At 71.1% G+C, this 115343-nt stretch carries 97 protein-coding genes and 3 pseudogenes (2 of these 100 cut by a window edge); 47 read left to right on the top strand and 53 right to left on the bottom strand.

Annotated features, from left to right (window positions below):
• Positions 1-1246, top strand: partial view of a phosphoketolase family protein gene (locus J8403_RS05650; protein ID WP_211122168.1) — the 3' portion only. It extends 1187 nt beyond the left edge of the window; only the last 1246 of its 2433 coding nucleotides appear in the window; the start codon falls outside the window, past its left edge; the stop codon is at positions 1244-1246.
• Between the two features lie 35 nt (positions 1247-1281).
• On the opposite strand, the gene J8403_RS05645 is transcribed toward J8403_RS05650, so the two are convergent.
• Complete coding sequence (locus J8403_RS05645) at positions 1282-2553, bottom strand: FAD-binding protein (RefSeq protein ID WP_211122167.1); 1272 nt, start codon at positions 2551-2553, stop codon at positions 1282-1284.
• A gap of 247 nt (positions 2554-2800) precedes the next feature.
• Here J8403_RS05645 and J8403_RS05640 point away from each other — a divergent pair, with 247 nt between their 5' ends.
• From J8403_RS05640 to J8403_RS05575, 14 genes are all read left to right on the top strand, one after another.
• Positions 2801-3655 carry an MIP/aquaporin family protein gene (locus J8403_RS05640; protein ID WP_211122166.1) on the top strand — a complete coding sequence of 285 codons (855 nt, stop codon included), beginning with the start codon at positions 2801-2803 and terminating at the stop codon, positions 3653-3655.
• 38 nt (positions 3656-3693) lie between these two features.
• Positions 3694-5211, top strand: coding sequence for a glycerol kinase GlpK (glpK, locus tag J8403_RS05635; RefSeq protein WP_211122165.1), 1518 nt, complete (start codon positions 3694-3696; stop codon positions 5209-5211).
• A gap of 206 nt (positions 5212-5417) precedes the next feature.
• Positions 5418-6563, top strand: coding sequence for a glutathione-independent formaldehyde dehydrogenase (locus tag J8403_RS05630; RefSeq protein ID WP_211122164.1), 1146 nt, complete (start codon positions 5418-5420; stop codon positions 6561-6563).
• A 144-nt stretch (positions 6564-6707) separates the two neighbouring features.
• The gene (locus J8403_RS05625) at positions 6708-7223 is read left to right on the top strand and encodes a hypothetical protein (protein ID WP_211122163.1); all 516 of its coding nucleotides are present in this window, start codon (positions 6708-6710) and stop codon (positions 7221-7223) included.
• Positions 7224-7228: 5 nt separating this feature from the next.
• Entirely contained in the window at positions 7229-8278 is a 1050-nt protein-coding gene (locus tag J8403_RS05620) for an SRPBCC family protein (RefSeq protein WP_211122162.1), read from the top strand.
• A gap of 30 nt (positions 8279-8308) precedes the next feature.
• The gene (gene gvpJ, locus J8403_RS05615; RefSeq protein WP_211122161.1) at positions 8309-8761 is read left to right on the top strand and encodes a gas vesicle protein GvpJ; all 453 of its coding nucleotides are present in this window, start codon (positions 8309-8311) and stop codon (positions 8759-8761) included.
• Complete coding sequence (locus tag J8403_RS05610; RefSeq protein ID WP_211122160.1) at positions 8761-9546, top strand: GvpL/GvpF family gas vesicle protein; 786 nt, start codon at positions 8761-8763, stop codon at positions 9544-9546. The genes gvpJ and J8403_RS05610 overlap by 1 nt, the downstream gene beginning before the upstream one ends.
• A 2-nt stretch (positions 9547-9548) precedes the next feature.
• Positions 9549-9800, top strand: coding sequence for a gas vesicle protein GvpG (locus J8403_RS05605; protein ID WP_059146109.1), 252 nt, complete (start codon positions 9549-9551; stop codon positions 9798-9800).
• Positions 9801-9803: 3 nt separating this feature from the next.
• Positions 9804-10232, top strand: a complete 429-nt coding sequence (locus J8403_RS05600) for a gas vesicle protein GvpO (RefSeq protein ID WP_211122159.1) — start codon at positions 9804-9806, stop codon at positions 10230-10232.
• Entirely contained in the window at positions 10229-10609 is a 381-nt protein-coding gene (locus J8403_RS05595) for a gas vesicle protein (RefSeq protein WP_246585705.1), read from the top strand. The genes J8403_RS05600 and J8403_RS05595 overlap by 4 nt, the downstream gene beginning before the upstream one ends.
• The gene (locus J8403_RS05590) at positions 10606-11415 is read left to right on the top strand and encodes a GvpL/GvpF family gas vesicle protein (RefSeq protein ID WP_211122158.1); all 810 of its coding nucleotides are present in this window, start codon (positions 10606-10608) and stop codon (positions 11413-11415) included. The genes J8403_RS05595 and J8403_RS05590 overlap by 4 nt, the downstream gene beginning before the upstream one ends.
• A complete protein-coding gene (locus tag J8403_RS05585) occupies positions 11412-11624 on the top strand; it encodes a gas vesicle protein (RefSeq protein ID WP_211122157.1) in 213 nt (70 codons plus the stop codon). Before J8403_RS05590 ends, J8403_RS05585 begins: the two co-directional genes overlap by 4 nt.
• Positions 11614-11913 (top strand): gas vesicle protein K, encoded by a 300-nt coding sequence (locus J8403_RS05580; protein ID WP_014056821.1) that lies wholly within the window; start codon positions 11614-11616, stop codon positions 11911-11913. Before J8403_RS05585 ends, J8403_RS05580 begins: the two co-directional genes overlap by 11 nt.
• Positions 11914-12022: 109 nt before the next feature.
• Positions 12023-13114, top strand: a complete 1092-nt coding sequence (locus J8403_RS05575; RefSeq protein WP_211122156.1) for a helix-turn-helix domain-containing protein — start codon at positions 12023-12025, stop codon at positions 13112-13114.
• 21 nt (positions 13115-13135) lie between these two features.
• Here J8403_RS05575 and J8403_RS05570 read toward each other — a convergent pair whose 3' ends face one another.
• The 8 genes from J8403_RS05570 to J8403_RS05535 all read right to left on the bottom strand — a co-directional run bounded on the left by J8403_RS05570 (position 13136) and on the right by J8403_RS05535 (position 23372).
• The gene (locus J8403_RS05570; protein ID WP_211122155.1) at positions 13136-15037 is read right to left on the bottom strand and encodes a CocE/NonD family hydrolase; all 1902 of its coding nucleotides are present in this window, start codon (positions 15035-15037) and stop codon (positions 13136-13138) included.
• 8 nt (positions 15038-15045) lie between these two features.
• On the bottom strand, positions 15046-15990 hold the full coding sequence (locus tag J8403_RS05565) for a transporter substrate-binding domain-containing protein (protein WP_211122154.1): 945 nt from the start codon (positions 15988-15990) through the stop codon (positions 15046-15048).
• A gap of 55 nt (positions 15991-16045) precedes the next feature.
• The gene (locus J8403_RS05560; RefSeq protein ID WP_211122153.1) at positions 16046-17299 is read right to left on the bottom strand and encodes a dipeptidase; all 1254 of its coding nucleotides are present in this window, start codon (positions 17297-17299) and stop codon (positions 16046-16048) included.
• Complete coding sequence (locus tag J8403_RS05555) at positions 17296-18084, bottom strand: amino acid ABC transporter ATP-binding protein (protein WP_211122152.1); 789 nt, start codon at positions 18082-18084, stop codon at positions 17296-17298. Before J8403_RS05555 ends, J8403_RS05560 begins: the two co-directional genes overlap by 4 nt.
• Complete coding sequence (locus tag J8403_RS05550; RefSeq protein ID WP_211122151.1) at positions 18081-18989, bottom strand: amino acid ABC transporter permease; 909 nt, start codon at positions 18987-18989, stop codon at positions 18081-18083. The genes J8403_RS05555 and J8403_RS05550 overlap by 4 nt, the downstream gene beginning before the upstream one ends.
• A 188-nt stretch (positions 18990-19177) precedes the next feature.
• Positions 19178-19732, bottom strand: a complete 555-nt coding sequence (locus J8403_RS05545; protein WP_246585704.1) for a GNAT family N-acetyltransferase — start codon at positions 19730-19732, stop codon at positions 19178-19180.
• Between the two features lie 470 nt (positions 19733-20202).
• Positions 20203-21687, bottom strand: a complete 1485-nt coding sequence (locus J8403_RS05540) for an MFS transporter (protein ID WP_211122150.1) — start codon at positions 21685-21687, stop codon at positions 20203-20205.
• A 77-nt stretch (positions 21688-21764) separates the two neighbouring features.
• Positions 21765-23372: an acyl-CoA synthetase gene (locus J8403_RS05535; protein ID WP_211122149.1), complete on the bottom strand. Its 1608-nt coding sequence runs from the start codon at positions 23370-23372 to the stop codon at positions 21765-21767.
• A 156-nt stretch (positions 23373-23528) separates the two neighbouring features.
• Here J8403_RS05535 and J8403_RS05530 point away from each other — a divergent pair, with 156 nt between their 5' ends.
• Positions 23529-24194 carry a TetR/AcrR family transcriptional regulator gene (locus J8403_RS05530; RefSeq protein ID WP_211122148.1) on the top strand — a complete coding sequence of 222 codons (666 nt, stop codon included), beginning with the start codon at positions 23529-23531 and terminating at the stop codon, positions 24192-24194.
• A 57-nt stretch (positions 24195-24251) separates the two neighbouring features.
• On the opposite strand, the gene J8403_RS05525 is transcribed toward J8403_RS05530, so the two are convergent.
• Positions 24252-26813, bottom strand: a complete 2562-nt coding sequence (locus tag J8403_RS05525) for a PA14 domain-containing protein (RefSeq protein WP_246585703.1) — start codon at positions 26811-26813, stop codon at positions 24252-24254.
• 252 nt (positions 26814-27065) lie between these two features.
• Here J8403_RS05525 and J8403_RS05520 point away from each other — a divergent pair, with 252 nt between their 5' ends.
• From J8403_RS05520 to J8403_RS05510, 3 genes are all read left to right on the top strand, one after another.
• Positions 27066-27809, top strand: coding sequence for an SDR family NAD(P)-dependent oxidoreductase (locus J8403_RS05520; protein ID WP_211122146.1), 744 nt, complete (start codon positions 27066-27068; stop codon positions 27807-27809).
• A 267-nt stretch (positions 27810-28076) separates the two neighbouring features.
• Complete coding sequence (locus tag J8403_RS05515) at positions 28077-28532, top strand: lamin tail domain-containing protein (protein ID WP_211122145.1); 456 nt, start codon at positions 28077-28079, stop codon at positions 28530-28532.
• An 88-nt stretch (positions 28533-28620) separates the two neighbouring features.
• Positions 28621-31035, top strand: a complete 2415-nt coding sequence (locus J8403_RS05510) for a glycoside hydrolase family 65 protein (RefSeq protein ID WP_211122144.1) — start codon at positions 28621-28623, stop codon at positions 31033-31035.
• Between the two features lie 68 nt (positions 31036-31103).
• Here the strand turns inward: J8403_RS05510 and J8403_RS05505 are convergent, their stop codons facing one another.
• Complete coding sequence (locus J8403_RS05505) at positions 31104-32375, bottom strand: SLC13 family permease (RefSeq protein ID WP_211122143.1); 1272 nt, start codon at positions 32373-32375, stop codon at positions 31104-31106.
• Positions 32376-32607: 232 nt separating this feature from the next.
• Here J8403_RS05505 and J8403_RS05500 point away from each other — a divergent pair, with 232 nt between their 5' ends.
• Both J8403_RS05500 and J8403_RS05495 read left to right on the top strand, forming a co-directional pair.
• Complete coding sequence (locus J8403_RS05500) at positions 32608-33318, top strand: FadR/GntR family transcriptional regulator (RefSeq protein WP_211122142.1); 711 nt, start codon at positions 32608-32610, stop codon at positions 33316-33318.
• A 131-nt stretch (positions 33319-33449) separates the two neighbouring features.
• A complete protein-coding gene (locus J8403_RS05495; RefSeq protein WP_211122141.1) occupies positions 33450-34643 on the top strand; it encodes a S1 family peptidase in 1194 nt (397 codons plus the stop codon).
• Between the two features lie 81 nt (positions 34644-34724).
• On the opposite strand, the gene J8403_RS05490 is transcribed toward J8403_RS05495, so the two are convergent.
• Positions 34725-35729: a multicopper oxidase domain-containing protein gene (locus J8403_RS05490; protein ID WP_211122140.1), complete on the bottom strand. Its 1005-nt coding sequence runs from the start codon at positions 35727-35729 to the stop codon at positions 34725-34727.
• A 225-nt stretch (positions 35730-35954) separates the two neighbouring features.
• On the opposite strand from J8403_RS05490, the gene J8403_RS05485 reads away from it, so the two are divergent.
• On the top strand, positions 35955-38432 hold the full coding sequence (locus tag J8403_RS05485; protein ID WP_246585702.1) for a ThuA domain-containing protein: 2478 nt from the start codon (positions 35955-35957) through the stop codon (positions 38430-38432).
• A 62-nt stretch (positions 38433-38494) separates the two neighbouring features.
• Complete coding sequence (locus J8403_RS05480) at positions 38495-40648, top strand: OmpL47-type beta-barrel domain-containing protein (protein WP_246586304.1); 2154 nt, start codon at positions 38495-38497, stop codon at positions 40646-40648.
• A gap of 166 nt (positions 40649-40814) precedes the next feature.
• Here J8403_RS05480 and recQ read toward each other — a convergent pair whose 3' ends face one another.
• Positions 40815-42686: a DNA helicase RecQ gene (gene recQ / locus J8403_RS05475; protein ID WP_211122139.1), complete on the bottom strand. Its 1872-nt coding sequence runs from the start codon at positions 42684-42686 to the stop codon at positions 40815-40817.
• Positions 42687-42845: 159 nt separating this feature from the next.
• On the opposite strand from recQ, the gene J8403_RS05470 reads away from it, so the two are divergent.
• On the top strand, positions 42846-43406 hold the full coding sequence (locus J8403_RS05470) for a snapalysin family zinc-dependent metalloprotease (protein ID WP_211122138.1): 561 nt from the start codon (positions 42846-42848) through the stop codon (positions 43404-43406).
• A gap of 61 nt (positions 43407-43467) precedes the next feature.
• On the opposite strand, the gene J8403_RS05465 is transcribed toward J8403_RS05470, so the two are convergent.
• On the bottom strand, positions 43468-44265 hold the full coding sequence (locus J8403_RS05465; RefSeq protein WP_211122137.1) for a DeoR/GlpR family DNA-binding transcription regulator: 798 nt from the start codon (positions 44263-44265) through the stop codon (positions 43468-43470).
• A gap of 169 nt (positions 44266-44434) precedes the next feature.
• Here J8403_RS05465 and J8403_RS05460 point away from each other — a divergent pair, with 169 nt between their 5' ends.
• The 3 genes from J8403_RS05460 (at position 44435) to J8403_RS05450 (ending at position 47701) form a co-directional block, all read left to right on the top strand.
• Positions 44435-45868, top strand: a complete 1434-nt coding sequence (locus tag J8403_RS05460) for an Nramp family divalent metal transporter (RefSeq protein ID WP_211122136.1) — start codon at positions 44435-44437, stop codon at positions 45866-45868.
• 5 nt (positions 45869-45873) lie between these two features.
• Positions 45874-46854 carry a phosphoglycerate dehydrogenase gene (locus tag J8403_RS05455; protein WP_211122135.1) on the top strand — a complete coding sequence of 327 codons (981 nt, stop codon included), beginning with the start codon at positions 45874-45876 and terminating at the stop codon, positions 46852-46854.
• Positions 46855-46933: 79 nt separating this feature from the next.
• Positions 46934-47701 (top strand): HpcH/HpaI aldolase family protein, encoded by a 768-nt coding sequence (locus J8403_RS05450; protein WP_211122134.1) that lies wholly within the window; start codon positions 46934-46936, stop codon positions 47699-47701.
• Between the two features lie 85 nt (positions 47702-47786).
• Here the strand turns inward: J8403_RS05450 and J8403_RS05445 are convergent, their stop codons facing one another.
• From J8403_RS05445 to J8403_RS05410, 8 genes are all read right to left on the bottom strand, one after another.
• Entirely contained in the window at positions 47787-49157 is a 1371-nt protein-coding gene (locus J8403_RS05445; protein ID WP_211122133.1) for an NAD(P)/FAD-dependent oxidoreductase, read from the bottom strand.
• A 78-nt stretch (positions 49158-49235) separates the two neighbouring features.
• Positions 49236-50225, bottom strand: a complete 990-nt coding sequence (locus tag J8403_RS05440) for a zinc-dependent alcohol dehydrogenase family protein (protein ID WP_211122132.1) — start codon at positions 50223-50225, stop codon at positions 49236-49238.
• The gene (locus tag J8403_RS05435) at positions 50222-51100 is read right to left on the bottom strand and encodes a carbohydrate ABC transporter permease (RefSeq protein ID WP_078639161.1); all 879 of its coding nucleotides are present in this window, start codon (positions 51098-51100) and stop codon (positions 50222-50224) included. The genes J8403_RS05440 and J8403_RS05435 overlap by 4 nt, the downstream gene beginning before the upstream one ends.
• Entirely contained in the window at positions 51097-52062 is a 966-nt protein-coding gene (locus J8403_RS05430; protein ID WP_211122131.1) for a carbohydrate ABC transporter permease, read from the bottom strand. Before J8403_RS05430 ends, J8403_RS05435 begins: the two co-directional genes overlap by 4 nt.
• Positions 52059-53408 (bottom strand): ABC transporter substrate-binding protein, encoded by a 1350-nt coding sequence (locus J8403_RS05425; protein ID WP_211122130.1) that lies wholly within the window; start codon positions 53406-53408, stop codon positions 52059-52061. Before J8403_RS05425 ends, J8403_RS05430 begins: the two co-directional genes overlap by 4 nt.
• A 53-nt stretch (positions 53409-53461) precedes the next feature.
• Positions 53462-54223, bottom strand: coding sequence for a DeoR/GlpR family DNA-binding transcription regulator (locus J8403_RS05420; RefSeq protein WP_137968737.1), 762 nt, complete (start codon positions 54221-54223; stop codon positions 53462-53464).
• Positions 54224-54500: 277 nt separating this feature from the next.
• Positions 54501-55853, bottom strand: coding sequence for a 6-phospho-beta-glucosidase (locus J8403_RS05415; RefSeq protein ID WP_211122129.1), 1353 nt, complete (start codon positions 55851-55853; stop codon positions 54501-54503).
• The gene (locus J8403_RS05410) at positions 55850-56611 is read right to left on the bottom strand and encodes a DeoR/GlpR family DNA-binding transcription regulator (RefSeq protein ID WP_211122128.1); all 762 of its coding nucleotides are present in this window, start codon (positions 56609-56611) and stop codon (positions 55850-55852) included. Before J8403_RS05410 ends, J8403_RS05415 begins: the two co-directional genes overlap by 4 nt.
• A gap of 135 nt (positions 56612-56746) precedes the next feature.
• Here J8403_RS05410 and J8403_RS05405 point away from each other — a divergent pair, with 135 nt between their 5' ends.
• The 4 genes and pseudogenes from J8403_RS05405 to J8403_RS05390 all read left to right on the top strand — a co-directional run bounded on the left by J8403_RS05405 (position 56747) and on the right by J8403_RS05390 (position 61060).
• Positions 56747-57874 carry a carbohydrate kinase family protein gene (locus tag J8403_RS05405; protein WP_211122127.1) on the top strand — a complete coding sequence of 376 codons (1128 nt, stop codon included), beginning with the start codon at positions 56747-56749 and terminating at the stop codon, positions 57872-57874.
• Positions 57875-57905: 31 nt separating this feature from the next.
• A pseudogene (locus J8403_RS44700) lies at positions 57906-59334 on the top strand (extracellular solute-binding protein).
• Positions 59331-60239 (top strand): carbohydrate ABC transporter permease, encoded by a 909-nt coding sequence (locus J8403_RS05395; RefSeq protein ID WP_211122126.1) that lies wholly within the window; start codon positions 59331-59333, stop codon positions 60237-60239. Before J8403_RS44700 ends, J8403_RS05395 begins: the two are co-directional and overlap by 4 nt.
• Entirely contained in the window at positions 60236-61060 is an 825-nt protein-coding gene (locus J8403_RS05390) for a carbohydrate ABC transporter permease (RefSeq protein ID WP_211122125.1), read from the top strand. The genes J8403_RS05395 and J8403_RS05390 overlap by 4 nt, the downstream gene beginning before the upstream one ends.
• A gap of 18 nt (positions 61061-61078) precedes the next feature.
• Here the strand turns inward: J8403_RS05390 and J8403_RS05385 are convergent, their stop codons facing one another.
• On the bottom strand, positions 61079-61837 hold the full coding sequence (locus J8403_RS05385) for a DUF72 domain-containing protein (RefSeq protein ID WP_211122124.1): 759 nt from the start codon (positions 61835-61837) through the stop codon (positions 61079-61081).
• Positions 61834-62073: a hypothetical protein gene (locus J8403_RS05380; protein WP_093467011.1), complete on the bottom strand. Its 240-nt coding sequence runs from the start codon at positions 62071-62073 to the stop codon at positions 61834-61836. The genes J8403_RS05385 and J8403_RS05380 overlap by 4 nt, the downstream gene beginning before the upstream one ends.
• Before the next feature lie 143 nt (positions 62074-62216).
• On the opposite strand from J8403_RS05380, the pseudogene J8403_RS05375 reads away from it, so the two are divergent.
• Together J8403_RS05375 and J8403_RS05370 are read left to right on the top strand one after the other, a co-directional pair.
• Positions 62217-62861, top strand: a pseudogene (locus J8403_RS05375) (phosphoribosyltransferase); the annotation flags it as partial.
• A 35-nt stretch (positions 62862-62896) separates the two neighbouring features.
• Positions 62897-63166 carry a DUF1876 domain-containing protein gene (locus J8403_RS05370; protein ID WP_059146202.1) on the top strand — a complete coding sequence of 90 codons (270 nt, stop codon included), beginning with the start codon at positions 62897-62899 and terminating at the stop codon, positions 63164-63166.
• Positions 63167-63329: 163 nt separating this feature from the next.
• Here J8403_RS05370 and J8403_RS05365 read toward each other — a convergent pair whose 3' ends face one another.
• Positions 63330-63749, bottom strand: a complete 420-nt coding sequence (locus J8403_RS05365; protein WP_211122123.1) for a LysM peptidoglycan-binding domain-containing protein — start codon at positions 63747-63749, stop codon at positions 63330-63332.
• A 265-nt stretch (positions 63750-64014) separates the two neighbouring features.
• On the opposite strand from J8403_RS05365, the gene J8403_RS44295 reads away from it, so the two are divergent.
• Both J8403_RS44295 and J8403_RS05355 read left to right on the top strand, forming a co-directional pair.
• Positions 64015-64764 (top strand): DUF4232 domain-containing protein, encoded by a 750-nt coding sequence (locus J8403_RS44295; protein ID WP_211122122.1) that lies wholly within the window; start codon positions 64015-64017, stop codon positions 64762-64764.
• Positions 64765-65204: 440 nt separating this feature from the next.
• Positions 65205-66935 carry an HEXXH motif domain-containing protein gene (locus J8403_RS05355; RefSeq protein WP_246585700.1) on the top strand — a complete coding sequence of 577 codons (1731 nt, stop codon included), beginning with the start codon at positions 65205-65207 and terminating at the stop codon, positions 66933-66935.
• Between the two features lie 40 nt (positions 66936-66975).
• Here J8403_RS05355 and fxsT read toward each other — a convergent pair whose 3' ends face one another.
• The 6 genes from fxsT to J8403_RS05325 all read right to left on the bottom strand — a co-directional run bounded on the left by fxsT (position 66976) and on the right by J8403_RS05325 (position 78172).
• Complete coding sequence (fxsT, locus tag J8403_RS05350) at positions 66976-71334, bottom strand: FxSxx-COOH system tetratricopeptide repeat protein (RefSeq protein WP_211122120.1); 4359 nt, start codon at positions 71332-71334, stop codon at positions 66976-66978.
• Positions 71331-72512, bottom strand: coding sequence for an AAA family ATPase (locus tag J8403_RS05345; RefSeq protein ID WP_211122119.1), 1182 nt, complete (start codon positions 72510-72512; stop codon positions 71331-71333). The genes fxsT and J8403_RS05345 overlap by 4 nt, the downstream gene beginning before the upstream one ends.
• Complete coding sequence (locus J8403_RS05340; protein WP_211122118.1) at positions 72509-74008, bottom strand: VMAP-C domain-containing protein; 1500 nt, start codon at positions 74006-74008, stop codon at positions 72509-72511. Before J8403_RS05340 ends, J8403_RS05345 begins: the two co-directional genes overlap by 4 nt.
• Before the next feature lie 381 nt (positions 74009-74389).
• Positions 74390-75610, bottom strand: a complete 1221-nt coding sequence (locus J8403_RS05335) for a phosphorylase family protein (RefSeq protein ID WP_211122117.1) — start codon at positions 75608-75610, stop codon at positions 74390-74392.
• Between the two features lie 66 nt (positions 75611-75676).
• Positions 75677-76234 (bottom strand): hypothetical protein, encoded by a 558-nt coding sequence (locus tag J8403_RS05330; RefSeq protein WP_211122116.1) that lies wholly within the window; start codon positions 76232-76234, stop codon positions 75677-75679.
• A gap of 105 nt (positions 76235-76339) precedes the next feature.
• Positions 76340-78172: a sigma-54-dependent Fis family transcriptional regulator gene (locus J8403_RS05325; protein WP_211122115.1), complete on the bottom strand. Its 1833-nt coding sequence runs from the start codon at positions 78170-78172 to the stop codon at positions 76340-76342.
• A 195-nt stretch (positions 78173-78367) separates the two neighbouring features.
• On the opposite strand from J8403_RS05325, the gene J8403_RS05320 reads away from it, so the two are divergent.
• Positions 78368-80116 carry an FAD-dependent oxidoreductase gene (locus tag J8403_RS05320; RefSeq protein WP_211122114.1) on the top strand — a complete coding sequence of 583 codons (1749 nt, stop codon included), beginning with the start codon at positions 78368-78370 and terminating at the stop codon, positions 80114-80116.
• 92 nt (positions 80117-80208) lie between these two features.
• Entirely contained in the window at positions 80209-81123 is a 915-nt protein-coding gene (locus J8403_RS05315) for a YceI family protein (protein WP_211128087.1), read from the top strand.
• A 1170-nt stretch (positions 81124-82293) separates the two neighbouring features.
• On the opposite strand, the gene J8403_RS05310 is transcribed toward J8403_RS05315, so the two are convergent.
• On the bottom strand, positions 82294-82674 hold the full coding sequence (locus J8403_RS05310) for a hypothetical protein (RefSeq protein WP_211122113.1): 381 nt from the start codon (positions 82672-82674) through the stop codon (positions 82294-82296).
• Between the two features lie 543 nt (positions 82675-83217).
• Entirely contained in the window at positions 83218-84012 is a 795-nt protein-coding gene (locus J8403_RS05305) for a DUF3761 domain-containing protein (protein ID WP_211122112.1), read from the bottom strand.
• Positions 84013-84171: 159 nt separating this feature from the next.
• On the opposite strand from J8403_RS05305, the gene J8403_RS05300 reads away from it, so the two are divergent.
• Positions 84172-84660 carry a glutathione peroxidase gene (locus tag J8403_RS05300; protein WP_211122111.1) on the top strand — a complete coding sequence of 163 codons (489 nt, stop codon included), beginning with the start codon at positions 84172-84174 and terminating at the stop codon, positions 84658-84660.
• A gap of 70 nt (positions 84661-84730) precedes the next feature.
• Here J8403_RS05300 and J8403_RS05295 read toward each other — a convergent pair whose 3' ends face one another.
• Positions 84731-86575, bottom strand: coding sequence for a glycoside hydrolase family 9 protein (locus J8403_RS05295; RefSeq protein ID WP_211122110.1), 1845 nt, complete (start codon positions 86573-86575; stop codon positions 84731-84733).
• Between the two features lie 199 nt (positions 86576-86774).
• On the opposite strand from J8403_RS05295, the gene sigJ reads away from it, so the two are divergent.
• Entirely contained in the window at positions 86775-87665 is an 891-nt protein-coding gene (gene sigJ / locus J8403_RS05290; RefSeq protein ID WP_211122109.1) for an RNA polymerase sigma factor SigJ, read from the top strand.
• A 33-nt stretch (positions 87666-87698) separates the two neighbouring features.
• Here the strand turns inward: sigJ and J8403_RS05285 are convergent, their stop codons facing one another.
• Together J8403_RS05285 and J8403_RS05280 are read right to left on the bottom strand one after the other, a co-directional pair.
• Complete coding sequence (locus J8403_RS05285; RefSeq protein WP_211122108.1) at positions 87699-88346, bottom strand: response regulator; 648 nt, start codon at positions 88344-88346, stop codon at positions 87699-87701.
• Positions 88337-89557, bottom strand: a complete 1221-nt coding sequence (locus J8403_RS05280) for a sensor histidine kinase (protein WP_211122107.1) — start codon at positions 89555-89557, stop codon at positions 88337-88339. Before J8403_RS05280 ends, J8403_RS05285 begins: the two co-directional genes overlap by 10 nt.
• Before the next feature lie 110 nt (positions 89558-89667).
• Here J8403_RS05280 and J8403_RS05275 point away from each other — a divergent pair, with 110 nt between their 5' ends.
• Positions 89668-91326 (top strand): serine hydrolase domain-containing protein, encoded by a 1659-nt coding sequence (locus J8403_RS05275; protein ID WP_211122106.1) that lies wholly within the window; start codon positions 89668-89670, stop codon positions 91324-91326.
• 424 nt (positions 91327-91750) lie between these two features.
• Here the strand turns inward: J8403_RS05275 and J8403_RS43460 are convergent, their stop codons facing one another.
• Together J8403_RS43460 and J8403_RS05265 are read right to left on the bottom strand one after the other, a co-directional pair.
• Positions 91751-91909, bottom strand: a complete 159-nt coding sequence (locus J8403_RS43460; protein WP_246585699.1) for a hypothetical protein — start codon at positions 91907-91909, stop codon at positions 91751-91753.
• Position 91910: 1 nt separating this feature from the next.
• Positions 91911-92192, bottom strand: coding sequence for a hypothetical protein (locus J8403_RS05265; RefSeq protein ID WP_211128719.1), 282 nt, complete (start codon positions 92190-92192; stop codon positions 91911-91913).
• A gap of 158 nt (positions 92193-92350) precedes the next feature.
• Here J8403_RS05265 and J8403_RS05260 point away from each other — a divergent pair, with 158 nt between their 5' ends.
• The 3 genes from J8403_RS05260 to J8403_RS44695 all read left to right on the top strand — a co-directional run bounded on the left by J8403_RS05260 (position 92351) and on the right by J8403_RS44695 (position 95082).
• Positions 92351-93520, top strand: coding sequence for a helix-turn-helix domain-containing protein (locus J8403_RS05260; protein WP_211122104.1), 1170 nt, complete (start codon positions 92351-92353; stop codon positions 93518-93520).
• 98 nt (positions 93521-93618) lie between these two features.
• Positions 93619-94260, top strand: a complete 642-nt coding sequence (locus tag J8403_RS05255; RefSeq protein ID WP_246585698.1) for a TRADD-N-associated membrane domain-containing protein — start codon at positions 93619-93621, stop codon at positions 94258-94260.
• A 402-nt stretch (positions 94261-94662) separates the two neighbouring features.
• Entirely contained in the window at positions 94663-95082 is a 420-nt protein-coding gene (locus J8403_RS44695) for a helix-turn-helix domain-containing protein (RefSeq protein WP_211122103.1), read from the top strand.
• Here the strand turns inward: J8403_RS44695 and J8403_RS05245 are convergent.
• From J8403_RS05245 to J8403_RS05230, 4 genes are all read right to left on the bottom strand, one after another.
• Positions 95055-95645 carry a dihydrofolate reductase family protein gene (locus J8403_RS05245; protein ID WP_211122102.1) on the bottom strand — a complete coding sequence of 197 codons (591 nt, stop codon included), beginning with the start codon at positions 95643-95645 and terminating at the stop codon, positions 95055-95057. The two genes, J8403_RS44695 and J8403_RS05245, sit on opposite strands and share 28 nt — an antisense overlap.
• Positions 95646-95752: 107 nt before the next feature.
• Positions 95753-96709 carry an HpcH/HpaI aldolase/citrate lyase family protein gene (locus tag J8403_RS05240; RefSeq protein WP_246585697.1) on the bottom strand — a complete coding sequence of 319 codons (957 nt, stop codon included), beginning with the start codon at positions 96707-96709 and terminating at the stop codon, positions 95753-95755.
• On the bottom strand, positions 96699-97910 hold the full coding sequence (locus J8403_RS05235) for a CaiB/BaiF CoA transferase family protein (RefSeq protein WP_211122101.1): 1212 nt from the start codon (positions 97908-97910) through the stop codon (positions 96699-96701). Before J8403_RS05235 ends, J8403_RS05240 begins: the two co-directional genes overlap by 11 nt.
• A gap of 112 nt (positions 97911-98022) precedes the next feature.
• Positions 98023-98967, bottom strand: a complete 945-nt coding sequence (locus J8403_RS05230; protein ID WP_211122100.1) for a LysR family transcriptional regulator — start codon at positions 98965-98967, stop codon at positions 98023-98025.
• 144 nt (positions 98968-99111) lie between these two features.
• Here J8403_RS05230 and J8403_RS05225 point away from each other — a divergent pair, with 144 nt between their 5' ends.
• Entirely contained in the window at positions 99112-100419 is a 1308-nt protein-coding gene (locus tag J8403_RS05225; protein WP_211122099.1) for a CitMHS family transporter, read from the top strand.
• A gap of 187 nt (positions 100420-100606) precedes the next feature.
• On the opposite strand, the gene J8403_RS05220 is transcribed toward J8403_RS05225, so the two are convergent.
• From J8403_RS05220 to J8403_RS05210, 3 genes are all read right to left on the bottom strand, one after another.
• On the bottom strand, positions 100607-101671 hold the full coding sequence (locus tag J8403_RS05220) for a zinc-dependent alcohol dehydrogenase family protein (protein WP_211122098.1): 1065 nt from the start codon (positions 101669-101671) through the stop codon (positions 100607-100609).
• 83 nt (positions 101672-101754) lie between these two features.
• The gene (locus tag J8403_RS05215) at positions 101755-104160 is read right to left on the bottom strand and encodes a GH92 family glycosyl hydrolase (protein ID WP_246585696.1); all 2406 of its coding nucleotides are present in this window, start codon (positions 104158-104160) and stop codon (positions 101755-101757) included.
• Positions 104161-104459: 299 nt separating this feature from the next.
• Positions 104460-105251 carry an SDR family NAD(P)-dependent oxidoreductase gene (locus J8403_RS05210; RefSeq protein ID WP_211122097.1) on the bottom strand — a complete coding sequence of 264 codons (792 nt, stop codon included), beginning with the start codon at positions 105249-105251 and terminating at the stop codon, positions 104460-104462.
• Between the two features lie 114 nt (positions 105252-105365).
• On the opposite strand from J8403_RS05210, the pseudogene J8403_RS05205 reads away from it, so the two are divergent.
• Positions 105366-105666, top strand: a pseudogene (locus J8403_RS05205) (metal-sensitive transcriptional regulator).
• Positions 105667-105674: 8 nt separating this feature from the next.
• Here the strand turns inward: J8403_RS05205 and J8403_RS05200 are convergent.
• From J8403_RS05200 to J8403_RS05170, 8 genes are all read right to left on the bottom strand, one after another.
• Positions 105675-106448, bottom strand: a complete 774-nt coding sequence (locus J8403_RS05200) for a sulfite exporter TauE/SafE family protein (RefSeq protein WP_211122096.1) — start codon at positions 106446-106448, stop codon at positions 105675-105677.
• Positions 106445-106810 carry a rhodanese-like domain-containing protein gene (locus J8403_RS05195; protein WP_211122095.1) on the bottom strand — a complete coding sequence of 122 codons (366 nt, stop codon included), beginning with the start codon at positions 106808-106810 and terminating at the stop codon, positions 106445-106447. Before J8403_RS05195 ends, J8403_RS05200 begins: the two co-directional genes overlap by 4 nt.
• Before the next feature lie 35 nt (positions 106811-106845).
• Positions 106846-108210: an MBL fold metallo-hydrolase gene (locus tag J8403_RS05190; protein ID WP_211122094.1), complete on the bottom strand. Its 1365-nt coding sequence runs from the start codon at positions 108208-108210 to the stop codon at positions 106846-106848.
• 65 nt (positions 108211-108275) lie between these two features.
• Entirely contained in the window at positions 108276-108920 is a 645-nt protein-coding gene (locus J8403_RS05185) for a rhodanese-like domain-containing protein (RefSeq protein ID WP_211122093.1), read from the bottom strand.
• A gap of 278 nt (positions 108921-109198) precedes the next feature.
• The gene (locus J8403_RS05180; protein ID WP_211122092.1) at positions 109199-110368 is read right to left on the bottom strand and encodes an amidohydrolase family protein; all 1170 of its coding nucleotides are present in this window, start codon (positions 110366-110368) and stop codon (positions 109199-109201) included.
• 3 nt (positions 110369-110371) lie between these two features.
• Entirely contained in the window at positions 110372-111730 is a 1359-nt protein-coding gene (locus J8403_RS05175) for a type I glutamate--ammonia ligase (RefSeq protein WP_211122091.1), read from the bottom strand.
• A 151-nt stretch (positions 111731-111881) separates the two neighbouring features.
• Positions 111882-112010 carry a hypothetical protein gene (locus J8403_RS44290; protein ID WP_281427900.1) on the bottom strand — a complete coding sequence of 43 codons (129 nt, stop codon included), beginning with the start codon at positions 112008-112010 and terminating at the stop codon, positions 111882-111884.
• Between the two features lie 23 nt (positions 112011-112033).
• Positions 112034-113257: a CdaR family transcriptional regulator gene (locus tag J8403_RS05170; RefSeq protein WP_211122090.1), complete on the bottom strand. Its 1224-nt coding sequence runs from the start codon at positions 113255-113257 to the stop codon at positions 112034-112036.
• 170 nt (positions 113258-113427) lie between these two features.
• Here J8403_RS05170 and J8403_RS05165 point away from each other — a divergent pair, with 170 nt between their 5' ends.
• A complete protein-coding gene (locus J8403_RS05165; protein ID WP_211122089.1) occupies positions 113428-114822 on the top strand; it encodes an MFS transporter in 1395 nt (464 codons plus the stop codon).
• On the top strand, positions 114819-115343 hold the beginning of the coding sequence (locus J8403_RS05160) for an NAD(P)/FAD-dependent oxidoreductase (RefSeq protein WP_211122088.1). The gene runs 768 nt beyond the window's last position; the window shows 525 of its 1293 coding nt (coding positions 1-525); the start codon lies at positions 114819-114821; its stop codon lies beyond the right edge, outside the window. The genes J8403_RS05165 and J8403_RS05160 overlap by 4 nt, the downstream gene beginning before the upstream one ends.

Below are 115343 nucleotides of genomic sequence, written 5' to 3'. Positions count from 1 at the left end.
GCCCGACCTGGAGCGGTACGCGGTCCCCGTGGACAAGCCCGGTGCGGCCCTGCACGAGCCGACCCGGGTCCTCGGCGGGCTGCTGGAGAGGGTCATGGCGGACACCGGCGCCCGCCGCGACTTCAGGGTGGTCGGCCCCGACGAGACCGCCTCCAACCGGCTGGAGGGCCTCTTCCGCACCACCGGCAAGGCGTGGCAGGAGGCCGTCCTGCCCACCGATGAGCACCTCAGCCGGGGCGGCCGGGTCATGGAGGTCCTCTCCGAGCACCTCTGCCAGGGCTGGCTGGAGGGCTACCTGCTGACCGGGCGGCACGGCCTCTTCTCCTGCTACGAGGCGTTCGTGCACATCGTCGACTCCATGGTCAACCAGCACATCAAATGGCTGAAGGTGTCCCGCTCACTGCCGTGGCGGCGCCCCGTGGCCTCGCTCAACTATCTGCTGACCTCGCACGTGTGGCGCCAGGACCACAACGGCTTCTCGCACCAGGACCCCGGTTTCGTCGACCATGTGCTCAACAAGAGCCCCGAAGTGGTGCGGGTCTATCTGCCGCCGGACGCCAACACCCTGCTCAGCGTGGCCGACCACGTCCTGCGCACCCGCGACTACGTCAATGTCGTCGTCGCGGGCAAACAGCCCTGCTTCGACTGGCTCGATCTCGACCAGGCGCGCGCCCACTGCGCCCGCGGCGCCGGGACCTGGGACTGGGCCGGTACCGAGAACGGCGCGGGGGAGCCGGACGTGGTGCTGGCCGGCGCGGGTGACGTGCCCACCCAGGAGGTCGTCGCGGCCGCCGGAATCCTCCGCCGCCATCTGCCCGATGTGGCCGTGCGGGTGGTCAATGTCGTCGACATGACCCGGCTGCTGCCGAAGGAGGAGCATCCGCACGGGATGCCGGACCATGAGTTCGACGCCCTGTTCACCCGCGACCGGCCGGTCATCTTCGCCTACCACGGGTATCCGTGGCTGGTGCACCGGCTGTCCTACCGCCGGGCCGTCCACCCGCATCTGCATGTGCGCGGCTACAAGGAGATGGGCACCACGACCACGCCGTTCGACATGGTGGTCCGCAACGACCTGGACCGCTACCGGCTGGTGATGGACGTCATCGACCGGACCCCGGGGCTCGCGGCGCGCGCCGTGGCCGTACGGCAGCGGATGCAGGACGCCCGCACCCGCCACCACGCCTGGATCCGCGAGCACGGCACCGATATGCCCGAGGTCGCCGAATGGTCCTGGACCGGCTGAGGACCGGCCCGGACGCTCTCACACGGTCGACGGGCTCACCCGGTGGGGAAGTAGCCGTCCAGATAGGCGTTGCGGAACTTCCCCGCCGGGTCGTGCTCGGCCAGCAGCCGCGCGAAGTCGGCGGCCCGGTCGTACGAGGCGAGGACCCGCTCGGGGGCGGCCGTCGTCAGCTTGCCCCAGTGCGGCCGCGCCCCCAGCGGCAGCAGCGCCTCCTCCATCGCGGCCACCACCTCGATCACCGCCTCGTGGTCGGGGACCCAGGTGAAGTGGAAGGCCACGCTGTCCCGGCCGTACGCGGGGCTCAGCCACAGCTCGTCCGCGGCGACCGTACGGACCTCGGACACCTGCACCACGGGCGCGATCCGGTCGCCGAGGCCGCGCAGCGCGGCGAACGCCGCCGAGGCGGCCTCGCGCGGCAGCAGCAGCTCCGACTGCAGCTCATCGCCGTTGCTGGGGGTGAAGTCCGGGCGGAAGTGCGGCAGCCGCTCATGCCACGGCCCCGGTGCGCCCAGCTGTTCGGTGCAGTGCAGCGGCGGCATCGCGGGCACCGGGTGGTGGTGGCGGTCGGCCGGGACGGCCCCCAGCCACGGCTGCCCGGGCTCCGGGGGATCGGGCAGATCGGTGCGGCACTTCAGCCACACCACCCCCTCGCCCGAGTGCCAGTCGGTGAAGACGCTGACGCTGTAGGCGGCGCCGAAGATCTCCTCGAAGCTGTCGTCCAGCCGGTCCAGCGGAAGCCCGGTCCACAGCCACTGGGCCACCTCGTAGGTGGGCTCGATGTCCAGCGTCATGGCGGTGACGACGCCCAGTCCGCCGAGCCCGACCACGGCCCCGTTCAGCCGGTCCCGGTCCTGGTCCCGGCTGATCCGGGTCACCTCGCCGTCGGGGCCGACGATCTCCAGCCCGGCGACCGCCGCCGCCAGGCACCGCTGGGCGCTCCCCGAGCCATGGGTGGCGGTGGCACAGGCCCCCGCGACCGTGATGTGCGGCAGCGAGGCGAGATTGGCCAGGGCCAGGCCCTCCGTGTGCAGGGCCTGGGCCACATGGGCGTAGCGCATACCGGCCGCGATGGTCGCGGTGCGCTTTTCGGCGTCGATCTCCACCCGGTGCGGCAGCCGGTCCAGGTTCACCAGATCGCCCTCGGTGTCGGCGATGCGGTTGAAGGAGTGGCCCGTGCCGAGCACCCGCACCCGGTCGGCGGAGCCGACGATCCGCCGCAGCTCGTCGACGGTGTCCGGGTGGTGCAGCCGGGCGGCGGAGAACGTGATGTTTCCGGCCCAGTTGGTCGGGGCGTGGGTGGTCGGCATCCGTGTCGTCCTGTTTCCGCTGGAGGGCGATGGGTGATGGTGTCCTGACCTTGGTACAGGGCCGCACCCTGATCCGTACAGACCGGGTTTCGCCGTCCATGGCCCGTCCATGACCCGTCGATGATTCGCTTCCCCGCCCCGCCCCGCCCCGCCCCGCCCCGCCCCCCCGGCCCGCCCCCGACCCGTCCATGCCCCGGACGGCCCAGCAGGACGGGCCGCCGTGCCGCCGCGCGCCCAGGATGGGCGCATGACCGACCAGAAGGCTGCTCCGGAGGTGAACCGTCCGAGGTCGGCACTGGTCGGCGAGCTCTGCGCGGAGTTCGCGGGCACCATGGTGCTGATCCTCTTCGGCTGCGGCGTCGTGGCCCAGGTCGTGGCCGGTGGCGCCCTCACCAAGCCCCCGGGCGCTCTCGGCGACCACGACTCCATCGCCTGGTCCTGGGGCCTGGGCGTCACCCTCGGCGTGTATGTGGCGGCGCGGCTCAGCGGGGCCCATATCAACCCGGCGGTCACCGTCTCGCTGGCGGCCTTCAAGGGCTTCCCCTGGAGCAAGGTCCTGCCGTACGTGGGGGCCCAGACCCTCGGCGCGTTCGTCGGGGCCCTGCTGGTGCGCTGGAACTACACCGAGGTGCTGGGCCACGCCGACCCGGGGCACACCTTCAAGACCCAGTTCGTCTTCTCCACCCTCCCCGGCAACGGCGTCCTCCCGGTCAGCGAATGGGGCGCGCTGCGCGACCAGATCATCGGCACCGCGATCCTGGTGCTGCTGATCTTCGCCGTCACCGATCTGCTGAACTCGGCCCCCAAGGCCAATCTGGGGCCGTTCATCATCGGCCTGATCGTGGTCGCGATCGGCATGGCATGGGGCGCCGACGCGGGGTACGCCATCAACCCGGCCCGCGACTTCGGCCCCCGGCTCGCCAGCTACATCACCGGCTATGACAGCGCCTGGCGGGACCAGTTCGGGAACATCTACTTCTGGGTGCCGATCGTGGGCCCGCTGGTCGGAGGGCTGATCGGCGCCGCCCTCTACAAGGTCCTGATCACTCGCTACCTCCCGGTGGCCGAACCGGAGGTGGGCCGCACCCTCGCCCCCGAATAGCCGATCCGGGCCGGACCCCACCCACGAGAGGCGGCACCATGCCGGAATTCGTCGGTGCGGTGGACCAGGGGACCACCAGCACCCGCTTCATGATCTTCAACCACGACGGCGACGAGGTGGCTCGGTACCAGCTCGAGCACCGCCAGATCCTGCCGCGTGCCGGGTGGGTCGAGCACGATCCGGTGGAGATCTACGAGCGCACCAACTCCGTGATGCAGAACGCCCTGCGCACGGGCGGCCTCTCGCCCGACGACCTGGCCGCGATCGGCCTCACCAATCAGCGCGAGACCACGGTGATCTGGGATCCGCGCAACGGCCGCCCGTACTACAACGCCATCGTCTGGCAGGACACCCGCACCGACACCATCGCCGCCGCCCTGGAACGGGACGGCCGTGGGGAGATCATCCGCCGCAAGGCCGGGCTGCCGCCCGCCACCTACTTCTCCGGCGGCAAGATCAAATGGATTCTGGAGAACGTCGAGGGCGTCCGCGAGGCCGCCGAGCGCGGCCACGCCCTCTTCGGCAACACCGACGCCTGGGTGCTGTGGAACCTCACCGGCGGCCCCGGCGCCGGCATCCACGCCACCGATGTCACCAACGCCAGCCGCACCATGCTGATGAACCTGGAGACGCTGGACTGGGACGACGAACTGCTGGAGATCTTCGGCATTCCGCGCGCGATGCTGCCGACGATCAACCCCTCCTCCCACCCCGAGGCGTTCGGCCAGGCCCGCACCTCCCGCCCGCTGCGCACCGCCACCCCCATCACCGGCGTCCTCGGCGACCAGCAGGCGGCCACGGTCGGCCAGGTCTGCTTCGCCCCCGGCGAGGCCAAGAACACCTACGGCACCGGTAACTTCCTGCTGCTCAACACCGGGACGGAGCTGATCCGCTCGACCAGCGGGCTGCTCACGACCGTGGCGTTCCAGTTCGGCGACAGCCCTCCCGTCTACGCCCTGGAGGGCTCGATCGCCGTCACCGGCTCGGCCGTCCAGTGGCTGCGCGACCAGATGAAGATGATCGACGACGCCCCCGGGAGCGAGCGGCTCGCCCGCACCGTGGAGGACAACGGCGGGGTGTACTTCGTGCCCGCCTTCTCCGGGCTCTTCGCCCCGTACTGGCGCTCCGACGCCCGGGGCGCGATCGTCGGCCTCACCCGCTACAACACCAATGGCCATATCGCCCGGGCCACCCTGGAGGCCATCTGCTACCAGAGCCGGGACGTGGTCGAGGCCATGGAGCGGGACGCCGACATCCACCTGGACGTCCTGCGGGTGGACGGCGGGGTCACCGACAACGAGCTGTGCATGCAGATCCAGGCCGATGTGCTGGGCGTACCGGTCAGCCGCCCCGTCATCGCCGAGACCACCGCCCTGGGCGCCGCCTACGCCGCGGGGCTGGCCACCGGATTCTGGCGGGACACCGATGAGCTGCGCTCCCACTGGAGCGAGTCCAGGCGGTGGGAGCCCCAGTGGGACAAGAAGGCCAGGGAGGAGGGCTACACGGGCTGGAAGAAGGCCGTCCAGCGCACCCTGGACTGGATCACGGTCGAGTAGGCCCTGCATCACGGTCGAGACGGCCCTGGATCACGGTCGCGTACGCCCGGCAGGGCCCGGGGCCGGGTGGCCGCGCCGGGACCCGGTTGCGCCGGGCGTCCGACGGCGTTTCGCTGGAAGTACCCGGTGGTGGCCGAGACCCCCTGGGACCGTGCCGTTTCCGCCACCACCGCCGCTCGTCAGCATCCGACGCGGAGGTGATCCAGGTGAAAGCCGTCGTCTACGAGAAGCCCTATGCGGTGACGGTGAGGGACGTCGACGATCCTCGGATCGAGCATCCGAACGATGTGATCGTGCGCGTCACGTCCAGCGCGATCTGCGGCTCCGACCTGCATATGTACGAGGGCCGTACGGCGGCCGAGCCCGGCATCGTCTTCGGTCACGAGAACCTCGGCGTCATCGAGGAGACCGGCCCCGGCGTCGTCACGCTGTCCAAGGGCGACCGCGTCGTCATGCCGTTCAATGTGGCCTGCGGATTCTGCAAGAACTGCCTCGCGGGCGACACCGGCTTCTGTCTCACCGTCAACCCCGGTTTCGCGGGCGGTGCCTACGGCTATGTGGCGATGGGCCCCTACACGGGAGGCCAGGCCGAGCGGCTGCGGGTGCCCTTCGCCGACTTCAACTGCCTGAAGCTGCCCCCGGGCGAGGAGTTCGAGACCGACTTCGTCCTGCTCGCCGACATCTTCCCGACCGGCTATCACGGCTGTGAGCTGGCCGAGGTCTCCCCGGGCGAGAGCGTGGCCGTCTACGGCGCGGGCCCGGTGGGGCTGATGGCCGCCTACTCCGCGCTGCTGCGCGGCGCCGCCAAGGTGTTCGTGGTCGACCGGGTCCCCGAGCGGCTGGCCAAGGCCGAGGAGATCGGCGCCATCCCCATCGATTTCAGCAAGGACGACCCGGTGCGGCAGATCAAGGACCGCACCGGCGGCGAGGGCACCGACAAGGGCATCGACGCGGTGGGCTACCAGGCCCAGGGGCGCGAGGCCGGCCATGAGGAGCCCGCGGTGGTGCTCAACTCGCTGGTCGACACGGTGCGGCCGACCGGACGGCTCGGCGTGCCGGGGCTGTACGTCCCCTCCGACCCCGGCGCCCCCGACGAGCACGCCAAACGCGGTCAGCTGCTGGTCTCCATCGGCCGGATGTTCGAGAAGGGCCAGCGCATGGGCACGGGCCAGTGCAATGTCAAGCGCTACAACCGCCAGCTGCGCGACCTGATCATCGCGGGCCGGGCCAGGCCCAGCTTCGTGGTCTCGCATGAACTCCCGCTGGACCAGGCCCCGCAGGCGTACGAGAAGTTCGACAAGCGAGTGGAGGGCTACACCAAGGTGGTGCTGCATCCGGCGCTCGCGGCCTGACGGCCCCTCGGCCGCGACCCAACCCCTCAGTGACCCAGAAAGATCCATATGATCCAAAAGGTCACTGAATAGGGTGAAATGCACCATACTTGGTTATGTGTACGCGAACGGCTGTCTCGTTCGGCTCCGGGAGGAGGAGCGATCATGAAGAACTGCCGGGTGGCGCTGGCCTTCGTCAGCGGCTATCTCTTCGGGCGCGGCCATAGGGGGACCCTGGTCCTCGGCCTCGCCGGTCTCGCCGCGGGCAAGCGCCTCAGCTCCGGTATCAGCCCACCGGGCGCCCAGCAGCTGAAGTCCTCCGAGTTCGGAAAGCTCGGCCAGGAGATCGGCGGTCGTCTCGTCACCGCGGGCCGGGAGGCGGCCATGTCGGCGGCCAGTAGGCGCATGGACGCCCTGAGCGACCGGCTGGAGCAGCGCGCCTCGACCCTGCGCACCGGCGGTGCGGAGGGCCAGGAGCCGGCGGCCCGGGAGCACGAGAAGCCGGGCGGGCACGAGGAGCACGAGGAGCGCGAGGAGCGCGAGCGTGGAGGCGCCGCACGGTCCCGCGAAGGCGAGCCGCGCGAGCGCACCGGCAAGCAGCAGCGCAAGCCGGCCGACCGTCCGGCACAGGCCAGGAAGCGGACCGGTTCCGAAGGGCCCGCGCGGCGAAGCCAGAGGTGAGGGCGATGGCTGAGGAAACCCCCAAGGGACGGACCGATGGGCGCGGAGCGCTCTCCAAGGACCTGCCCACCGACCGTCTGGTGAAGGAAGCGCAGGGCCTGCTGGCGGCGCTGGGTGAACGGGCCCTGGAGTCGGTCACCCACCTGGGCAAGAACCCCGGGACGGCCTCGCTGGGACCGCTGAAGGGCGGGCTGGAGCAGGTCAAGGAAAAGGTCGTCGACACGGCCAAGGACCAGGTCAAGGATCAAGTCAAGGGCCAGGTCAAGGAGAAGGTCGTCGACAAGGTCAAGAGCGTGATCCCGGGCCTGGGCGGCGGTGGCGACAGCGACGGTGGCGGCAAGGGCGGCAAGAAGCTCAAGGTCACCAACATCGTCGAGCAGATAGACGTGGGCGCCCCCCTCTCCCTCACCTACAACCTCTGGACGGAGTGGGAGAACTTCCCCTCGTACATGAAGAAGGTCGAGGCCGTCCAGAACGAGGACGAGGACGGGGTCGGGATCGAGTCCGAGTGGAAGGCCCAGGTCTTCTGGTCGCACCGCAAGTGGCGGGCCGAGGTCATCGAGCAGGTGCCCGACAAGCGGATCATCTGGAAGTCCAGGGCCGACAAGGGCCATGTGGACGGCACGATCACCTTCCATGAGCTGGCCCCCGAGCTCACCCGGATCCTGTTCGTCCTGGAGTACTGGCCGCAGGGCTTCATGGAGCGCACCGGCAACCTCTGGCGCGCCCAGGGCCGCCGGATGCGGCTGGAGATGAAGCACTTCCGCCGTCATCTCATGCGCGAGGTGCTGCTCAACCCCGACGAGATCGTGGGCTGGCGCGGTGTGGTGCGCGACGGCGAGATCGTGGAGGAGGACGACCGGGAGGGGCGGGAGTCCGAGGAGGAAGAGCCCGAGGAGGGCGAGGAAGGCGAGGAAGGCGAGGAGCGCGACGAGTACGACGAGGAGGAAGAGCCCGAGGAGCCCGAGGACTACGAGGACGAGGAGCCCCGGGACGCCGACGAGGAGGAGTACGAGGAGGACGAGGAGCCCGTACGGCGCCGCGAGCGACGCTGACGGATCCCGCCCCGGGAACGGGTGAGCGCGGTGACCGTAGCACGCCAGCAGCAGAGCCAGTATCTGGACCGGGCGAGTTCCAGCGCCCTGGTCGACGTGGTCGACCTGATCCTGGACAAGGGCCTGGTCATCGATGTGTATGTGCGGGTGTCCCTGGTGGGCATCGAGCTCCTGACCATCGACGCCCGGATCGTCGTCGCCAGCGTGGATACGTATCTGCGGTTCGCGGAGGCGACCAACCGACTCGACCTCGCCCGCAGCGGCACCGAGACCCACGGCCTGCCCGGCCTCATGGACGACCTCCGGGAGGGCGGCGGCAAGAAGAAGACCAAGGGCGCCCTGGAAGGCGTCAAGGAATCGGTCTCGGATCTGCTGGGGGACGATGCCGACGATGCCGACGAGGACCGGGAGCCCGAGCCCGAGGAGCGGCGCAGGCCCCGGCGCACGAGAGGTTCCACCAGCCACAGGGAGCGCGAGCGGTGATGGCCGAGGACGGACGTGCCTGCTATGTCTACGGGGTCGTCACGGACGACCGGAGCGATGAGTCGGTCAAGGACCTCCCCGCCGTCGGGGATCCGGAGGCCCCGGTGACCCTGGTCCGCCATCGTGGCCAGGCCGCGGTGGTCAGCGAGGTGCCCATCGGCAAGCCGCTGGGCACCCCCGAGGATCTGCGGACCCACGCCAGGGTGCTGGACAGCCTGGCCGAGCAGGGCCCACCGGTGCTGCCGTTCCGCTTCGGCACCGTCGTGCGCGACACCGCGGCGGTGACCGACGAGCTGCTGGCCGAGGGGCATGACGACTTCGCCCGCGGCCTGGACCGGCTCCGCGGCCGCTCGCAGCTCACCGTGCGGGCCCGGTACGAACAGGACGCGGTCCTGCGCGAGGTGGTGACCGAACAGCCCGAGGCCAGACGGCTCCGCGAGGAGCTGCGGATGCTGCCGGAGGAGGAGGGGTACGAGCAGCGGATCCAGCTCGGCCGGCTCGTGATGGACACCATCGACGCGAAGCGGAGCGTGGACGCGCTGGAGCTCGACCGGCGGCTGGGGCCGTACGCGCTGGCCTCGGTGTCGCAGGAGGCGGCGTCCAGCGAAGGGCTGGTCAACGCCTCGTTCCTGGTGGAGGACGCGAAGCGGCAGGCGTTCGAGGAGGCGGCCGAAGAGCTCGCCGAGCACTGGCACGGTCGGGTCCGGATGCGTCTGCTCGGCCCGCTGGCGCCGTACGACTTCGTGGCCGACGCACTGCTCGAAGGAGAGGAAGGCGACGAGTAGCCATGGGACTGTTCACCGGCCTGGCCACACTGCCGCTGGCCCCGGTGCGAGGTGTCGTCTGGGTCGCCGAGCGGCTCCATGACGAGGCCCATCGGCAGCTGTACGACCCCGAGGTGATCAAGCAACGGCTGGAAGAGGTCGCGGAGGCCCGGGAGAGCGGAGAGCTCACCGAGGAGGAGGCGGCCCGCGAGGAGGACGAGCTGGTCCGCAGGCTGATGTCCCAGGGGCCGCCCGGCGGGGGCATGGAGGTGTGAGCCGTGCCCCCCGAAGAACGGCCTCGCGAGGAACGCCGCCGCGAGGAGCGCCGCCGCGAGGAGCGCCACCACGAGGAGCGCCACCACGAGGAGCGGCCGCGCACCCGGCCCCGTGAGGAACGGGACCGGCATGCGCAGGGCCAGGAGCGGGAGCGGTCCCGGCCCCGCCGCCCCGCCCTGGACGCCCGCGACGCCGCGCGGAGTGCGGCGCGCCATGTGGAGGGGCTGACCGGGCGGGCCGCGGAGGGCGTCACCTCGCTGGAGCGCGGGGAGGACGGCTGGGTCATCGGCATCGAGGTCGTCGAGACCCACCGGATACCGGACTCCACCGACATCCTCGCCGAGTACCAGGTCGAGCTGGACGACCACGGCGAACTCGCCTCCTACCGCCGCACCGAGCGCTACTACCGGGGCAGGGGGGAGAACACATGAACCAGAGCTCCGACTGGAACGCGCCGGTCCGGCGCACCGGCGGCGCGCCCGAACCGGCCCGCCGCGGATCCGAACCCTCCAGCCTGGCCGACATCCTGGAGCGGGTGCTCGACAAGGGCATCGTCATCGCCGGTGACATCCAGATCAATCTGCTGGACATCGAACTGCTGACGATCAAGATCCGGCTGCTGGTCGCCTCCGTGGACCGGGCCAAGGAGATGGGCATCGACTGGTGGGAGCACGACCCCACGCTCTCCTCCGGCGCCCGGGACGTCCTGGAGGAGAACGAGCGGCTGCGGCGGCGCGTCGACGCGCTGGAGGAAGGCCGCGGCGCGCGCGAGGTGGACCGCGGCGCGGAGCGGGAGGACGAACGGTGACCGATTCCCTCGCCGTCTGGCTGTACGCGGTGATGGCCGCCCCGGAGGACGGCGCCCCGCCACCGGGGCTCACCGGTGTGGCGGACGAGCCGGTGCGCCTGGTGGAGGAGGCGGGGCTGGCCGCCGTGGTGGGCTCCGTACCGCTGGAGGATTTCAGCGAGGACGCGCTGCGCGGCCATCTGGAGGACCTGGAGTGGCTGGAGCGCACGGCCCGCGCCCACCACCGGGTGATCAACGGCGTGGCCCGCCAGGGCCAGGTCATCCCGCTGCGCTTCGCCACGCTCTACCACGACGACGACCGGGTCCGCGCGATGCTCCAGGAGCGCCGGGAGGACCTCACGGCCACGCTGCGGCGGGTGGCGGACCGCACCGAGTGGGGCGTCAAGGCGTATGTCGACCCCCGGTCCTTCCTGCCCGACCCGGACGAGCCCGCCGGCGGAGAGGACAGCCCCGGAACCGCCTATCTGCTGCGTCGGCGGGCCCAGCGGCAGGACCAGGAGACCGCGCATCTGCGGGCGACCGAGCGCGCGGAGGGGATCCACGCCTCCCTCGCCGCGCTGGCGGTGGCGACGGCCGCCCATCCGCCGCAGGACACCGCGCTGGCCGCGTACGAGGGATGGATGGTGCTGAACAACTCCTATCTGGTGCCCGACGGCCTCACCGAGGAGTTCACCGCCCTGGTGATCACCCTGGGGGAGCGCTACCCCGGCGTCACCCTGGAGGTCAGCGGCCCCTGGCCGCCGTACTCCTTCACCGCTCCGCCGAAGGCCGAAGGCCAGGCCCGGCCGGAGGAGGCGGCGTCGTGACCCGTGCGATCGAGCGCAGGGAGGTGGCCCTGGTCGACCTGCTCGACCGGGTGCTCGCCGGAGGCGTGGTGATCGCCGGGGAGATCACCCTGACCATCGCCGACATCGACCTGGTGCGGATCTCCCTGCGCGCCCTGATCGCCTCCGTACGGGTCGAGAACGAGGAGGAGGAACGAGGAGGAAGGGAGGGGACCCGCCATGACGGATGACCGCGCTCCCCGCCCTGGCCGGCGGATCGAAGTGGACGAGGAGTCGGTCCGCAAGAGCCTGGCCGGGCTGGTGCTCACCATCGTCGAGCTGTTGCGGCAGCTCATGGAGCGGCAGGCGCTGCGCCGCGTCGAACAGGGCGGCATCAGCGATGAACAGATAGAGAAGCTCGGGCTGACGCTGATGGCCCTGGAACAGAACATGGCCGAGCTGCGGGAGCACTTCGGGCTGACCGAGGACGACCTCAACCTGGACCTGGGCCCGCTGGGCCCCCTGCTGCCCCGCGACTGACCGGACGCCGCGACCGGCCCCGGCCACCCCAGGCCCCTGACCTGGGGGTCCGGCGCCGATGGGCGAGACACCCCGGCCGGGCGCGGCACCCGCCGAGTACTGTGCGGGTGTGGGGATCACGCTCAACCTCCAGCGCGCACGACCGGCCGATGTGTACGTCGGCCGCTCGGCGCTGGCCGAGCTCATGTCGGTGCTGCACATCATGGCCGAGCCCGACCACCACCCCGAGGCCCAGCGCTGGACGCACCGGCTCGGGACCGCGATCTCCCCCTCCCTCGCCCATGAGATGAGCGCCCTGTCCCCGCTGTGGGCCAGGCTCCGCTGCCGGCTGCTGTTCCCGCTGGGACTCCCGCTGGACCAGCCCTTCGAGGACGAGCTGCGCCATCTGGCGAAGCTGCCGCTCGAGGAGTTCGTGGGGCTGTGCTCCCAGGGAGTGCTCGGCTTCCGCGAGGCCGTGCCCCCGGCGCACAGCCTGCTCACCGACCCCGAGGCCGCCGAGCGCTATGTGGCCCAGTGCGAGCGGCGGTCCATCCGGCGGGGGGAGCTTGCCCACGAGCTGGTGGCCTCGCCCGAGGGGCTGCGCGGCCGACTCCTGTGCTTCCTCGACTCCTGCGCCGAGGCGTTCTTCGCCTCCGAGTGGCGCACGGTCCGCGACCGGCTGGAGTCGGCCGCCGCCCGGGTCCGCGGCGACATCCGGCGGCGGGGCCTGGCCGAGGTGCTGGCCGGGCTCAGCCCCACCGCGGTGGTCTCCCGGGGCGGGGCGCGGGTGCGCTACGACAAGCTGGCCGTCGCCGAGATCGAGATCGGCCCGCGCCCGCTCTTCCTGGTCCCCTCCGTCCATGTCTGGCCGCATCTGACCGTCAAGGACGAGGAGTCCCACCCCGTGGTGCTCCAGTTCGCCGCCCAGGAGGACGGGACGGCCGATCAGCTCACCCAGGCGGAGCTGCGGGCCCGGATGTCCGCCCTGGCGTCCCTGGGCCGGATGGAGGTGTGCCGCCATCTGCTGGGCGAGCCCATCACCACCTCCGAACTGGCCCAGCGGATGGGGCTCGCCGATACACAGGTCTCCCGCACCCTGCGCCAGCTCAGGGACGCCGGGCTCATCGAGTCCGAGCGCGAGGGCAAGTACGTCTACCACCGGCTGGCCACCAGCACCCTGCTCCGGCTGGGGCAGGACGTGCTGGCGACCATCATGCGGTGACGGCCGCGCGTCCGCGGTCCGTCAGCCCGGCTGGGTCCACAGCAGCACCGCCGAGGGGCGGTCCGCGTCCATGTGGACCCGGTTGGTCGCGACCACCTTGCGGCGGCTCACCGCCTCCGGCACCCCGGTATTGGAATTGACGTCGAACCGGGGGAAGTCGCTGGAGGAGATGTCCACCCGCAGCCGGTGCCCGGCCTCGAAGCGGTTGGCCGTGTCCGGCGCCGGGATCTCGATCTCGTACACCTCGCCCGGCTCCAGCGGCTTCGGGCGCTCGAACGACTCGTGGAAGCGGCAGCGGAAGATGCCCTCGGTGAGGTTCATCGCGAAGCCGTGCGGATAGTCCTCGTTCGGCGGATGCACATCGACCAGCTTCACCGTGAAGTCGGTGTCCGGCGCGGAGGAGGAGATGAACAGCCGGGCCGTCACCGGTCCGGCCACCACCAGCGGCTCCTCCAGCGGCGGGGTGGCCAGCGAGATCACATCGGGCCGGGAGTTCAGCGGCAGATACGGCGGGCGGGCACCGTAGAACCGCTCGTCCGGCACCTGGTCGAAGGCGCCGCCGACCATCACCGGCTCACCCGAGGTGACCTGGCCGCCCAGCGTCGGCACCGGGTCGTTCGGGTCGAAGTCGTACTCCACCCAGGCCTGTTCGGCCGTCGGCCGCTCCCGGCTCAGCTCGCCCGAGGTGTGGCAGTAGAACGCCGTCTCCCGGGTCCCGGCCGGCGGCCACTGGGTGTCGGTGTGCCACCGGCCGCCGTGCCGCATCCGCCCGGCCTCGTCCCGCCGGCCGTCCCCGCCGCCCATCAGGAAGTACCGCACCCGCGGGATCGACTGCGGGTCGCCGCCGCCCAGCACCGCGTCGAACCAGCGCTGCCGGAAGGACAGATACGAGGTGTCCACATTGCCGCTGAACGTCGCGGCGGGCCCGAAGTCCACATCACCGGCGAAGGTGACACAGCGCAGCCCGTGCTTCCACGGCCCCATCACCAGATACGCCGGGGACCGCTTGAGACGGCCCATGGCGGTGAAGTTCTCGATGGTGGACCGCACATACGGGTCGTACCAGCTCGACATGTGCAGGGTCGGCACATCCGGGAAGCGGTCGTAGTGGCCGCGCCCGTAGATGGCCGGCTGGCGCCAGTACGCCCCGAAGGCGTCATGCCGCCACTGGTCGAGCAGATAGCGCTCGTAACTCCCCACCTGACGCAGCGGGGAGACACCGGTGCGCCACGGCAGCACGGTGAACCAGTCGCGCAGATCCGTCCCCGCGAACGCCTTGCGCACCAGCGGGTCCCGCTCCGCCTCCGGGCTCTCCTCTCCGTGCCGGAAGGCCCAAGTGATCTGCTTGAGTTCGAAGGCGCCGCCCATCCGCATCCCGGCCTCGTAGGCGCTGGCGAAGCCGCCGGAGTCCATGAACATCGCGGACAGGCCCGTGGGGGATTCGGCCGCGGCCGCCGTCTGGGCGTGTGCCGAATAGGACACCCCCATCATGGCCACCCGGCCGTCGCACCAGGGCTGGGCGGCGATCCACTCGATGGTGTCCGCGCCGTCCGGCCCCTCGCCCAGGTACTTCACGAAGGTGCCGTCCGAGTCCCCGCGGCCCCGGCAGTCCTGCCGCACCACGTGGTACCCGGCGCGGACGAAGAACGCCGAGGTCTCCTCCGGCGTCGGCACCGGCTCGTCATGGCGGCTGCGGTCGGAGTCGCGCATCTGGCGGCGGCCGTAGGGGGTCCGCTCCAGGATGACCGGGCGGGGCCCGGGCCGCTCCTCGGCGGTGAACAGATCGGCGGCCAGGACGATCCCGTCCCGCATCGGAACGCGCAGGGTGCGTCGCCACACCCGCTCGTCCAGCGGCCGGGCGGGCTCCTCCCAGGCCGCCCGCTCTCTGTCCCCGCTCGTTCCGGTCCGACTGCTCTGTGCCATGGAAGATCTCACTGGGTCTGGGATTGCTTGGAGCCGTTGAGGGCGAGCTGGGACCGGGTGACCGTGGACAGCGGCAGCCCCCACTGGCCGAAGAGCTTGGCGTAGGTGCCCGATTCGTACATCTTCTGCAGCCCCTTGACGATCACGGAGGCCAGCCCGGTGCCCTTCTTGGCCTGGATGCCGTAGACGGCCGACGCGGCGGGCAGGTCCAGCATGTCCTTGAGCTCGAGCGTCTCGAAGCGGTCCTTCGCGTTCTGGCTCACCGAGGTGTTGGAGGCGCTGGGCGCGGCCACCGCGTCCACGCGCTTGCTCTGCAGCGCCAGCGAGGCGGCGGGCAGATCGGTGTAGAGCTTCGCGTCCACCGACGGCTTGCCCTTCGCGGCACAGCGCTTGTTCTGCGCGGCGAGTACGTTCTGCGTGCCGGCGCCCTTCTCGACGCCGACCTTGTGCCCGCAGACCTCGAGCCCGTTCTTGGGGCGGAACGAGCCGTCCTTGAGCACCATCAGCGTCACGCTGCTCTGCGCGAAGTCGGCGAAGTCGACCTCCTTCTGACGCTCGACGAAGTCGCCGGAGGGGGCGCTGAGGTCGATCCGGCCGGACTTCAGCCCCGGGATCACCGCGTCGAAGTTGGTCCGCTCCACCTTGATCTTCACATCGAGCAACGAGGAGAGCTGCGCGGCCAGTTCGGGCACCAGCCCGGTGATCTTCCCGTCGGACTCGAAGGTGACATACGGCGCGTACTCGCTGACACCCATGATCAGTGTCTTCTTGGTGTACTCCTCGGGCACCTCGGCCGCCAGCGCGCTGTCCTTGGGCTCGGGGGCGAGCGTGGCCGCCGGATGGCTCTTCTCGGCCTTGCCGTCGCCGGGCGTGTCGTCCACCGAACAGGCGGACAGGGCCAGCGTCAGCGAGGCCAGCAGGGCGCATGCGGCGACATGGGGACGGTTGCGCATGGGTGCTCCATTCCGGGAGGTGGGGGGTAGCGGATGCGGAAGAGCGGGACCGGTTCTAGCGGCCCCAGACGGTCTCGGCGACGCGCCGTACGTTGCCCCCGGCGAGCTTGGCCACGTCCGCTTCGGAGTAGCCCCGCTCGAACAGCCACCGGATCATGTTGCCGACCGCCTCCGCGGGGTTCTCACAGCCGCGTACGTACGCGACCTCCTCGTGCGGCGGCAGTTCGGGGGCCTTGCCGTCGTGCGCGTCGTCCTTGCCGAAGAGCGGGGCGAACGTCCGGTGCCAGGCCGTGTGATCGCCGAAGTTGGTGTCCGGCCCGAAGGCCACATGGTCGATGCCGACCAGATCGATACAGCGCTCGATGTGTTCCATCACCGAGTCCAGGCTGTGCCGGGGGTGCTGGGCGGTGATGGTCGTATGCGGCGCCGCCTCGACGCCGATGAACCCGCCGGACCCGGCGCAGGCCCGGATCACATCGTCCGGCTTCATCCGCGGGGTCGGCCACAGCGCCCGCGACCCGGCATGGGTGATCACCACGGGGGCGGCGGAGCGGCGCACGGCGTCCAGGGCGGTCGCGTCCCCGCTGTGCGAGACATCGACGATGATCCCCAGGTCGTTCATCCGGCGCAGCGCCCGGCGGCCGAGCAGGGTCAGACCGGTGTCACCGGCGTCGGCGAGCCCCGAACCGAGCTGATTGCTCTCGCTGTAGACCAGGCCGAGCAGGCGGACGCCCAGACCGTAGAGCAGATCGAGCCGGTCGATGTCGTTGCCGATGGGGGAGGCGGACTCCAGGGTCAGCACCACCCCCACCTGATCGCCGGCCCGTGCCCGGTCGGCCTCCTCGAGCGTGCGGACGGGCGTCACCAGCCGCTGATGGGCGAGGTCCGCCTGGCGCATGGCCAGATCGCTGACCGCGTCGTCCCAGTCCCAAGGGGCATGCGAGCGGATCATGCTCACCGCGGCCGGGCCGCCGTCGAAGAACAGGTCCACCCCCGAGTGGGCGATGCCCTCGTAGGGAATCGACTCCCGGCCCTGGCGGCGGTAGTCGGCGAAGTCGCCCGGATCCGCGGGGCGCAGCGAGAGATGGTCATGGGCGGAGATCACCGGATGGCGCTCCTCGAAGTCCCGCGCGCGGACCTCGACCTCCTCGCTCCACTCCAGCGCGGACCCGGGGACCCGGCCGAGCGCGGGCGCCAGCTCGAAGGCGCGGAAGTCCTCCCCGGCCTCCAGGTACTGGTACGAGCGGTAGGAGTCCCACAGCTCCAGGCGCCGGAGGGTCTTGGCGGGCGGGGGAAGTTCGGTGCTCATGAGGAGACCTTCGAAAGGAACAAACGGGTGCGGTCGTGTGAGGGGGTGCGCAGCAGCAGGTCAGGAGCACCCTCTTCGACGATCCGGCCGTCGTCCATGAAAACGATCCGGTCAGCGATATCGGCGGCGAAGCGCATCTCATGGGTGACGACGACCAGCGTCATGCCCTCGCGGGCCAGATCCCTGATGACGCTGAGCACCTCCTGCACCATCTCGGGGTCGAGGGCGGAGGTCGGCTCGTCGAAGAGCATCACCTTGGGGCGCATCGCCAGGGCGCGGGCGATGGCCACCCGCTGCTGCTGGCCGCCGGAGAGCTTGTCCGGGTAACTGTCCAGCTTGTGGGCGAGCCCGACCCGGGTCATCAGCTCCACGGCGCGCGCGTCGGCCTGGGCCTTGGAGAGCCCGAGCACCCGGCGCGGGGCCTCCACGATGTTCTCGCGGGCGGTCAGGTGCGGGAACAGATTGAAGCTCTGGAACACCATGCCCATCGCCGAGCGCTGGGCGGCCAGCTCCCGGGGGCTCAGCTCATGCAGGGTACGGCCGCGCAGCTGGTAGCCGATGACGCTGCCGTCGACCACCACCACGCCCTGGTCCGGCACTTCGAGGTGGTTGACGCAGCGCAGCAGCGTGCTCTTTCCGGATCCGGAGGGACCGATCAGACAGACCGTCTCACCTCGGTGGATATCCAGGGAGATACCGTGCAGCACCTCGGTGCCGCGGAACGACTTGCGGATCCCACGCAGGGAGACGACGGCCTGCGATTGCTTTTCCGATGCCACGGTCATACCGAGTGCTCGATCCTCTTCACTTTCCCGGCCTTGTCGGCCGAAATCAGGGTGTGCCGTCCCAGACGTCGCTCCAGGCGCTGCTGCAGAAGAGTGATGACGCCAGTGATGATCATGTACCAAATGGCGGCCACGATCAACAGCGGAACGGTCTGGAAGTTCTTGGCGTAAATCAGCTGGACCGAGTAGAGCAGGTCGGCCAGGGTGATCACGCTGACCAGGGAGGTCGCCTTGAGGAGAGATATCAGCTCATTTCCCATCGGCGGGACGATCACCCGTAGCGCCTGGGGGAGGGTGATGCGGAAGAAGATCTGAGCTGGCGTCAACCCCAGTGCGGACGCCGCCTGGCGCTGTCCGTCGGGCACCGCGAGCAGCCCCGAACGGATCAACTCCGCGATGTACGCGGTCTCATGGAGGGTCAGGCCGATGATCGCGGCGGTCAGCGGGCCGATGACGTCGTTCGAGTCGAAGGTGAGGAAACGCGGCCCCCAGGGAATGCCGAGGGACAGCGTCGGAAACAGGGCGGCGAGGTTGTACCAGAACAGCAGCTGCACCAGCATGGGAATGCTGCGGAAAACCCAGATAAAGGCGGCCGCGACCGTGGACATGAGCCGGGAATCGCCCATCCGCATCAGCGCGACCAGGGTGCCGGTAACCAGAGAAATCGCCATCGTCACCGCGGTCATTCCGATGCTGACCCCGATGCCCTTCAGCACCCGGATCTCAAAGAAGTATTTCGCGACGGTGTTCCACTCGAAACGAGGGTTGGTGAATATCGTGGTGACCGCCATCGCGGCCAGCACCAGCACGATCGCATTGGCCACCAGAAGTCCGGGACGCCGTCGCTTCGCGCGTTTGAGCACGGTTGGCTCGGGGAGTGCATCGACGTTCGGGACTTTGGTCATGGCGTGCCTTCGGACGGTCGGGTCGCGGCAGAATTACCGCATCCTAAAACCGCACGTGGGGGCGGTCACCAACAGTTGACACAGAACGGTCAACCGTAAACGGGGGAATGTGCCCGTCCGCCCGGAGCGGCCGTGCGAGCGAACGCAGGGCGGACGGACGGGCGTTGGCGGACCGGGCTCCGCCGGACCTACAGCCCCTTTTCGAAGGGGAGCGGGCCGATGGTCTCCGGGTCGGCCGAGATATCGAACAACGGGGTGTAGCCGGTGGCCAGGTACAGCCCGCGCGCCTCCGGCTGGCGGGGTCCGGTGGTGAGGTAGATGCGGCGGTAGCCGCGCTCGGCGGCCGACCGCTCCAACTCCGCCACCACCCGGCGGGCCAGCCCGCGCCGCCGATGGCCCGAGTGCGTCCAGATCCGCTTGAGCTCCGCCGTCCGCCCGTCATACCGCCGGTAGGCACCCCCGGCGACCGGCTCACCGCCCTCCAGCAGCAGAAGCAGCTCCCCGTGCGGCGGGGCGAACTCCTCGGCCGGATAGCGGTTCAGCTCACGGTCGGCCGCCCTGCCGTAGCGGGTGGAGTACTCATGCGCCAGCTCGCGCAGCAGCGGCTCGACCCGCGGATCGTCCACGGTCACCCGGGCCACCGTCAGCCGGGGCGGGGGTTCGGCCGCGAAGTCCGCGCCGGGGCGCGGACCGGACTGCGAGCCGTCGTCGGTGGCGGCGGTGCCGAGGAACTCCACGGACATGGGGTGACCTTTCGGGAAGCGGAGCGGGGAGAGAAAGGGGAGACGGGGCGAGAGGCCCCCCGGAGCCGGAAAGCGGCGCGGTGGCATGGGGCGATGGCGCGTCAGGCGCGGAAGTGGCAGGCGAGGGCCCTGAGATCGGCAGAGTCCGAGATCGGCAGAGTCCGAGATCGGCAGAGTCCGAGATCAGAAGAGGGCGGCCGGTGGGACGGCCCGCTGCCGGGTCAGCCGGAACAGGAGGCGGACCACACCCGACCGAAGTCGATGTGGTCGCGTGTGACCAGGGGCAGCTCAGTCCTCACCCGCAACATTCAGCCCCGCACCGGCCCGTTCCGTCAACCGCTGTCCACATGATGGCCCGTATGCGCCCCCGCCACGACAAAGCCGCCCGTATCTCCCCTTCCACCACGCGGGCGGACGGGGAGATACGGGCGGCTGCGGAGTGACCTCGGCCGTCGGCTGTCGGCCCTGGGTCAGCGGCCCGCCACCGGCTGCGGTGTGCCGGACCGCTCCGACGGGGCCGTGAGCCGGTCCGGACCGCGCCCCGGCAGCAGCGAGGCGACCGCGAGCGCCACCAGCGCGGCGCCGCCGCCGATCACGAAGGCGGTGCGGAAGCCGTTCAGGGACGGGAGCTCGGTGGGCCCGAACGCGGTGGTCATATGGGCCAGGACGACGCCGACCACCGCACTGGCGGTCGAGGTGCCGATGGACCGCATCAGGGTGTTGAGGCCGTTGGCCGCGCCCGTCTCGGACACCGGCACCGCGGACATGATCAGCGCGGGCATGGCGGAGTACGCGAGGCCGATCCCGGCGCCGATCACACACGAGATGATCACGACCTGCCATGCGGCGTCCATCAGGAAGACGCCCATGCCGTACCCGGCGGCGATCACTCCCGCGCCGAGCATCAGCGACACCTTGGGACCCCAGGTGGCCGTGATCCGCGCCGACAGCGGTGAGATGGCCATCATCACCAGACCGGACGGGCCCAGGCACAGACCGGCGGTCATCATCGACTGGCCCAGTCCGTACCCCGTCGCCTCGGGCATCTGCAGCAGCTGCGGCAGCACCAGCGACATCCCGAACATCGCGAAGCCGATGACGATGGAGGCCAGATTGGTCAGCAGCACCTGACGGCGCATGGTGGTGCGCAGATCCACCAGCGGCCCGGTCACCCGCAGTTCCCACCGGCTCCACAGCAGCAGCACGACCACCGCGGCGCCGAACAGTCCGGTGGTGGTGGCGCTGCCCCAGCCCCAGTCGGCGCCCTTGGAGATGGCCAGCAGCAGACAGAGCAGCCCGGCCGACAGCCCGATGGCCCCCACCAGGTCGAACCGCCCGCCGCCGCGCACCGGGGACTCCGGTACGAGCGCCAGCACCAGCGCGATCACCACCACGCCCAGGCTCGCCGAGACCCAGAACAGCACGTGCCAGTCGGCGTGTTCGGCCAGCGCCGCGGCGCCGGGCAGGCCGAGGGCGCCGCCGACGCCCAGCGAGGAGCTCATCAGGGCCATCGCCGAGCCGAGCCGTTCGGCGGGCAACTCGTCCCGCATGATGCTGATGCCCAGTGGGATCACGCCCGCGGAGAAGCCCTGGAGCGCACGGCCGACGATCATGGGCGTGAGCGAGTCGGAGAGCGCGCACACCACCGATCCGACCACCAGCATCGTCAGGCTGAGCAGCAGCGTCCGCCGCTTGCCGTACATATCGCCGAGCCGGCCCAGCACGGGGGTGGCCACGGCGCCGGCGAGCAGGGTGGCGGTGATCGCCCAGGAGGCGTCCGAGGCGGAGGTGTGCAGCAGTCCCGGGAGGTCCGGGATCAGCGGCACCACCAGGGTCTGCATCAGGGAGACGACGATTCCGCCGAACGCCAGGACGGCGACCACCGCTCCGGAGCGCGGCGGGTGGGCGGTCAGTGCCGCTTCGGGGGCATCGGGGGTCGGAGGTAAGGAAGTCACGGTGGTCCTTCGTCGGGGCACGGCCGATCCACGTCAGGTGCCGCAGCAGTGTCGCATAAATTTGTGTAACTGGTACGTCAAATATAGCCGCCGCCCTCGCCCGTCGGCTCGGCGGCCACGCCGCGGTAGATCTCCCGCAGTTCACGCTTGAGGATCTTGCCGCTGGGGTTCTTCGGCAGCGCCTCGGCGAACCGGACGAACTTGGGCACCTTGAACCCGGCGAGCCGCTCCCGGCAGTGCGCGAGGATCTCCTCCTCCGTCACCTCCCGCCCCGGTTTGGCCACCACCACCGCGGTCACGGCCTCGATCCAGTACGGATGCTCCACCCCGAACACCGCCACCTCCGCGACCGACGGATGGGCGTGGACGGCCTCCTCCACCTCGCGCCCCGAGACGTTCTCCCCGCCGCTGTTGACCATGTCCTTCTTACGGTCGACGACCGTCAGACACCCCTCCTCGTCCAGCACCCCCAGATCGCCGCTGTGGAACCAGCCGCCCCGGAACGCCTCCGCCGTGCGGTCCGGGTCCCGCCAGTAGCCGAGCATGGTGTGCGGGCCCCGGTGCACGATCTCGCCGACCGTGCCCGGCGGCACCGGCCGGTCCGCCTCGTCCACCACCCGGGTCTCGACGTTCAGCGCGGGCCGCCCCGCCGAACCGGCCTTGCGCTCCTGGTCGGCCGGGCCCAGCACGGTCGCGATCGGGGACATCTCGGTCTGGCCGTAGAGGTTGTACAGCGCGAGCCCCGGCAGCCGCCGGCGCAGCTCGGCCAGCACGGCGACCGGCATCGGCGCCGCCCCGTAGTACCCCTTCCGCAGCGACGACAGATCGTGGCGCTCGAACTCCGGATGGCGCAGCAGCGCGATCCACACCGTGGGCGGGGCGAACAGCTTGGTCACCCGCTCCGCCTCGATGGTGGCGAGCAGCGTCGCCGGATCCGGACCCGGCAGCACCAGACAGGTGGTGCCCAGCTGGATGTCGGGGGTGAGGAAGGCGTGCAGCTGGGCGCAGTGGTACAGCGGCAGCGCGTGGATCTCCACATCGTCGGACGACATCCCGCCGTCGACGATCGCCGTCTGATACTGCGCCATCAGATTGCGGCTCGTCATGATCGCGCCCTTGGGCCGCGACTCGGTCCCCGAGGTGTACATCAGCTGGACCGGATCGTCGTCCTCCAGGGCCGGATCGGGCACCGGATGTCCACGCTCCGCGCCCAGCGCGGCGAAGTCCTCCCACCCCTCGCGCCCGCCTCTCAGAGCCGCGCGCAGCACGATCCGGGGCGGTGCGGCCTCGGCCAGCGCGCTCTCGGCCACATCCAGCAGCTCCGTGCCCGCGATGATCCCGCTCGCCCCCGAATGGTCCAGGACGTACGCCACCTCGGGCGCGGTGAGCATGAAGTTCACCGGCACCGACACCGCGCCCAGCCGGGCCAGCGCGAAGTACGCCACCACGAAGCCATGGGAGTTACGGGCCAGGAGCACCACGCGATCGCCCTCGGCGACGCCCCGCGCCGCCAGGGCCCCGGCCGTCCGGCTCACCAGCGCGTCCAGTTCGGCGTAGGTCTGGCGCAGCGCGCCGTCGACGACCGCCGTCTTCGCGGGCAGCCGCGCCGCGGTGCGCGCCAGCAGATCGGCGATGCCGTGGCGACGGGCGCGCACGATGTCCACGGGCAGGTCGGATGCGGTCATCGTCAGGTCTCCCGGGGGCTCGGACGGGCTGGACGGGTCGTCACGCTGGCACGGCACCGGGCCGCGTTCAAGGCGACGGACGGCCACGAGCGGCACCCGAGCCGACTTGCGTAGCCTTGGGGCCTGGCACGACGGGGGCGAGCGAAAGGACACCGGATGGCCGGGACCGCGGAGGGGACCGTCCGCAGGGGACGTGGGCGCCCGCCCCGCCTGTCGCGCGAGCAGATCGTCAGCAGCGCCGCCGAGCTGGCGCTCCGCGAGCCGGAGGTCGCGCTGACCGTCAAAAGGGTCGCCGAGGCGGTCGGTTCCGCCCCCATGGCGCTCTACCGCTACTTCCCCGACCGCGACGATCTCCTCCAGGCCGTGGCCGACCGGGTCCTGGCCGAGACCCAGCACAGGGAGCCGCCGGGGGAGACCTGGCAGGAGCGGCTGCGCGCCTGGATGCACAGCAGCCGCGACTATCTGCTGCCCCACCGCCAGCTGCTCCCCTATATGGCCGCCACCCAGCAGCCCGCCCGGATCTCCTCCCTGGTGACCCTGACCCGGATGCTGCGCCCACTGCGGCTGACCGAGGACGATCTCGCGCTGGCGGTGACCCTCATCGGCTCCACCGTCATCGGCCACGCGGTCTACGAGACCCACCGCGGCCCCGTCTCCGCCCGCAAACTGGACGCCCTGAGCGAGGCGCTGGCCCGCTACCCCCAGGAGGAGCGGGAAACCGTCGCCCCGCTGCTGTCGAGGCTGCCGCGGGCGCAGAGCAGGCTGTACGACGTGGTGGTGGACCGTACGGTCGCCGCCATCGAGGCGCTGGCCACGGAATGACCCGCTCCGGGGCTGCCGCGCCCCGGAGCGGGTCATCGCCTTGGCCGAGCGGTGTGCCTAGGTGGTGCACTCCATGGACGCCGGGTTCGCCGCGTCGCGGATCAGCGCCTGATGGGCTTGGCGCAGCCGGTCCACATCGGGCTTGATCTCCTTGCGGTCATAGGTGAGCAGCCCGTTGAGCTCGCCCTCCACATCCGTGATCTGGGTGTAGACGGCCCCGCTGCTGCCGTTGCACGCGACCAGCTGGCGCACCTTGTCCAGCAGCTTCAGATACTCCGCGGTGTACTGGTCCTTGTCCACGCCGACATAGGTGTGCTGCACGGGCCAGGCATGTCCCGGGATGGCCAGGCCCAGGCCGCCGTACTCACCCGTGACGCCCGCCCGTGAGGCGTCGGGGCGCGGATCGCCCGGTCCCGGGTAGGCGTGGATATCGGCGAGGTCGCCGTTGCCGGTGTCGTTCCAGCCGCTGGCGCCGTCGATGAGCCGGGTGGGGTCCCAGCCCTTGGCGAGCTCGGGCACCTTCGGGCCGCCGTACTGGCCCCAGCTCTCGTTGAAGGTGACCCAGATGGCGATCGACGGACTGCTGATGTGCTGGTCGATCATCCGCTTCATCTCGTGCTCGTACTGCGCCTGCGCCTTCTCGGACGGGGCGACCGTGTTCATGGCGGGCATGTCCTGCCACACCATCAGGCCCAGCCGGTCGGCCCAGTAGTACCAGCGGTCGGGCTCGACCTTGATGTGCTTGCGCACCGAGTTGAAGCCCATGCGCTTGTGCATCTTCAGGTCGTACGCCAGGGCCTCGTCGGTCGGCGCGGTGTGCAGTCCGTCGGGCCAGAACCCCTGGTCGAGGGTGGCCATGGAGAAGATCGGCTTCCCGTTGAGCACCGTGCGCCGCTTGCCGTCCACCTCCTTGACGGCGATGCTCCGCATGCCGAAGTAGCTCTCCACCCGGTCGGCCGAGGCGCCCCGGCCGACCGTGACCTTCAGCTGGTACAGATGCGGATCGTCGGGGGACCACAGATGCGGCGAGGGTACGGGGACGGTCAGCGGCTTCCCGGTGCGCCCGGTGGCGGTGCCGACCACGCGCCGTCCGTCGTAGGCGGTCGCGGTGACCGGGACGCCGTCCCGCACCCCGCGGACCTCGGTGGTGAGGGCCTGGCCGGGGACGTCCGGGGTCAGCTTGAGGGTGTCCACGTGGTCGGTGGCGACCGGCTCCATCCAGACGGTCTGCCAGATGCCGGAGGAGGGGGTGTAGAAGATGCCGCTGGGGTCGAGACGCTGCTTGCCCATCGGCGGGTTCTCGCCGTCGGCCGCGTCCGTCGGGTCGTAGACGCCGACGATCAGCTCCTGGGTGCGGCCCGGCCGCAGGGCGTCGGTGACATCGGCACTGAACCGGTCGTAGCCGCCCCGGTGGTCGGCCACCCGGGTGCCGTTCACATACACCTCGGCCTGCCAGTCGACGGCGTCGAAGTTCAGCCGCAGCCGCTTGTCCTGGCCGACCTTCCAGTCGGCCGGGACGGCGAACGTCCGCCGGTACCACATGCGGTCCTCATGGCGCTCCACACCGGAGAGCTTGGACTCCACCGGGTACGGCACCAGGATCCGCTCCTTGAGCCGCTGCCCGACGGGGGGCTTCTCCCCCTCCTTGGCGGCGGCGAACTGCCAGCTGCCGTTGAGGTTGCGCCACTGATCGCGGGTCAGCTGGGGGCGCGGGTACTCGGGGTGGGCGTTGTCGGGCCCGACGTCCTTGGCCCAGGGAGTGCTCAGCTGATACGTCGACGTGTTGCCGCCGAACGACACATACGGCTCGATCGCGCCGTCGCCGTCCTCCAGACCGCCCTCGCCGTCGTAGCGCACAACGGCCTCACCGCCGCGCCCGACCACCGGCTCCTTCAGGGCGAGCAGCAGCCGGGACGGGTCGGAGGCGTCCAGCCGGGCGCGCCCGAGCGGCCACTGCGCGCCGCCGATGACGGCGGTCAGATGCGACGTCAGATCGGCCGGGGGAGTGGTCAGCGGCTGGGCGAAGTCCAGCAGCAGGGTGCGGCCGTCGGGCTGGACGGCGCTGGCCACCGGGCCGTCGTAGTCGAAGTCGGCGGGCAGCCGGAAGGCGGACGCGGGCACGGGCGCCTTGGCCGCGCCCGGCGGGGTCCAGGAGAGGTGGAGGTTGGAGCCGCCGTAGTGCTCGAAGTACTCGACCTTGATGTCATACGCCTTGCCCGCGGTGAGCTCGACGGGCTGGGAGGTCTGCTCCTTGTCCCAGTCGTCCACCCAGTGGTCGATGACCGGTTTGCCGTCGATCCACAGCCGGAAGCCGTTGTCACCGGTGATCGAGAAGGTGTGCGCACCGGAGCGCTCCGGTGTGATCTGGCCGGTCCAGCGGACGCTGACGTCGTCGGACCGTCCGGTGGTCGCCTGCAGCCGCGGATCGAGATTGTCGAAGTCCAGGGCGGTGTCGAGGCTGGTGGCCTTCAGCTCGTGGAAGTCGAAGGCCCCCGGGGCGGACTGGAGGTAGTAGTCGCCGCGGAGGCCCTGGACGACCGGGGAGTCGTCGGAGGGGGTGTCGGCCGCGGCCGGGCCCGGACCGGTCAGCAGACCGAGCGCGCCAAGCGCCAAGGCCACGGTCGCGACCACGGATCTGGCGAAAGATGAACGAAAACGCACATGTCCTCCTTGCTGGAACAGCTACTGAGGCTGTTGCTGGGACAAGTGGGGCGCCGCCATTGCGCCATCCCCAACAGAACCTGTCAATAGTGAACGCAAGGCAACAGCCTGCCTGTTGGGTACTGAGCCTTGACGGGAATGCGCTTTCTCCCTAGCGTGCGGTTCATAGATGTGACTGGAATTCAATAAGCTGCACGGAGGAGGCCCGTGATGGGGCGACGGATCGTGGTGTCGGGCGGCGGTACCGGCATAGGACTGGCGGCCGCGGAGACCTTCGCCGCCGAAGGGGACCGGGTGGTCATCCTCGGGCGCCGCGCCGAGGTGCTGCGCACCGCGGCGGACAAGCTCAACGCCGCCTACGGCTCCGACCTGGTCACCTGGACCAGCGCGGACCTCAGCGACCCCGAGCAGACCCGGCGCGCCGCCGAGTTCATCGCGGCGGACGGTGCCGTCGATGTCGTCGTCACCAACGCCGGCGGCAATGTCGCGGCCTCCAACGACGGCACCCTGGAGGGCATCGCCGACCAGTACCGGCGGAACTTCGCGGCCAACGTGCTGACCGCCGTCCTGCTCACCGAGGCGCTGCTGCCCCACCTCACCCGGCCCGGCGGCCGGATCGTCCATCTGTCCTCGGTCGCGGCGCTGCGCGGCCCCGGATCGTACGGCGGCACCAAGGCCGCGCTGCACACCTACACCTTCGAGCTGGCCAAGCGGCTCGGCCCGGAGGGCATCACCGCCAACGCGGTGGCCCCCGGCTATGTCGAGGACACCGAGTTCTTCGGCGACCGCGGCACACCCGAGTTCATCGCCCAGCAGATCGGGCAGACGCTCACCGGACAGCCCGGGACACCCGTCGAGATCGCGGCCGCCATCCGCTATCTGGCCTCCCCGGAGGCCGCGTACGTGACCGGCCAGGTCCTGCACATCAACGGGGGCGCGCAGTTCGGCCGCTGACGCCGCCTCACACCCGGTGGCCCGGGGCCGGATAGAGCCGCGGACCGGTTCCGCGCTAGGGCCATACGGCCCTGGAGCAAGGGCCGCGCAGCCCTGCCGCCGCGTTCAGCCGTGGTCCACTCTGGTCCTCCACACAGGTGGGGGGAAGACGGACGGACGGCCGCACCGAAGGAGTCAGCTCGCTGACTCCAAACCATCTTCGGGCGCGGCCGCCCGTCCGTCCTGCGTTACCACTGCTTCGCCATGCACCACGCAAGGGGGGACCTCATGTCCGCATACACCGCCCGCATCGGCGCGTCGCTCGCCGCCGGCTGCGCGATCGCCCTGCTGTACCCGGCGACGCCCGCCGGTGCCGCGGGCTCCGTACACCTTTCCAAGATCTACTACGACTCGCCCGGCACGGACAACCGCAGCACCTCCAGCCTCAACGGCGAGTACGTCCAGATCAAGAACTCCACCTCGCGCGGGGTCAGCCTCAAGGGCTGGGTGCTCGTCGACGCGAGCAACCACAAGTACACCTTCCCGACCTACACCCTCGGCGCGGGCAAGACCGTGACCGTCCGGACCGGTATCGGCTCCGACACCTCGGCCACCAAGTACCAGGACCGCCGGGCGTACGTCTGGAACAACGACGCCGACAAGGCCACCCTCCGCAAGACCGGCGGCTCCACGGTCGACACCTGCTCGTACAACAGCACCCGGGTCGACTACAAGATCTGCTGAGCGCCCGCGCGGGGCGCGGCGCAGCCGGTGAAGTCCCACGGCCCGGACCACAATGGGGGTGTCGAGGGAGGAGAGCCGGTGAGCGGCCGTGGCGGACTGGGTGTGGGAGTACGAGGGCTATGACCCCGGCGAGGAGCGGCTGCGCGAATCGCTGTGCACGCTCGGCAACGGCTATCTCGCCACCCGGGGCGCGGCCTCCGAGTCGGCCGCCGACGAGACGCACTACCCGGGCACCTATGTGGCGGGCTGCTACAACCGGCTGACGTCGGTGATCGGCGGACGGCAGGTCCAGAACGAGGACCTGGTCAACCTGCCGAACTGGCTCCCGCTGCGCTACCGCGTCCACGACCCGGAGCGGCCCGCCGGCAGCGGCGGCTGGCTCACCCCCGACGGGGACGAGCTGACCGGCTACCGGCAGACCCTCGACCTCCGGCACGGCACCCTCCTGCGGCGGCTGCGGTACGCCGACCGGCACGGCCGGGTGCTCCACGTCGACCAGGAGCGGCTCGTCCACATGGGCGATCCGCACCTGGCGGCGATGCGCGTCACCTTCCGGGCCGAGGGCTGGTCCGGCACCGTCGAGCTGGAGTCGGGGCTCGACGGTGCCGTGGCCAACACCGGAGTGGCCCGCTACGCCGCGCTGTCCGGCCGCCATCTCCTCGACCGGCGCACCGGCGCCGCGGCCCCCGACACCGTATGGCTGAGCTGCCGCACCACCACCTCCGAGGTGCGCGCGGCCATGGCCGCGCGCACCCGGGCCGTCCGCGGCGCGCCCACCGGCAGCGGGCAGCGGCTCACCGAGAGCGCGGTGCTGCGCACCCTGACCGTGCCGATCGCGCCGGACGCTCCGGTCATCGTGGAGAAGACCGTGGCGGTGTACACCTCCAAGGACCCCGCGATGAGCGATCCGACCCAGGCCGCCCTCGACGCGGTGGCCCGGGCGCCGGAGTTCGGGAAGCTGCTCGCCTCCCACCACACCGCATGGGAACACCTGTGGCGCGAGGCGGCGTTGGAGGTCCCCGGCGAGGCGGGCCACATCCTGCGGCTGCATCTGTTCCACATCCTGCAGACGCTCTCGCCGCACACCGCGGAGCTGGACGTGGGCGTCCCGGCCCGCGGCCTCCACGGCGAGGCGTACCGCGGCCATGTCTTCTGGGACGAGCTGTTCGTGCTGTCGTATCTGAACCTCCACTTCCCCGAGGTGTCCCGGGCCCTGCTGCACTACCGCCACCGGCGGCTGCCCCAGGCGTGCCGCGCCGCCGCGGACGCCGGGCGGGCCGGGGCGATGTACCCGTGGCAGAGCGGCGGCGACGGGCGCGAGGAGACCCAGACGCTGCATCTGAACCCGCGATCCGGCCGCTGGCTGCCGGACCACTCCCGGCTGCAGCACCACGTGGGCTCGGCGGTGGCGTACAACGTGTGGCAGTACTGCCAGGCCAGCGGCGACACCGACTTCCTGTACACCAGGGGCGCGGAGATGCTGGTGCAGATCGCCCGCTTCTGGGCGGACACCGCCGTTCTGGATCCGGACCTCGGGCGGTACCGCATCCGCGGGGTGGTCGGGCCCGATGAGTACCACGACGGCTATCCCGGCACCGACCGCCCCGGGATCGACGACAACGCGTACACCAACGTCACCGCCGCCTGGGTGCTCGACCGGGCCCTGGAGCTGGCCCGCACCCTCCCCGAGCCGCGCCGCCGCGAGCTGTTCGAGCGGGTGGGTCTGGACCGCGCGGAGCCGGAGCGCTGGGAGGATGTCTCACGGCGGCTGCTGGTCCCCTTCCACCAGGGTGTCATCAGCCAGTTCGAGGGCTACGGGGAGCTGGCCGAACTCGACTGGGACGGCTACCGCGCCCGCTACGGCGACATCCGCCGGCTGGACCGGATCCTGGAGTCCGAGGGCGATTCGGTCAACCGCTATCAGGCCTCCAAGCAGGCCGACGCGCTGATGCTCGGCTATCTCTTCGCCCCCGCCGAACTGGCGGGCCTCTTCCGTCGGCTCGGCTACGTCCTGGACGACGACGTCTGGCAGGCCACCGTGGCGTACTACCTGCCCCGGACCAGCCACGGCTCGACCCTCAGCGAGCTGGTGCACGGCTGGGTGCTGGTGCGGGCGCGCCGGGCCGAGGCGTGGCGGCACTGCCAGGAGGCACTGCTCGGCGATGTGGCGGACGTCCAGGGCGGCACCACCGGCGAGGGCATCCACCTCGGGGCCATGGGCGGCACCCTCGATCTGGTGCAGCGCGGCCTGACCGGGCTGGAGACCCGGGAGGACGCGCTGTGGCTGGACCCGGTGCCGCTCCCCGAGCTGTCCGGGCTGTCGGAGTACCGCTTCTCGGTGCGCTATCGCGGCCACTGGGGAGTCGCCCTGCGGGTGCGGGCCGGGAGGCTGTGGATCAGCGTGCCGGACTCGGAGGAGTCCCCGATCGAGGTGCGGCTCGCCGACCGCTCGCTGACCGTCGCCCCGGGGGAATCCCGCTGGGTTCCGCTGCCGCCCGGCTGAACCGGTGGGCTGAACCCGCGGGCTGGACTTGCGGGCTGAATCCTGGGTGGGATTCCCCGTCGGCCCGCTCAGCCGAGGCCGGGGACCACCAGTGCCAGCCAGACGACCGGGGGCACCGCGACCACCATGATCCCGCCGTAGACCATCAGCTGCCGGAAGAACCGGTCCCGGTCCACATCCGGCGCGTTGGCCAGCACCAGCGCCCCGTTGGTCGAGAAGGGGCTGACGTCGACGACGGTCGCCGACACCGCGAGGGCCGCGATCATCCCCACCGCGCCGATGTCGCCCTGGGCCAGGAACGGGACGGCGAGCGGGATCAGCGCGCCCATGATGCCCACCGAGGAGGCGAACGCGGAGACGATGGCGCCGATGTAGCAGAGCAGCAGGGCGGCGAGCAGCGGAATCCCGATGTCGCTGACCGCCTTGCCCGCGTAGTCGATGGTGCCCATCTCGTCCAGCACCCCGACATAGGTGAGCACACCGCAGATCAGCAGCACGGTGGGCCAGGTGACCTCGTTCACGGCCTTCTTGCCGTGGTCCGGCCAGAAGACGCTCAGGGCCACGGCGAGGGTGATCGAGGTGAGCCCGGCGTCCAGGTCGAAGGCGAGCACCGCGATCACCAGCACCACCAGCGCGCCCAGCGTGGCGATACGGGCCGGGGTGAGCCGGCCCTCCGCGTCGGCCGGCGCCTCCCCGGCCCCGTCCGCCCGCTCCTCCCCGGCGGCGACGGCGGTCCTGGGGAGCTTCAGCCCGCCGCAGACCACGAAGACGACGGCGGCGATGATCAGGTTGACCACCAGGCTCGCGAGGAACAGCGTGACCTCGTTGCCGGGCAGCTTCTCCCGGTCCACGATGCCGTTGACGATCGAGCCGTAGATGCTGATGGGGGAGAAGCCGCCGCCCTGGGCGCCGTGCACCACCATGGCGCCCATCAGCAGGGGGCTGATGCCGTACCGCGCGGCGAAGGAGAGCGCGAGCGGGGCGACGATCGCGACCGCCGCCGGGCTCACCGCCCCGATCGCGGTCAGCACCCCGCTGATCGCGAACATCACCCAGGGGATCAGCGCGACCCGCCCGCCCACCATCCGGATCGAGGCGTGCACCAGCCAGTCGGTGGTGCCGTTCGCCCGGGCGAGGGCGAACAGATACGTCACCCCGACCAGGACCACGAACAGATCGCCCGGGAACCCGGCGAAGATGTGGTCCGCGCTGAAGTCGGCGACCAGTTCGCCCACGCCGAAGGCGGCGGCGAAGGACAGGGCGCCCATGTTGATCGAACGAGTGGTGGCGATGACGAAGACCACCACCAGCACGAGTATCGAGATCAATTCGTCGGACATCGAGGGCTCCCGTCACGGGGACCCGGTCGGCGGACCGGGGACGGTCGGGCCAAGTGGCCTGCTGGCTGACTCACGTTGGGGGCCGGGTGGTTCGGCAGTCAAGACATCGGTGGCAGATTGGCTCAGCCAATTGACCAATGCTCCACCGGTCCGTCAGACCACCGCACCATCCCTCCACCCGGTGCTACGCTGCGAATCGGGGCCATCACAAATCGCGACGGGGGGAGCCCGTATGGCCGGGGACGCGTTGCGACCGATGAACCGTCAGCGCCTGTACGAGCAGGTGCTGGAGAGGCTGCGTGCCTACGTCGAGGAGAACGGGCTTCGCGCGGGCGACCGGCTGCCGACCGAGCGCGAGCTGGCCCAGCGCCTCGGCATCAGCCGTGCCTCCGTCAAACAGGCCATCGTCGTCCTCGAGGTGCAGGGCCTCGTCGAGGTGCGCCAGGGCGGCGGCATGTGCCTGCTGCGCGACAGCCTCGACACCGAGCCCGTCGAGCGGCTGGTGGAGCGCCGCCGCAGGCTGCCCGATGTGCTCGACGCCCGCGAGGCATTGGAGACCAAACTGGCCGAACTCGCCGCCGAGCGCCGCACCGACGACGACCTCATGGCCCTCCAGCAGGCCCTGATCTGGATGGAGGACGAGATCGAGGCCGGGCGCCACGGCGTCGAGGGCGACCGCCGCTTCCACGCCGCCGTCACCGCGGCCGCGCACAGCCCGCTGCTCGGCGAGTTCATGCGCTCCATCGCCGACCAGATCGCCGAGAGCCGCGAGGAGTCGCTGCGCCAGCCCGGCCGCCCCAGGCGTTCGCTCGGCCAGCACCAGAGCATCCTGGACGCCATCGCCGAGCGCCGCCCCAAGGCCGCCGCCGCGGCCATGCGCCGCCATGTCCGCACCGTCGCCCAGGTGCGGCTGCTCAACTGGAATCCGGACGACGCCACCTGAGCCCGCCGCGGCATCCGTTTCCGAGTGTGACCGATCACGGTCTTGGTCTGGACTTTCCCCCCTGGCTCGCTAGGCTCGGCGCGATCGACACGTGAAAGCGCTCTCACCTGCCGAACCGAAGGGGAACTTCCATGAGACGGAAGCCCGTTGTCCGTGCCGGACTGTCCGCACTCCTCGTCCTCGGTGCCCTCTCGGGCGCCGGCGGGGCCTTCTCGACCGCCGCCGCGGCATCCGGCGCCGCCGCCCCCGCGGCGAAGTCCGCCGCCGCGCCGGCGCCGTCCGCGACCCTCGTCCGCGCGCTCGGCCGGGACCTCGGCCTGACCGCGGACCAGGCGCGCGAGCGGCTGACCCAGGAGGCCGCCGCCGTGAAGCTGGAGCCCAGGGCCGAGCGCGCCGCGGGCGCCTCCTACGGCGGCTCCTGGTTCGACGCGAGCAGCGGAAAGCTGGTCGTCGGCGTCACCAGCGCCGAGCGGACCGCGTCGGTACGGGCCACGGGCGCCACCACCCGGATCGTGAAGCACAGCGCCGACGCGCTCGACGCGGCCAAGGCACGCCTCGACGAGACGGCCCGTAAGAAGGCCGCCCCCGCCGGGGTGAGCAGCTGGAGCGCCGACCCCCGCGCGGGCGGCGTCGTGGTCAAGGTCCGCGAGGGCAGCGAGGGCGACGCCGCCGTGCGCGCCTTCCTCCGTGAGGCCGAGCGCTCGTCCTCGGTCCCGGTCACCGTCGAGAAGGCCCCCGCCCAGGCGCCGACGACCTTCGCCGCCGGTACGGTCGGCGGCGACCCGTACTACACCGGCAACGTCCGCTGCTCCATAGGCTTCTCGGTCCAGGGCGGCTTCGTCACCGCCGGACACTGCGGCCAGGCCGGGGGCTCCGTCAGCGGCTGGGACGGCTCGTACATCGGCACCTTCCAGGGCTCCTCCTTCCCCGGCAACGACTACGCCTACGTCAGCGTCGGCAGCGGCTGGTGGACCGTGCCGGTGGTGCTCGGCTGGGGCACCGTTCCCGACCAGCTGGTCCGCGGTTTCAACGAGGCCCCGATCGGCGCCTCCATCTGCCGTTCGGGCTCCACCACCCACTGGCACTGCGGCACGGTGCTGGCCAAGAACGAGACCGTGAACTACAGCCAGGGCGCCGTGTACCAGATGACCAAGACCAGTGTGTGCGCCGAGGGCGGTGACTCCGGAGGCTCGTTCATCAGCGGCGACCAGGCCCAGGGCGTGACCTCGGGCGGCTGGGGCAACTGCTCCGGTGGCGGCGAGACCTGGTACCAGCCGATCAACGAGATCCTGTCGGTGTACGGCCTGCGGCTGCACACCGCCTGACGGGGCGATACGGCGGCAATACGGCGACAAGGCGACGGGGCGGGCCCAGGCGGCCCGCCCCGTCGTACATCGTTTCCGCGGCTATCCGTGCCGGTGTGCGGAGAGCCCGTGCGGGTCGTGGCCGGGGATGGTGCCATCGGCCTTGGCGACCAGGAACAGCCCGGCCATGCCCATGTCGGAGTGGCTCTGGACATGGCAGTGGTACATCCAGGCGCCGGCGCCCACGTTCTCCCCGGCGATCACCTGGAAGCCGAAGGAGTCGGCGGGCCCGGTGATCTTGTTGTCGATGACCCGGCTCACATCGTCCGGGCCCGCCAGCAGCCCCGTGCGGTTGTCCGCCCAGCGGTGCCCGTGCATATGGAAGGTGTGGTAGTACTCGCCGTGCGTGATCATGATGATCTCGACGCGGTCGCCCACCGTCGCCCGGAACTCGGGGGCTTCATGCCCCGCCTTGTTGTTGATCGTCATGTCGTTGAAGACGATGGTGAACTGCTTGTCCGGCAGGATGTCGCCCGCCCGCCGCACCACCACGGGGCCGTACAGCCCCTTCCGGAGGCCGCCGGTGCCGTGCGGGGTGCCCACCGCGTGGTCGTGGTAGTGCCAGTAGCCCGCGCTGCCCGGCCGCCAGGTGCCGTCGGCGCGCTTGCCCGGGGCGTGGGTGCGCCAGGTGTAGGTGCGGGTGCCGCCCGGCTCCACGGCGCTGCGGTTGAGCTGGGTGCCGTCGCTGGCCACGTCGTAGTCGAGGCCGTGCACATGGAGGCTGGCCGTGACGTCCATGGTGTTCTCGAACTCGATGTGCAGGGTGTCGCCCTCGGTCAGCTCGATCAGCGGACCGGGGATGGAGGCCTTGCCCTTCTCGAGCCCGTAGCCCATCTGGCCGTCCGGCAGCTTCTCGGCGTAGAGCTTGAGATGGCGGACCGCCCCGCCGGCGGTCGCCGTCCGGACCGCGCCGGACGGGGCCTTCGGCGCCTTCGCGGCGGCGGAGGAGGTGAGGGCCAGCGGTCCGACGGCCGCGGCGGCCGCGCCGCCGGTGAAGAGCCGTCTGCTGAGACCGCGTCTGGAGGTGATGCCGGGTGCGTCGCTCATCGTTCTCCCAAATCGCTGTGGTTCCCCTGCCGTTGACGATGCGCAGCTGCCCCGGGGGTGCTTTCACGGTAGCCGGGGGCGGCTCGTTCATCCACACTCAGGACAAAGTTCGTTGAGTTGCGGTCATAGCTATTGGCGGGTTGCGAAAAGCCGTCTAGCTTCCTTCAGCGGTGGTTTCCGTGATGTGAGAGGGATGGGTGACCCATGCGGGACAAACCGTACCAAATGCCCTCGAAATGGAGAGGGCTGACAGTCGGTCGGCTGCGGAAGAGACGCGCGGGGGTGGCGGCGCTGCTCTTCGGCGCGCTCACCGCGACCCTGCTGGGCGGGAGCCCCGCCAGCGCCCGGCCCGAGGATCGTGCGCCACTCACACTGCCGTCCCCGCCCGGCGGGGACAACGTCCGGGTGCTGGTGTTCCACGGCTCGGCGGGGGACGAGCCGACCACGGTGAACGCGGGCATCGAGGCCATCGAGAAGATCGGCAACCAGGGTCCCGCGGCGACCCGGTTCACCGTCGACGCCACCGCCGACGCCTCGGTCTTCACCAGGCCCAAGCTGGGCAAGTACAACGCCGTGGTCTTCCTGACCGGCGCCGGCGATGTGCTCGACCCCGAGCAGGAGGCGGGGCTCGAGGCGTACATGAAGGCGGGCGGCGGCTTCCTCGGCATCCATGACGCGGCCCGCAATGAGCCGTACTCCGACTGGTACAGCGGCCTGATCGGCGCCCGCCCGGCGGCCACGAGCCCGGGCAACGCCCAGCGGGCCGTGGTGGAGGTCGGCGACCGCGTCCACCCGGCCACCAAGGAGCTGCCGCTGGAGTGGAAGCGCACGGACACCTGGCTCAACTGGAAGGACAACCCCTCCGGCACGGTGCACACCGTGGCCCGGGTCCGCGAGTCCAGCTACCAGCCGGGCACCGGCGCCAACGGCTGGGACCACCCGATCTCCTGGTGCCGTGACTACGACGGCGGCCGCTCCTTCTACACCGGAATGGGCGGAACGGTCGCCACTTTCCAGGAGACCGACTTCCGCGCCCATCTGCGGGGCGCGCTGCTGTGGACCACCCGTCTGGCCCGCGGTGACTGCAAGGCCACCATCAACGCGAACTACAAGGCCGAGCGCGTCACCAAGCCCAATCAGCCGGGCCAGTCCGACCAGATCGGCGAGCCGCACGGCCTCGTCGTCGCCAAGGACGGCCGGGTGCTCTACATCGGCCGCGGCGGCGGTGACAACAGCGCCCCCGTGGTCACCGACTGGAACGACCCGGACATCGGCAAGGGCCAGGGCCAGATCCATGTCTACGACCCGGCCACCGGAAAGGTGACGCTCGCGGGCGCCCTGACCGTCTTCGGCAACAAGGGCGGCGGCGATGAGCTGATCAAGGTCGAGGAGGGGCTGCTCGGCATCGAGCTGGACCCGGACTTCCTCACCAACGGCTGGGTCTACCTCCACTACACCCCGCACTCCCGGATCAACCGGGACACCCAGATGGCCGAGCGCCGCGTCTCCCGGTTCACCCTGGACCTGAAGACCAACAAGCTGGACCTGGGCTCGGAGAAGGTCCTGCTGTCCTGGCCGGTCCAGATCCACAGCTGCTGCCACGCTGGTGGCGGGATGTCCTGGGACTCCAAGGGCAATCTCTACATCGCCACCGGGGACAACAACTCCTCGCAGTTCAGCGACGGCTACTCCGGCAACAACCCGCAGCCGAACTACAAGGGCGTCTCCTTCGCCGACGCCCGCCGCACCGCGGGCAACACCAACAACCTCAACGGCAAGATCCTGCGGATCCACCCGGAGGACGACGGCACCTACACCCTGCCCGAGGGCAATCTCTTCACCGGCAAGGAGCCCGACGAGGGCGGGGGCAAGACCCGTGGCGAGATCTATGTGATGGGTGTGCGCAACCCGGCCCGGATCTTCGTGGACCAGAAGACCGACATCCTCTACGCGGGATGGGTCGGCCCCGACGCGGGCGAGCCCAGCACCACCTGGGGCCCGGCCAAGTACGACACCTTCGCCGCCATCACCAAGGCGGGCAACCACGGCTGGCCGTTCTGCATGGGCAACAAGCAGCCCTACCGGGACCGCAATCTGCCCGATCCCAGCAAGCCGCTGGGCTGGTACGACTGCGACCACCCCAAGAACGAGTCGCCCAACAACAACGGCCTGGTGAACCTGCCGCCCATCACCGGGAACACCATCTGGTACTCGCCGCAGGGCGGCGCCCCCGACTATCCGCGGGATGCCAACGGCATCCCCAGCTACAAGGCGTCGGAGGCCAAGTTCCTGCTGCCGTGGCTCAAGGGCGGCGGGCAGGCCACCATGAACGGCCCGGTCTACCGCTACGACGCCGACAGCAAGTCGACCACCAAGTGGCCCGCCTACTGGGACGGCAAGTGGTTCGTCGGTGACTTCTACGACGCCGACCAGCCGCGCCACGCGGTGCTGACCGACCCGAAGACCGTCGGCAAGGGCGGGCTGCCGGTGCACGCCGAAACCCTCAAGAAGATCATCCCGGTGGGCGCCGACGGCATCCGCAACCTCATGGACTGGAAGTTCGCCCCGGACGGCTCGCTCTACGTCCTCGACTACGGGCGCGGCTTCTTCACCTCCGACTCCAAGTCGGCGCTGTGGCACATCACCTACAACGGCGGCGAGCCCACTCCGCTCGCCAAGGACCTGGTCAGGAAGGCGGAGTGACCGTGAAACGAAGGCGCCCCAAACCCAGCAGACCCTGGCTGCCCCTCCTCGCCGCGCTGCTCATGATCCTCGGGCTCAGCTCGGCGACGGCGACGGCGGCCCACGGGCAGAACGACACCCGGCAGGCCGCACAGCAGACCCTCACCTGGACCGCGGGTGACGACATCACCAAGTACGCCTCGGCGCCCACCACCGCGGTCGCCGGGAAGACCACCATCGTCTTCGAGAACAGCACGGCCACCGGCAACACCATGGGGATGCCGCACACCCTGACGTTCGACGTCTCCGACCCCGAGTACAACAACGACGTCCCGCTGAACATCCTCGCCAACCCCTCGGACGACAGCGGCGGCAAGCACACCGCCGAGGTCACCCTCAGCCCCGGCCGCTACCGCTACCACTGCACCATCCCCGGCCACGGCCAGATGCAGGGCATCCTGGTGGTCACCGACGGTGGCGGTGGCGAGGACACCACCGCGCCCGACGCCTCGGCGAAGGTCGAGGGGGAGAAGAACGCGGACGGCGCGTACATCGGGATGGCCACCGTCACGGTGTCCGCCACCGACGAGGGCTCGGGCGTGGACCGGATCGAGTTCGCGGAGGGGGACGCGGCGTTCCAGCCGTACACCGCCCCGGTGATGGTCCACCAGGTGGGCGCGCACACCATCCGCTACCGGGCCGTGGACAAGGCCGGGAACGTATCGGAGGTGAAGTCGGTGGACTTCACCGTGGTGGCGCCGCCGACGGACGACACCACGGCGCCCGAGACCTCCGCCACCGTCTCCGGTGAGAAGGACCCGTCCGGTGCCTACATCGGCATGGCCACCGTGACCATCACCGCCTCCGACACCGGCTCCGGGGTCAACCGGATCGACTACGCCCTGGGTCAGGGGGAGTTCCAGCCCTACACCGGGCCGGTCATGGTCCATGACGCCGGCGCCCACACGGTGCGCTACCGGGCGGCGGACAAGGCGGGGAACGTATCGGAGGTGAAGTCGGTGGACTTCACCGTGGTGGCCCCGCCGGCCGAGGACACCACACCCCCGGCGGTCTCCGCGACGGTCGACGGAACGAAGAACTCCGACGGTGCCTATGTGGGCAGCGCCAAGGTCACGCTCACCGCGGCCGACGACGACTCCGGGGTGGAGAAGGTCGAGTACTCCCTGGACAGCGGTCCGTATCTCGCCTACACCACCCCCGTGGCGGTGGACCGGGTGGGCCGCCACACCGTCGCGTTCCGCGCCACCGACAAGGCGGGCAACACCTCCGAGGCGCGGCAACTGGCGTTCACCGTGGCCGAGGGCGGCGGGGTGCCCGCACCCGCGTGCCCGGAGTGGGACGAGCGCCTCACGGTGATCGTCGGCACGGTGGACACCGGCGTCCCGAACCGCATCACCCGTAGCCGCTGCACCATCAATGAGCTGATCGAGGACGAGAAGGACTGGTCCTCCCACGCCCTCTTCCTCAAGCACGTCACCTCCGTCACCGACAAGCTGCTCACCGACGGTGTGATCGACCAGCGCGAGTACAAGGCGATCAACAGGGCGGCCAAGCAGTCCGGGATCGGCAAGCCCGGTCAGGACGAGGGCTACCGCCCGCTGTTCGACGGCACCAAGAAGTCCTACGACAAGTGGCAGCACGTGGGCGGTGGGGCCTTCGGTCTCAATGACGACGGCAGCATCACCAGCAGCACCTCGGTCCAGGGCATGGGCATGCTGTGGTTCCCGCAGCGGACGTACGACGACTTCTCGCTCAAGCTCCAGTTCCGCGATGACGCACCCGGGACGGGCAATGCCAACGGCGGCGTCTTCGTGCGCTTCCCCTATGTGCACGACCACCCCGAGGAGTCCCGCCCGGAGTGGGTCGCCATCAAGTACGGGCACGAGGTGCAGATCCTCGACCGCCCCGACGGCGATATGTACAAGACCGGATCGATCTACGGGTTCGACCGGGTCGGGCTCGCCGGTGCCGGGGTCACTCCCAAGGGGAGCTGGAACGACTACGAGATCCGGGTGGTCGGTCAGCACTACTCGATCTACCGCAACGGTGTGCTGCTCAACGAGTTCGAGAACACCGGCGGCCAGGAGTTCACCCCGCCGCGCGGGGACGACCCCGGCACGGACGGCCGTCGGTACTCCTCGGGGTACATCGGTCTCCAGGTCCACAGCACCGATGATGTGATCTCGTACCGCGACATCCGCATCAAGGAGCTGTAGGACAGCCCGCGTACGGCGTGAGGAACGGCGCGAGAACGGCATGAGGAGATGAGTGGCCGCCGGAGCACCCCAGCCCCCGGCGGCCACCGTCTTGTGGCACAGACCGACGTTACCTCAGGTAACACTCATCGGTAACCCCCGTTGGGGCCGAGCTACTGACGTATCGTCAGGAAGCCAGGGTGTCCAGGATCCCCTGTCCGTACTTCACCAGCTTGTTCTCGCCGACCCCGCTCACCGTGCCGAGCTCATCGAGCGTGGTGGGGGAGAGGATCGCGATCTCGCGCAGCGTGGCGTCATGGAAGACCACATACGCGGGGACGCCCTGCTCCTTCGCGGTCGCCGCCCGCCAGGCGCGCAGCCGCTCGAAGACCGGCACGGCCTCCTCCGGCAGATCCACCGGGGCCTTCTTGGACTTCCCCGAAGCCCCCGTCTTCCCCTTGGCGGCGCGCGCGGCCTTCTCCGGCTCGCGCCGCAGCCTGACCTCGCGCCGCTGGTTCAGCACCTCCGAGCTCGTGTCGGAGAGCACCAGCGTGCCGTAGTCCCCCTCGACGCCGATCAGCCCCTGCGCCAGCAACTGCCGCACCACGCCGCGCCATTCGGCCTCGCGCAGCTCGGTGCCGATGCCGAACACCGAGAGGGCGTCATGGTCGAACTGGATGACCTTGGCCGTCTTCTTGCCGAGCAGGATGTCGATGATCTGCCCCGCGCCGAACTTCTGGTTGCGCTCCCGCTTGAGCCGCACCACCGTGGACAGCAGCTTCTGCGCGGCGATGGTGCCGTCCCAGGACTCCGGCGGTGTGAGGCAGGTGTCGCAGTTCCCGCAGGGGGTGGACTCCTGGCCGAAGTAGGCCAGCAGCCCCACCCGGCGGCACTCCACCGTCTCGCACAGCGCCAGCATCGCGTCGAGATGGGCGCCGAGGCGGCGCCGATGGGTGTCGTCGCCCTCGGAGGTGTCGATCATCTTCCGCTGCTGGACGACGTCCTGGAGTCCGTACGCCAGCCAGGCGGTGGAGGGCTGCCCGTCCCGCCCGGCCCGGCCGGTCTCCTGGTAGTAGCCCTCGACCGACTTGGGCAGGTCCAGATGGGCCACGAACCGCACGTCGGGCTTGTCGATGCCCATGCCGAACGCGATCGTGGCCACCACGACCAGACCGTCCTCCCGCAGGAAGCGCGCCTGGTGCTCGGCGCGCGTCCGTGCGTCGAGCCCCGCGTGGTACGGCACCGCGTCGATGCCCTGGGCGACCAGGAACTCGGCCGTCTTCTCCACCGAGGAGCGGGACAGGCAGTAGACGATCCCCGCGTCGCCCGCGTGCTCGGTGCGCAGCAGCTCCAGCAGCTGCTTCCTGGGCTCGTTCTTGGGGGCGATCCGGTACTGGATGTTCGGACGGTCGAAGCTGGCCACGAAGTGCAGCGCGTCCTGCAGCTTCAGCCGGGACGCGATCTCCGAGTGGGTGGCCTCGGTGGCGGTCGCGGTCAGCGCGATCCGGGGCACGGTGGGCCAGCGCTCATGCAGCTCGGACAGGGCCAGATAGTCGGGCCGGAAGTCGTGGCCCCACTGGGCCACGCAGTGCGCCTCGTCGATGGCGAACAGCGAGATCGTGCCCCGGTCCAGCAGCCGCAGCGTGGACTCGACCCGCAGCCGCTCGGGTGCGAGATAGAGCAGGTCCAGCTCGCCGGCGAGAAACTCGGCCTCGACCATCCGCCGCTCGTCCAGGTCCTGGGTGGAGTTGAGGAACCCGGCCCGCACCCCGAGGTTCCGAAGGGCGTCGACCTGATCCTGCATCAGCGCGATCAGGGGGGAGACGACGACGCCGACGCCCTTCCGCACGAGCGCCGGGATCTGGTAGCACAGCGATTTGCCACCGCCGGTCGGCATGAGGACGAGCGCGTCACCACCGGCCACGACATGGTCGATGATCTCCTGCTGACCTCCCCGGAACGAGTCGTAACCGAAGACGCGGTGCAGCACGCCGAGCGCCTCGCTCGCATCGGTGCCGAGCGCGGCGCTCGTATCGGGGCCGGTGTCGGGAAGAGCCATCCGCCGATTCTAGGGGGCCCGCGGGATGCCGCGGTGACCACCTGTGGACAACCGGCCGGATGAGACAAGGTGTGTGGGCACAGTGGCCGATCAGATGGGCGACGTGCCATGCTCATGCCCACTTGCTCTGTCCGTCCTTTCCCCACAAGGAGGCCGATCGTGAGATCCAGCAAGTTCGTCCGTGCCTTACCCGCCGCGGTGACGGCGGTGCTCGCCCTGACGGCCGGACAGGCCGTGGCCGCCCCCTCCTCCGCCGCCCCGGCGGAGCACACCGCCGCCGCGCGGGTCGTGACGTACGACGCCGGCGGGGCCGCCGAGTTCAAGGACGCCGTCTCCAAGGGCGCGGCGATCTGGAACGAGAGCGTGGCCAACGTGGAGCTGAAACCGGCCGCCTCCGGGCAGCAGGCCAACGTCCGCATCATCGCGGACAACGGCTGGCCCCGCACCCTGTCCACCGGGCTGGGCCGCGGCACGATCTACTTCGGCCGCCAGGCCGTCGACGAGGGCTACAACACGGTGCGGATCTCCTCGCATGAGCTCGGCCATATCCTCGGCCTGCCGGACATGAAGCCGGGGCCGTGCTCGAGCCTGATGTCCGGCTCCACCGCCGGGGTCTCCTGCACCAACCCCTATCCGAACACCGCCGAGAAGGCCGAGGTCGAGGACAGCTTCGGCCTGGTGGGCGCGGTGACCGCCGCGCCGCGGATGTACCGGGACTGACCCGAGCGGGCCGGGAGCGCCAGGCTCCCGGCCCCTCACCCGCACCGGCGCCGGTCCGTCGTCAGACGGTGATCACCTCGACGTCGGGCAGCGCCCGGAAGGGACCGAGCCGGTCATCGGTGGCCCCGCTGTCGGTGACCAGCGTCCACGGCCGGTCCAGCGGCGCCCAGGCGGTGAACGGTGACTGGCCCAGCTTGCTGCTGTCGGCCAGCACGTACAGCTCCTTGCCGCGGTCGGCCATCATCTCCTTGAGCGAGGTCTGCTGGAGGCTCGCCTCGCAGATGCCCCGCCGCGCGTCCAGCCCGTCGGCGCCGAGGAAGACCTTGTCCGCGGTCAGCCGGGACAGGGTCAGCTCGGCCAGCGGCCCGACGAAGCCCTGGCTGACATGGCGCAGCGTCCCGGCGAGAGTGATCAGCTCGATGCCGTCCGCCTCGGCCAGCTCACGCAGCGCGGTGAGCCCGCTGGTGATCACGGTCAGATCGGTACGGGCGCGCAGATGGTGGGCGAGCCGTCCGGTCGTGGTGCCGGCGTCGAGGATGACGGTGTCGCCCGTCCCGATCCGGGCGGCCGCCCAGCGCCCGATGCGGTCCTTCTCTGCGACCGCGAGCCCGCTGCGCTGCCCGAGAGTGGGCTCGGCGGTGTGACCAGCGCTCATCGCGCCGCCGTAGGTGCGGGCGATGACGCCCTGTTCGGTGAGGAGCGCGAGATCCCGGCGGATGGTGGAGGGGGTCACCTCCAGCGAGCGGGCCAGCTCCTCCACGACGACCGTGCCATCGGTCTGGATCATTCGGGCGATCAGTTCCCGGCGGTCCCCGGCGCGCAGCCGTCTGCGCTCCTCCACACCGGCCTCCTGGCTCATGGCGGCCCCCCATCCTTCCCTCACTCTGCGCGACTCTGCGCAGCCCTGAGCAACATTATCAGTCTGCGCATTCCGCGCTGTTTGCTCGAGGACACTGCGCAGAGTCTTGCGTGTTACGTGCAATCGTGCGAGCGTTCCGCTCACAACACGCATGAAGCGGGGAGGTCGCATGACGGCGGACAGTGTGCCGGCGCAGGTCGGAACGGGGGACGAGGCACCGTCCGACGATCCGTACGCACTGCGGGCGGGCGACATCAAGGAGCCGCCGCGCGATCTACGCGGAACGGTGCGCCGACTGGGCCCCGGGATGATCCTCTCCGCCGCCGTGGTCGGATCCGGTGAACTGATCACCACCACCTCCCTGGGCGCCAAGGCCGGCTTCGTCCTGCTCTGGCTGGTCATCGCCAGCGCGCTGGTCAAGGTGTGGGTGCAGATGGAGCTGGCCCGCTGGACCATCCTCACCGGCAAGACGGCCCTGGCCGGCTACGCCCAGGTCCCGCCCAGGGCGGGCCGGGTCGGCTGGATCAATGTGCTGTGGATCCTCATGGACTTCGCCAAGATGCTCCAGCGCGGAGGCATGATCGGCGGCGCCGCCGCCGCGTTCAGCATCCTCGCCCCGATCGGCGGCGCACCGCTGGGCCGCACCTCGCTCACCGTCTGGACCGTGATCGTGGTCGCGTCCGTCGTCGCGCTGATGTACACGGGCCGCTACGGGCTGGTGGAGAAGGCCGGGTTCATCACCGTCGTCTTCTTCACCCTCTCCACCGTCGCCCTCGCGGTCGGACTGCCCTGGACCGAGTTCGGCTACGGCGGCTCCGATCTGGCCTCCGGGCTGACCCTGTCCATCCCCGCCGGGACGCTCGGCTTCGCCGTCGCCATGTTCGGCATCACCGGTGTCGGCGCGGATGAGATGACCACCTACACCTACTGGTGTCTGGAGAAGGGCTACGCCCGCTGGACCGGCCCCGACGACGGGACCGAGGCCCGGGCCCGACGCGCCGAGGGCTGGATCCGGGTGATGCGGATCGACGCGCTCACCTCATGGGTCGTCTGCACCCTGTGCACGCTCTCCTTCTACATCATCGGCGCGGCCATCCTGCACCGCCAGAAGCTGGTGCCCGAGGGCAACGACATGATCACCACGCTGTCCCGGATGTACACCGACACCCTCGGCCCCGCGGGCAAGTACCTCTTCCTCATCGGCGCCATCGCCGTCCTCTACTCCACGATCATCGCCTCCACCGCGAGCGTGCCGCGGCTGTGGGCCAACACCCTCGGACTGCTCGGTGTGTTCGACTGGCGCAACGTCAAGTCCCGGCAGCGCGTCATCCGCCTGCTCACCGTCGTCCTGCCGCCCCTGTGGGCCGCCTTCTACCTCTATCTGCAGGAGCCGGTGCTGATGGTGCAGGTCGGCGGCATCGCGGGCGGGATCTTCCTGCTCGCGGTCGTGATCGCGGTCTGGCGGCTGCGCGCCACGGAGGTCGATCCGCGGTTCCGCCGCAACCCGGTCCTGGGCGGCGCGCTGGTGCTCAGCAGTACGGCCATCGGCGCCCTGGGAATCTATTCGGTCCTCGATGTCCTCGGGCTCGGGGTGGGGAGTTGAACGCGTTGAGCGAGGCGCACGAGGCCGGGGCAGCCACCGGCCACGACGTCCTGGTGACCACACCCAGCTTCGGACAGCACGCGCGCGAGCCCTGGGAGGTGTTCGAGGCCGCCGGGGTGCGGGCGCGCACCGCGAGCGCGGCGCATCCGCTCACCGAACGGCAGCTCATCGAGGAGGCCGAGGGCGTCAGGGCGCTGGTCGTCGGGCTCGACCCGGTGACGGCGGCCGTCCTGGACGCGGCACCGGGGCTTACGGTCGTCGCCAAACACGGCGTCGGCACCGACAACATCGACCTTTCCGCGGCCGCCGCCCATGGCGTCCGCGTGGTCAACGCCCCCGGGAGCAACACCACCGCGGTCGCCGATATGACGATGGCCCTGCTGCTGGCCGCCGTACGGCGTATCGTGCCCGCCCACGCCTCGGTCACCGGCGGCCGCTGGGACCGCTTCTTCGGGCCCGAACTGGCCGGGCGCACCCTCGGCATCGTCGGCTTCGGCCGGATCGGCCAGGCGGTCGCCCGCCGCGCCCGGGGCTTCGACATGGACCTCATCGCCTACGACCCCCACCTCCCCGCCGCCGTCTTCGCCGAGCGGGGGGTGCCGTCCGTGACCCTCGACGAGCTGATCGCGGCCGCCGATGTGATCACCCTGCATCTGCCGATGCCGTCGGGCGGACCGCTGCTCGGCCGCGCCGAACTGGCAGCCATGAAACCGGGGTCCTGTGTCATCAATACGGCGCGGGGCGGGCTGGTCGACGAGGACGCCCTGGCCGAGCTGCTGCACAGCGGGCATCTCGCGGCGGCCGGTATCGATGTGTTCGCCACCGAGCCCCCGGCCGGGAATCCCCTGCTCACCGCCCCCAACGCGGTGCTGACCCCGCACTGCGCCGCGTTCACCCAGCAGGCCAACGCCGCGATGGGCAGCACCGTGGCCGCCGACGTGGTGCGCGTCCTGCGGGGAGAGGAACCGGTGAACGCCGTGGTGTGAACGCGCCACCGCCCACCCCGTAGCCGCTTGCGGAAAAGCTCCTGCCCCAGAACGAGAGAGAACGAGAGAAGCTGACAGCATGAACACTTCCCCCGCCGACTTCGCCGCCCGGCTGCGCTCCCGCCGGCGGATCATCGGCTACTGGGTCGTCCTCGACAACCCCGTGGGCACCGAGCGGCTGGCCGGGCTCGGCTACGACTACATCTGCGTCGACGCCCAGCACGGCCTCCTCGACTACAAGGGCACCCTCGGCGCGATGACCGCCATCGACGCCCGCGGCACCGCCGCCGGTATGGTGCGCGTCCCGGCCAACGACGGCTTCTGGATCGGCCAGGCGCTGGACGCCGGGGCCCGCGGAGTCATCGTCCCGCTGGTCAACACCGCCGAGGAGGCGGCCGCCGCGGTCGCCGCCTGCCGCTACCCCCCGCTCGGGGTGCGCTCGTACGGCCCGATGCGCTCGGGCCTGCGCGTGGGCCCCGCCCCGGCCGAGTCCAACCAGCAGGTGGCCTGCATCGTGATGATCGAGACGGCTCAGGCACTGGCCAACACCGCGGAGATCTGTGCCACGGACGGGCTCGACGGCGTCTACATCGGCCCCTCCGACCTCACCATCGCGCTCGGCGGGCGCACCTCGACCGACACCTCGGTGGCGGAGAAGTTCGAGGCGGCGCTGGCCAAGGTCGCCGAGGAGGCGCGGACCGCGGGCATCGCCGCCGGAATCCACTGCCCCGACGGGGCGACAGCGGCGGGGCGCCTGGCCCAGGGCTTCACCTTCGCCACCGTCAGCAGCGACCTGGTCCACCTGGAGCAGGCGGCAGCGGCGCATTTGCGCGACGCCACCGCCTGAGCGCATCCCCCGGGTCCCGGGGGCGGCGGGAGCCCACGGGACGGGGGTCCGGGGGCTCCGCCCCGCCGGGAGCCCCGGGCCCGGGTCAGCTCTCCACGCGCAGCGGTGGGTCCGTCAGGCCCCGGGCCCTCGGCAGCAGCACCGTCCGCAGGGCGACCCCGGGGGACAGCAGCCGGGACGGGCCCGCCGCGAGATAGGTGACGTCACGGAACGCCGCGCCGACCACCGGGTCGATCGCGGCCCGGTCCGCCAGCCGGCCGAAGTACCAGCTCCGCAGCCGCTCGGCCGCTCCCGGCGGCGTGGTGCCCGCGTCCGCGGCGTACGGGCGGTCCGCGCCGACGGCGGTCAGCCAGGCGGTGTCGCTCGCCCGGGCCACGGCGCGCTGTGCCACGGCCGCGAAGCCGGGCCGCAGACCCGACTCGGCCAGACAGCGGCGCAGGGCCAGCCCGCTGAGGGCGGCCACCGCCATGCCCTGGCCGTAGATCGGATTGAAGGTGCAGGCGGCGTCCGAGACCGCGAGGAACCCCTCGGGCACCGCGCCCGGGGCGTCGTAGTGGCGGCGCCGGTTGGAGGTGTCGCGGAACCCGTACGGCGGGGACACCGGCTCACAGCTCCGCAGATGCTCGTACAGCGTCGGCTCGTTCAGGGACTTGACGAAGCCGAGCACCTCCGAGCCCTCGGTCGGCGGATGCTGACCGCGCACCCCCGACAGCGTCAGCAGCCAGTTGCCGCCCTCGACCGGGGACCATGCCGCACCGCGCGGACAGTCCGGGCGCGGCTGGACGACCATCACCATGTCCAGGGGTTCGGCGGGCCGGAACATCTGGGTGCAGTAGCCGATCCCGGCGTCGACGACCTCCTCGCGCGGCGCCGGAGCGCCCAGTTCCGTCAGCCACTTGGGGGCGCGCGAGCCACGCCCCGAGGCGTCGACGACCAGATCGGCGGGCAGCTCCCGGCCGGTGCGCCCGGCGTCGCGCGCCCGCACCCGTACGCCGGTCACCCGGTCCGCGCCGCCGAGCAACCCGATGGCCTCGGTGCCCTGGAGCACCTCTACCCGGGTCCCGGACCCCTCGGCCTCGGCCAGCACCCGCGCCCGTACGGTGGCGTCGAACAGCGCCCGGGTGCAGCTGGTGGTGGCGTGCCGGCCCTCGTGGAAGCGGCGCTGCCAGCCGTTGGGGGCCTTGGTGATCACATCGCGCGGCGCCTCCAGGCGATGTGCGCCCGCCGCCTCCAACTCGCCGTTCAGCCCGGGGAACAGCTCTTCCAGGGCCCGCCGTCCGCCACTGAGGAAGACATGCAGATGGCGGCCCTGGGGCACGCCCTTGCGGAAGACGGGCTGCTCCGGGTAGCGGTCGCGCTCCACCAGGGTGACCGTGTCGACGTGGCCGAGGAGCGCCCCCGCGGCCAGTGTGCCCGCGAGCCCTCCGCCCACCACCACCGCGTCGCCCTTGCCCATCTGCCCGCCCTCCCGCCGACCGTGATCATTGACGGCCCAAGCCTGGTGCCCCGGGCCTGGGCCGTCAACCACGTACGGTTACGGGACGACCACGATCTTCCGGCCCTGTCCCGCCTTGAACTGGTCGAGCGCCTGGGGGTACTCCTCCAGCGGCAGCCGGTGGCTGATGAAGATCTTCGGGTCCAGCACCCCGGTCGCGAACAGCCCGGCGGCACGCTCATAGCTGTGCAGCACGGCCATGGAGCCGGTGATGGTGATCTCCTGGTTGTAGATCTTGTACGGCTCGATGGTGGCCCGCGTCGCGTAGTCGGAGACACCGAACTGCAGGAACGTTCCGGCCTTGGCCACCCGGCCCAGGCCGTCCTGAATGGCGGCCTGGTTGCCGGTGGCGTCGATGACCACGTCCCAGCCGCGCGGCTGCTCCAGCTCGTCCGCCGAGGCGGCGGACCGGGTGCAGCCGAGGGTGCCGGCGGTGGCCAGCCGCTCGGCGTTGACGTCGAGCATGTCCACGCTGGCGGCGCCGGTGCGCTTGGCCAGCTCCAGCATCATCAGCCCCATGGTGCCGGAGCCGTAGATGAGCACCTCGGCGCCCAGGTTGCCGTTGAGCACGTCATAGCCGCGCACCGCGCAGGACAGCGGCTCGATCAGGGCCGCGTCGGCCACGTCCACATGCTCGGGCAGCTTGACGCAGTTGGCCACCGGGGCCACCGCGAACTCGGCGGCCCCGCCGGCGACGCTGACCCCGATCGCGTTCCAGTTGTCGCACAGATTGCCCCGGCCGATCCGGCAGTAACGGCACTCGTGGCAGTGCAGGGAGGGGTCGACCGCGACCCGGTCGCCCACCTCCAGCTCGGTGACACCGCTGCCGATGCCCACGACCACACCGGCGAACTCATGCCCGGGGACGATCGGCAGCGTGGGCGCGAACTCGCCCTGCAGGATGTGCAGATCGGTGCCGCACAGCCCGCAGGCCGCCACGTCCACCACGACCTCACGGGGGCCCGGGGTGGGGTCCGCGACGGTGGCGACGGTGACCTTGCCCGGGGCTTCGATGACTGCGGCCCTCATTTGACTGCTCCTAGCGACAGGCCCTGGACCAGCTTGTCCTGGGCGGCGAAACCGGCGGCGAGCACCGGCAGGGAAATGACCATCGACGCCGCGCACACCTTGGCCAGGAACAGCCCCTGGCTGGTGACGAACGTGGTCAGGAACGCCGGGGCGGTCTGGGCGACCACACCGGTGAGCACTTGGGCGAAGAGCATCTCGTTCCAGCTGAAGATGAAGCAGATCAGCGAGGTGGCGGCGATGCCCGGGCCCGCGATCGGGGCGACGACCCGCCATAGGATGGTGGGCAGCCGCGCCCCGTCCATCTGGGCGGCCTCGATGATGGACACCGGGATGTCGGCGAGGAAGGACTGCATCATCCACACCGCGATCGGCAGGTTCATCGAGGTGTAGAGGATCACCAACAGCCAGACGTTGTCCAGGAAGTTGATGTCCCTGGCGAACAGGAACACCGGCAGCAGTCCGGCCACCACCGGCAGCATCTTGGTGGACAGGAAGAAGAACATCACATCCGTCCACTTGCGCACCGGCCGGATCGACAGCGCGAACGCCGCCGGAAGCGCTAGCACCAGCACGAAGCAGGTGGAGAAGAGGGAGGTGCCCACCGAGTTCAGCAGCGCGGGCCAGGGGCTCGCCCCGCCGCCCACGCCGAAGAAGTCCTTGTACCCGTCGAGGGTCAGCGGAGCGGCCAGCGACGGCGGGTTGGTGGCGGCGTCGGCCTCGGAGTGGAACGAGGTCAGCAGCATCCACAGCACGGGCAGGACGAAGACGATGCCGATGAACCAGGCCAGTACGCCGAGCGCGGCACCGCGCCGCTTGGCCCGGCGGGTGGCTTCCGGAACGGATGTGATGGGCACCGGGGTGCTCACGGCGGTCATGCGCGGGACGCCTCCTCACGGAAGAGGGACGACACCACGCGCAGCGCGAAGGTGGCGATGATGATCGTGCCGATCACCACCACGACCCCCGCGGCCGATGCCAGCCCGTACTCGTGGGCGTTGTAGAAGGTTTCGTAAATGGTGTACGGCAGGTTGGCGGTGTCCAGGCCACCGCGGGTCATGGTGAAGACGGCGTCGAAGTTCTGCACGATGTAGATGGATCCGAGCAGGGTGCCGAGCTCCAGGTAGCGGCGCAGATGCGGCAGCGTCAGGAAGCGAAAGATCTGCCAGTTGCCCGCCCCGTCCAGCCGGGCCGCCTCGATCATGTCCAGCGGGCGGCTCTGCAGCCCGGCCAGCAGTATGAGCATCATGAACGGCGTCCACTGCCAGATCAGCGACGCCTCCACCGCGATCAGCGGCGTATCGGTCAGCCACTCCGGCTGGGGCCCGCCCAGCCAGTTGAGCACGCCGTTGAACAGGCCGTACTCGGGGTTGTACAGCGCGTGCTTCCACAGCAGCGCCGAGGCCACCGGCACCAGCAGGAACGGGGCGATGAGCATGGTGCGGACCAGGCCCCGGCCGCGGAACTTGCGGTCCAGCAGCAGCGCGAGCAGCAGCCCCAGCACCACGCTGACGATCACCACGGAGGCGGTCAGCAGCACGGTGGTGACGATGGACTCGCGCAGCGCGTCGTCGCTGAGCACCGTCTTGTAGTTGTCCAGCCCGGCGAACGCACGGCGGTCGGGCCGGAACGAGTTCCAGTCGAAGAGCGAGATCACCAGCGTGGCCACGAACGGCAGCTGGGTGACCACGATCAGGAAGATCAGTGCGGGCAGCAGCGGCGCCCGGGTGGCCCACTCCCGGGCCCGGTTCCGCCGCGCCACGGGGCGCGGTGCGGAGGCGGGCGCCGCGGTCGGTGGCCGCTCGCCGCTCACGGATACTGCCGTCGTCGGATTACTCATCGGTACTCCTCGCCGACCTTCTCGGCCAGCTGCTGCGACTTCTTCAATGCCGACTCGACGGATTGCTTTCCGGCGATGGCGGCGCTGATCTCCTGGGCGACCTTGGTGCCCAGATCGGCGAATTCGGGGATATCGACGAACTGGATGCCGATGGTCGGCCGGGGCTGCACTCCCGGATCACGCGGCTTGGCGGCGAGGATCGCCTTGCGGGTCTCCTCGGAGAAGGAGCCGGCGGTGTCGCGGTAGTCCGGATTGGAATAGGTGGACGACCGCTTGCCCGCGGGTACGTTGGCATAGCCGAAGCTCTTGCCGACCAGCTCTTCGTACTTCTTGCTGGATGCCCAGGAGATGAACTTCCACGCGTTGTCGGGGTGGCGCGTCGCCTTCTGGACGCCCCAGGCCCAGGTGTAGAGCCAGCCCGAGCTGTCGGTCTTCTCCACCGGCGCCTGGACATAGCCGATCTTGCCCTTGACCGGGGACTTCGCGGCCTCCAGCGACCCGGCGGCCGAGGTGGCGTCGTACCACATGGCGCTCTTGCCCTGGGTGAGGTTGTTCAGGCACTCGGCGAAGCCCGACTGGGCCGCACCGGCCTCACCGTGCTTGCGCACCAGGTCGACATAGAACTTGGTCGCCTTGATGAACTCGGGCGAGTCCAGCTGCGCCTTCCAGTCCTTGGTGAACCAGGTGCCGCCGAAGGTGTTGACCACCGTGGTCAGCGGGGCCATCAGCTCTCCCCAGCCGGGCAGTCCGCGCAGGCAGATGCCGTTCATCCCCTTGCGGGCGCCGTCCACCTTGGACGCGATGTCCGCGACCTGCTGCCAGGTGGGCCGCTCGGGCATCTTCAGATGCTTCTCGGCGAGGACGTCCTTGCGGTACATCAGGAACGACGACTCGCCGTAGAAGGGCTCGGCGTAGAGCTTGCCGTCCTCGGCGGTCAGCGACTGCCGCATCGAGGGCAGGACGTCCTTCTGGTCGAATGCCTTGTCCTTGGCGGCGTAACCGTCCAGCGGCATCAGCCAGCCGTTCTTCGCGTAGAAGGGCACCTCGAAATTGCTGATGGTGGCCACGTCGTACTGGCGCGCCTGATTGGCGAAGTCCTGGCTGATCTTGTCGCGGACCTCGTTCTCGGGCATCATCGTGAAATTGACCGTGATGCCCGTTTCCTTGGTGAAATACTTCTTGGTGAGCTTCTGCAAGTCCACCATCTGCGGGTTGTTCACCATCAGGACGCGGATGGTCTTGTCGCCTGAGCTGCCGCCCCCCATACCGGCGCAACCGGTCAGGAGCGCGCCCGCGGTCAGGGCCACCACCGGTATCCGGGCAGCACGAAGAGTCAGGACTGGCATAACGGGTCCAATCGAAGGGACGTGGGGAAGGTGAAAACAGCGGAGGAAGGGCGTCAGACCCTGACGATCTGGGGGCCCAGCAGCGAATAGCGATGTGCCTCGGTCAGCGGTAGACCGGTGTCGGTCACGATCGTTTCGAAGTCCGAGACATCTGCGAACCGGCAGAAGCTGACGGCTCCGAATTTGGTGTGCACCCCGGAGAAGATCTTCCGCCGGGACACCCGCACCACCTGCGCCTTGACCTCGCTGACCGCCGGATCCGGGGTGGTCAGGCCGTACTGGCGGGAGATGCCGTTGGCGCCGATGAACGCCAGGTCGATGACGAAGCCGGAGAGCATATGCGTCGCCCAGTGGTCGACGGTGGCCATCGTGCCGCCGCGCACCCGGCCGCCGAGGAGCAGCACGGTGGTGTTGTCACGGGTGGCGAGGCCGGTGGCGGTCGTGAGGGAAGCGGTGATCACGGTGAGCGGCCGGTCCCGGGGCAGGGCCTCCGCGATCAGCTGCGGGGTGAATCCCTCGTCGATGAAGACCGTCTCGGCATCGCCCAGCAGATCGGCGGCCGCGCTCGCGATCCGCGACTTCTCCGGCACATGCATGGTGGTGCGGAAGGCCAGGGTGGTCTCGAAGCCGGCGCTCTCCACGGGGTAGGCGCCGCCATGGGTGCGCCGCACCAGTCCGTGCTGTTCCAGAACCCGCAGATCGCGGCGGACCGTCTCCTTGGACACCCCGAGGTCGGCGGCGAGCTTGCCCACGTCGACGACGCCGGCACGGCGAGCCGTGTCGAGGATCTCCCGACGGCGTTCCTCGGCGTCCACGCCGCACCTCCTGCCTTGTCTTTCGGCTTGCGTGGCAGTTTTACAAGCGTGCAACAGGAGTGGCCAGCCTTGGCACCGCAGAGATCGTGACCGTATGCGCCCGTTTCACAACCGTTATCTCAGCAGGTCAGGGCCGATGAGGCAACGGACGGTGAGGAACCCGGATGCCTGATTGTCCCCCCGGTGGGCCCGATTCTCGCCCGTTTGCCGAAAGAGGGCGTGAACGGAGCCCGACCGGGCGCCTCCAGATACTGGGGAATGCCCGAACGGACATGTGCTAAGAGCGGGCGAGCGCCCCGGAGGCGTCCAGAATCCGGCCCGCCACCTTGACCGAGTCCACCAAGGGGTGGAGCGCCAGAGCCCGCAGGGCCGCACCGCGGGCGATGCCCGAATCGCTGCCCGCTTCGGTCGTGGCCGCCTCGATGGCCGAGCGCTCCACGGCCTTGAGCGACAGCATCAGGCCGAGCTGGTCCGGGGCCACCGCGCCGGTCGCCAGCGGCCGCGCCCCGCCCGCGTCCACCAGGCAGGGCACCTCCACCACGGCGTCCTCGTCCAGCCCGGGGACCGCCGTACGGTTGCGCACATTGAGGATCAGCGTGGCGCGCTCATCGCGGGCGATCGCCCGCATGATGGCGAGCGCGATCCGGTCGTAGCCGCCGCCGTCCAGATCGCAGGAGTCGCGCTCCCAGCCGCCGGTGGCCTCGCGGCTCTCGGCCATGTACGTGGCCTCGCGCTCCAGCCGGGTGCGCTCCCACGCCGTGAGCGCCCCGGGCGCGCCTGAGCCCGCCGTCTCGTAGAACCGGGCCTGCTGGTCGCGGAGGAACTCCCCACGGGTGGCGGGGGATTGGCGGATCGAGGCCACCGCCTCCCGGTTGAAGTAGTAGTAGTGCAGATACTCGTTCGGCAGCGCGCCGAGCGCCCGCAGCCACTCCGCGCCGAAGAGCTTGCCCTCCTCGAACGACTCCAGGGCGGCGGTGTCGCCGAGCAGTTGGGGCAGCCGGTCCCGGCCGTCCACCACCACCCGCCGCAGCCAGCCCAGATGGTTGAGGCCCACATAGTCGTAGACGGCCCGGTCCGGATCGGCCCCGACCGCCCGCGCGGCACGGCGGCACAGGCCGACCGGGGAGTCGCAGATGCCGATCACCCGGTCGCCGAGCACCCGCTGCATCGCCTCGGTGACCATGCCCGCGGGGTTGGTGAAGTTGATGACCCACGCGTCCGGGGCCACGGTGGCGATCCGCTCCGCGATCCGCAGCGCCACCGGGAGGGTGCGCAGCCCGTAGAGCACCCCGCCAGCGCCCACGGTCTCCTGCCCCAGCACCCCTTCGCCGAGCGGAATCCGCTCGTCGTTCGCCCGGCCCTCCAGGCCGCCCACGCGGATGGCCGAGAAGACGAAGTCGGCGCCGCGCAGCGCCTCGTCCAGATCGGTGGTGGCCCGGACCGCGGGGGCGGTGGGGCGGCCCTGGGCCTGTTCGGCCAGGACCGCGCGGATCGCGTCCAGCCGGTGCGGATCGGTGTCGTACAGCACCAGCTCGGTGCAGCGGCCGGCCTCGTCACCGGTGTCATCGAGCAGGGCCCGGTACACCAGGGGCATACGGAACCCGCCGCCGCCCAGCACAGTCAGCCTCATACGGTCACTACCTCCACATCGGCCTCGCGGAATACGGCGAGCGTCGCCGGGTCGGATGTCTTGTTGGTGATCAGGGTGTCGATCCGCTCCGGTCCGCAGATCCGGGCGAGGCCGGTGTCACCGGGGAACTTCCCCGCGGTGGCGAGCAGCACCACCTTCCGGGTCGCGCCGAGCATGGCCCGTTTGACCGGCACCTCCACATGGGTGCTGTCCAGCACGCTGCCGTCGGGGAGGACCCCGCTCGCGCCGAGGAAGAGCCGGCCCACCCGCAGCTGGCGGAGGTTGGACTCGGTGAGAAAGCCGACCACCGAGCGGTAGTTGGATCGCACCTGCCCGCCCAGCAGGATCAGGGTCACCTTCGGGTCGTCGCGCAGCTCGTCGTAGACCGCGAGATTGCTGGTCACCACGGTGACCGGCCGGCCGCGCAGCAGCTTGGCGAGCTGGAGGGTGGTGGTGCCGATGTCCAGCAGCAGCACATCGCCGTCCGCGACCAGCTCCGCGGCGGCGCGGGCGACGGCCTCCTTGTCGGCCAGGTCGTCGACCGCCACCTCGCCGAACGGGCGCTCCTCGTCCTCGGTGGGTGCCGCCACCGCGCCGCCGTAGACCCGGGTGAGCCGGCCCGCCCGGCCCAGCTCGGTGAGGTCCCGGCGGGCGGTGGCCTCGCTGATGCCCAGACGTGTGGCGATCTCCCCGATGGGCAGCACGCCCTCCTCGCCGAGGATGCTCAGCAGCTTCTCGTGGCGGGTCTCTCGCAGCATGGTGGCAACGTACTCCAGATGAGCGAGTGTGCGCGACTCTGATCGACCTCTTGCATTCCTTTCGGGTGAGGTGCAAGGTGTCGCTCACACCGCATCGGCGCGAACACGCGATGCCGTACAAGGAAAGGCACGTCGGTGAGCACCACGGCCGCAACACCCGATCCGATCCAGCCGATCGACCCGCTCGCGGCGCTGCGCGTCGCCAGGGACCCCGAGCACGACGTCTACCTCACCGGCACCGTGTTCCTGGACATCATCTTCACCGGGCTCGGCCACGCTCCCGTGCGCGGCACCGAGTCCTGGGCGCGCGGTATGGGATCGAGCCCCGGCGGCATCGCCAACATGGCCACCGCCCTGGCCCGCTTGGGACTGCACACCACGCTCGCCGCCGCCTTCGGCACCGATGTCTACGGCGACTACTGCTGGGAGAGCCTCGCCCTCGGCGAGGGGGTGGACCTCACCCACTCCCGGCGCGTCCCCGGCTGGCACTCCCCGGTCACCGTCTCCATGGCGTACGAGGGCGAGCGCACCATGGTCACCCATGAGCACCCGGCCCCGCCGCCCGCCGTCCAGGGCGCGCCGCCCCGCTCCCGCGCCTGTGTGACCGCCTTCGAACCGGGGCGCCAGGAGGACTGGGTGCGCCAGGCGCACGCCCAGGGCAGCAAGATCTTCGCCGATGTCGGCTGGGACGAATCCGGCCGCTGGGACCCCGCCGCGCTCCCCGATCTGCCCTACGCCCACGCCTTCCTGCCCAACGCGGCCGAGGCCCAGCGCTACACCCGCACCGACAGCCCCGAGCGGGCGGTGCGCGCCCTGGCGGAGCGGGTGCCGATCGCGGTCGTCACCCGGGGCGCCGAGGGCGCCGTGGCCATCGACTCGCTCACCGGGGAGAGCGCCGAGGTGCCCGGGCTGCCCGTGGACGCGCTGGACCCGACCGGGGCGGGCGATGTCTTCGTGGCCGGATTCATGACCGGAACGCTCGCCGGCTGGCCGCTCGCCGACCGGCTCGCCTTCGCCAACCTCACCGCCGCCCTCTCCGTCCAGCACTTCGGCGGCTCCCTGGCCGCGCCCGGCTGGCCGGAGGTGGCCGCGTGGTGGAACCGCGCACGGCGGCCGGCCGACGGCGGGGCGGCGGCGGCCGAACTCGCCCGCCGCTACGGCTTCCTGGGCGAGCTGATCCCGGACCGGGTGCGCGACTGCCCACGGCTGCGGGCCCTGCCCACCATCGGCTTCCGGGTGCATGACAGTGCCCAACGGTCCTGACGCTCCTGACCACCGCATCGAGGAGAACCCCATGGAACTCGCCCGTACCCGGGCGCGCCGGCCGCGTGGCAGAGCCGTCCCGGCCGCGCTCGCCGTCGGCGTCGTCCTGCTCGCCGCGGGGTGCGTCCCCGGCACCGACGGCTCGGGGGCCGCCGGTGCCGGAACCGGCGCGGCCACCGCGATACCCGATCCGGCCAAGGCCGGAAAGACCACGCTGACCGTGTGGGACCAGGAGATACGCGGCGGGACCAACGGCGAGATACAGCAGCTGAACCGGGAGTTCGAGAAGAAGTACCCCAATGTGCGGATCAAGCGGGTCGCCCGGAGCTTCACCGATCTGAAGACCACCCTGAAGCTGGCCGTCTCCGGCAACAATCCGCCCGATGTCATCCAGGCCAACCAGGGCTACCCGGACATGGTGGCCTTCGTCCGGGCCGGGCTGCTCGCCCCGCTCGACAACTACGCCGGGATCTACGACTGGAACACCCGCTACCCCGGCACCCTGCTGGGCCTCAACCGGGTCTCCGCCGACGGCAACGACTTCGGCAGGGGGCGGCTCTACGGCATCTCCCAGACCGGCGAGTACATCGGCCTCTACTACAACAAGGACCTGCTGAAGCAGGCCGGGCTCCAACCTCCGCGCACCTGGGGCGAGTTCACGGGTGGCCTGGCCCGGCTGAAGGACCGCGGCGAGCTGCCGGTCCAGTTCGGCAACCTCGACAAGTACCCGGCCATCCACACCTTCGGGGTGCTGCACGACCAGCTCGGCGCCGCCGACGCCCGCGACACCGTCCTCGGCCGCGGCGACGGCTTCGACAACGCCGCCACCAAGGGCGCCGCGGCGACCCTCGCCGACTGGATAGCGCGGCTATCTGCCGGGCGGCGCCAACGGCCTCGGCTACGACGACGCGGCCAAGAAGTTCGCCTCCGGCGACGGCGCCTATCTGCTGACCGGCACCTGGCAGCTGGCCGACCTCAAGAAGTCCATGGGCGACAAGCTGGGCATGATGCCGCCCCCGCCCGCCAAGGCCGGTGGCGACCCCGTCACCACCGGCGGCCAGGGCCTCGCCTGGTCCATCACCTCCCGCTCCCGCCACCCGGAGGTGGCCGCCGCCTATCTGGACTTCCTCACCGACGCCCACGCCGCCGACGTCATGACCCGGCACGGAGTGCTGCCCGCCGTACCGGCCAAGGCCGCGGCCCAGGTGAGCCCGGACAGCGCCGACGGCCAGATGATCGCCGGGTGGAAGCGGCTGAGCGCCGCGGACGGACTCGTCCCGTATCTGGACTACACCACCCCCAGCTTCTACGACACGCTCTCGGCCGCCCTCCAGGGCGTGATCAGCCGCAAGACCTCCCCGGACACCTTCGCCGCGACCCTGCAGAAGGACTACGGCGCCTTCATGAAGAAGCAGCGCGAGCAGCACGAGGCCACGCCCGCACCGGCGGGGACCCGATGAAGCCCACCGCTGTGACCAGGGCCTACCGCCGCCGGGCACCCGGAGAGCCGCGTGCCATCGGCTATGTGTACATCCTGCCCGCGCTGATCGTGTACGCCGCCTTCCTGCTCTACCCGTTCGGGCAGTCGGTGTGGCTGTCGTTCGTGCACTGGGACGGGCTGACCGTCGCCACCCCCGCCGGATTCGACAACTACCGCGCGCTGTTCAGCGATGCGAGCCTGCGCGCCCCCTTCCTCCACGCACTGCTGCTGCTCGTCTTCTACGCGGCCCTGCCGGTGGCGATCGGGCTGCTGCTGGCCGCCCTGATGTCCCGGGTCCGGATCCGGGGGATGACCTTCTTCCGTACCGTCCTGTTCCTGCCGCAGGTCCTGGCGCTGATCGTGGTCGGCGTGGCCTGGCGCTCGATCCTCGCCCCCGACGGGCTGCTCAACGACGCCCTGCGCGCGGTCGGCCTCGGCGGCCTCGCCCGCCCCTGGCTCGGCGACTACACCTGGGCGCTGCCCGCCGTCGGCGTCGTCGGCACCTGGGTCGGCACCGGGCTGTGCATGGTGCTCTTCCTCGCCGGGGCCCAGCGCATCCCGCGCGAGCTGTACGAGGCGGCGCGGATGGACGGCGCCGGGCCGCTGCGCGAATTCCTCACCGTCACCCTGCCCGGTCTGCGACCGCAGATCGCGGTGGCGCTGACCCTGACCGTCGTGGCGGGGCTGCGCAACTTCGACCTGATCTACATCACCACCAGCGGCGGCCCCGGAAACGCCACCTCCGTACCCGCCTACGAGGTCTACCACCGGGCCTTCGAGACCAACCAGGTCGGCTCGGCCGCCGCCGTCGGCGTGGCCCTCACCGTCCTGATCTTCGTCCTGACCGTCACGGTCTCCCGGCTCGTGGAAGGGCGGCGGGCATGACGACACGCCTGGAACGCACCGTCACCTACGGCATCCTCGCCCTGTTCACCGTCATCGCGCTCACCCCCGTGATCGGCATCCTCTCCACGGCCTTCGGCTCGCAGAGCTCCCTGGACACCGGCTTCTCGCTGCCGAAGGGCGGTCTGCACTGGAGCAACTTCGCCGACGCCTGGAGCCGTGGCCACTTCGGCACCTATCTGGGGAACTCGGTGCTGGTCACGGCGGTCGTGGTGGCCGCCACCACCGTGCTGGCCGTCCTCGCCGCCTACGCCTTCGGGGTGATGCGCTTCCCCGGCTCCACGGTGCTCTTCCACCTCTTCGTGATCGGGCTGACCCTGCCCCAGGAGGCGCTGGTCGTCCCGCTCTACTTCGATCTGCGCTACGCCGAACTCACCGACAGCTACTGGGCGTTGATCCTGCCGCAGACCGCGCAGTCGCTGGCCTTCGGGGTCTTCTGGATGCGCACGTACTTCCGCGGCAGCGCACGGTCGGTGATCGAGGCCGCCCGGATCGACGGGGCGAACACCTGGACCACGCTGTGGCGCGTCCTGGTCCCGATGGGCCGCCCGGCGATCTCCACCATGGTCGTGATCACCTTCATGTGGACCTGGAACGAGTTCCTGATGGCCCTGGTGATGGTCAGCGACGAGGCCCATCGCACGGTCCCGCTCGGCCTCGCCTTCTTCCAGGGCCAGCACAGCTCCGACGCGGCGCTCCTCGCGGCGGCCTCGGTGCTCATCGCCCTGCCGGTGGTCGTGGTCTACGTGGCCCTCCAGCGCCGGTTCATCGAGGGCATGCTCGGCGGGGCGGTGAAGGAGTGAGCCCGGCGGGCACCGGCTTCACCGCGCCGGGGCGGCGCTGACCGGGCGGCCGGCGCGGGCCACGGCGCGGGCGAAGACCGCCGCGTCGTGCACCGCCGCCCCACCCGTGTCGTTGTTGAAGTACGCGTGGACCGGCGCCTCGGCCGGCCAGGTGTCCCGGATCCGCCGCGCCCAGGTGTCCAGGGCCTGGCGCCCGTAGTGCGGGGCCGGCCGGGCGAGGCCGCCGTGGAAGCGCACATACCCCCACCCGGTGGTCCGCCACAGCGGGGTGACCGGGCGCGAGCCGGAGTCGGCCCAGCACAGCGCGGCCCCGCGGTGCTCCAGCACCGCGCGGATCTCCTCGGTCCACCAGGAGGTGTGCCGCGGTTCGACGGCCACCCGCGTCCCCGAGGGGAAGCAGCGCAGGCAGCGGTCCAGCAGCTCGCCGTCGGCCCGCAGGGTGGGCGGCAGCTGCAGCAGCACGGGGCCCAGCCGGTCGCCGAGCCCGGCCGCATGGGACATCAGCCGCGCCACCGGCTCCTCCGGCTCGCGCAGCCGCTTGATGTGGGTGAGGTACCGGCTCGCCTTGAGCGCCATCACGAAGCCCTCGGGGAGGCGCTTCCGCCAGGTGGCGAACTGGTCGTACGACGGCAGCCGGTAGAAGGCGTTGTTGCTCTCCACCGTGTCGAAGGCGCGGGTGTACTCCTCGAGCCACAACCGCTGCGGACAGCCCTCCGGGTAGAGATCGCCGCGCCAGTCCCGGTACTGCCATCCCGAGGTGCCGACCAGGACGGTCATGCCTCGCCCGGATGCCAGGGCGGCCACTGCCCGGGCCGGTCCTCCCAGTGGACCTGGGCCGGGTCGTCGAGGTCGATATCGGGGAAGACCTGCCGGACGCGCGGTTCGAACTCCTCCGGTTCGAGTGGTTCGCAGCCCAGGCCGCGCAGCCGCACCCGCCGGTAGCGGCTGTCGGTGTCGAATGACTCGACGAAGACGGGGTATCCGGACTCGCCCGGGCCTGTGGCGTTCTCCATACCTCCAGGGTGCCGGAGTCCGCGGCATTCGCGAGCCCTGGCCATCGGCCGGGGCGGCCGGTTTGCGGACGGGCGCATCGTCGGCTTGATTCGTAACCGTCGGCTCGATGTCCGGAAGAGTCCCGAGCAGCGGGGGTGAGACCATGATCTTCACCGACCGGGTGGACGCCGGGCAGCGCCTCGGCGAGGCGCTGCGCCCTTTGGCCGACGCCGAACCGGTCGTGCTCGGGCTGCCGCGGGGCGGGGTGCCGGTGGCCTTCGAGGTGGCCCGGACGCTCCGCGCGCCCCTGGACGTGATCATCGTCCGTAAGCTCGGCGTCCCCTTCCACCGGGAGCTGGGGTTCGGCGCCATCGGCGAGGGCGACGTACGGGTCGTCCACGAGGCGATCGTCCGGATGAGCCGGGCCGATCAGGAGGACCTCGCCGAAGTGGAGCGGACCGAGCGGGAGGAGCTGGCCCGCAAGGCGCGGCGGTTCCGCCAGGGCCGCTCACGGGTCCCGGTCGAGGGCCGGACCGTGATCGTCGTGGACGACGGCATCGCCACCGGCGCCACGGCCCAGGCCGCCTGCCGGGTCGCCCGGGCCCAGGGCGCCGCCCGGGTGGTCCTCGCCGTGCCGGTGGCGCCGCCGGACGCGGTCACCACGCTGCGCGAGGACGCGGACGAGGTGGTGGCCCTCTCCACCCCCTCGGACTTCGCGGCGGTGGGGGAGTGGTACGAGGACTTCTCCCAGACCGCGGACGAGGAGGTGGTGGACTTGCTGTCCCGGTCGACTGGAGAGACGGGTGAGGCGCATCCTGGAAGGTGACGCAGGAGGTGATCGCGATGGAGACGATCGTGGGATGCGACATTCAGATGGAATTCCGTGAGATCGGTCCGCTGACCGAAGCGGTCGTCCGGCTGAGGATGCACGACGGCACGGAGATGCTGGCTCAGGGCCGTGCCAACCGCAACCCCGAGGACCCGTCACAGCCGAGGGTCGGCGAGGAGATCGCGGCGGCGCGGGCGCTGACCAATCTGGCGCACCGGCTGATCGGCAAGGCAGGTGGCGACATCGAGGAAGTCACCCACTCCAAGGCGCATTTGTTGATCTGAGGCCCGTTGAGGCGCAGGGCCGTCCGCCGCGGTGGTCCACCGCGGGCGGAGGTCCCTATGCGTATGCGCGCGTTCCCGTGGATCCGCGGTCCGTATGCCGCCCGCCGCTGTCCGTACGACCGAGGCTTTCCGCATGCCTGTCGCGGTCCGTATGCCCGGCCGTTCAGGGGCGCCCGAGGGTGAGCCGCTGGCCCGGGCGGATCACATCCGGGTCCGCGCCGATCACCTGGCGATTGATCTCGTAGAGCCGCTCCCAGCCGCCCGCCACGTTCTCGGTGTCCGCGATCGCGGAGAGGGTGTCACCGTGGACGACCGTGTACGAACCGGCCTGCGGATGCGCCTTGGCCGGAGGCTCGGGCACGGCCTTCGGGACGATGAGGAGCGGCTGCGCCTTGGAGGCCGTGACGGTCTTGACGGTGGTGACGGCCGGGGCGGGCGAGGAGGGTGTGGCGGTCGAGGCGGCGTTCGCCTGGCTGATACCGATGAGCGGCAGGGCCACGCCGGCGCCGCCCGCGGTGATCGCGAGCGAGGCCCGGGAGACCCGGTGGGGCCGGGGCCGGCGATGACGTCCTCGAGCGGCCATGGAGTCCTTCTTCCTGTCCTGGTACGGCAGTTGGCAACTGCGATGGCTGCCGAACAGTAATCCCACCGTTCTGGCTGGGACAAGGCGTTCCGATGTTTGCGGTGGAGAATCCCATGTGAGGAATTGGCGCGCTGATGGGCTCAATGTGCCCGGACATAAGAGCCTTCAGGAGGGGAAGGGAGACCGAAGGGGGACGCACCGGAGGCATCGGGGCACCCGACCTCGCGGCGGTCCCCGGCAGATGGCTGACCTCGGGAGGTCGCTCATGAGTCCACGCAACGGCACGACCGCTCGGCGTACGAGGACATCGCGGTCCCGCTCGCTCAGGCCACCGGTCTTATGCGCGCTGCTGGTCGGCGCGCTGGCCACGGTCACCGCCTGCGGCAGCGACACCGGGGACGGGGACTCCGCGCAGCGCGCCTCGTCCGTCACCTCCGCCACCTCGGCCGCACCACCCTCCTCCCCTTCGGCCGACTCCGCCGACACCTCCGAAGGTTCACGGAACGAGCGGCCCGCCTCGCACACCGCGCAGTCCCCGCCGCCCTCGGCGCACCCCGCCCCCTCGCATGCGTCCTCCTCGCGGCCCGCCGCCGCCTCCGGTGCGCGCCGCGTCTGCTCCAAGACGCAGCTGACGCTGGCGGCCGGCCGGGTGGATGTGGGCGCCGGCAATGTGTATCTGCCCCTGGTGTTCACCAACAAGGGCTCCACGACGTGCACTCTCACCGGATATCCCGGTGTCACGCTGCTGGATTCCACCGACGCGGCGATCGGTGCCCCCGCCACCCGGCGCGGCCCCACGCACTCTCCGATCACCCTGCCGCCCGGCGGCAGCGCCTCCGCCGCCCTGCACACGCTGAACGAGGGCATGACCGACACCCCGTGCCGGCGCGCCGCCACGCGGATTCGCGTCTATCCGCCGGATTCCTTCGACGCGATGAAGATCTCGGCGCGGTCGTTCCGGGCGTGCGGAGGTGTCTTCGAGGTCGAGGCGATGCGGTCCGGAACGGGTGGATGACACCGGCATATCGGGGGGCTCTCGGGCGTGCGTAAGTGACCGAAAATCTTGACAAGGCAGGCGTCGACTGGCCGTGTTCACTCTTTCGCAATCAAAAGGGGTAGGACACCATAGGGATGCCTCGTATGAGCCGTTAGGGAGCGTCCGGAGGGGGACCGTGTCATGGAGCGGGTCGCGACCGAGGTCGAGACAGAGCTGCTAGACCTTTCGGGGGCGACACTCGCAGACCTCGAGCGGCACGAGGGGCTTTCCGCGGTGACGGAGCGGCTGCTCGACATCGTCCAGTACCCGCCGACGGTCAGCGGCAACTCGTCGACGTCGGAAGGCTGTGGGTCATCAGTTAGCCGGCTATGACGTCCTCCGCCATGCAGGGTCATAATCATCGTTTGTCGGTGGGGTGTTTCGCCGAGTTGGCGCGGGGTTCGGGTGGCCCCTCGACCGTGGCCGAGCTGAGATCGGGGCAGCGCAGCCGGGCCATGCTGCTGCTGCGCGCCCTGGTGGCCATCGCCTCCGCGCACCCCGCCCTGCCCGGCCCCCTGCCCCCGCCCCGGGAGGCCTGGCACCTGCTGATTCGGGCCGAGAACCGCTCCCCGGCAGCCGTGGACAGGCTGCTGCTGCACCCTCCCACAGGCGTATGGCTCAATCGCTGTCTGCGCAGGCTGCGCGGTATGGAATCGGGGGACGGGCCGCTGTGGAGCGCGGTGGGACAGCTGCATGCCATAGCGGCCTCGGCCGCTCTGCTCGCCGGAATCGACTTTCGCGGCGCCGTTCCGGCGCGCGAGGGCACGGTGATGCTGCCCGCCCTGGGGCTCGCCCGCATTCCGGACGCCAGGGATGTCGCCGAGGTCGTCATGAACGGCCGGAAGGCGGCGGTGTTATCCGGCTCCTATTCGGTGGCGCTGCCCGCCGACTTCTCCGAGGACGCTCCCGGTTGGCACGGTCTTCGGCGGCTGCGCGCAGAGCACGGGGGGATTGTCTGCGCCCCCCTTGTCGATGACCTCGACCCCTATCGCGACTTTCTCCGGATCCGAGATCCGGAGCGGCTCGACGACGAAGAGTGGCAGGGCTGGCAGGAGCGATTCGAGAATGCGTGGCGGCTGGTCTCGGAGCAGCGCCAGGTGGACCCGCGGGGAATCGGCGCCTGTCTGTCCGCCGTCGTGCCCGTGCCATACGCCGCCTGGCCCGAACCGTTCAGCGCCTCGTCGCCGGAGGCGTACGGCGGTGTGCTGCTCAACGCGGCCACGGACCCGCTGACCCTCGCCGCGGCGCTGGTGCACGAGGCCCAGCACATCAAACTCAGCGCCCTGATGGACTTGGTGCCCCTGATCGAAGGGGGCCTGGAGGAAATCCACTACGCGCCCTGGCGGCTGGACCCGCGACCGCTGCGCGGACTCCTCCAGGGGGTGTACGCGTTCCTGGGTGTGACCGGATTCTGGTGGGACCGACTGCGCCGCGCCGAGCCCGGGCCGGCCCGGGACAGCGCCGCGTTCGAGTTCGCCCTGCGGCGGGCACAGACCGCCTCGGGCTTGCGCACGCTCCTGGCTCACGCCGAACTGACCCCCCGAGGCGCGCAGTTCGTCCACCGGCTGGGGGAACGCTTGAGGCTGTGGCTGGCGCAGCGGGTGCCCTCCGTGCCGGGGCGCCTGGCGTCGGATCTGATCCTTGATCACCGGCTTGTCCACCGCATGCGCCACCTGTCGGCGGACCCGGAGCCGACCGTCCGGTGGGCACGGGCCTGGCGGGAACGGACCGACCCGCCCCTAGAGCTGCCCGGGACCTCCGTCCGGCCGACCCGCCCCGAGGCGCCCGCGCGCCCCGCGCTCGCCCGGCTCCGGCTCGATGATCCGGCGGGGTTCGCCCGGCTGTGCGAGGAGCGGGGAGAGGGGCTGGCCGGGGGCGGTGACGCCCCCGACCGGGCCGACCTCGACTGGGCCGCGGGGGACCCCGGGGCCGCGCTGCGCGGCTACCGGGCTCGCCTGCAAGCGGACCCGGACGACATCGCGGCATGGGCGGGGCTCGCGCTCACCCTGCCGGACGGCGCGGCCAGGACGACGCTGCTGAACCACCCCGAACTGGCCCTGGCCGTCCACCGGGAGCTGCGCACCGCGCCGGACACGGGTCCCGATCCGGTGGCTCTGGCGTGGTGGATCGGGACGCGTACACCCGGGTGAACGGCGCGCAGGCCCCGTGAACGGAGCCGCGGACGGCGGCTCAGATGGAGATCGACTCCACATCGCAGTCCGCCCGGATGCCACGGGCCGCCGCGACCGTCGCCGGGTGGTTGGCCGTCAGCACCCGGCGCAGCCGGCCGAGCACGTCCTGGTGCAGCTCCTCCGCCTGCCGGCCCTCGCCCAGCGCGCGCAGATCCCCCGACAGATTGACCGCACATGCGAGTGTGGTGGGGTGGTCCTCACCGAGCCGGGACCGGCAGGTCGCCAGGGTCGTGGTGTCCAGGTCGCGGGCCTCCTGGTAGTCCGCGAGGGTGTAGTGGTCGCTGGCCATGTTGATGGCACAGGCCAGCGCCGTGGGGTGGTCGGCTCCCAGCCGCTCGACGAGCACCGGCAGCGTCTTCTTGTTCAGCGCGAGCGCCTCATCCGTCTCGCCCAGCAGCCGCAGCGTCACGGCGAGGTCGGTCGCCGCGCCCAGAGTCGCCGGATGCCGTTCCCCCAGCAGGACGATCATCTCGTCGAGGCATTTGCGGCCCAGCTCACGGGCGCCCTCCAGATCGGCGGTGTGCCGCAGATCCATCGAGAGCGCCAGGGCCGTGATGGTGATCTGGAGGCTGGGCTCGGTGTAGCGCAGCCGGTAGCGCTCCAGGATCTCCCGGCTGAGGTCCAGGGCGCCCTCATGGTCGCCCGCCTTGCGCCGCGCCACGGCGAGATTGCGCAGGGCGAAGACCCCGATGGGCGCGTTCTGCGGGAGCAATTGGCGGGCGCGGGCACAGGTCTGCTCCAGCATGTCGCGGGCGGCCAGGTAGTCCCCGCCCTCGCGCACGTCGATGGAGAGGTTGGCCTCCACCAGGATGGTGAGCAGGGCGTTCTCGCCGAGCACGAGACCGGCGGTGCGCCGGGCGTCCTCGTCCAGCTGCCGGGCGCGTTCGTAGTCCCCCACCGCGCGCAGTGCCAGGGCGTAGTCGTTCGCCGCGCCGATGGAGTACGGGTCCTCGTCCCCGAACAGCCGCAGGGTTCTGGTCCAGCGGTCCTTCTCCAGCTCGACATAGCGCGCGTAGTCGCCCTGGTAGCGGGTGTCGACGGCGACCGCGCCCTGAGTCACCAGGGTGTTCTCGTGGTCGTCGCCGTCCTTGGCGCGCTGCAGCTCCAGCGTCCGGCTGTTGAGCTCCCTGGCCTCCTTGAAGTGCCCGAGCACGGTCAGGACATGGCCCAGGGTCCGGGAGACGGCCAGCGTCTCCGGACTGTCCTCACCGAGTGCCTCGACCCAATTGCGGCGTACTTGGTTACCGAGTTCCAGCGCACCCTCGTGGTCCCCCCAGATATAGAGGAAGCGGACCAGATTGCGCACCATCTGCCGCACCCATTTGTCATCGCACTCCATCGCGCGCGAGGCCCGGACATGGGAGAGGAGGTCGGCGTACCGCCCCCAGTTCGCGGGAGTCACGTCGTTGGGGTCGCCGAAGGCCAGCAGCACATGGGCGCTGTGGCGCATATCCGCCTGCTGCTGCGTGGACATCTGGCCGATCAGCACGGCCTGCACCAGCCGGTGCATTTCGATCGTGTTGTTGCGGTGATTGATTTTGATCAGGGCGTAGCGGTTGATCTCACGGATCGCGTGGCCGAGCTTGATGGGGTCCTGCAGCACCTCGGACAGCTCGGGGGAGAGGGACACCCCGCGCACACCGGAGAAGAGCCGCCGGGAGATCGGCTCGGGCGCGAAGAACGAGCACATCTGCAGGAGTTGGAGCGCACCGGGATGGGTTTCGGCCAGTCGGCGAAGCGACATGTTCCAGGCGGCGGCTACCGGTTCGGGGTAGTCCACCGGAACGCCCGCCGCCAGCAGCTCGTTACGGCGGGTGGAGACATCGGCCCGCTCGTCCTCGAACACCTGAAGGTATTCGTCGACCGGCATCCCCGTTTCGGTGAGCCAGGCCGCCGCCTGCTCGATGGCCAGCGGAAGGTCCCCCAGGGCGTCGGCGACCCGGTCCGCCTGATCGCGCGGCAGCTCCGGCCCCCGGCGGCGCAGCAGCTCGATGCTCTCCTCCCGCTCGAAGACGTCCACTTCGACCGTGCGGGCGGCGCGCGACCACTGCGCGTTCCTCGAGGTGACCAGGATCCGGCCCGGTCCGCCCGCGGGGAAGAACGGCCGCACCGTCTCCAGTTCCTCGGCGTTGTCGAAGACCAGCAGCCAGTTGCGGCAGGGGCGTCCGGTGCGGAGCGCGTCGAGAACGCTCGGCACGGCCGTGTTGGCCTCCATGCCCGCGCGCAGTCCGAGCCGGTCGGCGAGTTGCACCAGCGCCTGGCGGATCTGCTCGGGGCGCTCCGCCGGGACCCACCACACCGCGTCGTAGTCGGCCGCGTGCTGATGGACGTACTCCAGCGCGATCTGTGACTTGCCCACCCCGCCCAGCCCGTGCAGGGCCTCCGGCAGCACGGCGGCGGTGCCCTCGCTCCTCAGCCGCTCGTGGAGAGTGTCGAGCAACGTCTGCCGTCCGGTGAAGTTGTTGTTCCGGGGCGGTACATTTCCCCAAATGGGCGGCGGTTCCCCGGCCTGGCGCTCCTCCACGGCGGGCAGGGACCGGGCAGCGGTCACGGACACGAATGTTCCTCTCAGATGCTCCGCCGCCGGGTCCGGCGTGCCGTGCGCCGGCGGGGATGGTGAATCGTCGGCCTCGGGTCGCGGATCAGGTCGGGGAGTCGTGGAGTACGTCATGTCAACCGTCTCAGAGTCCACATATTTTCCCCTGCGAAATGCGTCTTCAACTGGATCGGGTCGGCTTTCCCCCGAGCGGGCGAGCGCCTGATGGGCCAGGACCAGGGCGCGAAAGGAGCGCGCGCCCTCCAGGTACGGACCGGAAAGCGCTTGGTAGACCTGCTCCTGAAGGCGGATGTACGGAAGCAGGCGCTCCGTGCTGGGTAGGTCGCGCACCGACCCGGAGGGGTGGTTGAGCAGATCGCGGAGCATCAGCAGCGGCTTCCAGCGGCGGCCGAGCCGATCGAGGACGCTGCCGAGAATATAGAGCGACTCGTCCCGCATCCCGGCGGACAGCAGAAGTTCCCGCACCCCGTCGTGGAACTCGTAGCCGATGCCCGTCTCGTCCAGCGGGTCGGCGGTCCCCACCTTGCGCAGCAGCCCGCCCAGCAGGACCTCGGCCAGGTCGCCCGGGCTGCCCTCCGGCTGGTGGATCCCCTGCACGAACTCCATCACGGGAATGTTCAACGGCGCGGCGGCCAGCCGGGACGCCAGCCGGAAGGCGCTCGGCGAGGCGGTGGCGCGGAACCGGAAGACGCGGTCCCAGGCGCTCGGTTCGGGCTCGGGCTCCCAGCGCTCGGCCGGCGCCCCGGGCAGCAGCGCCATCGTGTCCTCGCCGCGCGCCGACGGGCGGGCCACCAGCCGCGCCCAGTTGGCCATCCACCGCGCGTCCAGCTCCAGCACCGGGACCGGTGGTGCGCCGCCCGGCCAGGAACCGCCGTCCGCCCGCCGCCAGGTGCCATTGGGGGCGCCCGGTTCGGGGACCCGCACCCGCACCCGCTCCGGCGCTACCCCGGTGTGGTGCCAGCGGCCCTGGTGTAAGACATGCAGCACGGCGACCGAGGCGTGCCGCGCCCAGTGGGCCAGCGCGCGCTGGGCGCTGTCATCGGCCCAGGCCGCGCCGATGCCGTCGGTCAGCACCAGCACCGTCCGCCTGCCGCGCGGCGGCATCCCCTCAACCGGCGACCGGTCCTCGGGTAACGGATGGTCGGTGTTCAGCCGGTGCACCCGCACATCCCGGAAGGCGCCGGTGCGCCGCAGCACGGTGACCAGATGCTCGGCGGTCCGCCGCCACACCACCATCGAACTGCCGCAGTCCACCACCAGCACGGCGTCCATCCAGCGCTCGCGCACCGGCACACAGGCGGGCACCCACAGCCCCTCGCGCGCCGCGCACTCGGCCGTGGCCTCCTCGTCGATCTCCATCTCGACCAGCGAGGGCGACGTGCGCTTGAGCGGCCGCAGCGCCCGGGACAGGGCGCGCTCGGGCAGCGGCGGCTCGGAGACGGACGCCCGGCGCGCGGGCACGAAGGCTTCCGCGACGGTCACCGGCTCCGCCTCACCGGGCGGTGCGGGGACGCCGACCAGCTCCGCGGGGAGCAGCGGCTCCGCGACCGCGGGCCCGGCCTCGGGCTCGGACGCGGGGCGCTCCCCCTCGCGGTCCTGCCGCGGCTCGTCGGACGGCTCGTCACCGGGCGGCGGGACATCCGCCTCCGGTGAACCCGGGAGGGGGCCCGGGTCCGGCCGTCCGGGGCCGGGGTCCGTCTCGGCCTTGCAGACCGCCAGCCACAGGGCGTCGGCCAGCTGCCGCCAGTCGAGGTCCCGAGGGGCGGGCCCGGCGGACCGGCCGCCTGGGTCATGTGTCATGTCGAGCCCGCTGCACTGTCCAGCCGGTGCCAGACGGCCTGCAGTAGCTCCTCCCACTCGGGCCCCGGTACATGTGCCTGGGCCGTCACCAGATACACCGCGTTGAGCAACTGGTCGGCGGCGAGGCCGCCTTCGCGCTCACTGCGCTCGAGGAACATCTGGATCAGCTCCCGCGCGCGTGGATCGTCGGCCCGTCCCAGATGCGCGGCCACGATCGCGGCGAGCCGGTCCGCGTCCGGGTCGGGCAGCCGGAGCTGGAGACAGCGCCGCAGGAACGCGGGCGGGAAATCCCGTTCGCCGTTGCTGGTGATGATGACCACGGGGAAGGCGCTGCAGCGCACCCGGCCCGAGGCGATGACGGTACTGCGCTCCGGATCGTCGGTGAGGACCGATACGGCCGGGCGGCGTCGGCGGATGCGCACCAGCTCGGGAATGGAGTACTCGCCGGCCTCGAAGATGTCGAGCAGATCATTGGGCAGATCGATATCGCTCTTGTCGAATTCGTCGATGAGCAGGACGCGCGGCAGACGGTGCGGGAGCATCGCCGTGCCCAGCGGGCCGAGTTGGAGGAAGTCGCCGATGTCCTCCGGTCCGGGTTCGTGCGGGTCCCCCTCCGACGCCTGTCCGGCCGCGGCGGCGTGCACACGGCCGACGGCATCGTAGCCGTAAAGCCCGGCCCGCAGGGTCGATCGCGTCGTGATCGGCCAGCGCAGCACCCGGCCCAGGCCCAGCTCCCGGCTGATGCGGTACGCCAGCGTCGACTTGCCGGTGCCCGGGCGGCCCGTCACCAGAAGGGGGCGCCTGAGGATCAGCGCCGCGTTGACGAGATCGGCCTCCTCGGGGTCGGAGCGCACGCCGAGGGGTGCCGCGCCCAGCCGCCGGGCGGTGTCCTGCTCGTCCTCCGGCGGCGCCGGGGGCTCGGTCGGGGTGTCGTCCCGGTCCGATAACGCGCCGGGCCGGGCGTCGCCGTCGGGCGGACAGGCCGAGACCCCGCCGAAGGTGCGCCACGGGGGCGGCGGCGGAAGGATCTCCTCCAGGCTTACGTCGTGGAGCGGGCGCCCGGTTCCCTGGTAGATCCACCAGGGGCGCGGTATCCCGGACGGCAGGGCACCGGAGGCGGAACCCGAGTCCTGGTGGACCCGTCCGTTGTGGCGCCGCGCAGGCTCTCCGTCGTTCATCGACCACCTACCCCGTCGTCCGGCCCCGAAATGCGCCCAAAAGGTTCCACCGGTCGGGTTGGGTCGTCCCAAACGAGCACCACATGTTGCCCGAGGTGATGCTCCCCCTCCGCGGAGCCGTTCGTATGGGCGTCCAGACGTAACTCTGTCATGGCCTCACGGAGCCGTGCCAGGTTCCCGCTTGGCTCGGCCTGTTTTTGTCTCAGTTGCTGGACGAAGCCGGGGTCACGGGGCGTCCGGCCGTCCCAGGCGACCACCGGGATCCCGGCCCGCCAGGCGGTCAGCACCTCCGAGTTCCCCTCGGGGGTGGCCCCGGGGGGCGAGCTCAGGATCAGGGCGACCACCTGGGGGTCGGCCTTGAGCCGGGCGAGCAGGGCGGTGGTGTCGCCGGAGCGCGGGCTGTCCGGGTCCTCGCCGTCCACGACGAGCTGCTTGGCGCGCTCGGGCTGCTGGTCGAAGACGTTCCAGCGCTGCTTCCAGTCGCGGTGCCAGCGCTTGGTCCGGCTTCGCTCCAGGCTCCGTACGACCACCGGATAGCCCCCCATGTACAGCGGGATGGGTGACTCGCTGTCGAGTTCCAGACGCCAGCGGTGGACCGGCAGATTCAGGTCATCCGTGTCGAGCATGAACTCGATATGGATCGCCCCCGCGTCGTCCCACTCCTCGGCGGCCTCGTACACCAGCGTCTGGACCGCCCGTTCCGCGGTCTCCGAGGTGACCTGGGTGATCGGGCCGCGGGCCGGATGCCAGCCGGTCGGGTCGTACTGGTGCCAGGACGAGAGCTCGTAGCACCCGGCCTCCTCCTGCGGCAGCAGCCGGATCACCAGATAGGCGTCCACCGGCCCGGCCGGGGCGGCATGCCCCACCTGCTGCCGCAGCGACCGCAGCTGTGGTGTCAGACCCAGCTCCCGGGCCTGATCATCGGCCCATTCGCGCAGCGCGTCGGCCCGCTCCAGCGGACGCGCGGCCGCCGCGAGGTACTCCACGAGGGCGAGCCCCGGCGGCAGCCCGCCCGGCTGCGCGTTCATCCGGCTCAGCACCTCGAAGGCGTGCCAGGGGCTCGTGACCACGGGGATGTCCTGGAGCGGGCCCGCCGCCGCACGGCACAACTGGCCCAACTGCTCGATCTCCAGCTCCTCCAGCAGCGACCGCAGCTTCGCGGCGGCGGTCTCGGGCAGTGCCGGACGGGCCGTCATCTGCTCCATGACCGAGTCGAGCCGCATCATGGCGTCCTCGTCGGCCGCCGCCATCACCGCGAGGGACGCGCGTAGCGCGTGCATGATCCGCACGTTTTCCAGGCATTCGCGGGCCAGCTCCACCAGGAAGTAGTCGGTCACCCGGTGGACGCGCACGGGAACGCTGGTCATCTCCAGCTCCATGGCGACCAGATCCAGACACAGCGTGCGCAGATCCGGATCCGTCAGACAGCGGAACTCCTTCAACGCCGTGACGAGATTGCCAACCGATTTCAGGCCACCTTCCCCCATGGCCGCCATGCCGTGCCCTCCCCCGAGGCCGCATCACCGGTCCCCGCCGCCGATGATCCCGCCGGAGACCTTGCCACACACGGGCACCAATCGCTCGGACTCCGGGACAACTTGTTTTCCCCGCAAGTTCCGCCTGACACCCCCTGGGTGAGTATGTCCACGGCACCGTCCCCGCCCCCGGCGGGCCCCGCCGTGGCGGGACACGTCCCGGTGGTGGACCGGGGGAGCAGCTGCGCGTGAGGCGGAGGGCGGTCCTCCCCGGGGGCCACCTGGACGATTCCGGCGCCCCGGCGTGCGGGACGCCCCTCCGCCGTGGCCCGGGGAACGTGCGGGCCGCGCGGGCGGGCGGCCCGGTGCACGCCACCCGCCGGGCCGGGAGGGTGAGGAGGGTCACTGTCCGGGAGGACTTCCCCAACCGAGCTCCTCGATGCGCCGGGCGAGTTCGGCGGCCGCCGGATCGTCCGGGGCGAGCACCGCGACCACCTCCGCCAGCTCGCCCATCGCACGCCGCGCCTCGCAGGTGCGCAGCAGGGACAGGGCCTCCGCGCGGCTCCCCGACTGACGGCCCACCGCGGTGCCCACGGTGGGCAGCTCGTCGAGCAGCTGCTGCCAGCGGGCGGGGGAGGTCATCCCGGACACGGCCAGCAGCGTGTCCGCGAGATCGCCGAGGTCACGGATCGTCAGCCGGCGCCGCCGGGGGGCCTCGGGCCGCGTTTCGGCCGCGACCGATCGTGTGCCGGTGGCGGGTGACGGCATATCGGCCGCGAGGGACCGCGTCTCGGTGTCGAGGGACCGCGTTTCGGTGGCGAGCGGCTGGGCTCCCGGGATGCTGGCCGCCCCCGGGATCCGGCCGATCAGTTCGAAGGCGAAGGCGGCCGCGTGCCGGGAGGCCACCGGCTGCCAGCGCTCGTCATGCGCCTCGCCCTTGTCCCCGAGCAGATCCGAGATGCCGCGGATCACCAGCGCGTCCAACTGCTGATTGACATACGCGCCCGCGAGAAAGCCGAAGCCCTCCATGTCCACCGCGAGCGCGTCACCCGCACCGGCCGCGAGCCTGAGCCCGACGTCCGAGCGGTGGTGTGCCACCACCCGGCCGCCCGCCGCGAGGGGCTTCACATGGGCGCGGGGGCGTGGCGCGTCGTCCCCCGGGCGGATCCGCCCCTGCCACGTGTCGCCCGCCGCCACCAGCCGGGCCAGCTGCACCAGGCCGTAGGCGGAGTGATAGGTCTTCTGCCGGGGCCGGAACCCCGACTCGGTGTCCTTACCGGTCTCGTAGTCGTACACCGCGTCGGCGGCCACCACATCGCCCAGCGCGGCGTCCTTGACGCCGCCCGCGACCCCCACGAACAGCACCGCCCGGGGCGCGAACAGCGACGCGGCCCGCTCGACCGAGGCCGCGGCGCCCGGATTCCCCGGACCCGTCATATGGATGGCGACCGTCCGCTCGCCGGATCCGGCGCGGAACACGCCCAGCTCGAACAGCGCGCCCCGCTCCGCCTCGACCGGGCGCGGATCCTCCAGATGGGCCCGGACCGCCCGGTACTCGACCTCCAGCGCGGTCAGGACCACCACATCGGCCCGCGCCGTCCCGCCCTTGCCCTCAGCGCCCATGGATCCCCCCTAGGACAGCCTTCGCCGACACCTTACGGATGCGACGCACCCTATGGTTCTCATGGGTCAGGGCCGGTGCAGATCCGCGTACAGCACGATCTGCACCCCCAGGACGGTGATCAGCGCCACCTCCGCCACCGACACCACGAGCAGTACCGCCCGCACCGGCTCCGAGGCCCAGTACACGACGAGGGCGGCTATCGGCGCCACCGTGAAAAGCAGCAGATCGGCTGCCAGTTGCAGCCGCTTGCGGGAGATCCGGCGGCCGTCGTCGCGATGGGCCCGCTCCCAGCCGAACACCGGAGGCCGGCCCGGGACGAGCGCCGCCAGCCGGGGCCCCAGATCCTCCCGGACATACCGCCCGATGGCCGATATCTTCTCGTCGTTGACCAGATACGCCCAGCCCAGCAGGGCCGACGCCGGGGGCAGCAGCAACAGCAGCTCCGGACGTCCATGGCTCTGGAGGGAGAAGGTGATGATGGCCGCCATCGCGGCGAGGGTCGCGTAGAGCAGATTGTCGCGGAACCCTATCCGGGCCCGTTGCTCCTCCTTCACCTGTTCGTACTCCAGAATCAGCAGCCTGCCCGTGACCGCATCGCCCTCGGCGCTGTTGTCTCGCGTCACCGTTGCCCCCTCCGCGACCGATGACCGGCTCCCCTGTGACCGGCCCCCCTGGTGACTGATTCCGCCCCTACGCCTGGTCCATTCCCCTACGCCTGGCCCATTCCCCTACGCCTGGTCCATTCCGTACGCCCGCAACTTCCGGTACAGCGTGGCCCGGCCGATGCCCAGGGACTCGGCGGCCCGCACCTTGTTGTCCCCGTGGCGGCGCAGCGCCTCCAGGATCGCCGTGCGCTCCGCCCGTTCCATGCCACTCAGCCGGCGGGTGGCCGGTGGCACCCGCAGTCCGTACGGCAGCTCCTCGCGCCGCACCGGCCCGGTGGCGCGGCGGCGCTCGGCCACCTCCCGTACGACATGGGCGAGTTCGGCGACATTGCCCGGCCAGGTGTGCTGCTCCAGCGCACGGCGCGCGTCCAGGCTCCAGGTCAGCGGGGGACGTCCGGGGGAGGGGCGCCGGGCGAGGCCCGTCAGCAGCGCCGGGATGTCCTCGACGCGCTCGCGCAGCGGCGGCAGCGTCACCGACCGGGCCGAGAGGATGTCCAGCAGCCGGCTCAGACACGGACCGGTCGGCGCACCCGGGGTATGCGTCGCCACCAACGGCACCGCGGGCCGCTCCTCCAGCAGCGAGAGCAGCGCGGCCACATCGGACTGGCCCAGCCGCTCGGCGTGGCGCAGGAGCAGCGGCGGCGCGTCGCCGTCCGCCTCCGCGAGCGTGCGACACCAGCGCGGGACCTCACCGGCCACCTGTTCGGCGGCGTCCACCAGACGCGGTGCGGCCGTGCCCCGGTGGCCGAGCAGGGCGCGGGCCAGCGCGGTCTTGCCCACGCCCGCCTCGCCGATCAGCAGCAGCGGCTCCGCGGCCCGCGCCAGCTCCGTGGCCCGGGAGACGGCCACCCGCCAGGGCGGGGACGTGCCCACGAGCCCCGGGAGCCGGTCGGGGCCCGGCCGCTCCGCCGCCCGAGCCCGCGGGGCCGCCGGGCACACCGTGGCGACGGCCCCGATGACCTCGCCGCCGTGCACCAGGCGCGTCATCCTCACGGTGAGCCCGGCGCCGTCCGGTACGGCGATCTCCTCGGGCGGCCCGGACGGCGCGCCACCCGGTACGGCGACCTCCTCCGGTGTCCCGGACGGCGCGCCCTCCGGTCCGGCGTCCGCGTCCCTGAGGAGGGCCGTGGCATGCCGTTCCAGCCGCGCCAGCGTCTCGTGCGACAGCAGCCGCGCGGCCTCCGGGCTGACGAGGCGGCTGCTGCCGTCGAGTGCCACCACGGCCGCCCCGTCGGCCCGCTCACGCAGATACGCGTCGAGCAGCACCCGCTCCGCCGGACGCGCCCGGCCCAGCAGCTCCGTCTCGACCGCGTGCGCGGTGGCCTCGGCGATGGCCGCCCCCGGGTGACCGGTGCGGCCCTCGCCCAGCGGGGCGACCACGGTGATGGTGCCGGCCGGGCGGCCCGCCGTCGGCTCGTACAGCGGCACGCTGACCGCCGACACCTCCTGCCACAGGTCGAGGAAGTGCTCCGGGCCGTGGACCTCGGCGCGGCGCCCCGTGCGCAGCGCGAGCGCGGCGCTGTTGTGCCCGACCGCCTTCTCCGACAGATCGAGACCGGTCGCATCGGCGGCCGTGCCGGTGTAACGGCCGCCGCCCGACCACAGCGCGCGGCAGCGGGAGTCGACCAGCACCAGCCCCATCTCACCGCTCAGCGCGGGCGCCACCCGGTCCAGCGCGGGGCGCGCCGCGGCCAGCAGCGGTGAGTCCTCGGGCGGCCGGACCCTGGGCGGGGCCACCAGATCGCGCGGTACGCCGAAGAACCGCGCCCGCCGCCAGGCTTCGGCGAGGTCCTCGGGGACCCCGTCGCCCGGCGGCCGTCCGCTGAGGAACCGGTCGCGCGCCCGGCGCAGGGACGAGAGGGCCGAGTCGGCGGGGGTGTCGTCGATGGTCGTCACAGCCCCTCCACCGTATACGTCGCCGGTGTTTCGAAATGAGACACCTCGGCTTCCGGGTTCTGGAACAAGATCACCAATGGTCGATCGCCGGGCTTGAGCGGGCCGCGGGTCGTCAAGGTCGATCGCTTGGCCGGTCGCCGGGAAACCACCGGTCGTCAGGAGATCGCCCATCCCCCGGAGAGGAGCCCTTCAGCTGTGGAGACCGTCGAGACCGATGTACTGGTCGTGGGCAGTGGCCCCGCCGGAGCCGCGACGGCGCTCGCCCTGAGCACCTACGGTGTGCCCAACGTCATGGTCACCCGGTACGGCGGCCTGGCGGACACTCCCCGCGCGCACATCACCAACCAGCGCACCATGGAGGTGCTGCGCGACCTCGGCGTCGAGGACCGGGTCACCGCCCAGGCCACACCGCAGCCGCTGATGGGGAACACCGTCTTCTGTACCAGTCTCGCGGGCGAGGAGCTGGGGCGGCTGCGCTCCTGGGGCAACGACCCGCTCGTCCAGGCGGCGCATGAACTGGCCAGCCCCAGCCGGATGTGCGACATGCCCCAGCACCTGATGGAGCCGGTGCTGGTGAACGCCGCCGTCTCCCGGGGCACCGCGCTGCGCTTCCACACCGAGTACCTCTCCCACGAGCAGTCGGACGACGGCGTGACCGCGCTGGTCGAGGACCGGCTGCGCGGGGACACCTACCGCGTCCGGGCCCGCTATCTGGTCGGCGCGGACGGCGGACGCAGCCGGGTCGTGGAGAACGCCGGGCTGCCCACGGTCGGCCGGATGGGCGTCGCGGGCAGCCTCAACATCGTCTTCGAGGCGGATCTCACCCAGCTGACCGCCCATCGCCCCTCCACGCTGTACTGGGTGCTGGCCCCGGGCGCCACGGTGGGCGGCATCGGCGCGGGCCTGGTGCGCTGTGTGCGCCCCTGGACCGAGTGGATGGTGGTGTGGGGCTACGACCTCGAGGCGGGCCCGCCGGACCTCACCGAGGAGTTCGCGCGGTCCGTGGTGCACCGGCTGCTCGGCGACGACACGATCCCCGTGCGCATCACCTCGACCTCCGCGTGGACCGTCAACCATCTGTACGCCGAGACCTACGCCGACCGGCGGGTGCTGTGCGCGGGCGACGCCGTCCACCGCCATCCGCCCTCCAACGGGCTGGGTTCCAACACCTCCATCCAGGACGCGTACAACCTCGCCTGGAAGCTCAAGCTGGTCCTCGACGGCACCGCCGCCCCCGCCCTGCTGGACACCTACTCCGCCGAACGGGCGCCGGTGGGGCGGCAGATCGTCGAGCGGGCCAATCGGAGCATCGGTGAGACCGCGCCGGTCTTCGAGGCGCTGGGTGTGCTCGCCACCTCCGACACCGAGCAGATGTGGCGCAACGTCGACGCCCGTAAGGCCGCCACGCCCGAGGGCGCGAAGCAACGGCAGGGGCTGCGCGAGGCCATCGCGGCCAAGGTGTACGAGTTCAACGCGCACGGCGTGGAGATGAACCAGCGGTACGTCTCGGACGCCATCGTCCCCGACGGCACCCCCGACCCCGGTTTCGGCCGCGACCCCGAGCTGTACCACCAGCCCAGCACCCGCCCCGGCGCCAAGCTGCCGCATGCCTGGGTCGTCCGGGGCCGTGAGCGGCTGTCCACCCTCGACCTCGGCGGCCACGGCCGGTTCACCCTCTTCACCGGTATCGGCGGCGACTGCTGGCAGGAGGCCGCCGAGGCGGCCCGTGAGGCGCTCGGCATCGAGCTCGCCACCGTCTCCATCGGCCCCGGCCAGGAGTACGAGGACCCGTACGGCGACTGGGCCCGGCTGCGCGAGATCGGCGACTGCGGGGCCCTGCTGACCCGCCCCGACAACCACATCGGCTTCCGCCACCCCGAAATGACCCCGCGCGCGGGGGAGTTGCTGATCGGGGCGCTACGGAAGATCCTCGGCCACGGCTGACACCCACCCCCCCCAGGCGCAGGGAGCCCGACCTGGGGCTTCATCATGGACGCGCCCACATCCCCAGAGAAACCGTTAGTGAGATGACTGCAATGCCCCTCGCACTGCTCCGGCGCATGCGCACCAGGCGTCCGGACCGCGGATCAGGACTCAGGATCCCCCTGCCCGTGGGTGCCGGTGCCTTCAGCTGCGAGGTCCTGGACCCCGTCGGCCAGGCCCTGGGCGGCGTGGAGGTCACCGTCACCGAGACGCGTGGCGCCGCCCGTACGGTGGCCAAGGCCACCACCGATCCGCATGGACTGTTCCTCGCCACCCTCGAGCCGGGGCAGTACACGGTGCTGCTCACCGGAAGCGGGCTGCAGCCCAACCGCCTCACCGTCGACATCTCCCACGGCCAGAGCGAACCGCTCCGCCGGGTGCAGATGGAACCCTCCCAGCAGCTGGAACTCCCCCCGCCGGGCACCTGGCTCTTCGACCCGCCGCACACCGCGATCCGCTTCATCGCCCGCCACGTCGGCATGGCCAATGTGCACGGCCGCTTCACCCGCTTCCGGGGTGGCATCCACATCGCCGAACGGATGGAGGACTCCCGCGTCGAGGTCGTCATCGACGCCTCCAGCATCAACACCGGCAACAACACCCGCGACAACCACCTGCGCTCGGCGGACTTCCTCGACGTCGAGAACTTCCCGGAGATCCACTTCGCCAGCAACCGCTTCACCTGGCGCAGCGGACCCAAGTGGAGCCTCCAGGGCCCCCTCACCATGCACGGCGTCAGCCGCTCGGTGACCCTGGACACCACGTACCTCGGCGCCGTGAACGGCGGCTACGACCAGGAACTGCGCTGCGCGGCCCTCGCCACGGCGGAACTGCACCGTGAGGACTACACGCTGAACTGGCGAAACATGCTCGCCCGCGGCATCGCCGTGGTCGGCCCCACGGTCAAGCTGGAGCTCGACATCCAGGCGATGTACCGCAGCCACGACACGCCGACGCCGCCTGAGTAGTGGCTTGACCTGCTAGCTAACCAAACTCTCTGAAGGGGCTGCCTCTGTGGCAGCCCCTTCATGGCAGCGTCTGAGCCCTTCCGCTAGATGTCGCTCCACGACCTCCAGCGACCAGCGAACCTCGCCTAGGGAGAATCCAGGGAGAATTCTCAGGAGTCGGCCTCGAACCAGGCATCCACGCGTCCCTGCGCTGACCCTCCGCCGTCGGCCGGCAGCATGTGCCCATAGATCCTGAGCGCGATTGACGGGGCAGAGTGCCCTGAAGGCTGTCCCGTAAATGATCTGCGACGTGCTCGCTGACCTATACGCACAGCACGACGCCCCGCTCTCCTCGGAGGGCGGGGCGCTTCGTCTTCTGCGGCTACTGGATGGTGCCGGCGAACTCGGGACACTCGAGGTCGAAGTTGTCGCTGGTCCGCTGCACGGTGACCACGATCTTCTTGCTGTAGCGCTTCCCCGACACGCTTTCGTCGTTCCTCGTCACGCTCAGCCCCGGCGCGAGACGGCCCACAAGCGGCTCTGGATCCACATCCCAGGTGGTGCTGGCCGGCTCGGCGCCCGCTGCATCGGCGGGTCCGGGCGATGTGGTGTCGACGACGCTGCGGCGGACGGTGGCCCACCTGCCGGTCGTGGACGAGGGCGGCGACGGCTGCAACACCCGTGCCGAGGTGCTGATCGCCGAGGCCGCGGTGCCACGGTGGTGGGCCCGCGGTGCAGCATCTCCGGCGGCGTGTGGCATTCCTACGACGACGACGCCGACCAGACGGTGGCCCGGTCACTGGACATCGGCAACATGGTTCCGCTGGCGGAGAGTTGGGATAGCGGGGGTCTCTGGCTGGTCGGTACAGGAACGCCAGGACTACGCCAATGACCGGGGTGACGAGCGCTCGTTGGTGGCGGTAACGGCGCGGGAGAATCGGCAGAAGGCGGACCGGGATCCGGCGGAGTGGCTGCCTTCGGATGCTGGGGCAGGCTGCCGGTATATGAGGGAGTGGGCTGCGGTGAAGACCGCTGGGGACTGTCGGCCGACCCGATGGAGGCTGATGCCCTGGAGCAGTTGGCGACAGGATGCCCGGCCACGGAGCTGACGGTAGTACTCGCACGGTGACGGCAGGCGAGGCCGTGGCCTAAGAGCTGCGGCCTCGCCCGCGTATCTACCTGTGGTACGCGTCAGCCGATCTCACGCAGGTAGACGTCTGCGCTTGTGCCCGTCCCGGAGAGCGCGAAGGTGACCGTCTGGCCGTTTCCGCACGCTCGGGGGCTGTACTTGGTTGCCCCGCTGTAAGGGAAGTACGCGTAGACCTGGGCGCATTGGGCGTCAGACGGGCCATTCGTGTCCTGCACCCAGCCGTTGACCGTAACCTTGTTGCCTGAACCACAGTTGATCGTCCAGTGAGCCTCGGCGCCGCTCAGGTAGACGTCCCGCGTTTGGCCGCACGGGCCGAAGACGCTGGTGGGTGCGGCGGTACTCGCGCTGGCAGCCGGAGCGACGGCTCCCACGATGCCGACGGCAAGCACTGCTGCACTGATTGCAGATCGACGAAGATTCATTTGTTCCCCCTGGGGTCGATGAGATCTCTGCTGGAGCTGGTGTGCTCCGGCCTGTCGAAGTCTTGCTGGGGCGTATCGGGCAGAGGAACAGCCGCTGGCTGTCCCGGACAGCCGAGTCTTGTCCGAACTGGTCAGCGCCGGGTCCGATCCTTGTCCGGGACATGGTGGTAGGTGGTGGGGAAGATCGAAGCCAGACTGCGGAGATCACGGTGGTTCTCGCCCGCTGATCGACTACTCTGACCCGGCCGCCCCCGCCTGAGGTAAGTAGGCGGGGGCTGTGCCGGCGCAGCGGGGTCAGGCCTCAACGAAGGGGGCTGGGCCGAGGCCGGAGCAGCCGCACTTGGATTCGGCGTGCACTCAAGGGCGCTGACTCGCGCGGAGTACAACGCCCAGCGGCACATGTGGCGCGAGGGCAAGGGGCATCCGACGCAACCGCAGCCACGACACGCCGACGCCGCCCGAATAGCCGCCACCCGGCGCCATCCGGCGCCACTCGGCAGACGCTGGGGCGGGCCCTGCGGCCCGCCCCAGCGCCGTATCGGATCACCTGTAGAAGACGGCGACACCACCGTGATGCGAGCACGCGCCCTGGTGGTGGGCGGCGTAGGAGTAGGTGCCGTCGTTGCAGAGCGCTGTGGCACCGCTGCTCGATCCGCCCGTGCTGCTGGACGATCCGCCGGACGAGGAGCCGGACGACCCACCGGATGACGAGCCACCGGATGACGACCCGCCGCCCCCGGAACCCGACGAGGACGAGCCGCCGGATGACGTGCCGCCACCGCTGGTGGAGGACGACGAGTTGTCCTCGTCACCGGTGCCACCCGCTGATGCGTCGGCCCGGTAGGAGCACGACTCGTCGTTCTTCACCACGTTGAAGGTGATCGTGCTGGCCGGGTCGACCCGGCCAGGGCTGGGGTCCTGCGAGCACACCCGCCAGTTGCGGTCCCAGACCTGAAATCGGTCGAGCCCGGTCAGGTCGTGGCTTCTCAGCCGGTAGAGCCCCAGTGCCTGCGCTGCGTCCTGGGCGTCCTGCAGGCCCCGGCCGGTGAAGTCGGGCAGTTTCACCTTCACCTCGGCCGGAGCGGAGGTTTCCGGCACCTTCGGAGAGGCGGAGGTGGGTGCCGGGGTGGGTGAGGCGCTGGGTGACGTCGACGGTGAGCCGCTCTTGGCGACGACGGTGGTCGGCTTCTCGTCCTTCTTCGACGTGTCGCCGTCGTCGAGCGCTGCTCCGATCCCCCCGATGACCAGCAGGGCCAGCAGACTGAGACATCCGCAGCCAAGTGCCGTCTTCTTCTTGTCTCGTCCCGCACCGGGTGATGGGTGGTTATTCCGAGACATGATCCCCCCTTGAGTGATACGTGGACGTTGACAGTAGCCGCGCTCCTTGAAGAGTGAAGGATTTGTGTGCGAGATATGGTCAAGTTGTGATGAAGCGATGGGCGATGGTCAGCGCATAGATTTGGGCTCACCCACCGAACGACGAAGGCGGTTGATCCCATGAGCCTGTACGACATTCCCCTGCACACCCTTACCGGCGAGCCGACCTCTCTCGGTGAGCATCGGGGCGCGGCGCTGCTGGTCGTCAATGTGGCGTCCAAATGCGGTCTCACCCCGCAGTACGAGGGGCTCGAGCGGCTGCAGCAGCGTTATGCCGAGCGCGGGTTCACCGTGCTGGGGGTTCCGTGCAACCAGTTCGCCGGGCAGGAGCCGGGGACGAGCGAGGAGATCCAGACGTTCTGCTCGACGACCTACGGGGTGTCCTTCCCGCTGCTGGAGAAGATCGATGTCAACGGCGAGCAGCGGCATCCGCTCTACACCGAGCTGACGCGCACGCCGGACGCGCAGGGCGAGGCGGGGGATGTGCAGTGGAACTTCGAGAAGTTCCTGATCTCGCCCGACGGCGAGGTCGTGGGCCGGTTCCGGCCGCGCACCGAGCCGGAGGCGGACGACGTGGTCGCCGCGATCGAGGCGCAGCTGCCCCGCTGAGGCGACCTGAGGCGACGGCGGGCGAGGGGCCACCGGCCCCTCGCCCGCCGCGTCGGCTCGTCCCGCCCGCTCAGCCGCGTTCCGCGGCAAACGCGGTCAGCCACGCCAGCGGCGCGTTCCAGTTGATCGCCACCTCATTGGTGGAGTACGAGCCGATGTCGTCGATGTAGCACGCCGCGGGCGCGCAGCCCGGGAGCTTCTCCTGCGCCACCGGATCCTGCAGCCCCGCGTTGGCGCCGCCCGCGATCGATCCGGCGGGCGGGTTCGGCAGCGAGGCGTCGTACTGGTGCGCCCAGAAGCGGTGGTGCTGGTTCTGCGCGGCGTGCTCGCCGTAGCCGGTGACATAGGACTGGCCGAGCGCGTTGCGGCCGAGCAGATAGTCCAGCGTCTCCAGCGCCCCGGTGCGGTAGCGCCGCTGCTTGGTGAGCTCGTAGGCGATGGCCATGACGGTCCCGTTGTTGGCCACCTGGCCGTTGGAGCCCCACACATAGCCGTCCGCCGGCAGCGGCACCCCGTAGCCCTGGCCGGCCATCGTGCTCAGCTGCGCGTCGGCGGCCGAGACCACGGAGGCGCGGACGCGGGCGAGGTCGGTGGCGGGCAGGCCGTTGGGGACGGTGGCCAGGACGAGCCGGCCCAGGGGCGCGGTGTCCTGCCAGCTGAAGCCGTGCGGGGTGAACACATCGCTCGCGGTGTGGTACGGCGAGGAGGTGACCGCGTCCCGGTACCGCGCCTCCCCGGTGGTGGCGTACAGCTCCGCCGCCGCCCAGTAGAACTCGTCGCCCACCTCGCTGTCGTCGTACGCCCCGCCGCCGGTGGAGTCCGAGCCCGGTGCGAGCACATCCGGGTTCGCCTGCGCGGCGGCCCAGGCGCGGCGCGCGGAGTCCAGGCAGCGGGCGGCGAAGGCGGCGTCGTACGGTGCGTAGACCCGCGCGCACTGCGCCGCCGCGGCGGCCAGGTTGAGGGTCGCGGCGGTGGACGGCGGGTGCAGCTCGCGCGGCTCGGCGTCCTGCTCCGGACGGGTGGGCAGCCCGGTCCAGGCGGCGTCATGGACCTTGTGGAAGGCCATCCCGGCCCGTGGCTTGCCCTCCGGGATCTGCATGCGCATCAGGAATTCCAGCTCCCAGCGCGATTCGTCGAGCACATCCGGCACCCCGTTGCCGCGCTCGGGGACGCGCAGCGTGGAGTCGCCGAGCGCCGCCGCGTGCCCGGAGCGCTTCGCGCGCTCGAAGGAGTTGACCAGCTGCCAGACCGCGAGACCGCCGTTGACCACGTATTTGCCCTGGTCACCGGCGTCGTACCAGCCGCCGCGCACATCCCGGGTGTAGTCGCACACCCCGCTGACGCAGGGCACGGCGGTGTCGCCCCGGTTGGGGGCGACCCCCAGATGGCCCGCCGGGCGCGCGTAGGCCGTACCGGCCAGTGACGCCTCGATGGGGATCCCGCTGCGCTGCTGGTAGAAGAAGGACATCGCGTCCGCGCGCAGCCCGTCGTAGAGGTTCGCGCGGATGTCGAAGGGATGGCTGGTCCGGCCGTCCACGGTGAGGGTGTAGCCGGTGCCCGTTCCCTGGTAGGAGGAGAAGTCCACCAGATGGGCCGACTGCCCGGAGGCGGCGTCCGCGCCCCGCACGGTGGTGGTGCCCGAGGCGGCGGTGCGGCCCGTCGCGTCGCGCAGCCGCCAGGGCAGGGCGGTGGCGCTCGCGCTCACGACGGTGGCGCGTTTGGGGCCGTCCGGCAGATACCCGAGCTGATTGACCTGGACGGCGGACGGCGCGGCGTGGGCCGTAGGGGCCGCGGGTGCCGCGGGGGAATCCGCTCCGGCGGGCGCGGACTGGGCGGCGATCAGCAGCAGTGCGCCGCTCAGCAGTGCGGTGGCGGTCCGCGCACCGCGCGGACGGGATAACAGGGGCACGGGCATGACGGACCGTCCTTGGGAAGACGTGGAGGACATGGGAGACATGGGAGCGCTCCCAATTTATGTAATGATGTGATCGCAGTGCGTCAAGGGACTGGACGGGTGTACGGACCACCCCGCCCCTCCGTCACATCGCACCCGGCCCATCCGTCAGCACGGTGTGGCCTGCGACGGTGCGGTCCGCGACAAGGGGATGTGACCGATGAACGAGAACCACCTTCTGGCGGAGGGCTTCGAGGCCCACCGCGGTCATCTGCGGGCGGTGGCCTACCGTATGCTCGGCTCGCTGAGCGAGGCGGAGGACGCCGTCCAGGAGGCCTGGCTGAGGCTCAGCCGCTCGGACACCGCCGCGGTGGAGAACCTGGGCGGCTGGCTGACCACCGTCGTCGGCCGGGTCTGCCTGGACATGCTGCGCTCGCGCACCGCCCGGCGCGAGGAGCCGCTCGGAGTGCACCTCCCCGACCCGGTCATCAGCGGCGAGACCGGGCCCGGCCCCGAGGACCAGGCGCTGCTCGCCGACTCCGTCGGCCTCGCCCTGCTGGTCGTCCTGGAGACGCTGGCCCCCGCTGAACGGCTGGCCTTCGTACTGCACGATCTGTTCGCCGTGCCGTTCGACGAGATCGCCCCCATCGTCGACCGCACCCCGGCCGCCGCCCGTCAGCTCGCCAGCCGCGCCCGCCGCCGGGTGCGCGGAGCGGCCCCGGTCCCCGACGCGGACCTGGCCCGGCAGCGCGAGGTCGTGAACGCCTTCCTCGCCGCCGCGCGTGACGGCGACTTCGCGGGGCTGATCTCCGTACTCGACCCGGATGTCGTCCTGCGCGCCGACTACGGCGCCGCGCCCGCCCCGGCCCCGCGCGAGGTGCACGGCGCGGCCGCCGTGGCGGACCAGGCGCTCACCTTCTCCCGCCTCAGCAGCCCGGGCCTCCTCACCCGGCCCGCGCTCGTCAACGGGGCGGTGGGCGTGGTCAGCTCCCGCGAGGGCCGGCCGTTCTCGGTGCTGGCCTTCACGGTCACGGACGGCAGGATCGTGGCGATCGACATCCTGGCCGACCCCGAGCGGCTGAGCGGACTCGATCTGACGGTCCTGGACTGACGCCACCAGCGCGTTTCGGGGCCATCGGGGCAATCAGGCGCGCAGGTAGGCGAGAACAGCGAGGACACGTCGGTGTCCCTGGCCGTCCAGGCGGAGGTCGAGTTTCTGGAGGATGCTGCTGACATGCTTGTTGACCGCGGCCTCGGTGACATAGAGGCCGCGGGCGATCTCGCCATTGGTGCGTCCCTCGGCCATGAGGGAGAGGACCTCCCGCTCCCGGGGGGTGAGCCGCCGTAGGGGGTCCTGCCGTCGGCGCAGGAGCTGGCGCACCACCTCCGGGTCCATGACCGTAGCGCCGGCGGCCACCTCCTCGACCGCGCTCGCGAATTGGGTGACGGCGCTGACCCGGTCCTTGAGCAGATAGCCGATGCCGGTCTCGCTGCCCAGGTCGAGCAGATGAGTGGCGTAGGACTGCTCGATGTACTGGCTGAGCACCAGAATGGGGAGGGTGGGGCGGTGCTCGCGGAGCGCGACCGCGGCGCGGAGGCCGTCGTCGGCGTTGCCCGGTGGCATCCGTACATCGGTGATGACGATGTCGGGGTCGTGCTCATGGGCCGCGGCGATCAGCGCGTCGGCGTCGCCGACGGCCGCCGGCACCTGGTGGCCGACCCGGGTCAGCACGCTGACCAGGCCGTCCCGCAACAGTGGTGAGTCTTCGGCGAGCACGATGTTCAACGGCACGGGAGCTCCACGCGCAGCAGTGTAGGGCCGCCCGCCGGGCTGGATATCCGCAGTCTGCCGTCCGCCGCGGCGACGCGGTCGGCCAGGCCGACCAGACCGGTGCCCGCGGCCGGATCCGCCCCGCCGACGCCGTCGTCACGGACCGTCAGCGTCAGGACATCCGCTTCCAGCCGGGCGTGGACCTCGGCCTGGGTGGCCCGGCTGTGCTTGGTGGCGTTCGCCAGGGCCTCGGCGACGACGAAGTACCCCGTGCTCTCCACGGCCGCGGGCAAGCGGTACGGAAGCCGGATGTCGACGGTGACCGGCAGGGCGGAGCGGGTGGTGAGGTTGCCGACGGCCGCGTCGAGGCCATGGTCGGTGAGGGCCTTGGGGTGCACACCCCGGCTGAGCTCGCGCAACTCGTTCACGGCGAGGGTGACTTCGCCCTGCGCCAGCGCGAGCTGCCGGGCCACCGGCGAGCCCGGCTCCGCGTCTAGACCGGCCAGGCCGAGCATCACATTGATGGAGACCAGCCGCTGCTGGGCGCCGTCGTGCAGGTCCCGCTCGATCCGTCGGCGCTCGGCGTCGAAGGCGTCCACCAGACGTGCCCGGGAGGCCCGGACCTCGGTGAGCTCCCGGCCCAGTTCGCCGTCGCGCGGCGCCAGGATCAGACGGGTCAGCGCGGCGCGGGCGCCGGCCCAGGCGGTGATGGTGTACGGCGCCGCCGGCAGCAGGCACAGGCCGATGACCAGCCACGGCCAGGCGCGGGGGTCATCCATCGGCGACGTCATGAGCAGGGGTGGCAGGCCGAGGGCGAATGCCAGGACGAGCAGATCCATCCACCACAGGGCGGTCATCGACACCGCGGTGAAGCTCAGCTCCCGCCAGGTCGCGGGCTCCCGCAGCCGGGTGTCCAGCCACCCCCGCAGCCCGGGGCGTTCCGGGGCCCGGTGCGGATCCGGCGCCGGGTCCGGGTCCACCAGCCGCAGCCGGTGGCGTTCGATCCGGGTGACGACGATGCCGGACAGCGCCACGGCGAGGAGGAGAACGGCTCCCACCCCCACGATCAGCGACACCAGTCCGGTCGCGGCCATGATCAGCAGCGTGACCATGGCGATCGCGCCGAAGACGACTCCGGAGAGCAGATAGGCCAACGCCCGCCAGGGCCAGGCCGAGGCCAGGAATCCCAACGGATGCTGAGCGAGAGCCTGCCAGGCTGTTCGAGAAGGCACCCGCAGAAGATATGCGAGCCGTCCGTCCCCGGTCGGTAGTGCGCGCACTACCTCTGATCTCGTACGCACACCAATGTGGTGGCCGCCCCGCTCCCGGTGGGATGAGCGCCATGCCGATCCCTAGCTGCAAACGTCTCTTTCACCTGGCCATCGCCCTGCTCATCGCCTCGACGGCGTTGTGGTGCCCGGCGGCCGCGCACGCCACCACCTCAACCCGCCCCACGCTGAACGCAGCCTCGATCGACGCCTACGTCAACGCCTATATGGAGCGTACCGATCTGCCGGGCGCCGTGGTGGCGGTCACCCGGGGCGACAAGCTCGTCCACGCGGCCGGATACGGGCACACCGCGGCCGGGAAGGCCATGACCGCGCGGACGCCGGTGCCCGTGGCCTCGCTCTCCAAGTCCATGACCGCCCTGGCCGTCATGCGGCTGGTCGAGGAGGGCCGAGTCGACCTGGACCAGCCGGCCCATCGCTATCTGCCCGAGTTCACGATGGCCGACCGGCGGGCCGAGAGGATCACCGTACGGCAGCTGCTGAACCAGACGTCGGGCATGGCCGATTCCGCCTACCCCGACCTCACCCGGCCCCAGGCACACACCCTCACCGAGGCGGTCGCGGACATGCGCGGCGCCCGGCTCGCCGCGGATCCCGGCACCGAGTGGAGCTACCACAACCCCAACTACTTCGTCGCCGCACGGCTGGTCGAGGTCGTCAGCGGCCGGCCCTTCGCGGACTACCTGGCCACCCAGGTGTTCCGGCCCCTGGGCATGACCCGCACCGAGTCGGTCGACACCACCGATGACATGCCCGATCACGCCCGGGGCTACGTCCGCGCCTACGGCATGATGTTCCCGCGCCCCCACCCCCGCTGGTTCACGGCCGGCGGCCACGGCGTCGTGACCACGGCGGATGACCTCTCCCGGTGGCTGATCGCCCAGAACAACCAGGGCGTGTCAGCGGCGGGGCGGCGCGTGGTCTCCGCACGGAGCATCGAGGTCATGCACACCCCGCCGAAGGGCCGCGAGTACGCGATGGGCTGGTCCGTGAGCCCGGCCGGGGAGGGGCCCCGGCAGATCCGGCACACCGGTGAACTCCTGACCCACAACGCCATCCAGACCCTGCTGCCCGACAGCCGGACCGGCATCGCGATCGTGACCAACACCGGCATGATCTCCGGGGACGACGCCGCCGTCATGCTCGATGGCCTGGTCGACCTGGCCCAGGGCAAGTCCCCGACGGTGCGGACTCCGTTCACGATGAAGGCCGACTACGTCCTCGCGGCGCTGACCCTGCTGGCGGTCGCCCTGGGCGTGCTCGGGGCCGTACGGGCACGCCGCTGGGCGCGTCGTACCGCGGGCCGGCCGCTGTGGCGACTGGGCTTGCGCATGCTGCCCTGCGCCGTCCCCATCGTCCTCTTCGCCCAGCTCACCAATCTGGTGGGCCTGTTCATGAACCGCGAGGGAACCCTGGCTCAGCTCAGCTACGTCTGGCCCGCCCTCGTCATCTGGTCGGCGGCGGCCGCCCTGGCCTCAACCGCGGTGATCGCCGCGCGGTCGCTCGCCGTGCTCCTGGCCCGGCGGAGCCGTGTTCTACTCTCCGAGGGGCCGATAGGTGGCGATGATGATGCCGGTGGCCGTCGGGGTCGCGTCGGCGAGACTGAACGCGACGGGCCCGAAGCCGTCGGAGTACAGGCGGCGCCCGGCGCTCAGGACGAGCGGGTGGACGCAGAGCAGGTATTCGTCGACGAGGCCCAGCGGGGAAAGTGACTGGATCAACGCGCTCGGACCTCTTTCCGGACGCACCGCTCTGGCTCCGATTCGGTTGCGGCTGGCCATCGCCGCCTGACGGCTCGGTGGGGTCCGGTTTCCAACCGACTTGGGAAGCGGAACCCTATATGTCATGAAGCAAAGAGTTCGGGCAACTGATCGATGAAGCCCTTGAGGACGAAGAGCACGATCGACAGAATGCCGAATACGCCGAGGATGGCGAGCGTCATGGCCCCGTCCAACTGACTCGGTACCTTCAGATCAGGTGACCGAGCGGAGATCATGCGCAGGGCATCCTCTGAGGATCCAGCAGAGGTCTTTCCACCTCTGAATACGTTCACGTTAGCGCACCGCCCTAAGGCAGGGTGTCAAGGCACAACTGAGCCCCACCCCAATTGTGACCGGGGTGGGGCTCAGGCGCTGGTCAGGCGGAGTCCGGTTTTCCCAGGAGGAGTTCGTCACCGGCGGGGAAGCGCGCCGCGCCCCCTTCCTCCCAGGTGACCACGACGGCTAACCCGCCTATCGGCCCCTGGGCGGTCGACGCCTCCTTGACCGTGCGCCACTCGCCGTCGTAGCCGATCACGTCACCCGGGCCGATCAGGGCAGCGCACTTGGTGGGCAGGCTTAACCGTTCTCGTCGGCGGGCCGGATGCGGTCCAAAGGGGCTTCCACTCAAGGCCACCTCCCCTCGGCCGCATGAACGCTGTTTGGCTGAACAGCTTTCCGGTGCCCTTGACGCGCTCCTCGATCACGCCTTGCAGCTCGCCCGTCTGACCGGTCTCGGCGTCTTCGACGAGTGTGCCCTTTGGATACGGCAGATCGCCGTGGCTGAGTACCGTCGGCGGCTTCTGTTCTGTCTGTGTCATGATCTCTCGTCCCACTTGGGGGTATGTGGCTCACCCAAGAGAACTGCCGCCGTGCAAAGCGAACTTGCACACGTCTTGCACAGGGCGCAGGCGCTTGAGTGCTGAGAGTGAGACGATGGATGAGAGGTAACGCCAGTCGAGTGGGGAAGACGCACACTATGAGCGCGACCAAGATTCCCGGACCTGGTGCGAATGTCGCTGTCTGCCGCAAGGCGCGCGGCTTCAGCCAGGTTGCCCTTGCCCGGCGTGCTGGCGTGTCGGTTTCGCTGCTCAGCAAGATCGAGGTAGGCGACCGCGCGCTGACCCAGGGCATTGCCGCCGCTCTCGCTCAGGCAATGGGGCTGACGCTGGATGAGCTGCTGGGCACGGCCCCCGTCGAGCGCGCCGACGAGAACAGCCTTGCCGCCCTCAATTACGTCATTCGGCGGTTCGACATCCCCGACACGCCGCCGTCACACCCCGAGGACCTTCCTCGAGAACTGGCCGAACTGAACGAGCACCGGTACCGGACCGAGCTGTCGGCGGTGTTGCAGAAGCTCCCCAGTCTGCTGGCCAACGCGACCAACTACGCGCACGCCACCCAGTCGCCCGACGCCTGGACGCGTGTCGCCGACACGTATTCGGTTGTCTACTGGCTGGCCGCCCGACACCGTTGGATGCACCTTGCCGAGCTGGCCGTCATGAAACAGCGGCTGGCCGCCGAGCGTGCGCACCCCATCGCGGCCACGGTGGCCGCCCGGGACGAGGCCGGAGCCTTCCTGAACTCCGGAGACTTCGCAGGCGGGTTGGCCATTGTGGACCGCGCCATCGTTGAGGCCGAGTCCACCCTTGAGGGGCGCGACCGCGCGTTCGGTCTGGGCATTTTGCACCTTCGCGGTCTGACGCTGGCCGGTCGGCTCAAGGACAAGGCCGCTGCCGAGGAGCACATCAGGGCGGCTTGGCAGACGGCCGAGGAGTACGGCGAGGACGCCGACGAGCATGGCATTCACTTCGGTCCGGACCAGACGGCCACCCATGTCGTCTCGACGTTCTCCGACATGGACCAGCATCGCCGCGCGCTGGACACTGCCGCCGACCTGATCCGGGGCGGCACTGACCTGCCCGCTACCCGCATCGGCCCCCTGCACATGAACCTGGGCCGCTCACACCTCGCACTCGGTGACCGTGACTCCGCCCTCGCCTCACTTGAGGATGCGTGGGAGATCGCCCCGGAGATGGCCCGTGTCCATCCGACCAGCCAAGAGCTGATGCGTGTGCTCACGTCGCTGCACCGACGCAGCAACCCGAGGCTTACGCGGCTGGCCAAGCGCGCTGGCGTGCCCTTCTGAGGTCAGCCGTCATCGAGAGCAGGGACCCACTCCGGTACTCCTACTAAGCTGGCGTGAGTTGGCTGTACGTCAGTTGCCGTGAACCCGGGGGGCCGAAGATGGCGGACACCACAGAGGACGATGACGGCATCCCTGAGTCCGGGATCTCCGGTGGGATGGCGCACGGTCCGGTAGTGCAGTCGGGCGTCATCAGCAACATCCACATCAACGGAAGTGTCAATAGCGGGCATGTGTATCAGGCTTCTCGCGATCTAAGCCTTCCCGAACGGCGACAGAAGTTCCACTTCGACTTCCTGAACCACACGCTGAAGCAGGCAGAGTGGACGTTCCGCCTGAGCGTGTTGTTCATGACTGGCGGCTCCTTAATCATCCTTGCGGGGGGAGTGCTGGCGCTGGTTCACGCCGGTAACCCTGACCTCAGCTACCTGCCGTTGGTGACGAGCCTGACGGGTGCACTGATCACGGTCGGCGGCGGAGCGCTGGCGCTCCACTCGAAGCGAACCATGGCCAACCTGACGAAGGCGGCCGAGGACAACGAGAAGAAGATCGACATCGATCACAAGCTCGAAATCGCGACGACGTTCATCGACCGGGTTGCAGACTCGAAGCAAAGGGACGATCTCAACTCTGCTGCCGCCATGAAAGCACTCGACATGGACGCGGCCCCGGAAATGATGGTCAACCGGCTGCTTCCGGAGCAGCCGAATAAGGAGATAGAGCCGGGCGGTTCGACGAACTGAAGGCCCGGGGCGGCGTCTTCGGGGGGCTTGTGCTGGCGGGTGCGGCCGGACGCCCCGCGCGGGTACGAGAGGCCGCCGGAGACCCCACGGGAGACTTGGACAATGTATGCCCGTGCCCGCTGGCCGGAGCGCCGGACTGCCGGGCGTCATGTTGAGGCCCCGGGAGCTCGCTGGCCTTACTTCGCGTGATCGGCCTCCTCAATACTTCTCGTGACAGCCGCGGAGAAGGCCGGCGGCCCCTACGGTCCGTGCGCCATACGCAAATTGCGCAGCTCGACCTGCGTGCTCTCCTCCAAGTAGCCGGGTGGCACAGCCCTCGGCCAGGGCCCCGCTTCGGCGGTGCGGCCCCAGGTTCCGCGCCGTGTTCGGCACCCGACGCAACGCCGACGACGGGAACCCCCAATGCGTGCACCTACATTCAGCCCTGACGCGTTGGGCCAGATCCGGCGCCAGCGTGGTGTGACTCAGCGGAAGCTCGCCGCCGCGATCGGCCGCGACTTCACCTCGATCTCGATGTACGAGAACGGCCGGTCGACGCCCCCGGTCGACGTGCTGGCGGCCATCGCCGATCTCCTCGGAGCCCACATGGACGACTTCGTCCGGACGCCGGCCGAGCTGGGCATCGGCGCGGCACACGATGGTACGGCCCCGACCCTCGACTCCCTGTCGGCCGCGCTGAAGACGGCCCTGACCCCCGGGACCCGGGCCCGGGCGAGGGCCGTGGCGGGCAGGATGCGCACCGACGGGACGACGGTGGCGGCGAAGCTGCTGCTCGCCGCCGGGGCGTCGGATGGTCAGGCGTGGTCTCCGAGGGGCCGATAGGTGGCGATGATGACGCCGCTGTCCGTCGGGGTCGCGTCGGCGAGACCGAACGCGACGGGACCGAAGCCGTCGGCGAACAGGCGGCGCCCGGCGCCCAGGACGAGCGGGTGGACGCAGAGCAGGTATTCGTCGATGAGGCCCAGCGGGGAAAGTGACTGGACCAACGCGCCGCTGCCCATGATGTGCAGGTCGTCGCCCGGGGTCCTCCTGAGCTCGGCGACCGCCGCGGGGACGTCGCCGCTGAGCAGTGTGGAATTGGGCCACGGAAGGGGCTCGGCCAGGGTGTTGGACGCGACGTACTTGGGGGCGTCGTTGAGGGCGTCGCGGAACGGGCTGTCCTGGGTGTTCCAGTGGCCCAGCACCTCCTGGTAGGTGCGGCGACCCAGGAGATACCCACTGCTCGCGGCCAGCCGCCGCCCCCACGCCCGCCCGACGGCCTCGTCCCCGTCCCGCTCGGCGGCCCAGCCGCCGAGGGCGAACCCGCCGCGAGTGTCCTCATCGGCCCGGCCGGGCCCTTGCATGACACCGTCCAGGGTGACGTGACTGATAACGACGATCCTCATGGCACTCCCGTCTCGCTGTTTCGCTTCTTCGTCCGGTGTCTGTCCATGACTCCGGACCACGGCGAAACTCATCGGCTCCGGCCGGGGCGCATGGGGCGGCGGCGTCCTCAGCCCCCTCCGTGGCGGGCCAGGGTCTGGCGGGCCGTGGCCGCCATCGCCTCGTCCACCATCCGACCCTCGAAGCGCACCGCCCCGGCCCCCTCCGCCTGCGCCCGCTCCACCGCCGCGATCAACCGACGGCAGCGGGCCAGCTCCTCCGCGTCCGGGGAGAACACCTCGTTGACCACCGGTACATGGGACGGGTGGATCACCGCCATCCCCTCGTACCCCAGGGCGCGGTTCTGCTCGGCGAAGCGCCGCAGCCCCGCGAGGTCCGCCACGTCCGCCCAGAGCCCGGCCACCGGATGGGGGCGGTCCGCGGCGCGGGCGTCGAGCAGGGCGCGGGCCCGCAGTTCACGGGTCTCCTCGCCCTCCGGGCTCCAGCGGTAGCCGATCGCCCGCTCCACATCCCCGCCCGGGGCGGTCACCGCGCCCAGGTGGGCGATCCGGGCGGCGGCCCGGCCGATGGCGTACGCCTCGCGCAGTCCGCGCGCCGTCTCCAGCAGTGGCAGCAGGGCGAAATGACCCTCGGGCAGGCCGTGTTCGCGCTCGCACCACGCCAGCAGCCGGTCGGCGGTGGTCACGTCCTCCGGGCCGCTCACCTTGGGCAGCACGATGCCGTAGAGCCCGGGGCGGGCCACCGCTCGCAGGTCGTCGGCGCCCTGCCAGCCCGTGGCCCGGTCCAGCGCGTTGATCCGTACGAGCAGCCGCATCGCACCGGGGGGCGTCCTGGCCGCCCGGTCGACGGCCCCGGCCACCGCCTCCCGCGCTGCCGCCTTGCCGTCCTCCGGGACGGCGTCCTCCAGGTCGAGGATGGCCGCTTCGGCGCCCGCCGCCTCCGCCTTGGGAAGCCAGGCGGTCCGGCTGCCGGGCACGAAGAGCAGGGAGCGCAGGGGGACGCGCCGCGTCGTCACGCCCGCCGCGCCCGTCACGTCCGTGGCGTCCGTAGCGCCGTCAGATGACACCTTCGGCCTCCAGTTTCGCCAGCCGTCCGTCGTCGATGCCCAGCCACTCCCCGTAGACCAGCGCGTTGTCCGCGCCGAGCGCGGGGCCGGTCCGCCATACCGCGCCGGGGGAGCGGTGGAAGCGCGGGATCACCGACTGCATCCGCACCGGGCCGAGGTCGGCGTCGTCCACCGTGATGATGTCCTCGCGTTCGGCGTAGACTGGGTCGGCGGCGATGTCGGCTGCGGTGAACACCCGCGAGGCCACCACCTCGGCCCGTTCGAACGCAGCCAGGCACTCGGCCGCCGGGCGCGCCGCGACCCAGTCCCGCAGCGCCGTGTCGAGCCGCTCGCGCCCCGCGTGCTGCTGGTCCACGGTGGTGAACTCCTCGTCGGGCAGGCCCAGCAGCCGCACCACATTGCGCACCGAGCGGGTGGTGGCGGAGGTGACGGTGAGCCAGTCACCGTCGGCGCTGCGGTAGGTGTTGATGACGGCGGCCGGGGCGACGGCCAGCTGGTTGCCCGCCCGCTCGGGGGCCGCGCCGAGCTGGTCGTACGCGATGATCTGCCACTCCACCAGGCGGTACAGCGGCTCGAACAGCGCCAGGTCGATCCACTCGCCGTCGAAGTCCGGGTCGGTGTCGCGGCGGTGCACGGCGGCCAGGATCGCGAACGCGCCCATCAGCCCGGTGACCGCGTCGCCGTGCGAGAAGCCGGTGTGCACGGGCGGGCCGTCCGGGAAGCCGGTCAGATGGACCACACCGCTGCGGGCCTCGCCCATCTTCCCGAAGCCGGGTGCGTCGGCGCGGGAAGAGGTCGCGCCGAAGCCGGAGATCTGCAGCAGGATCGCGGTGGGATTGAGCGCGTGGACGGCCTCCCAGTCCAGGCCCCAGGCGCGCAGGCGGCCCGCCCGGAGCGTCACGATCACCACATCGGCCCAGGCGATCAGCTCCCGGGCGACCTCCCGGCCCTCCTCGTGGTGCAGATCCAGGGTCACCGAGCGCTTGTTGCGGCCCGCCACCTTGAACCAGAGCGGAACGCCGTCGCGCCGCGGCCCCATCGCCCTCGCCGCGTCACCGGAGCCCGGCGGCTCCACGTGGACGACGTCCGCCCCCTGGTCGGCGAGCATCCCCCCGGCGAGCGGGCCCGCCACCACATGGGCGAACTCCACCACCTTCAGCCCTGTGAGCTGTCCCTGCCGTGTGCTGGTCCGGTCCTCCATGCGGCCAGGCTGCGGGGTGGGGCGTATGCGCGTCCAGCAATGAAGGGGGATCAATTCATGCGGATCTCGCAAGGATCTCTATGGGACGTCGCCGCTGAACAGCGCCGCGGCCTCACCACGCCCCGTCGTCCGCCTCCTCCCACGCCACCCCCGCCGGCAGGGCATCCGCGGCGGAGCGGAACTCCTCCAGCTGGTCCAGGAAGCGGCGCGCCCCCGGCGGCAGGGTGCGGCGCGTCGGCAGGACGACATACAGCCGGCGCTCCACCACCGGCCCCACCAGCGGGCGCCGCACCAGCCGGCCCGGCACCACCAGCGGATGGACCAGGGCCGGCAGCGCGGAGACGCCGAGCCCGGCGGCCACCAGCCCGCCCACCGTGGCCACGTTCGACGCCTCGGCCGCCGGGTTCGCCTCCATACCGGCCTGGGCGAAGGCCGCGTCGGTCATCCGGCGCACGCTGGAGTCGGTGCCCACCGCGAGAAACGGCTCCCGGCCCAGCTCCTCCCAGGTCACCTCGTCCCGCTCGGCCAGCGGATGGTGCTCCGGGAGCACCGCGTCGAAGCGGTCGCGCACCAGCGGCCGCAGCCGTACGCCGGGGGCGCGCCGGGCCACCGTGCTGACCGCGAAGTCGGCGTCCCCGTCGACCACCCGCTCCAGCACCGAGCGTTCGAGCCCGTCCAGCAGCCTTACGGTCATCTCGGGGCGCCGCGCGCGGAAGGCGGAGATCACCGGCGGCAGCAGCACGGCCGCGACCGAGGGCAGGGTCGCCAGGGCCACCGCGCCGCGCTCACCGGCCCCGTAGCGCCCCAGCTGGGCCAGGCCCGCGCGGTGCGCGGAGAGGATCTGGTCGGCGATCCGCAGCGCCTCGGCGCCCGCCGGGGTGAGCCGCACATTGCGGGTGTCCCGCTCCAGCAGCCGCATCCCCAGCGTCCGTTCCAGATCGGCGACCGCACGGCTCAGCGACGACTGGGACACATGCAGTTCGGCGGCGGCCGCGGTGAAGCTCACGGCGCGCGCGACCGCCGCGTACGCGGTCAGCTGGCGCAGGGTGACGTCCATGCTCCGTGAGCGTAGGCGCGGTGGCCGCGCGGCGGAACTGTTGCGCAGATCGCATGGATAGATCTGTGTTCAATGCTGGACGCGGATCTATCCCCGCTCGGACACTCTTCGGCAGCACCCGACCGGACGAGGAAGCGAGCGGCCATGCTGGCAGCACTGGGATTCTGCACGATCGGCGGCTTCCTGCTGCTGACCATGTTCAAACGGGTCTCGGTGCTGGTCGCTCTCGTCCTCACGCCCGTGGTCACCGCGGTCATCGGCGGCTACGGCGACGATCTGGGCCCGATGGCGCTCGACGGGCTGTCCAAGGTCGCCCCGACCGGCATCATGATCGCCTTCGCGGTGCTCTACTTCAGCCTGATGATCGACGCGGGCCTCTTCGAACCGCTGATCCGAGCCATTCTGCGCGCCGCCAAGAACGACCCGGTACGGATCACGGTCGGCACCGCCGTGCTGACCGTGTGCGTCGGGCTCGACGGCGACGGCGCCTCGACCTTCCTCATCAGCATCTCCGCGATGCTCCCCGTCTATCAGCGGCTCGGAATGAGCCGGCTGGTGCTCGCCGGGGTGGTCGGCCTCGGCGCGGGCGTGATGAACATGATTCCGTGGGGCGGGCCGACGGCCCGCGCCGCCGCGGCCCTGAAGATCGACACGTCCGACATCATCATGCCGCTGCTGCCCGCCCTCGCCGCCGGAATCGCCTGGGTGCTCCTCGCCGCCTATCTCATCGGACGCCGTGAGCGGCGGCGGCTCGAAGCCCTCGAGCCCGCCCCGCGGGCCGAGGTGGCGGTCGGGGACGGCCCCGGCACACCCCGGGTCGTCGCCCGCCCCGGCCTCGCGCTGACCGCCTTCAACCTGCTGCTCACCGTGGCACTGCTGGTCTGCCTGGTGCTGGAGGCCATGCCGCTGCCCGTGCTCTTCGTCTTCGCCTTCGTCCTCGCGCTGCTGGTCAACCACCCCCGCTGGGAGGACCAGCAGGAGCTGCTGGAGAAGCACGGCAAGAGCGTGGTGCTCGTCATCACGATGATCTTCGCGGCCGGGGTGTTCACCGGCATCCTCGGTGGCACGGGCATGATCGGGAAGATGGCCGAGGCGCTGGTCGACATCATCCCCGACGGGCTCGGCGGGCATCTGCCGGTGCTCGTGGCCGTCACCAGCATGCCGCTGAGCCTCGTCCTCACCCCGGACGCCTACTACTTCGGCGTGCTGCCGGTGCTCGCCGGGACCGCCGACGCCTTCGGCACCGACCACGCCGAGATCGCCCGCGCCGCCGTCCTCGGCCAGATGACCACCGGCTTCCCGCTGAGCCCGCTCACCGCCGCGACCTTCATCCTCCTGAGCATGAGCGGCGTCCAGCTCGGGGAGCACCAGCGCTTCCTCTTCCGCTGGGCCTTCGGCACCACGCTCGTGATGACCGCCGCCGCCCTCGCGACGGGCGCCGTGCCGCTCTGACGCTCGTGGCGGCGGCCCTGGCCGGGACGGCTACGGCGAGGGCGGCCCGGTGAGGCGACTCGGCCAGGAGGCCCCGGCGAGGCGGCTACGGTGCGGGCGGCCCCGCTCCGGCCAGTGCGGTCTCGCCGCGACGGCCCGGCTGACGGCCCCGGCGTGGCGGCCCGTCAGCTCCCGCCAGGGCAGCCCGTCAGCTCCCGGCCGAGGGCGGGCGGTGCGGTTCGATGACGGTGACCCCGCCCCTCCCGCCGGACGCCATCGTGGACAGCGCCTCCGGGACCGCGTCCAGCCCGATGACATCGGTGACCAGCAGATCCGGCCGCAGCGAACCGGCCTCGACCATCTCCATCATCGGGCCGTAGGCGTGGGCGGCCATGCCGTGGCTGCCCAGCAGGCGCAGCTCCTGTGCGATGACCCGGTCCATCGGGATCATCGGGGTCCCGGCGGCCGGTGGCAGCAGCCCGACCTGGACATGGCGGCCGTGGCGGCGCAGGCTCTTGATGGACGCCGCGCAGGTCCGCGGCGAGCCCAGCGCGTCCAGTGAGACATGCGCGCCGCCGCCCGTGGCGTCCGCGACGGCCTCCGCCACCGAGCCCAGCGTGGACGCCACGTCCACGCACACCGCCGCGCCGAACCGGGCCGCGAGGGCGAGCGCTTCCGGTGAGATGTCCACCGCCACCACCCGGGCCCCCGCCGCGGCGGCGATCATCACCGCGGACAGCCCCACCCCGCCGCAGCCGTGCACCGCGACCCACTCGCCCGGGGCGACCTGACCCTGGGCCACGACGGCGCGGAAGGCGGTGGCGAAGCGGCAGCCCAGACCGGCGGCCGTGGTGAACGACAGCTCGTTGCGTATCCCGACCAGATTCACATCGGCGTTCTCGATCGCGACATATTCGGCGAACGAGCCCCAGTGGGTGAACCCCGGCTGCGTCTGCCGCTCGCACACCTGCTGGGCGCCTTCCGCGCAGGCGGCGCAGCGCCCGCAGGCGCATACGAACGGCACGGTGGCCCGCTGCCCCGGGCGCCAGTTGAGGACGTCGGGGCCGATCTCCTCTATCACTCCCGCCAGCTCATGGCCGGGGACATGCGGCAGCCGGATGTCCGGGTCGTGCCCCATCCAGCCGTGCCAGTCGCTGCGGCACAGCCCGGTCGCCTCGACGCGGATCACCACGCCGCGCGGGGAGGGAGCGGGGTCCTCGACGCTCCGGACCTCGGGCCGGCGCCCGAAGTCGTCGAACACCACAGCACGCATGGACACCCGCTCCCTCGCTCGACCGCACCCCCGGGCCCGTGTGTCCAGGCGGGCCCTAGAACCTACACCACAACCGGCCGGTATCAGCCCTTGCGGGTGGCGCCCACCGACGGCGGCTCCGCGTCCGGGCCGGTGCCCCAGGACGACGGCTCCGTGGACAGCCGGTGGGCCAGCTTCCCGCCGTGGGCGACCTGGCCCCAGTCCAGCCAGGTCCGCGCCACGTCACGGCCGTTCAGCGAGACGCTGCGCACGTACCGCTTGGTGTCGCTCGCGCCCGGGGCGGTGACCGTCAGCGTGCCGCCCTGCCGGGTGCCGTACCGCCCGATGCGGACCACGGCCGAGGCGAACTGCGGGCTGGACAGGGCGAGGAAGTCCCCGCCGCTCATCGTCGGATACAGGCCCAGCGAGGAGAAGACGTACCAGGCCGACATCGTGCCGAGGTCGTCATTGCCGGTCATCCCGTCCGGCCCGGTGGTGAACAGGGTCATCGCCGCCCGCACCGCGGTCGCCGCCTTCGCGGGCGCGCCCGCCCACAGATACATGTACGGGGCGTGCAGATCGGGCTCGTTGTTGGGGTTGTAGGTGGGCTTGCCGTAGTAGTCGTACGGGGCGGAGATCCAGTCCTTACGGGCCGTGCCCGCCGGGTCGGTGAGCAGCTTGTCGTAGGCGAAGAAGTCGTCCAGCCGCTTCTCGGCCGCCCGCCTGCCGCCCATCAGCTCCACCAGACCCGCCGGGTCCTGCGGCACCAGCCACTGGTACTGGTAGGCGCCGCCCTCGTGGAACTGCTTGCCCGCCTCCACCGGGTCGTACGGGGTCACCCACGCGCCGTCGGCCGTGCGCGGCCGGAAGTGCCCGATCGACGGGTCCCACAGCGTGCGGAAGGTCTGGCCGCGCTCGGCGAACATCCGGGCGTCGGCGCGGTGTCCGAGGCCGCGCGCCATCAGGGCGAGCGCGGCGTCCGCGGCGGAGTACTCCAGGGTGGCCGAGGCGGGGTGGACGCAGTCGTTGTCACCGCCCTTGTCGGCACAGTCGGTGCCGAGCTTCAGACCCGAGGGGACGTAGCCCAGCTTGCGGTAATAGTCCACTCCGGAGCGGCCGTTGTAGGGCGAGTCGGCGGGCGGGGTGCTGGTCGCGTTCTTCTTCAGCAGCGCGTACGCCTCGTTCTCGTGCCCGGCCAGCAGCCCCTTGGACCACGCCTCGACGAGGAACGGGGTCACCGGGTCGCCCGTCATGATGTTGGTCTCGCTGTTGGCCAGCGCCCAGCGCGGCAGCCAGCCGCCGTCCCGGCCGATGGCGACGACCGACAGCGCGACATCGCGGGCCACCCCCGGCTCCAGCAGCTCCAGCAGCTGGTTCTGCGGCCGGTAGGTGTCCCACAGCGAGAAGTTCTGGTACGGCGTGTAGCCGGAGGCGGTGTGGACCGCGCCGTCGAAACCGGTGTAGCGGCCGTCCACGTCGCCCGCCACATTGGGGTGCAGCTGGGCGTGGTACAGCGCGGTGTAGAAGGCGCGCTGCCGCTCCTCGGTGCCGCCGCCGACCCGGATCGCGTCGAGCTTCTCGCGCCAGGTGTCGTGCAGCGCGGCGCGGGTGGCGTCGAAGTCGTAGGAGTCACCGGTCTCGGTGGCGAGGTTCTTCCGGGCGCCTTCCGGTCCGGTGTACGACAGCCCGACCTTGACCACCACGTCCCGGTCCTGGCTCGCGTCGAAGGTGGCCCAGGCGCCGTTGCCGCCCTCGCCGGCCGCCTCGCGTGAGCCGGGGGAGGGGGTCGTACCGCGCCAGGTGCCGTAGGAGGCGAAGGGGCGGTCGAAGGTGGCGGTGAAGTAGACGGTGTGCCGGTCCTTTCCGGCGCAGAAGTTCCCGGCCTCCACCCGGCCCTCGACGGTCCGGTCCCCGACCACGCGGATCTCGGAACCGAAGACGTTCTGATTGGCCTTGGCGGTGTTGAACAGCACATTGGCCGCGCCGGTTGCCGGGAAGGTGTACCGCTGCCAGCCGGTGCGCCGGGTCGCGGTCAGCTCGGCGTCGATGCCGTAGGTCTTCAGGCCCACCCGGTAGTAGCCCGGGGTGGCCTCCTCGTCGTCATGGCTGTAGGTGGAGCGGTAGTGCTCCGGGTCGACGTCGGTGACCGCGCCGGTCGTCGGCATGATGGGCAGCTCGCCCGCCACCCCGCAGCCGACGCCGGACAGATGGGTCTGGCTGAAGCCGTGGATGGCGTTCTGGTCGTAGTCGTAGCCGCCCTGACCGCCGGTGTCCGGGCTGACCTGGACCATGCCGAACGGGGCGCTCGCCCCGGGGAAGGTGTTGCCGAAGTTCTCGGTGCCCACGAAGGGGTGGACCAGCGAGGTGGGGTCGGCCGGAGGGTCCCCGGCCGCGGAGGCGGCCGCCGCGCCCGGCGGCCCCAGAAGACCGCCGCCCAGCAGCGCCGCCGTCATCACCCCCGCGACCGTGCCCGCTATGCGCGCACGGATTCCACCGATCAGCGACCGCATGGGACGCACCTCCGCTTGACAACGTTGTCCGACCAGGGTCGCGAAACTTTGGCATGGGGGCCGGTCGGTGTCAATGACCCGTGCGCGGACGGTCATTGACACCGCCCGCGCATCAGGCCGTGGCGCTTAGCGCTCCGTGGGATGGGCCGTGATGTGCCGTCGTTCGTCCGCGGCGCTGTCGTGGCTGGTCCCACGCGGCGGAGCCGCATATCGACACAGCCGCGGCGGAGCCGCATATCGGCACAGCGCCGCGCCCCTTGGCGCCGCTGCCGAACCGCAGCCGACGTCAGCAGGTCCGCTCAGCGCTTGCCGCGCTGTCCGTCGGCGAGCTGACGGGACGTCTCCCCGGCGCCCGCACTCCGCTGGGCCCGCTCGGCGAGGGTCGGGAACAGCCCGCCGAGGGCGCTGCCCAGACGCAGCTCCAGCGGGGCCACGTTTACCTCGGCCCGGTTCCGCTCGATGGCCCGGATGGTCGCGGCCGCCACCCGGCGGCTGGAGATCGTGCGGACCCCGGTGGGGAGGGACGTGCCCGCGTCGGCGAACATCCCGGCGTCACCCACGAATCCGGGCTGTACCAGCGAAACCCCCACCCCCGTGCCATGCAGGTCCTGCCGCAGCCCGAGGGTGAAGCCGCGCAGCCCGAACTTGGCCGCGTTGTAGAGCGCGGCGCCGGGCGAGGCGGTACGGCCCGACAGCGAGCCGATCATCACCAGCTGACCGGATCCCGACTCCATCATGCGCGGTGCCATCAGTCGCGACAGCAGCATCGGTGCGCGGAGATTGACGTCGAGGGCGCGGTCCAGCTCCTCGGGCCGGTAGTCCAGGACCGGGCCGCTGGAGGGCAGCGCGGCGTTGGCGATGAGGATCCGGGCCTCCGCCGCCTCCTCGACCAGGCGCTCCAGATCGGACCGTTCGGCCAGATCGGCGACGATCACCCGGCCGCCCAGCCGCTCGGCCAGCGGCCGCAGCACCTCCTCACGGCGCCCGGTGAGCAGCAGCTTGGCACCCTTGGCCGCGAGCGCGTGGGCCAGGGTCTGCCCGATGCCGCCCGTGGCCCCGGTGAGCAGGACGGTCGTGCCGTCGATCCGCATGCGTTCTCCTCCGGTTACGGTCCAGTACGTTCCGGCACGGTACTGGGTATGCGCTCCGCGCCGGGCGGGGACCCCGGCCCGGTCCCGTAGGGACGCGCGGCATGCGGCGGAGCGATGACCGTGCGAGCCGCGGGACCCGGGCGCCTGGATCTGAACCGCGGCGGGGGTGGTCCCCTCAACCGGCTGCGGCGGGCGCAGGTGCGGATCGCGGGGATCAGCAAGGTGATCGAGGACGGCCGGGACCGGCGAGGAGGTGATCACGCAACTGGCGGCGGTCTCCCGGGCGCTGGACCGGGCCGGGTTCGCGATCATCGCCACCGGTGTGCGGCACTGTGTGGCCGAGGGTGGGCAGGCGGCCGGGGACCGGGAGCAGATGCGCGCGAGGTGGGAGAAGCTGTTCCTGTCCCTGGCGTGAGAGTTGGGTCATGTCAGTGCGTCGATGAGCATGAGGGCGGCCACGGCCAGCAGCAGGCACGCGAAGACCTGCTGGAGGCGGGGGCCGGAGACGTTGGCCGCGAGCCGTTTGCCGTCCCAGGCACCCAGGACCGCGGCCGCGGTGAAGGGGCCGATGACCGCCCAGTCGAGGGTGGTGGCGGCGCCGGAGCGGGTGGCCAGGGAGGCCAGCGAGTTCACCGTGATGACCAGCAGGCTGGTGCCGACGGCGGCCTGCATCTCGAAGGACAGGACGGTGACCAGGGCGGGGACGGCGAGGAAGCCTCCGCCCACCCCCAGGAGCCCGGTCAGGGCGCCCAGCCCGGCGCCTGCTCCCGCCGCTTTCGCCGGGCGCGTCCGCCGGCTGGTGCCATCCGCTCTGCCGGTGGTGCTGTCTGCTCCTGTGGGGGCCGGTCGAAGCATGCGGGTCGCGGCCAGGGCGGCGATGACGGCGAACGCGAGGGTGAGAACTGGCTGAGGCAGGCGGGCGGCCGCGGCGCCGGCCAGTGCGGCGGGCAGGATGCCGGCGGCGGCGAACGCTGTTCCGGCCCGCCAGCGCAGGTGGCCGGCGCGGGCGTGGGCGTACAGGGCCGTCAGTGAGGTGGCGGTCACGATGAGCAGGCTTGCGGTGGTGGCCGCCGCGGGGCTGAAGCCGAGCAGGTAGATCAGGGCCGGGACGGCCAGGACGCTGCCGCCCCCGCCGAGGGCGCCCAGCGCCAGGCCGACGACGGCCCCCGCGATCAGGGCCAGGACCAGAGCACTCACGCTATTCGGCCGCCCTGCCCGCCCTCGTCGGTCACCGGCAGTCCGGCCCTGACCCAGGCAGTCATGCCTCCGGACACGTCCACGGCGTCGATGCCGCGGAAGACCGGCAGCTCGGCGGTCTGCTGCGCGCGGCGCCCGGAGCGGCGGATCGCCACCACCGGCCGGCCCCGCACGGTGGCCGGCCGGGTGGCTCCGGCCAGGAGGCGAGTCAGCGGCAGGTGGACGGCGCCTGGCGCGTGCCCGGCCCTCCACTCGGAGGGCTCGCGGACGTCCAGCGGCACGGCAGTGCCGTCACTGGTACGGGCACACGCCCGCTCGGGGGCAAGGCGGCTGTGACCGCGACGGAAGCGGAAGAGGAACATCACGTGCCTTCGCTGTGCGGGTGAGGGAAGAGGGCTCAGGGGCGGGTGACGGTCAGGCCCGCGTCGACGGCCGCCTCGAAGCCGTCGTCGACCGCGACGACCCGGCGTCCGACCGCGTCCAGGAGGGAGGCGGCGATCGCCGCGCGCATCCCACCGGCGCAGTGCACCCACACGGTGCCGTCCGGGACCTCGTCGAGGCGGCCGTGGAGCTCGTGGATCGGGATGTGCACCGAGCCCTCGACATGGCCGTTGGCGCGTTCGGAGTCGCGGCGCACATCGAGCACCACCACCTGCTCGCCCCGCTCGCGGGCGGCGGCCAGGCCGGCGAAGGCCGCGCGCGGGAAGGAAGCGAGCTCCTCGCCTGCCCGCACCCAGCCCGCCGGGTCGCCGGTCGCGGCGGCGGCCGGGCGGTCGATGCCGACCCTGACCAGCTCCCGCTGCGCGTCGGTGATCTGCGCGGGGGTCTCGGCGAGCAGGGTGACGGGCTTGCCCCAGGGGATCAACCAGGCCAGATAGGTGGCCAGCTTGCCATCCCCCTCGAAGTTGAACGAGCCGGCCACGTGGCCTTCGGCGAAGGCGACCCGGCTGCGCAGGTCCACCACCCACTCACCGGCCGCCAGACGCTCCGCTATCCGCGCGGCGTCGGCAGGCTGGGGCGGGGTGAGGTCGACGGGGGCGGGGCCGGCGGCGTTGGCCGGACCCATATGGGCGTAGTAGGCGGGAACGTCCTCCAGGCCGGCCAGCGTGCGGGCGACGAAGGTGTCCACGTCCGAGGTGAGCGCGTCGTTGCTGGTGCGTTCGTTGCCGATCGTGGTCGTGTCCCCCTCGGCCTGCGAGGAGGAGCAGAAGCTGCCGAAACCGTGTGTGGGCAGCACCGGCACCTCGTCGTCCAGTTCGTCGGCGAGCCGGTGAGCGGAGGCGTACTGGGCGCGGGCCAGCTGTTCGGTCAGCCGTGGCTCCACCAGGTCCGGACGCCCCACCGAGCCGATCAGCAGCGAGCCGCCGGTGAACACCGCCACCGCACGCCCGTCCTCCTCAAGTGCGTAGGAGGTGTGGTGCGGGGTGTGCCCCGGGGTCGCGATCGCGCGCAGCACCAGATACTCCTCCACCTCCACCGTGTCGCCGTCCGCGACGGGAACGCGGGCGTAGGAGACGTCTGCGGCGGCCGGGACCAGGTAGCGGGCGCCGGTGACCCGGGCCAGCTCCGGACCGCCGGTGAGGTAGTCGTTGTGCACGTGCGTCTCCGCCACATACGCGATCCGCACCCCGCGCCGGGCAGCGGCGGCGATCACCTGGTCGATATCGCGTGGCGGGTCGACCACGACGGCGGTGCGGGGCCCGCCCGCCAGATAACTGCGATTACCCAGGCCCTCGAACTTCAGGGTGTCGACGAAAAACACGAGTGGGACTCTCTCATGGGAATGAAGTACTTCACGGTGGTATGCGCTACGCGCTTCGGAGATGACTACGCCTGGCCGAGGACGATCGGCAGACCTGCCGCTTCCCATGCCGCAAGGCCGCCGGCGACGTTGAAGACGGGAGAACGGCCGGCGGTCATCGCCTGCTCGGCCGCCTTCACGCTGCGTCCGCCCGTGCGGCATAGGAAAGCCAATGGGCCGTCGGGCAGGCCGGACAACGAGGTCGGTATCGTGCTGAGCGCGGCGTGAATGGCGCCCGCGGGGCGACGTGTCGCCCACTCGTCGTCCTGTCGGACATCGACCAGCGTGAGCTTCCCCTCCGTGACGCGGCGATGCGCCTCGGCAGGGGGCAGGTCGGCGAGCGTGTGGCCGTTGTCATGGCTCAACGCGTGCCCCGTGACGGGGACGACCGTCCGAATCGCTTCGTAGTTCGAGGCATGGGCGGTGGCTACCTGCTGCCCCAGCATCGGGCAGACGTTCATCGCCTCTTCCCAGTGAGAAGCCGTCTCCCATTCGGCGACGTTCACGAGTCGGAACTTGCTTCCCGGCACGACCGTGCGGAACATATAGGTCCGAAGGAAACCGGGTTGGGCGGCCATAAGATCCGCAGCGTCCTGCCACATTGTGAGATATGCGTTTTCATTTCCCTCATCGATCTCGATCGGAATGATGACGACGTGGTGGTTTTCCATCTGAGGCTTCCTCCGCATGGTGTTTTGGGACGCTACTGTCGTCCGGCGCGGGCAGCCGACAAGCGGTCCGCGTACTGCAATTGCGTACCCACTCATTTCCGCCGACCCCTTCTGAATGCAGACTGCACGCACAACACTGGAGTTGACAAAGGGCTTTGCCGAGGCAGCAAATGACGCCATGATGGGCAGACCAGTAGTGGCGGCGGGCGCTCGCACGGTCGGAGGTCGCGGGTGAGGGGAAGGACGGGGAGCCGCCCGTCCTGAACCGCCAGGGCCCCCTAGCCCTCGCGCGGGGCCGGGGTGCCGAGGCCGTAGACGCGGCGGGCGTTGTCCGCGCCCAGCAGCGCGGCCACCCTGCGGGCGTCGCGGCGCGACCAGGCGCCCTCCGCGACCCAGTGGGTCAGCAGCCCGGTCAGCGCCTCGCGGAAGAGCCGCGCCCCCACCACATACAGCTCGGGGAGCCCATAGGCATCGGTCGAGAAGAGCACCTTGCCGAACGGGGCGAGCTCCAGCATCTCGGCGAGCACCGCCCCGGCCCGTGCCCCGGTGTGCGACAGGGCCAGCCCCACATCGGCGTAGACATGCGGGAAGACGGCGGCCAGATAGGCGGCACCGCGGTGGTACGGATAGCCGTGCAGCAGGATCAGCGTGCAGCCCGTGGGGCGCACCGCGCGGATGAAGTCGGTGAGGGCGAGTGGATCGCAGCGGTCCAGCCGCAGATCGGGATCGCCGAAGCCGGTGTGCAGTTGCAGCGGCAGCCCGGTGTACGCCGCCGACCACAGCAGATGGCGCAGCAGTACGGGGTCGGTGACCCGGGCGGCGGCGGTGCCGCCCTGACCGCGCCGGGCGAGCCAGTGCTCGGCTGCGGTGTGGACGGCGCCGGGGCCCGGCGGATCCGGCTCGAAGTCCAGCCCGTAGCGGTAGGCGGCCACCGACTTGAAGCCGGCCGCCGTACGCGCCGCCTCCCGGATCCCGTCCGCCACCCCGGCCAGGAAGTCGTCGGCGGTCAGCGAGGTGTCGGCGATCCGCTCCGCCAGCTGCTCCAGGCGGACGATCTCATGGGCGGTGCCGCCCGCCGCGAGGGCCAGCTCCTGAGGGGTGGTCAGATTGCCCGGCAGCCCGGTGTCCACCAGGAACTCGCTGATCCCGGTGGAGCTCAGCAGCCGCCGGGTCACCTCCCGGGCGCCCAACTCGCGCCGCCGGGCGAGGTAGTGGGCGGGCGGGCAGTGCGGTTCGAGGCCCAGCAGCGGCGGACACCAGCGGCGCACCGCGAACCCCAGCTGGCTGTCGAAGAAGGTGGTGCCGAGCGCCGCGGGCGCGTCGGATTCGGTCAGGAACGCCTCGAACGCGGCCGAGCTCAGCTCGGAGCGGACCACCCCATGGCAGTGGTGGTCCACCAGGGGCGGCAGTGGCGGCTCGGTCGGATCCGTCTGCTCGGCGGCCTCCATCGGTCAGTACCGCCTCCGGGTCGCGACGGCGATCTCCTGGGGGGACGACTTCTCGAACAGGGCGGCCTCCGCCCGGCGCACCGCGGCGATCGACTCGAAGAGCGGATCGCCCAGCGCCTCGCGCAGCACCGTCGAGTCCTCGAAGTGCTCCAGCGCGGTGAGCAGCGAGGTGGGCAGCCGCCGCTCGCGCCGCTCGACCGCGGGGTCCCCGGAGACGGGTGGCGGCAGGGAGAGCCCGGAGTCCATCCCGCCGAGGCCCGCGGCGATGACCGCGCCCGCCACCAGATAGGGGTTGGCCGCCGGGTCGAAGGACTTGATCTCGGCGTTGGCCGCCCCCGGGTCGTCCGGTGCGCCGGTGATGAAGCGCACCGCGGCCTCGCGGTTCTCCAGGCCCCAGCACTGGTACGCCCCGGCCCAGCGGGAGGGTTCGAGACGGAGGTAGCTCGCGGGGGAGGGGGCGCCGATCGCGAGCAGGGCGGGCAGTTCGCGCAGCACTCCGGCGAGGAACGCCTCGGCCGTCGCCGTCATGCCGTGCGGCCCGTCGCCGTCCCGGCACAGATTGCGGTCCCCCTGCCACAGACTCACATGGACATGGGCGCCGTTGCCGACTCCGCCCGGGTCCACCACCGGGCCGAACAGCGGATTGAGCCCGGCGCGCCCGGAGCACGCCCGGATCGTCTCCCGCACCAGCACGGCGAGATCGGCGGCGCCGACCGGGTCGGTGGGCGCCAGGGACACCTCGAACTGCCCGGGGGAGTACTCCGGGTGGAGCTGGAGCACCTCCATGTGCTGCGCGTCCAGCGCCCCGAGCAGATCGGCGAGATAGTCGGCGAGGTCGGCCACGCGCGCCATGCCGTAGGCGGGACCGGCGGTGGGGTAGTGCGGCGGGTCCTGGTCCGGGTCGCCGGTGGTGACGACCCACTCGGTCTCGAACCCCATGCGGACGCTCAGCCCGCGCTCCCGCGCCCGCTCGGCCATCCGCCGGGCGAACAGCCGCTGGCAGACGGGGTGCGCCCGGCCCTGCTGGTCGTACCGGTCGACCGGGGCCCAGGCCCAGTCGGGCTGGGCGGCCAGCGGGATGAGCCGGTCCAGGTCGGGGATGAGCCGCAGATCCCCGTCGGGGCCGCCGACATGCCGGCTGGTGGTCATGGAATCGTCCACGAGATAGACGTCGAAGACCGGGGACATCCCGACCCCGCGCCGCGCGGCATGGGGCAGCCGCGCGGTGGGCACGGACTTCGCCCGGGTCAGACCCGCGTTGTCCACCCAGGTCAGCGCGATGCCCCGGATTCCGCTCGCGGTGAGCCGCTCGGCCTCCTGCCGAGCCCGTGCGTATGCCTGCTCACGATCGCCGGTCCCCATGGGCGCCTCCTCAGCCACGTCCTGTACGCCGAGACTATTGCCTGTGGACGGTCTTGTGGTGACGCATTGTCCCGATCGCATACGGGGTGTGACGGTGGCTTATGCCGGTCGGAGGTTGACACGGCCGGCCGGGGCGTCGAGGTGTCCGGCGTCAGCGCCCGAGGTGCTCGGTGATGTCGCGCAGGACGACCCGGGCGGCGGTGGGTCCGGCGTTGAGGGGGAAGGCCGTGCGCAGATAGCCGGGGACCGGTCCGGCGTGGTCGGCGCGGGTGGTGGCCACCGGTACGACGCCGAGGGTGAGGCTTACCTTGCCTTGCCCTGGGTGGGGGTCTCCCGGAGGATGTCGGTCAGGCAGGCGAGATACATCTCGATGGCCTGGGCCGGCTCCCGCACCCGTCTCCCCGACAGCTTTCCGATCTTCTCCAGCCGGTACAGGAGTGTGTTCCGGTGGATGTGCAGCCGCTCGGCGACCCGCACCAGATGAAAACCCCCCTCCGCCCAGCCGATCAGCGTCTCCCGCAGGGTCGGCCAGTCGGGCTGCCCGGGCAGTTTCCCCAGCACGGCGTCGGCGAACCGCGCCCGAGCCTGCCGCGGAGCGGCGCCCAGCAGATGCGGTATGCGCAGGTCGGCGGCGGTGAAGACGCGGTCGCCCGGGAAGACGGCCGGTCCGGTGCGCAGAGCGGTGGCGGCGTCGCGATAGGAGTGGTGCATCCCGGTGGTGCCCGCACCGGGTTCGCCGACGGCCATCCGCCCGTCCAGACCGTGCCGGTCGTACAGCAGCGAGAGCAGATGCCCGCAGGCGTCGGCGAACCGTCCCGGGGCCGTCCGCTCGCCGTGGGCGGCGGCCAGCACCACATACCGCCCCGCCGCCTGGACACCCGCCACGTCCTGCCGGTCCCGGAACACCTCCCGTACGGTCCGCAGCACCGTGATCCGGGAGACCGCCGCCGCGCCCTCGTCCGCGCCCTCTCCCGCCGGGATCACCTCCATCAGCACCGCGGCCCGGGCCAGCCCCGGGGCCAGGCCCAGCTCCACCGCCCGGGCGTCCACCGCTCCGGCGTCGACCACCTCGGGGTCGTAGAGCGCGATGTCCCGTACGAAGTCGTCGACCGCCCGCTCGTGGAGCAGCCGCGAGCGCAGCAGTGCCGCCTCCTCCAGGAGGATCTCCGTCTGCCGCCGCACCACCAGGCCGAAGCGGTGCACCTCCGCCGGCACCCCGGTCAGACAGACCGTGCCGATCACCTCCTCACCGACGGTGATCGGCAGGCTCATCCCGGGCCGCACGCCCCGCATCCGGCCCGCCTGCTCGGCGGTGTGGGTGGCGGGCCGCCCGGTGCGCACCACCTCCAGGGACGCCTCGTGGACGGTGCCGACGCGCGCGAGGTCGCCGCAGCCGATGACGACCGCCCGGGGGTCGGTGATCAGCACATTGAAGCCGGTGATCCGGCCGATGTCCTGGGCGATCTCCTGAGCCAGCTCCGGGGTCAGGACGGGACGGCCACTCATGGGATCGATCGAGGGGTCCATGGGCGGATCGTACAAGCATGGGCTTCCAGGTGGCGATCGGTTCATACGATTCCAACGATGACCGACCGCCGGACGCTGCCTACCGTCTTCGGACATCAGCACCGGGCGCCTCGCGACCGCCCGGCCATCCGTCCTCCTCCTCCCCAGGAGCATCTCCTCAGGAGACGGCCATGAGCACAGCATCCCTGGAGAAATCCCGTCCTACCCGCACCCACTGGCTCATCACGCTCTACGCCGGCGGCGGTGAGTTCTGCGACGGCTACATCCTCAGCATCATCGGCGTCGCGCTTCCGCTTCTCACCGCCGACTACCACCTCAACTCCTTCGACTCCGGAGTGGTCGGCTCCGCCTCCCTGGTCGGCATGTTCGCCGGGGGCCTGGTCTTCGGCTATGTCACCGACCGGGTCGGGCGGCAGAAGGTCTATCTCTTCGACATCGCCGCCTTCATCCTGCTCTCCGCGGCGCAGTTCTTCGTCAGCGATCCCTGGCAGCTCACCGTGCTGCGCTTCCTCATGGGCATCGCCATCGGCGCCGACTTCGCCATCGCGGGCACCATCGCCTCCGAGTTCGCGCCCCGTAACTCCCGGGGCCCGCTGCTGGTCGTCATGGTCACCATGTGGTCGGTCGGCGCGGCCGTCGCCTATGTCGTCGGCTGGGCGATGATGTCCTCCGGCCATGACAACTGGCGCTGGATGCTCGCGAGCAGCGCGATCCCCGCCGTCCTCATCCTCCTGTTGCGGTTCGGCACCCCCGAGTCGCCGCGCTGGCTGCTCAGCAAGGGCCGCAACCAGGAAGCGGAGGCCGTGCTGAAGCAGATGCTCGGCCCGGACGCGACCGTGGCCGACCTCGAGGCGGACACCGCCTCCCGCACCCGCTACACCGACATCTTCCGCGGCGCCTATCTGCGCCGGACCATTTTCGTCAGTGTCTTCTGGGCCTGTCAGCTGCTGCCGATCTACGCCATCACCACCTACGAGCCCACCATCCTGTCCTCCTTCGGACTGGCCGACGGCAACGACTCCTACCTGGGCTCGGTCGTGGTGCAGATCTTCTTCGTGCTCGGCTCGCTCTCCGGGATCCTGGTCATCAACAAGGGGCGGCGCACCCTGCTCCTGTGGAGCTTCGGCCTCTCCGCGATCCCTCTGCTCTGTCTCGCGGCCCTCGCCCGCCCCGCACCGGCCGTCGTGGTGGTCCTCTTCGCGGCCTTCGGCGTGGCCGCCTTCTCCAGTCAGTGTCTGCAGGCCATCTATCCCTCCGAGCTGTTCCCGACCGGAGTGCGGGCCACCGCCAACGGCTTCGCCACCGGCATCAGCCGGGTCGGCGCCGCGATCGGCACCTGGGGCGCGCCCGTCGTCCTCGACCACAGCACCCGGCTGGCCATGCTGCTCGGCGCGGTGATCTGCGTCATCGGCTGGGGCACGTCGTACGTCCTCGCGCCGGAGACCAGCGGGCTCACCCTCGCCGACGCCAGCTCCGCGGACGCGGACTACGCCCGCGGGCGGGCGCGTACCAGCCATGACACCTCTTCGACCACACCGTCCCCCGCGGTGAAGGAGCCTTCATGACCTCCCCGGACACCCCGCCCGCCACGGTCACGATCGTCGGCGGCGGAGTCGTCGGCCTGGCCTGTGCCCACTACCTCAGCGCCGCCGGACTGCGGGTCACCGTCCTCGAACGCGACCGGCTGGGCAGCGGCGCCTCCCGCGGCAACGCCGGGGAGGTCTGCCCCGACCTGGTCGAACCGCTGGCCGCGCCCGGGGTCATCGGTACGGCGCTGCGCGGATTGCACCGCCCGGACAGCGCGCTGGCGATCCACCCCGCGGCCGGTGCCGAACTGCTGCGGTTCCTGGTCCGGTTCGGGCTGCGGGCCACCTCGCGCCACTACGCGCGGGGGGTCGCCGCCCTCGGCGCGCTCGCGAAGGGCACCTTCGGGCTCTTCGAGGAGCTGGAGGCGGCCGGTGTCGACGGGGAGGCGCACAAGGACGGCTTCCTCTTCGCCTTCCCCTCCCGCGAGTACGCCGCCGAGGCGCTGGCCGCCTTCCGCCGGCTGGACGCCCCCATCGCACCCGGCGGGGTGCTGGAGGGG

The sequence above is a fragment of the Streptomyces yatensis genome, assembly GCF_018069625.1.
Lineage (GTDB): Bacteria > Actinomycetota > Actinomycetes > Streptomycetales > Streptomycetaceae > Streptomyces > Streptomyces yatensis.
This window is presented reverse-complemented; position numbering and strand designations above follow the sequence as displayed.

Excerpts from the sequence above, each read along its gene's own strand:
- J8403_RS05370 (WP_059146202.1), top strand. The coding sequence starts at position 62,897 with ATGGAGACGATCGTGGGATGCGACATTCAGATGGAATTCCGTGAGATC.
- J8403_RS05275 (WP_211122106.1), top strand. The coding sequence starts at position 89,668 with ATGCCGATCCCTAGCTGCAAACGTCTCTTTCACCTGGCCATCGCCCTG.
- J8403_RS05440 (WP_211122132.1), bottom strand. The coding sequence starts at position 50,225 with ATGAGGGCCGCAGTCATCGAAGCCCCGGGCAAGGTCACCGTCGCCACC.
- J8403_RS05255 (WP_246585698.1), top strand. The coding sequence starts at position 93,619 with ATGGCGGACACCACAGAGGACGATGACGGCATCCCTGAGTCCGGGATC.
- J8403_RS05170 (WP_211122090.1), bottom strand. The coding sequence starts at position 113,257 with ATGGACCCCTCGATCGATCCCATGAGTGGCCGTCCCGTCCTGACCCCG.
- J8403_RS05215 (WP_246585696.1), bottom strand. The coding sequence starts at position 104,160 with ATGCGGTCGCTGATCGGTGGAATCCGTGCGCGCATAGCGGGCACGGTC.
- J8403_RS05640 (WP_211122166.1), top strand. The coding sequence starts at position 2,801 with ATGACCGACCAGAAGGCTGCTCCGGAGGTGAACCGTCCGAGGTCGGCA.
- J8403_RS44295 (WP_211122122.1), top strand. The coding sequence starts at position 64,015 with ATGAGTCCACGCAACGGCACGACCGCTCGGCGTACGAGGACATCGCGG.
- J8403_RS05195 (WP_211122095.1), bottom strand. The coding sequence starts at position 106,810 with ATGTTCCTCTTCCGCTTCCGTCGCGGTCACAGCCGCCTTGCCCCCGAG.
- J8403_RS05315 (WP_211128087.1), top strand. The coding sequence starts at position 80,209 with ATGCCCCTCGCACTGCTCCGGCGCATGCGCACCAGGCGTCCGGACCGC.
- J8403_RS05465 (WP_211122137.1), bottom strand. The coding sequence starts at position 44,265 with ATGAGCCAGGAGGCCGGTGTGGAGGAGCGCAGACGGCTGCGCGCCGGG.
- J8403_RS05345 (WP_211122119.1), bottom strand. The coding sequence starts at position 72,512 with ATGAACGACGGAGAGCCTGCGCGGCGCCACAACGGACGGGTCCACCAG.
- J8403_RS05385 (WP_211122124.1), bottom strand. The coding sequence starts at position 61,837 with ATGACCGTCCTGGTCGGCACCTCGGGATGGCAGTACCGGGACTGGCGC.
- J8403_RS05505 (WP_211122143.1), bottom strand. The coding sequence starts at position 32,375 with ATGTCCGACGAATTGATCTCGATACTCGTGCTGGTGGTGGTCTTCGTC.
- J8403_RS05415 (WP_211122129.1), bottom strand. The coding sequence starts at position 55,853 with ATGAGGCTGACTGTGCTGGGCGGCGGCGGGTTCCGTATGCCCCTGGTG.
- J8403_RS05460 (WP_211122136.1), top strand. The coding sequence starts at position 44,435 with ATGACGGCGGACAGTGTGCCGGCGCAGGTCGGAACGGGGGACGAGGCA.
- J8403_RS05550 (WP_211122151.1), bottom strand. The coding sequence starts at position 18,989 with ATGACCAAAGTCCCGAACGTCGATGCACTCCCCGAGCCAACCGTGCTC.
- J8403_RS05340 (WP_211122118.1), bottom strand. The coding sequence starts at position 74,008 with ATGGCGGCCATGGGGGAAGGTGGCCTGAAATCGGTTGGCAATCTCGTC.
- J8403_RS05435 (WP_078639161.1), bottom strand. The coding sequence starts at position 51,100 with ATGACCGCCGTGAGCACCCCGGTGCCCATCACATCCGTTCCGGAAGCC.
- J8403_RS05480 (WP_246586304.1), top strand. The coding sequence starts at position 38,495 with ATGATCCTCGGGCTCAGCTCGGCGACGGCGACGGCGGCCCACGGGCAG.
- sigJ (WP_211122109.1), top strand. The coding sequence starts at position 86,775 with ATGAACGAGAACCACCTTCTGGCGGAGGGCTTCGAGGCCCACCGCGGT.
- J8403_RS44695 (WP_211122103.1), top strand. The coding sequence starts at position 94,663 with ATGCGTGCACCTACATTCAGCCCTGACGCGTTGGGCCAGATCCGGCGC.
- J8403_RS05530 (WP_211122148.1), top strand. The coding sequence starts at position 23,529 with ATGGCCGGGACCGCGGAGGGGACCGTCCGCAGGGGACGTGGGCGCCCG.
- J8403_RS05500 (WP_211122142.1), top strand. The coding sequence starts at position 32,608 with ATGGCCGGGGACGCGTTGCGACCGATGAACCGTCAGCGCCTGTACGAG.
- J8403_RS05295 (WP_211122110.1), bottom strand. The coding sequence starts at position 86,575 with ATGCCCGTGCCCCTGTTATCCCGTCCGCGCGGTGCGCGGACCGCCACC.
- J8403_RS05225 (WP_211122099.1), top strand. The coding sequence starts at position 99,112 with ATGCTGGCAGCACTGGGATTCTGCACGATCGGCGGCTTCCTGCTGCTG.
- J8403_RS05485 (WP_246585702.1), top strand. The coding sequence starts at position 35,955 with ATGCCCTCGAAATGGAGAGGGCTGACAGTCGGTCGGCTGCGGAAGAGA.
- J8403_RS05310 (WP_211122113.1), bottom strand. The coding sequence starts at position 82,674 with ATGAATCTTCGTCGATCTGCAATCAGTGCAGCAGTGCTTGCCGTCGGC.
- J8403_RS05235 (WP_211122101.1), bottom strand. The coding sequence starts at position 97,910 with ATGGAGGACCGGACCAGCACACGGCAGGGACAGCTCACAGGGCTGAAG.
- J8403_RS05230 (WP_211122100.1), bottom strand. The coding sequence starts at position 98,967 with ATGGACGTCACCCTGCGCCAGCTGACCGCGTACGCGGCGGTCGCGCGC.
- J8403_RS05595 (WP_246585705.1), top strand. The coding sequence starts at position 10,229 with ATGAACCAGAGCTCCGACTGGAACGCGCCGGTCCGGCGCACCGGCGGC.
- J8403_RS05580 (WP_014056821.1), top strand. The coding sequence starts at position 11,614 with ATGACGGATGACCGCGCTCCCCGCCCTGGCCGGCGGATCGAAGTGGAC.
- J8403_RS05535 (WP_211122149.1), bottom strand. The coding sequence starts at position 23,372 with ATGACCGCATCCGACCTGCCCGTGGACATCGTGCGCGCCCGTCGCCAC.
- J8403_RS05490 (WP_211122140.1), bottom strand. The coding sequence starts at position 35,729 with ATGAGCGACGCACCCGGCATCACCTCCAGACGCGGTCTCAGCAGACGG.
- J8403_RS05220 (WP_211122098.1), bottom strand. The coding sequence starts at position 101,671 with ATGCGTGCTGTGGTGTTCGACGACTTCGGGCGCCGGCCCGAGGTCCGG.
- J8403_RS05565 (WP_211122154.1), bottom strand. The coding sequence starts at position 15,990 with ATGCGCAACCGTCCCCATGTCGCCGCATGCGCCCTGCTGGCCTCGCTG.
- J8403_RS05175 (WP_211122091.1), bottom strand. The coding sequence starts at position 111,730 with ATGGGGACCGGCGATCGTGAGCAGGCATACGCACGGGCTCGGCAGGAG.
- J8403_RS05395 (WP_211122126.1), top strand. The coding sequence starts at position 59,331 with ATGAAGCCCACCGCTGTGACCAGGGCCTACCGCCGCCGGGCACCCGGA.
- J8403_RS05165 (WP_211122089.1), top strand. The coding sequence starts at position 113,428 with ATGAGCACAGCATCCCTGGAGAAATCCCGTCCTACCCGCACCCACTGG.
- J8403_RS05515 (WP_211122145.1), top strand. The coding sequence starts at position 28,077 with ATGTCCGCATACACCGCCCGCATCGGCGCGTCGCTCGCCGCCGGCTGC.
- J8403_RS05210 (WP_211122097.1), bottom strand. The coding sequence starts at position 105,251 with ATGCGGATCGACGGCACGACCGTCCTGCTCACCGGGGCCACGGGCGGC.
- J8403_RS05570 (WP_211122155.1), bottom strand. The coding sequence starts at position 15,037 with ATGGCACAGAGCAGTCGGACCGGAACGAGCGGGGACAGAGAGCGGGCG.
- J8403_RS05180 (WP_211122092.1), bottom strand. The coding sequence starts at position 110,368 with ATGGAGGCCGCCGAGCAGACGGATCCGACCGAGCCGCCACTGCCGCCC.
- J8403_RS05545 (WP_246585704.1), bottom strand. The coding sequence starts at position 19,732 with ATGTCCGTGGAGTTCCTCGGCACCGCCGCCACCGACGACGGCTCGCAG.
- J8403_RS05555 (WP_211122152.1), bottom strand. The coding sequence starts at position 18,084 with ATGACCGTGGCATCGGAAAAGCAATCGCAGGCCGTCGTCTCCCTGCGT.
- J8403_RS05610 (WP_211122160.1), top strand. The coding sequence starts at position 8,761 with ATGGCCGAGGACGGACGTGCCTGCTATGTCTACGGGGTCGTCACGGAC.
- J8403_RS05260 (WP_211122104.1), top strand. The coding sequence starts at position 92,351 with ATGAGCGCGACCAAGATTCCCGGACCTGGTGCGAATGTCGCTGTCTGC.
- glpK (WP_211122165.1), top strand. The coding sequence starts at position 3,694 with ATGCCGGAATTCGTCGGTGCGGTGGACCAGGGGACCACCAGCACCCGC.
- J8403_RS05185 (WP_211122093.1), bottom strand. The coding sequence starts at position 108,920 with ATGGAAAACCACCACGTCGTCATCATTCCGATCGAGATCGATGAGGGA.
- J8403_RS05365 (WP_211122123.1), bottom strand. The coding sequence starts at position 63,749 with ATGGCCGCTCGAGGACGTCATCGCCGGCCCCGGCCCCACCGGGTCTCC.
- J8403_RS05410 (WP_211122128.1), bottom strand. The coding sequence starts at position 56,611 with ATGCTGCGAGAGACCCGCCACGAGAAGCTGCTGAGCATCCTCGGCGAG.
- J8403_RS05445 (WP_211122133.1), bottom strand. The coding sequence starts at position 49,157 with ATGGGCAAGGGCGACGCGGTGGTGGTGGGCGGAGGGCTCGCGGGCACA.
- J8403_RS05425 (WP_211122130.1), bottom strand. The coding sequence starts at position 53,408 with ATGCCAGTCCTGACTCTTCGTGCTGCCCGGATACCGGTGGTGGCCCTG.
- J8403_RS05380 (WP_093467011.1), bottom strand. The coding sequence starts at position 62,073 with ATGGAGAACGCCACAGGCCCGGGCGAGTCCGGATACCCCGTCTTCGTC.
- J8403_RS05300 (WP_211122111.1), top strand. The coding sequence starts at position 84,172 with ATGAGCCTGTACGACATTCCCCTGCACACCCTTACCGGCGAGCCGACC.
- J8403_RS05390 (WP_211122125.1), top strand. The coding sequence starts at position 60,236 with ATGACGACACGCCTGGAACGCACCGTCACCTACGGCATCCTCGCCCTG.
- recQ (WP_211122139.1), bottom strand. The coding sequence starts at position 42,686 with ATGGCTCTTCCCGACACCGGCCCCGATACGAGCGCCGCGCTCGGCACC.
- J8403_RS05605 (WP_059146109.1), top strand. The coding sequence starts at position 9,549 with ATGGGACTGTTCACCGGCCTGGCCACACTGCCGCTGGCCCCGGTGCGA.
- J8403_RS05450 (WP_211122134.1), top strand. The coding sequence starts at position 46,934 with ATGAACACTTCCCCCGCCGACTTCGCCGCCCGGCTGCGCTCCCGCCGG.
- J8403_RS05560 (WP_211122153.1), bottom strand. The coding sequence starts at position 17,299 with ATGAGCACCGAACTTCCCCCGCCCGCCAAGACCCTCCGGCGCCTGGAG.
- fxsT (WP_211122120.1), bottom strand. The coding sequence starts at position 71,334 with ATGACACATGACCCAGGCGGCCGGTCCGCCGGGCCCGCCCCTCGGGAC.
- J8403_RS05335 (WP_211122117.1), bottom strand. The coding sequence starts at position 75,610 with ATGGGCGCTGAGGGCAAGGGCGGGACGGCGCGGGCCGATGTGGTGGTC.
- J8403_RS05645 (WP_211122167.1), bottom strand. The coding sequence starts at position 2,553 with ATGCCGACCACCCACGCCCCGACCAACTGGGCCGGAAACATCACGTTC.
- J8403_RS05620 (WP_211122162.1), top strand. The coding sequence starts at position 7,229 with ATGGCTGAGGAAACCCCCAAGGGACGGACCGATGGGCGCGGAGCGCTC.
- J8403_RS05495 (WP_211122141.1), top strand. The coding sequence starts at position 33,450 with ATGAGACGGAAGCCCGTTGTCCGTGCCGGACTGTCCGCACTCCTCGTC.
- J8403_RS05305 (WP_211122112.1), bottom strand. The coding sequence starts at position 84,012 with ATGTCTCGGAATAACCACCCATCACCCGGTGCGGGACGAGACAAGAAG.
- J8403_RS05265 (WP_211128719.1), bottom strand. The coding sequence starts at position 92,192 with ATGACACAGACAGAACAGAAGCCGCCGACGGTACTCAGCCACGGCGAT.
- J8403_RS05430 (WP_211122131.1), bottom strand. The coding sequence starts at position 52,062 with ATGAGTAATCCGACGACGGCAGTATCCGTGAGCGGCGAGCGGCCACCG.
- J8403_RS05520 (WP_211122146.1), top strand. The coding sequence starts at position 27,066 with ATGGGGCGACGGATCGTGGTGTCGGGCGGCGGTACCGGCATAGGACTG.
- J8403_RS05625 (WP_211122163.1), top strand. The coding sequence starts at position 6,708 with ATGAAGAACTGCCGGGTGGCGCTGGCCTTCGTCAGCGGCTATCTCTTC.
- J8403_RS05245 (WP_211122102.1), bottom strand. The coding sequence starts at position 95,645 with ATGAGGATCGTCGTTATCAGTCACGTCACCCTGGACGGTGTCATGCAA.